This window comes from Halobacillus halophilus, assembly GCF_020171985.1.
Classification (GTDB): domain Bacteria; phylum Bacillota; class Bacilli; order Bacillales; family Halobacillaceae; genus Halobacillus; species Halobacillus halophilus_A.
Map to the genome: position 1 here is coordinate 1 of NZ_JAIVAL010000004.1, position 115,343 is coordinate 115,343.

General features: G+C 43.6%; 106 protein-coding genes (1 of these 106 running past the window's edge). 35 read left to right on the forward strand and 71 right to left on the reverse strand.

Annotated elements, in window-relative coordinates:
- The 3 genes from LCM11_RS08550 to LCM11_RS08560 all read right to left on the reverse strand — a co-directional run.
- Positions 1 to 383, reverse strand: a 383-nt coding sequence (locus LCM11_RS08550) for a helix-turn-helix domain-containing protein (protein WP_224893838.1), incomplete at its 3' end; no start/stop codon positions are given.
- Between the two features lie 264 nt (positions 384 to 647).
- On the reverse strand, positions 648 to 1,361 hold the full coding sequence (locus LCM11_RS08555; RefSeq protein WP_224893839.1) for a WecB/TagA/CpsF family glycosyltransferase: 714 nt from the start codon (positions 1,359 to 1,361) through the stop codon (positions 648 to 650).
- Between the two features lie 16 nt (positions 1,362 to 1,377).
- Positions 1,378 to 2,655, reverse strand: coding sequence for a nucleotide sugar dehydrogenase (locus tag LCM11_RS08560; protein WP_224893840.1), 1,278 nt, complete (start codon positions 2,653 to 2,655; stop codon positions 1,378 to 1,380).
- A gap of 526 nt (positions 2,656 to 3,181) precedes the next feature.
- Between LCM11_RS08560 and LCM11_RS08565 the strand changes: the two genes are divergently transcribed.
- The 5 genes from LCM11_RS08565 (at position 3,182) to LCM11_RS08585 (ending at position 10,147) form a co-directional block, all read left to right on the forward strand.
- Positions 3,182 to 4,648, forward strand: coding sequence for an O-antigen ligase family protein (locus LCM11_RS08565; RefSeq protein ID WP_224893841.1), 1,467 nt, complete (start codon positions 3,182 to 3,184; stop codon positions 4,646 to 4,648).
- An 829-nt stretch (positions 4,649 to 5,477) separates the two neighbouring features.
- Positions 5,478 to 7,001 carry a murein biosynthesis integral membrane protein MurJ gene (gene murJ, locus LCM11_RS08570; protein ID WP_224893842.1) on the forward strand — a complete coding sequence of 508 codons (1,524 nt, stop codon included), beginning with the start codon at positions 5,478 to 5,480 and terminating at the stop codon, positions 6,999 to 7,001.
- Positions 7,002 to 7,026: 25 nt separating this feature from the next.
- Positions 7,027 to 8,115: a glycosyltransferase gene (locus tag LCM11_RS08575; RefSeq protein ID WP_224893843.1), complete on the forward strand. Its 1,089-nt coding sequence runs from the start codon at positions 7,027 to 7,029 to the stop codon at positions 8,113 to 8,115.
- Positions 8,116 to 8,231: 116 nt separating this feature from the next.
- A complete protein-coding gene (locus LCM11_RS08580; RefSeq protein ID WP_224893844.1) occupies positions 8,232 to 9,254 on the forward strand; it encodes a GNAT family N-acetyltransferase in 1,023 nt (340 codons plus the stop codon).
- Positions 9,255 to 9,271: 17 nt separating this feature from the next.
- Positions 9,272 to 10,147, forward strand: a complete 876-nt coding sequence (locus tag LCM11_RS08585) for a PIG-L deacetylase family protein (RefSeq protein WP_224893845.1) — start codon at positions 9,272 to 9,274, stop codon at positions 10,145 to 10,147.
- A 56-nt stretch (positions 10,148 to 10,203) separates the two neighbouring features.
- Here LCM11_RS08585 and LCM11_RS08590 read toward each other — a convergent pair whose 3' ends face one another.
- The 19 genes from LCM11_RS08590 to LCM11_RS08680 form a co-directional block, all read right to left on the reverse strand.
- Entirely contained in the window at positions 10,204 to 10,620 is a 417-nt protein-coding gene (locus LCM11_RS08590; protein ID WP_224893846.1) for a hypothetical protein, read from the reverse strand.
- A gap of 55 nt (positions 10,621 to 10,675) precedes the next feature.
- Complete coding sequence (locus tag LCM11_RS08595; protein ID WP_224893847.1) at positions 10,676 to 10,900, reverse strand: hypothetical protein; 225 nt, start codon at positions 10,898 to 10,900, stop codon at positions 10,676 to 10,678.
- Between the two features lie 224 nt (positions 10,901 to 11,124).
- The gene (locus tag LCM11_RS08600; RefSeq protein ID WP_224893848.1) at positions 11,125 to 14,535 is read right to left on the reverse strand and encodes a hypothetical protein; all 3,411 of its coding nucleotides are present in this window, start codon (positions 14,533 to 14,535) and stop codon (positions 11,125 to 11,127) included.
- A 174-nt stretch (positions 14,536 to 14,709) separates the two neighbouring features.
- Positions 14,710 to 14,907, reverse strand: a complete 198-nt coding sequence (locus LCM11_RS08605; RefSeq protein WP_224894078.1) for a gamma-type small acid-soluble spore protein — start codon at positions 14,905 to 14,907, stop codon at positions 14,710 to 14,712.
- Between the two features lie 712 nt (positions 14,908 to 15,619).
- Positions 15,620 to 16,471 carry an amidohydrolase family protein gene (locus LCM11_RS08610; RefSeq protein WP_224893849.1) on the reverse strand — a complete coding sequence of 284 codons (852 nt, stop codon included), beginning with the start codon at positions 16,469 to 16,471 and terminating at the stop codon, positions 15,620 to 15,622.
- A gap of 9 nt (positions 16,472 to 16,480) precedes the next feature.
- Positions 16,481 to 19,558: a GNAT family N-acetyltransferase gene (locus LCM11_RS08615; protein ID WP_224893850.1), complete on the reverse strand. Its 3,078-nt coding sequence runs from the start codon at positions 19,556 to 19,558 to the stop codon at positions 16,481 to 16,483.
- Between the two features lie 1,232 nt (positions 19,559 to 20,790).
- Complete coding sequence (chrA, locus tag LCM11_RS08620) at positions 20,791 to 21,990, reverse strand: chromate efflux transporter (RefSeq protein ID WP_224893851.1); 1,200 nt, start codon at positions 21,988 to 21,990, stop codon at positions 20,791 to 20,793.
- 15 nt (positions 21,991 to 22,005) lie between these two features.
- The gene (locus LCM11_RS08625; RefSeq protein WP_224893852.1) at positions 22,006 to 22,311 is read right to left on the reverse strand and encodes a PadR family transcriptional regulator; all 306 of its coding nucleotides are present in this window, start codon (positions 22,309 to 22,311) and stop codon (positions 22,006 to 22,008) included.
- A 325-nt stretch (positions 22,312 to 22,636) separates the two neighbouring features.
- On the reverse strand, positions 22,637 to 23,737 hold the full coding sequence (locus tag LCM11_RS08630) for a glycosyltransferase family 4 protein (protein ID WP_224893853.1): 1,101 nt from the start codon (positions 23,735 to 23,737) through the stop codon (positions 22,637 to 22,639).
- A gap of 845 nt (positions 23,738 to 24,582) precedes the next feature.
- Positions 24,583 to 25,173: a hypothetical protein gene (locus LCM11_RS08635; RefSeq protein ID WP_224893854.1), complete on the reverse strand. Its 591-nt coding sequence runs from the start codon at positions 25,171 to 25,173 to the stop codon at positions 24,583 to 24,585.
- Positions 25,174 to 25,318: 145 nt separating this feature from the next.
- Positions 25,319 to 25,552 carry a helix-turn-helix domain-containing protein gene (locus tag LCM11_RS08640; RefSeq protein WP_224893855.1) on the reverse strand — a complete coding sequence of 78 codons (234 nt, stop codon included), beginning with the start codon at positions 25,550 to 25,552 and terminating at the stop codon, positions 25,319 to 25,321.
- A gap of 237 nt (positions 25,553 to 25,789) precedes the next feature.
- A complete protein-coding gene (locus LCM11_RS08645; protein ID WP_224893856.1) occupies positions 25,790 to 26,995 on the reverse strand; it encodes an AraC family transcriptional regulator in 1,206 nt (401 codons plus the stop codon).
- Between the two features lie 84 nt (positions 26,996 to 27,079).
- Entirely contained in the window at positions 27,080 to 27,220 is a 141-nt protein-coding gene (locus tag LCM11_RS08650) for an anti-repressor SinI family protein (RefSeq protein WP_224893857.1), read from the reverse strand.
- Positions 27,221 to 27,486: 266 nt separating this feature from the next.
- Positions 27,487 to 27,945: an IDEAL domain-containing protein gene (locus LCM11_RS08655; RefSeq protein ID WP_014644718.1), complete on the reverse strand. Its 459-nt coding sequence runs from the start codon at positions 27,943 to 27,945 to the stop codon at positions 27,487 to 27,489.
- A 231-nt stretch (positions 27,946 to 28,176) separates the two neighbouring features.
- On the reverse strand, positions 28,177 to 29,883 hold the full coding sequence (locus LCM11_RS08660) for a phospho-sugar mutase (RefSeq protein WP_224893858.1): 1,707 nt from the start codon (positions 29,881 to 29,883) through the stop codon (positions 28,177 to 28,179).
- Between the two features lie 33 nt (positions 29,884 to 29,916).
- On the reverse strand, positions 29,917 to 30,876 hold the full coding sequence (gene manA / locus LCM11_RS08665; protein WP_224893859.1) for a mannose-6-phosphate isomerase, class I: 960 nt from the start codon (positions 30,874 to 30,876) through the stop codon (positions 29,917 to 29,919).
- 190 nt (positions 30,877 to 31,066) lie between these two features.
- Positions 31,067 to 32,473, reverse strand: a complete 1,407-nt coding sequence (locus LCM11_RS08670; RefSeq protein ID WP_224893860.1) for a sucrose-specific PTS transporter subunit IIBC — start codon at positions 32,471 to 32,473, stop codon at positions 31,067 to 31,069.
- 179 nt (positions 32,474 to 32,652) lie between these two features.
- On the reverse strand, positions 32,653 to 33,642 hold the full coding sequence (locus tag LCM11_RS08675) for a LacI family DNA-binding transcriptional regulator (RefSeq protein ID WP_224893861.1): 990 nt from the start codon (positions 33,640 to 33,642) through the stop codon (positions 32,653 to 32,655).
- Between the two features lie 164 nt (positions 33,643 to 33,806).
- A complete protein-coding gene (locus LCM11_RS08680) occupies positions 33,807 to 34,046 on the reverse strand; it encodes a hypothetical protein (protein ID WP_014644723.1) in 240 nt (79 codons plus the stop codon).
- 359 nt (positions 34,047 to 34,405) lie between these two features.
- Here LCM11_RS08680 and LCM11_RS08685 point away from each other — a divergent pair, with 359 nt between their 5' ends.
- From LCM11_RS08685 to thrB, 3 genes are read left to right on the forward strand one after another with little or no spacing between them, the layout of a single operon-like run.
- On the forward strand, positions 34,406 to 35,701 hold the full coding sequence (locus LCM11_RS08685) for a homoserine dehydrogenase (protein ID WP_224893862.1): 1,296 nt from the start codon (positions 34,406 to 34,408) through the stop codon (positions 35,699 to 35,701).
- Between the two features lies 1 nt (position 35,702).
- The gene (thrC, locus tag LCM11_RS08690) at positions 35,703 to 36,758 is read left to right on the forward strand and encodes a threonine synthase (RefSeq protein ID WP_224893863.1); all 1,056 of its coding nucleotides are present in this window, start codon (positions 35,703 to 35,705) and stop codon (positions 36,756 to 36,758) included.
- Positions 36,755 to 37,678: a homoserine kinase gene (gene thrB, locus LCM11_RS08695; RefSeq protein WP_224893864.1), complete on the forward strand. Its 924-nt coding sequence runs from the start codon at positions 36,755 to 36,757 to the stop codon at positions 37,676 to 37,678. The genes thrC and thrB overlap by 4 nt, the downstream gene beginning before the upstream one ends.
- A 657-nt stretch (positions 37,679 to 38,335) precedes the next feature.
- Here thrB and LCM11_RS08700 read toward each other — a convergent pair.
- A complete protein-coding gene (locus tag LCM11_RS08700; protein WP_224893865.1) occupies positions 38,336 to 38,818 on the reverse strand; it encodes a VanZ family protein in 483 nt (160 codons plus the stop codon).
- Between the two features lie 153 nt (positions 38,819 to 38,971).
- Here LCM11_RS08700 and LCM11_RS08705 point away from each other — a divergent pair, with 153 nt between their 5' ends.
- A complete protein-coding gene (locus LCM11_RS08705; protein WP_224893866.1) occupies positions 38,972 to 39,346 on the forward strand; it encodes a hypothetical protein in 375 nt (124 codons plus the stop codon).
- A gap of 7 nt (positions 39,347 to 39,353) precedes the next feature.
- Here LCM11_RS08705 and LCM11_RS08710 read toward each other — a convergent pair whose 3' ends face one another.
- Positions 39,354 to 39,878 carry a sigma-70 family RNA polymerase sigma factor gene (locus LCM11_RS08710; protein ID WP_224893867.1) on the reverse strand — a complete coding sequence of 175 codons (525 nt, stop codon included), beginning with the start codon at positions 39,876 to 39,878 and terminating at the stop codon, positions 39,354 to 39,356.
- A 232-nt stretch (positions 39,879 to 40,110) separates the two neighbouring features.
- Here LCM11_RS08710 and LCM11_RS08715 point away from each other — a divergent pair, with 232 nt between their 5' ends.
- Both LCM11_RS08715 and LCM11_RS08720 read left to right on the forward strand, forming a co-directional pair.
- Positions 40,111 to 40,392, forward strand: a complete 282-nt coding sequence (locus tag LCM11_RS08715; RefSeq protein WP_224893868.1) for a hypothetical protein — start codon at positions 40,111 to 40,113, stop codon at positions 40,390 to 40,392.
- An 85-nt stretch (positions 40,393 to 40,477) separates the two neighbouring features.
- Complete coding sequence (locus LCM11_RS08720) at positions 40,478 to 40,648, forward strand: hypothetical protein (protein WP_224893869.1); 171 nt, start codon at positions 40,478 to 40,480, stop codon at positions 40,646 to 40,648.
- A gap of 36 nt (positions 40,649 to 40,684) precedes the next feature.
- Here the strand turns inward: LCM11_RS08720 and LCM11_RS08725 are convergent, their stop codons facing one another.
- Positions 40,685 to 41,581: an AEC family transporter gene (locus LCM11_RS08725; protein WP_224893870.1), complete on the reverse strand. Its 897-nt coding sequence runs from the start codon at positions 41,579 to 41,581 to the stop codon at positions 40,685 to 40,687.
- A gap of 220 nt (positions 41,582 to 41,801) precedes the next feature.
- Here LCM11_RS08725 and LCM11_RS08730 point away from each other — a divergent pair, with 220 nt between their 5' ends.
- Positions 41,802 to 42,359, forward strand: coding sequence for a transposase (locus tag LCM11_RS08730; RefSeq protein WP_224893871.1), 558 nt, complete (start codon positions 41,802 to 41,804; stop codon positions 42,357 to 42,359).
- A gap of 29 nt (positions 42,360 to 42,388) precedes the next feature.
- Here LCM11_RS08730 and gnd read toward each other — a convergent pair whose 3' ends face one another.
- Positions 42,389 to 43,285 (reverse strand): phosphogluconate dehydrogenase (NAD(+)-dependent, decarboxylating), encoded by an 897-nt coding sequence (gnd, locus tag LCM11_RS08735; protein ID WP_224893872.1) that lies wholly within the window; start codon positions 43,283 to 43,285, stop codon positions 42,389 to 42,391.
- A gap of 187 nt (positions 43,286 to 43,472) precedes the next feature.
- Between gnd and LCM11_RS08740 the strand changes: the two genes are divergently transcribed.
- Positions 43,473 to 44,330 carry a MurR/RpiR family transcriptional regulator gene (locus LCM11_RS08740; RefSeq protein ID WP_224893873.1) on the forward strand — a complete coding sequence of 286 codons (858 nt, stop codon included), beginning with the start codon at positions 43,473 to 43,475 and terminating at the stop codon, positions 44,328 to 44,330.
- A gap of 252 nt (positions 44,331 to 44,582) precedes the next feature.
- Here LCM11_RS08740 and LCM11_RS08745 read toward each other — a convergent pair whose 3' ends face one another.
- From LCM11_RS08745 to LCM11_RS08760, 4 genes are all read right to left on the reverse strand, one after another.
- Entirely contained in the window at positions 44,583 to 46,241 is a 1,659-nt protein-coding gene (locus LCM11_RS08745; RefSeq protein ID WP_224893874.1) for a sodium:solute symporter family protein, read from the reverse strand.
- Between the two features lie 15 nt (positions 46,242 to 46,256).
- On the reverse strand, positions 46,257 to 46,559 hold the full coding sequence (locus LCM11_RS08750) for a DUF4212 domain-containing protein (protein ID WP_224893875.1): 303 nt from the start codon (positions 46,557 to 46,559) through the stop codon (positions 46,257 to 46,259).
- A gap of 31 nt (positions 46,560 to 46,590) precedes the next feature.
- Positions 46,591 to 46,776, reverse strand: coding sequence for a hypothetical protein (locus LCM11_RS08755; protein ID WP_224893876.1), 186 nt, complete (start codon positions 46,774 to 46,776; stop codon positions 46,591 to 46,593).
- Positions 46,777 to 47,082: 306 nt separating this feature from the next.
- Entirely contained in the window at positions 47,083 to 47,937 is an 855-nt protein-coding gene (locus tag LCM11_RS08760; RefSeq protein WP_224893877.1) for a peptidoglycan-binding protein, read from the reverse strand.
- 117 nt (positions 47,938 to 48,054) lie between these two features.
- Between LCM11_RS08760 and LCM11_RS08765 the strand changes: the two genes are divergently transcribed.
- From LCM11_RS08765 to LCM11_RS08780, 4 genes are all read left to right on the forward strand, one after another.
- Complete coding sequence (locus LCM11_RS08765; protein WP_224893878.1) at positions 48,055 to 48,882, forward strand: hypothetical protein; 828 nt, start codon at positions 48,055 to 48,057, stop codon at positions 48,880 to 48,882.
- Between the two features lie 342 nt (positions 48,883 to 49,224).
- Positions 49,225 to 51,039, forward strand: a complete 1,815-nt coding sequence (locus LCM11_RS08770) for a glycoside hydrolase family 2 protein (RefSeq protein ID WP_224893879.1) — start codon at positions 49,225 to 49,227, stop codon at positions 51,037 to 51,039.
- Between the two features lie 19 nt (positions 51,040 to 51,058).
- Positions 51,059 to 52,453, forward strand: a complete 1,395-nt coding sequence (locus LCM11_RS08775) for an MFS transporter (protein WP_224893880.1) — start codon at positions 51,059 to 51,061, stop codon at positions 52,451 to 52,453.
- Between the two features lie 94 nt (positions 52,454 to 52,547).
- Positions 52,548 to 53,465, forward strand: coding sequence for an ArsR/SmtB family transcription factor (locus LCM11_RS08780; RefSeq protein WP_224893881.1), 918 nt, complete (start codon positions 52,548 to 52,550; stop codon positions 53,463 to 53,465).
- Positions 53,466 to 54,218: 753 nt separating this feature from the next.
- Here the strand turns inward: LCM11_RS08780 and LCM11_RS08785 are convergent.
- The 3 genes from LCM11_RS08785 to LCM11_RS08795 all read right to left on the reverse strand — a co-directional run bounded on the left by LCM11_RS08785 (position 54,219) and on the right by LCM11_RS08795 (position 57,103).
- Positions 54,219 to 55,211, reverse strand: a complete 993-nt coding sequence (locus LCM11_RS08785) for a bile acid:sodium symporter family protein (RefSeq protein WP_224893882.1) — start codon at positions 55,209 to 55,211, stop codon at positions 54,219 to 54,221.
- Positions 55,208 to 56,605, reverse strand: coding sequence for an FAD-binding oxidoreductase (locus tag LCM11_RS08790; RefSeq protein ID WP_224893883.1), 1,398 nt, complete (start codon positions 56,603 to 56,605; stop codon positions 55,208 to 55,210). The genes LCM11_RS08785 and LCM11_RS08790 overlap by 4 nt, the downstream gene beginning before the upstream one ends.
- 117 nt (positions 56,606 to 56,722) lie before the next feature.
- Entirely contained in the window at positions 56,723 to 57,103 is a 381-nt protein-coding gene (locus LCM11_RS08795) for a cbb3-type cytochrome c oxidase subunit I (protein WP_224894070.1), read from the reverse strand.
- Between the two features lie 51 nt (positions 57,104 to 57,154).
- Here LCM11_RS08795 and LCM11_RS08800 point away from each other — a divergent pair, with 51 nt between their 5' ends.
- Positions 57,155 to 57,922 (forward strand): DsbA family oxidoreductase, encoded by a 768-nt coding sequence (locus LCM11_RS08800; protein WP_224893884.1) that lies wholly within the window; start codon positions 57,155 to 57,157, stop codon positions 57,920 to 57,922.
- Between the two features lie 100 nt (positions 57,923 to 58,022).
- Here the strand turns inward: LCM11_RS08800 and LCM11_RS08805 are convergent, their stop codons facing one another.
- Together LCM11_RS08805 and LCM11_RS08810 are read right to left on the reverse strand one after the other, a co-directional pair.
- Positions 58,023 to 59,330, reverse strand: a complete 1,308-nt coding sequence (locus LCM11_RS08805; RefSeq protein ID WP_224893885.1) for a (Fe-S)-binding protein — start codon at positions 59,328 to 59,330, stop codon at positions 58,023 to 58,025.
- Entirely contained in the window at positions 59,323 to 60,726 is a 1,404-nt protein-coding gene (locus LCM11_RS08810) for an FAD-binding oxidoreductase (RefSeq protein WP_224893886.1), read from the reverse strand. Before LCM11_RS08810 ends, LCM11_RS08805 begins: the two co-directional genes overlap by 8 nt.
- A gap of 293 nt (positions 60,727 to 61,019) precedes the next feature.
- Between LCM11_RS08810 and LCM11_RS08815 the strand changes: the two genes are divergently transcribed.
- Positions 61,020 to 62,753 carry a M4 family metallopeptidase gene (locus LCM11_RS08815; RefSeq protein WP_224893887.1) on the forward strand — a complete coding sequence of 578 codons (1,734 nt, stop codon included), beginning with the start codon at positions 61,020 to 61,022 and terminating at the stop codon, positions 62,751 to 62,753.
- A gap of 113 nt (positions 62,754 to 62,866) precedes the next feature.
- Here LCM11_RS08815 and LCM11_RS08820 read toward each other — a convergent pair whose 3' ends face one another.
- The 9 genes from LCM11_RS08820 to LCM11_RS08860 all read right to left on the reverse strand — a co-directional run bounded on the left by LCM11_RS08820 (position 62,867) and on the right by LCM11_RS08860 (position 75,053).
- Positions 62,867 to 64,822: a beta-galactosidase gene (locus tag LCM11_RS08820; protein ID WP_224893888.1), complete on the reverse strand. Its 1,956-nt coding sequence runs from the start codon at positions 64,820 to 64,822 to the stop codon at positions 62,867 to 62,869.
- The gene (locus LCM11_RS08825; protein WP_224893889.1) at positions 64,823 to 65,773 is read right to left on the reverse strand and encodes a DUF5107 domain-containing protein; all 951 of its coding nucleotides are present in this window, start codon (positions 65,771 to 65,773) and stop codon (positions 64,823 to 64,825) included. It lies immediately after the preceding gene.
- A 15-nt stretch (positions 65,774 to 65,788) separates the two neighbouring features.
- Positions 65,789 to 67,300 (reverse strand): UDP-glucose--hexose-1-phosphate uridylyltransferase, encoded by a 1,512-nt coding sequence (gene galT / locus LCM11_RS08830; RefSeq protein ID WP_224893890.1) that lies wholly within the window; start codon positions 67,298 to 67,300, stop codon positions 65,789 to 65,791.
- Between the two features lie 21 nt (positions 67,301 to 67,321).
- A complete protein-coding gene (gene galE, locus LCM11_RS08835) occupies positions 67,322 to 68,311 on the reverse strand; it encodes a UDP-glucose 4-epimerase GalE (RefSeq protein ID WP_224893891.1) in 990 nt (329 codons plus the stop codon).
- Positions 68,308 to 69,480, reverse strand: a complete 1,173-nt coding sequence (locus tag LCM11_RS08840; protein WP_224893892.1) for a galactokinase — start codon at positions 69,478 to 69,480, stop codon at positions 68,308 to 68,310. The genes galE and LCM11_RS08840 overlap by 4 nt, the downstream gene beginning before the upstream one ends.
- Before the next feature lie 45 nt (positions 69,481 to 69,525).
- Positions 69,526 to 71,745 (reverse strand): alpha-galactosidase, encoded by a 2,220-nt coding sequence (locus LCM11_RS08845; protein ID WP_224893893.1) that lies wholly within the window; start codon positions 71,743 to 71,745, stop codon positions 69,526 to 69,528.
- A 26-nt stretch (positions 71,746 to 71,771) separates the two neighbouring features.
- Positions 71,772 to 72,599 carry a carbohydrate ABC transporter permease gene (locus tag LCM11_RS08850; RefSeq protein ID WP_014644760.1) on the reverse strand — a complete coding sequence of 276 codons (828 nt, stop codon included), beginning with the start codon at positions 72,597 to 72,599 and terminating at the stop codon, positions 71,772 to 71,774.
- A complete protein-coding gene (locus tag LCM11_RS08855; protein ID WP_224893894.1) occupies positions 72,599 to 73,513 on the reverse strand; it encodes a carbohydrate ABC transporter permease in 915 nt (304 codons plus the stop codon). Before LCM11_RS08855 ends, LCM11_RS08850 begins: the two co-directional genes overlap by 1 nt.
- A 220-nt stretch (positions 73,514 to 73,733) precedes the next feature.
- Complete coding sequence (locus tag LCM11_RS08860) at positions 73,734 to 75,053, reverse strand: ABC transporter substrate-binding protein (protein WP_224893895.1); 1,320 nt, start codon at positions 75,051 to 75,053, stop codon at positions 73,734 to 73,736.
- Positions 75,054 to 75,299: 246 nt separating this feature from the next.
- Between LCM11_RS08860 and LCM11_RS08865 the strand changes: the two genes are divergently transcribed.
- Positions 75,300 to 76,511 carry an ROK family transcriptional regulator gene (locus LCM11_RS08865; protein WP_224893896.1) on the forward strand — a complete coding sequence of 404 codons (1,212 nt, stop codon included), beginning with the start codon at positions 75,300 to 75,302 and terminating at the stop codon, positions 76,509 to 76,511.
- 75 nt (positions 76,512 to 76,586) lie between these two features.
- Here LCM11_RS08865 and LCM11_RS08870 read toward each other — a convergent pair whose 3' ends face one another.
- Entirely contained in the window at positions 76,587 to 76,937 is a 351-nt protein-coding gene (locus LCM11_RS08870; RefSeq protein ID WP_224894071.1) for a hypothetical protein, read from the reverse strand.
- A gap of 140 nt (positions 76,938 to 77,077) precedes the next feature.
- A complete protein-coding gene (locus tag LCM11_RS08875; RefSeq protein WP_224893897.1) occupies positions 77,078 to 77,971 on the reverse strand; it encodes an ROK family protein in 894 nt (297 codons plus the stop codon).
- Positions 77,972 to 78,116: 145 nt separating this feature from the next.
- Here LCM11_RS08875 and LCM11_RS08880 point away from each other — a divergent pair, with 145 nt between their 5' ends.
- Positions 78,117 to 79,052: an LCP family protein gene (locus LCM11_RS08880; RefSeq protein ID WP_224893898.1), complete on the forward strand. Its 936-nt coding sequence runs from the start codon at positions 78,117 to 78,119 to the stop codon at positions 79,050 to 79,052.
- A gap of 46 nt (positions 79,053 to 79,098) precedes the next feature.
- Here the strand turns inward: LCM11_RS08880 and LCM11_RS08885 are convergent, their stop codons facing one another.
- The 4 genes from LCM11_RS08885 to cidR all read right to left on the reverse strand — a co-directional run bounded on the left by LCM11_RS08885 (position 79,099) and on the right by cidR (position 82,472).
- Positions 79,099 to 79,500, reverse strand: coding sequence for a hypothetical protein (locus tag LCM11_RS08885; RefSeq protein ID WP_224893899.1), 402 nt, complete (start codon positions 79,498 to 79,500; stop codon positions 79,099 to 79,101).
- A gap of 960 nt (positions 79,501 to 80,460) precedes the next feature.
- Positions 80,461 to 80,835, reverse strand: coding sequence for a hypothetical protein (locus LCM11_RS08890; protein WP_224893900.1), 375 nt, complete (start codon positions 80,833 to 80,835; stop codon positions 80,461 to 80,463).
- Positions 80,807 to 81,364: an acyl-CoA thioesterase gene (locus tag LCM11_RS08895; protein WP_224893901.1), complete on the reverse strand. Its 558-nt coding sequence runs from the start codon at positions 81,362 to 81,364 to the stop codon at positions 80,807 to 80,809. The genes LCM11_RS08890 and LCM11_RS08895 overlap by 29 nt, the downstream gene beginning before the upstream one ends.
- Before the next feature lie 196 nt (positions 81,365 to 81,560).
- Positions 81,561 to 82,472 carry a cidABC operon transcriptional activator CidR gene (cidR, locus tag LCM11_RS08900; RefSeq protein ID WP_224893902.1) on the reverse strand — a complete coding sequence of 304 codons (912 nt, stop codon included), beginning with the start codon at positions 82,470 to 82,472 and terminating at the stop codon, positions 81,561 to 81,563.
- 190 nt (positions 82,473 to 82,662) lie between these two features.
- On the opposite strand from cidR, the gene LCM11_RS08905 reads away from it, so the two are divergent.
- The 5 genes from LCM11_RS08905 to LCM11_RS08925 all read left to right on the forward strand — a co-directional run bounded on the left by LCM11_RS08905 (position 82,663) and on the right by LCM11_RS08925 (position 88,369).
- The gene (locus tag LCM11_RS08905; RefSeq protein ID WP_224893903.1) at positions 82,663 to 84,024 is read left to right on the forward strand and encodes a TrkH family potassium uptake protein; all 1,362 of its coding nucleotides are present in this window, start codon (positions 82,663 to 82,665) and stop codon (positions 84,022 to 84,024) included.
- A gap of 1,000 nt (positions 84,025 to 85,024) precedes the next feature.
- Complete coding sequence (locus LCM11_RS08910; RefSeq protein WP_224893904.1) at positions 85,025 to 85,969, forward strand: glycosyltransferase family 2 protein; 945 nt, start codon at positions 85,025 to 85,027, stop codon at positions 85,967 to 85,969.
- Positions 85,959 to 87,707 (forward strand): DUF6020 family protein, encoded by a 1,749-nt coding sequence (locus LCM11_RS08915; RefSeq protein ID WP_224893905.1) that lies wholly within the window; start codon positions 85,959 to 85,961, stop codon positions 87,705 to 87,707. The genes LCM11_RS08910 and LCM11_RS08915 overlap by 11 nt, the downstream gene beginning before the upstream one ends.
- The gene (locus tag LCM11_RS08920) at positions 87,700 to 88,047 is read left to right on the forward strand and encodes an EamA family transporter (protein ID WP_224893906.1); all 348 of its coding nucleotides are present in this window, start codon (positions 87,700 to 87,702) and stop codon (positions 88,045 to 88,047) included. Before LCM11_RS08915 ends, LCM11_RS08920 begins: the two co-directional genes overlap by 8 nt.
- The gene (locus LCM11_RS08925) at positions 88,028 to 88,369 is read left to right on the forward strand and encodes an EamA family transporter (RefSeq protein WP_224893907.1); all 342 of its coding nucleotides are present in this window, start codon (positions 88,028 to 88,030) and stop codon (positions 88,367 to 88,369) included. The genes LCM11_RS08920 and LCM11_RS08925 overlap by 20 nt, the downstream gene beginning before the upstream one ends.
- A 50-nt stretch (positions 88,370 to 88,419) precedes the next feature.
- On the opposite strand, the gene LCM11_RS08930 is transcribed toward LCM11_RS08925, so the two are convergent.
- From LCM11_RS08930 to LCM11_RS08970, 9 genes are all read right to left on the reverse strand, one after another.
- On the reverse strand, positions 88,420 to 89,115 hold the full coding sequence (locus LCM11_RS08930; RefSeq protein ID WP_224893908.1) for a YesL family protein: 696 nt from the start codon (positions 89,113 to 89,115) through the stop codon (positions 88,420 to 88,422).
- Positions 89,116 to 89,178: 63 nt separating this feature from the next.
- On the reverse strand, positions 89,179 to 90,147 hold the full coding sequence (locus LCM11_RS08935) for a sugar phosphate isomerase/epimerase family protein (RefSeq protein ID WP_224893909.1): 969 nt from the start codon (positions 90,145 to 90,147) through the stop codon (positions 89,179 to 89,181).
- A gap of 24 nt (positions 90,148 to 90,171) precedes the next feature.
- Complete coding sequence (locus LCM11_RS08940; protein ID WP_224893910.1) at positions 90,172 to 91,212, reverse strand: Gfo/Idh/MocA family protein; 1,041 nt, start codon at positions 91,210 to 91,212, stop codon at positions 90,172 to 90,174.
- Positions 91,209 to 92,249: a Gfo/Idh/MocA family protein gene (locus LCM11_RS08945; protein ID WP_224893911.1), complete on the reverse strand. Its 1,041-nt coding sequence runs from the start codon at positions 92,247 to 92,249 to the stop codon at positions 91,209 to 91,211. The genes LCM11_RS08940 and LCM11_RS08945 overlap by 4 nt, the downstream gene beginning before the upstream one ends.
- Positions 92,250 to 92,264: 15 nt before the next feature.
- The gene (locus LCM11_RS08950; protein WP_224893912.1) at positions 92,265 to 92,984 is read right to left on the reverse strand and encodes a ThuA domain-containing protein; all 720 of its coding nucleotides are present in this window, start codon (positions 92,982 to 92,984) and stop codon (positions 92,265 to 92,267) included.
- A 29-nt stretch (positions 92,985 to 93,013) separates the two neighbouring features.
- A complete protein-coding gene (locus LCM11_RS08955; protein ID WP_224893913.1) occupies positions 93,014 to 94,078 on the reverse strand; it encodes a LacI family DNA-binding transcriptional regulator in 1,065 nt (354 codons plus the stop codon).
- 20 nt (positions 94,079 to 94,098) lie between these two features.
- Positions 94,099 to 94,923 carry a carbohydrate ABC transporter permease gene (locus LCM11_RS08960; protein ID WP_014644782.1) on the reverse strand — a complete coding sequence of 275 codons (825 nt, stop codon included), beginning with the start codon at positions 94,921 to 94,923 and terminating at the stop codon, positions 94,099 to 94,101.
- Positions 94,923 to 95,783 (reverse strand): carbohydrate ABC transporter permease, encoded by an 861-nt coding sequence (locus LCM11_RS08965; RefSeq protein WP_224893914.1) that lies wholly within the window; start codon positions 95,781 to 95,783, stop codon positions 94,923 to 94,925. Before LCM11_RS08965 ends, LCM11_RS08960 begins: the two co-directional genes overlap by 1 nt.
- A gap of 204 nt (positions 95,784 to 95,987) precedes the next feature.
- Positions 95,988 to 97,301, reverse strand: coding sequence for an ABC transporter substrate-binding protein (locus LCM11_RS08970; RefSeq protein ID WP_224893915.1), 1,314 nt, complete (start codon positions 97,299 to 97,301; stop codon positions 95,988 to 95,990).
- Between the two features lie 534 nt (positions 97,302 to 97,835).
- Between LCM11_RS08970 and LCM11_RS08975 the strand changes: the two genes are divergently transcribed.
- On the forward strand, positions 97,836 to 98,267 hold the full coding sequence (locus tag LCM11_RS08975; RefSeq protein ID WP_224893916.1) for an Hsp20/alpha crystallin family protein: 432 nt from the start codon (positions 97,836 to 97,838) through the stop codon (positions 98,265 to 98,267).
- Here the strand turns inward: LCM11_RS08975 and LCM11_RS08980 are convergent.
- Positions 98,264 to 98,725, reverse strand: a complete 462-nt coding sequence (locus LCM11_RS08980) for a hypothetical protein (RefSeq protein ID WP_224893917.1) — start codon at positions 98,723 to 98,725, stop codon at positions 98,264 to 98,266. The two genes, LCM11_RS08975 and LCM11_RS08980, sit on opposite strands and share 4 nt — an antisense overlap.
- A 44-nt stretch (positions 98,726 to 98,769) precedes the next feature.
- Between LCM11_RS08980 and LCM11_RS08985 the strand changes: the two genes are divergently transcribed.
- From LCM11_RS08985 to LCM11_RS08995, 3 genes are read left to right on the forward strand one after another with little or no spacing between them, the layout of a single operon-like run.
- A complete protein-coding gene (locus LCM11_RS08985; RefSeq protein ID WP_224893918.1) occupies positions 98,770 to 98,970 on the forward strand; it encodes a hypothetical protein in 201 nt (66 codons plus the stop codon).
- Positions 98,971 to 98,975: 5 nt separating this feature from the next.
- Positions 98,976 to 99,296 (forward strand): hypothetical protein, encoded by a 321-nt coding sequence (locus tag LCM11_RS08990; RefSeq protein WP_224893919.1) that lies wholly within the window; start codon positions 98,976 to 98,978, stop codon positions 99,294 to 99,296.
- 1 nt (position 99,297) lies between these two features.
- Positions 99,298 to 99,594 (forward strand): hypothetical protein, encoded by a 297-nt coding sequence (locus LCM11_RS08995; protein ID WP_224893920.1) that lies wholly within the window; start codon positions 99,298 to 99,300, stop codon positions 99,592 to 99,594.
- On the opposite strand, the gene LCM11_RS09000 is transcribed toward LCM11_RS08995, so the two are convergent.
- The 3 genes from LCM11_RS09000 to LCM11_RS09010 are packed head-to-tail and all read right to left on the reverse strand — an operon-like array spanning position 99,579 to position 100,349.
- Positions 99,579 to 99,827, reverse strand: coding sequence for a hypothetical protein (locus tag LCM11_RS09000; protein ID WP_224893921.1), 249 nt, complete (start codon positions 99,825 to 99,827; stop codon positions 99,579 to 99,581). The genes LCM11_RS08995 and LCM11_RS09000 overlap by 16 nt on opposite strands.
- 12 nt (positions 99,828 to 99,839) lie before the next feature.
- Positions 99,840 to 100,085, reverse strand: a complete 246-nt coding sequence (locus LCM11_RS09005) for a hypothetical protein (protein ID WP_224893922.1) — start codon at positions 100,083 to 100,085, stop codon at positions 99,840 to 99,842.
- A 60-nt stretch (positions 100,086 to 100,145) separates the two neighbouring features.
- Complete coding sequence (locus LCM11_RS09010) at positions 100,146 to 100,349, reverse strand: hypothetical protein (RefSeq protein WP_224893923.1); 204 nt, start codon at positions 100,347 to 100,349, stop codon at positions 100,146 to 100,148.
- Between the two features lie 290 nt (positions 100,350 to 100,639).
- Between LCM11_RS09010 and LCM11_RS09015 the strand changes: the two genes are divergently transcribed.
- Positions 100,640 to 101,389, forward strand: a complete 750-nt coding sequence (locus LCM11_RS09015) for a sugar phosphate isomerase/epimerase family protein (protein WP_224893924.1) — start codon at positions 100,640 to 100,642, stop codon at positions 101,387 to 101,389.
- Positions 101,390 to 101,476: 87 nt separating this feature from the next.
- Here the strand turns inward: LCM11_RS09015 and LCM11_RS09020 are convergent, their stop codons facing one another.
- Positions 101,477 to 101,806: a helix-turn-helix domain-containing protein gene (locus LCM11_RS09020; protein ID WP_224893925.1), complete on the reverse strand. Its 330-nt coding sequence runs from the start codon at positions 101,804 to 101,806 to the stop codon at positions 101,477 to 101,479.
- A gap of 289 nt (positions 101,807 to 102,095) precedes the next feature.
- Here LCM11_RS09020 and LCM11_RS09025 point away from each other — a divergent pair, with 289 nt between their 5' ends.
- From LCM11_RS09025 to LCM11_RS09035, 3 genes are all read left to right on the forward strand, one after another.
- A complete protein-coding gene (locus LCM11_RS09025) occupies positions 102,096 to 102,815 on the forward strand; it encodes a CBS domain-containing protein (RefSeq protein ID WP_224893926.1) in 720 nt (239 codons plus the stop codon).
- Positions 102,808 to 104,532, forward strand: coding sequence for an ABC transporter ATP-binding protein (locus tag LCM11_RS09030; protein ID WP_224893927.1), 1,725 nt, complete (start codon positions 102,808 to 102,810; stop codon positions 104,530 to 104,532). The genes LCM11_RS09025 and LCM11_RS09030 overlap by 8 nt, the downstream gene beginning before the upstream one ends.
- A gap of 105 nt (positions 104,533 to 104,637) precedes the next feature.
- Positions 104,638 to 104,991 carry a PilZ domain-containing protein gene (locus LCM11_RS09035; RefSeq protein WP_224893928.1) on the forward strand — a complete coding sequence of 118 codons (354 nt, stop codon included), beginning with the start codon at positions 104,638 to 104,640 and terminating at the stop codon, positions 104,989 to 104,991.
- 126 nt (positions 104,992 to 105,117) lie between these two features.
- Here LCM11_RS09035 and LCM11_RS09040 read toward each other — a convergent pair whose 3' ends face one another.
- The 5 genes from LCM11_RS09040 to LCM11_RS09060 all read right to left on the reverse strand — a co-directional run bounded on the left by LCM11_RS09040 (position 105,118) and on the right by LCM11_RS09060 (position 113,090).
- The gene (locus LCM11_RS09040) at positions 105,118 to 106,104 is read right to left on the reverse strand and encodes a class F sortase (RefSeq protein WP_224893929.1); all 987 of its coding nucleotides are present in this window, start codon (positions 106,102 to 106,104) and stop codon (positions 105,118 to 105,120) included.
- Positions 106,105 to 106,211: 107 nt separating this feature from the next.
- Positions 106,212 to 107,555 (reverse strand): copper amine oxidase, encoded by a 1,344-nt coding sequence (locus tag LCM11_RS09045; RefSeq protein WP_224893930.1) that lies wholly within the window; start codon positions 107,553 to 107,555, stop codon positions 106,212 to 106,214.
- A 182-nt stretch (positions 107,556 to 107,737) separates the two neighbouring features.
- Positions 107,738 to 110,824 carry an efflux RND transporter permease subunit gene (locus LCM11_RS09050; RefSeq protein WP_224893931.1) on the reverse strand — a complete coding sequence of 1,029 codons (3,087 nt, stop codon included), beginning with the start codon at positions 110,822 to 110,824 and terminating at the stop codon, positions 107,738 to 107,740.
- Positions 110,811 to 112,154: an efflux RND transporter periplasmic adaptor subunit gene (locus LCM11_RS09055; RefSeq protein WP_224893932.1), complete on the reverse strand. Its 1,344-nt coding sequence runs from the start codon at positions 112,152 to 112,154 to the stop codon at positions 110,811 to 110,813. Before LCM11_RS09055 ends, LCM11_RS09050 begins: the two co-directional genes overlap by 14 nt.
- A gap of 315 nt (positions 112,155 to 112,469) precedes the next feature.
- Complete coding sequence (locus tag LCM11_RS09060; protein WP_224893933.1) at positions 112,470 to 113,090, reverse strand: hypothetical protein; 621 nt, start codon at positions 113,088 to 113,090, stop codon at positions 112,470 to 112,472.
- A 311-nt stretch (positions 113,091 to 113,401) separates the two neighbouring features.
- Between LCM11_RS09060 and LCM11_RS09065 the strand changes: the two genes are divergently transcribed.
- On the forward strand, positions 113,402 to 113,590 hold the full coding sequence (locus tag LCM11_RS09065) for a hypothetical protein (protein WP_224893934.1): 189 nt from the start codon (positions 113,402 to 113,404) through the stop codon (positions 113,588 to 113,590).
- Between the two features lie 17 nt (positions 113,591 to 113,607).
- Here LCM11_RS09065 and LCM11_RS09070 read toward each other — a convergent pair whose 3' ends face one another.
- Both LCM11_RS09070 and LCM11_RS09075 read right to left on the reverse strand, forming a co-directional pair.
- Positions 113,608 to 113,913, reverse strand: coding sequence for a hypothetical protein (locus LCM11_RS09070; protein WP_224893935.1), 306 nt, complete (start codon positions 113,911 to 113,913; stop codon positions 113,608 to 113,610).
- A gap of 108 nt (positions 113,914 to 114,021) precedes the next feature.
- Positions 114,022 to 115,343 carry the 3' portion of an S-layer homology domain-containing protein gene (locus LCM11_RS09075; protein WP_224893936.1) on the reverse strand. It continues 106 nt past the right edge of the window, so the window shows 1,322 of its 1,428 coding nt (coding positions 107–1,428); its start codon lies off the right edge, out of view; the stop codon is at positions 114,022 to 114,024.

The window sequence follows — 115,343 nt, forward strand, 5'->3', positions numbered from 1 at the left end:
GTAGAATCTTGTTTCTTCTTATGAGACGTCATTTGGGTTGGCCCCTTCCTCGTGGATTCAAGGGCTTCTTTTCCACCTTCCAGCCACTTCTTGCGCCATCGGCGCACCATAGAAAAGTGAGGGATGTGGAACATAGCTGAAGCATCTCGAATCGAATAGTCTTCTTCCTCTATACATTGAATTACTTTCAGTTTAAAGGCAGCAGAATAGTTTGTATAGGGGAAGTCGAAGGCTTCTTCTCCATGATATTCGGTTAATTTCACCCAATAACGGATCGAAGAATTATCAACTCCCAATTGTTTTTCTAAGTCTCGGAAACTCACATTTTCCGTGAGATAACGGTGTACAGCCAAGTGTTTTTCTTGGGAAGTAAGTTTGGGCATATGGTGGATCCCTCCTAGGTTTCGTGAGGTGTCCAACATTTGGGGGTCATTACAGGCGTCAGCCTGAGGAAGCTCGCCGTTCGCCCACGGAAAGCGACTCCATTTCCCCAACCCCGCTTCCTCTCATTTTGGTGACGGAAAACACTAGATATCTCGAAACTGAGTCTTCAAGTAATGGGAACTTTTCTTTAAAAACTAAGTCTCCACCTAAAAAGAGTGCTGGATCGTTTTATGATCCAGCACTCTAACGTATGCTTATAGTTACTATTTCCGCTCTTTCCAGACCTTATAAAGGAACGTCGGCAGTTTAATCTGACGCTTGAGCCTCCAGGGTTCTGTAATTAAACGGTACAGCCATTCAATGCCGAATTTCTGAAAGAATCTTGGGGCTCGTTTTACACGACCGGATATAACGTCAAACGAACCACCGACTCCCTGGAATATCCGTACATCCAGGTCCTTCATGTGATCCACGATCCAATATTCCTGCTTCGGACTTCCTAGCGCTACAAAAAGAACATCCGGTTTCGCCTCGTTAATCGTCTGGATCACATGCTCCTGATCCTTCTCATAACCATCGAGTACGCCCGCCACTTTAAGGTTTGGGTACCTTTTCAAAAGACCATCTTTTGCTTTTTCAGCTACGCCTGGTTTCGCTCCATAAAGGAACACCGATTTATCATGAGTCGAAGCCTGCTCGCACAAAGCAAGAAGCATATCAATGCCGGTCACACGGCTTGAGATATCTCCCCGATTGATCTTTGACGCAAGCAGAACCCCGACTCCATCAGGAATCTGGTACGTAGCTTTATTTAATAGGTTCTTTAAATTGGGATCCTTCTGAGCCTGCAGAATCTTCTCTGGGTTAATGGCTACAATAAAGGACTGCCTTCTCTGTTCAATATCAGCTATGATGTTTTGCTTGAGTTCCTCGTAAGAATAACTGCTTACGTCGACTCCTAAGAACTGTTCCTTCATGATTTCACCTGGACCCCTATCCGTTTTTTGAATCTCCCAGTCGTTTCGTGAGAAATCCTGCGTCTTTCCATTCGTCTAACGATAGTGCATTTTTCGTATCAAATACAAGTCTACTTCTCATTTTACCTTGTATGTGTGCAGGGTCAAGCTGTTTAAATTCATCGTGGTCTGTGAGAATGACGACAATATCGGCTCCGTCCAGAGCTTCATTCATGCTTTGCGTCTGGTTGGAAGCGACATTTTCTTTGATGTGCGGATCGTAGGAGGAGAAGCTGATCCCTCTCTCTACAAGTTCCAGAATTACTTTTAAGGACGGACTTTCACGCTGGTCATCGATATTCGCTTTGAAAGAAAGTCCAAATAGAGCCACTTTTGGATCCTGAATGTGCTGTTCTTTCAAGAACGATTCGATTTCTCCAGCTGTGTATACTGGCATATGATCATTGGTGTTACGGGACAACTGTATGATCTTCGAAAGTTCCGGCTGGATTTCGGCAAGGAACCATGGATCTACGGCGATACAATGGCCGCCGACGCCTGGTCCAGGTGTATGAATATTTACCCGAGGGTGATAATTGGCAAGCTTAATGGCTTCCCATGAATTCACGCCGATTTGATCACTGATTAAGGCCAGTTCATTCGCAAAAGCAATGTTCACATCGCGATACGTATTTTCAATTACTTTAGCCATTTCCGCTGTGGTAGCATCCGTTAGATGGATATTTCCTTTTACAAAGGACAGGTATAAATCCTTGGTCATCTCGGAAGACTTCTCATTAATCCCTCCGACAATGCGGTCATTATCGACCAGCTCCTGAAATACTTTACCTGGAATTACACGCTCAGGTGAATGGGAGACAAACAGCTCTTCTCCGATTTTTAGTCCCGTTTCTTCCAATACAGGAAGCATAACGTCTTCTACCGTTCTTGGCGGAACCGTTGATTCTAAAATGACAAGGTTTCCTTCTTTTACAAACGGTACAATGGACTCCGTAGCTTTCTTGACGTAATCAAGATTCGCTGTTTTGTCTTCCCGAATAGGAGAAGGAACCGCGATGACGAAAACATCCGCTTCTGTCGGTTCAAGAGAGGCCGTGAATTTTCCGCTGTCTACTGCTTCTTCCAGGCGCTCCTGCAGACCATTTTCTTCTATATGAAGCTGTTTGGCATTCACCATCTCTACAGCTTTCCGATTTACATCGACACCATGAACCTGGTGGCCGTTAATCGCAAACATAACAGATGTAGGCAGGCCGATATAACCAAGCCCGACGACACAGAGTGACTTCTTCATAACTATACTCCCTTTCTCTATCTGAACCATTCCTATTAATATCGTCTTCTATGCGGGCGATATTTATGGGGTGTTTTTCCATTTGTCTATTTATTTTTAAGAAATATGGTGATTTAAATTCAGGCTGCCTGCTATATTGAAATTATGTATGCCGTTCGGATCGTCATAAAAAAATCCCCGCAAGCGGGCACACTCTATACAGTTCGGTTACATTCTTACATTTATGACGTTCGGGGAATGCTTTTCCTTTGCAGGGCTTTTTTAAACATGGTAGATCCTGATGCAAGCGTCAGATAAAAAGCAAGTTTCTCAACTTCTTATTGTACCTTATTTCTGCCTGGCAAGCTATTATGATCATTTCTTCACATGAATATATTATAAGGCGTTGCGACCCTTGTGTTCAACTTCTATTACATTCTTATCAATCTTGTAAACAACCCTGCTGACGCATAGACAGTCGAATAGGAATGGTTTATACTTCAATATGTCATATCATAGAATATTCCAAACATTGAGGTGTTCACCTTTGACCAAAATTTTACATAAAGATTTTTACACGAAATTATTACTGTTATTCATTATTTTTCAACCTGTATTAGACATCCTTACGTTCTTATCCATTCGCTGGACGGACTCCAGTTTAACTATTGGTATTGTAGTTCGTGTGCTATTCATGATCCTTTCCTTATGGTTTATTCTGTTCGGCAATTCGAGCCGTTATAAGAAACCGATCATTCTTTATTTAGCTGCCCTCGCCGCTGCTTTTGGATTTGGACTCGTGTACAATTACTTCGCCAAACCTATTTTCGATCCATTTACAGAACTGCAATTCGTGGCTAAGACTGCTTATTTCTCCATTATGCTTGGCTCTTATTTACTGTTGTTCACAACCATTGAGAAGGTTTCCACCGTTCGCCTTAGAATTCTCCAGGCGATTTCAGCGGCCATGCTGATCGTTTCCATATCATTACTGGTGGCGATCTTAACAGGCACTTCAACGGAAACCTACGAGTGGAATAAGTTTGGCTATAAAGGCTGGTTCTTTGCCGGAAATGAACTGGGCTCTATCGTCTCGATCGGTTTCCCTCTTGTTTACCTGTATGCTTTATATAAAATTGACAGCTTAAAGAACTCTTACCTTTTTATACCCGTTCTGCTGCTCGCCATCGCCTCGATTCTGATCGGGACCAAAGTTCCTTATTTTGCCGTACTGATGGCAGCGATCATCGTGTTCTTCAGCTACCTTATTTACTGGCTCATTCAATGGAAAAAGAAACAAAAAGAATCCTTGCTCACGCTGCGCCTCGTGCTTTCTTTCTGTTTCCTGCTTCTGTTTGCGGCAGTTTCTCCTTTCTCTCCCGCGTTTTCTAACGTAGCTGGAGATATCGGAGCCATTGAAGAGGAAACGGCGGAACAGGAATCAGAAAAGGACAAACCCTCGGATACCGGAGATCAGGACCCTGGAGATAAAGAAAGTGAAGGCTCTTCAGAGAGCGATCAAGCTAAACAACAAGAAGAGAAAGCTAAACTGATGGATTCACCGATCCTCGTTATCCTGTTAAGTGCCCGTAATCTGTATTTCGCCGAACTCTATCAAGATTACACGAACGCGGACATCGTCCAGCAAACCTTTGGCATGGGATACGCCGGGAATTATACAGACATGGAAGACAGGAAGTTAATCGAGATGGATTTCTTTGATCTATTCTTCTCTTACGGAATCTTAGGATTCACCTTAATCCTTCTGCCGTTCCTATTTATTATCGGGTTGTTTATTAAACTGTTGTTCCAGGTCCCAGGCAGACTGCTGCATCCGGAAAACCTGCTGATTTTATTATCCATCGGCTTTGGTACCGGCATCGCCTTTATCGCCGGACATGTTCTCTATGCTCCGGCTGTGAGCATTTATCTGGCTGTGTCGATGTCACTTCTCATCATTAATATGTTAAAAATGCAAAACGATCACCGGGAAGCGAAAAAACTCGCCTCCTGATCCAAATAGCTACACCCCCGCCGGACATCCACCCGCTCTACGAAGCCAAGGATGTCCGGTTTTTAGATCATAAACTCTATTAAACCTAAGGGGTACTCTTACAGTAAAGCTCCCGTTACTTGAAGACTCAGTTTCGAGACTTTTGTGAGAATTTGGTCCTGCGGGGGACGATTTCGCTTTTCGCGGGCATGTGCTGAGCTTCCTCGGGCTTAACAGCCCTGCGGGATCTCACCGATCATGTTCATCCCGCAGAAGTCTTCATCGTCCCCCTCCGGACCAGGCCGAACAAGAAATTCGGAACGGCTTTATCCTTCACCGCTTGAGAAGAATTAACTTCATCAGCTATAAACTTTGCTCTGGCTGAAACTATGGGATAGAGCCTGTTATATAAGCATTCCAGCCAGATTAAGGAGAACAGAATTCCCTTTTTCCGAAGGGGCCGTTCCTCCTGATAAAGGTGGGGCTTGTGGGGAAATGGCGAGACTCCCGTGGGAGAAGGGAGTAGGCGAGATCCCACAGGGCGCAGCCCGAGGAAGCTTGCCGGTTCCGCCACAGGAAAGCGAGCTATTTCCCCACAAGCCCTTCTCCACATACCGTAACGGACCTGAGATATCTCGCAACTGAGCCTTCCACTAACCGGCCTGTTAGTGAAATATTTCTTTAATATAACTATTAAGCTTAGCCTAACGAAACCATATAATAGCGTGTTTTGTCTCTGTCACCCGCTGGGAAGAATACGAAAGAGTAATGGTAAAATAAAAAGATATGATTTATAGTTGAAATCGTTGAACATAGTAGATTCAAAGTCTAGTCGAAAGAGGTATATCAATTGAAATCAAAACTAGGACTGGCAAGTATACTCTTCATCGGAGCTACCCTGCTCCTCAAAGTGTCCGGACTCATCCGGGATATGGTAATCGCGTATTACTTCGGTGACAGCTATGTCGCCGATGCGTATCTCGCCGCATTCATTATTCCGAATATGCTGATTTTATTTATGACAAATGGCATGAAAAATGCCCTTGTTCCCACCTATATTCAGTCGCTTGAGAATAATCGCGGCAAAACATACTTAGGACAAGTTTTTAAAGGAACGCTTGTGCTCGCCTTTATTCTATCTATTATCGGCATGGCACTCGCACCGTTCCTGATTCCGCTTCTCTATCCGGAGTTCAGCCCGGAGGCAACACAGATTGCCACGTGGGTGACGATTATCTTTTTCTCCTGTATAGCTTTCGTCGGAATGAACTCGGTACTCGAAGCCTTTTTTGATGCGGAAAACAAGTTTTCCTTATCGATCGTCTCCCAGATTATCGTGATTCTAAGCTCCATCCTGGCCGCCTTCTTATTTGCTAACCAGATTGGAGCCTACTCGCTTGCGCTTGGGTATCTGGCCGGGACCATTCTATCGCTTATCTTTAAGCTTTTCCTAGTCGTTCCGCGAAAAGTTATGGATGTAAAGCAGAAAATTGAATGGCCGGAAGTGAAGCAGTTTTACTGGATCTTTCTGCCTGTCGGACTGACCGTGGCAGTTGGCCAGGTCAACTTGATGGTCGGGGCGATCTTTGCCTCCGGACAGGGGGAAGGTGCCGTTACGTACATTAACTACGCTAAGAATCTCGTGCACATGCCTCAGGCCATTTTCGGCGTAACGATTGCGACTATTATCTTTCCGATGCTGTCAAAAGCCATTACGAAAGATGACACGCCGCAGTTTAAGAAAGGGATCGAAAAAGGACTGACCACGATGTATCTCGTCCTGCTGCCTTCTGTAATTGGGATGATGCTTCTAATGCCGAATCTCATTGAGCTCCTCTACGAACGCGGAGCCTTTAACAATGAAGCGACCCAGGCCACGACGAATGTTGCGTACCTGTATTTCGGTTCTGTCATCTTTTTCAGCTTGAACAACGTGATTAATAAAGGTTTCTACACGATGAATAAAGGTCACCTGATCTTATTCATCAGTATCGGGTCGATCCTGATTAACGTATTATTCAACTTTTTGTTCGCTTCATGGCTTGGTTACTTAGGTATCCCGCTCGCCGCTTCTCTCATGGCCCTGTTTTATACCGGCGCCTGTCTGATTATTTTTGTGCGATTGGTCGGTGGGATTGACTTTAAATACCTCGCCGTTGATTATGGCAAAATCACCTTCGCCGTGATGATCATGAGTGGAGCGGTGATTGGAATACAGCAGCTGATCGGCGGGCTTCCGAACCTTGTTCAGATTCTGATCGTTGCGATCGTCGGTGCTGTCGTTTTCGCTGGAACCAGTTTTATCATGAAAATAAATGCATTCTTATTCTTACTGAACAATATCCGGAAACGAGGAAAGAAATCAGAAGCCTGACCAGTTATGGAGAAAGGAATTTCTTATGAAGAAACGTGTACTCGTCATCAGTAATATGTATCCAAGTAAACTCCACCCAACCTACGGAATATTCGTAAAGAACCAGGTCGAAGCTCTACGTGAGCAGGGGCTGGACATGGATATAGCCGTGAATAAGGATAACCGCGGCGGTAAGAGGAACCTGATAATGAAATATGGAACGTGGCTGCTCCGTATTTTAACAAAGCTGATTACAAACGGCCGGAAGTACGACGTTGTGCATGCCCACTATATTTTCCCGAGCGGCTTGCCGGCCTTACTTTTTAAAAAGCTGTTCAAGAGTAAGCTGATCGTGACGTCCCACGGCGGCGACCTGGATCAGATGGCGAAAAAGAATAAATGGATCGCGTCAATGACGAAGTACATCCTGAAAGAGGCGGATCACGTAATTGTCGTCGGCGAAGCTTTAAAGCAGGAGGTCGTCGGTCAGTACGGAGTGCCACTGGAACGTGTCTCGCTCATTAACATGGGCGTAGACCGGAAACTTTTTGCCCCTAGAGGTTCGGAGCTGATGAAGCAGGAGTTAAACCTGAGCCCGGATCACTTCCACCTGCTGTTCGTAGGAAATTTAATAAAAGCTAAAGGACTGACGGAGCTTCTGGAAGCCTTCCAGTCTCTCAATGAAGAACGGCGGAATATGGAGCTTCACATTATAGGAAGTATGAAGGATGCTGGGTATTTGTCCGAATTGAAGGATAGCGTTCAACCGGACAACCAAGAGGTGGTTCATTTTCACGGCGTTAAAGATCAGGAGACCCTGGCGAAATGGATGGCAGCTGCTGACCTGTTCGTACTTCCTTCTTACATCGAAGGATTTGGACTGGTTGCGCTGGAAGCCATGTCCTGCCATACCCCTGTCGTTGCTTCTGATGTAGGCGGTTTGTCTTATCTCCTGAGTGATGAAGCAGGCGTACTCGTTAAACCTGAAGATGCCGATTCTCTGCGTAAAGGAATCGACGAAGTCATCGATGATCCTGAACGTCGCATTTCCATGATTCAAAAAGGGGAGCAGATTGCTGAAGAGAATAATGAGGAAACCCTGATCAAACGGATTATCGACATCTATAACCAATAAGAATCTTAGAAACTCAAATCATCGGATTTGAGTTTTCTGTTAGGAAGATACGGAATTTCCCTAATATTTGATATAATTTGTATAGGAACCCTAAAGTGCAGAAAGGAAAAATTCACATGAACGTAAGGAAATACCACCCAAAAGATTTGAATCAGGTTCAATCCCTTTTCCAAAAAACGTTCAATCAGGAACGTTCCTATGAGTTATGGGATTGGAAATTTAAACAAAACCCAAAATCAGACTCCCCTTTTATTCTGGTATGGGAAGAGAACGATACGATTAAGGGCCATATCAGTTTGTGGGTCACCGAGGCTTATCTATCCGGGGAAAAATCAACCATCGGCCTGCGCGTTGATACGATGGTTGATCCCGATGCACGCGGCAAAGGCATTTACAAACAACTGAATGAAGCCCTTCTGAGAGAAGCAAGCGATGAAGGAATCGATTACTTATACGGCTTCCCTGCGCCAAAGGCAAAGGAATTATTTATCCGATACACCGATGCTGTCCATCTGACAGACATGCCGCGCTGGATGTACGTACAGCGTCCGGTATCCGTGCTCGCCTCTAAATTTGCACCGTTGAAACTGTTCGAACCCCTGGATCTGGTGTATGCGAAGTGGAAAAATCCGTATAAGCCAACCTCCTCTTCCCTTCATTGGAAAAACATCATGGAGTGCGGTCCGGAATTTGACGATCTTGCACAGGAAACACGCCACATCGCTCCGGCTCTTGTCGTACGAGATGCCGCTTATTTAAATTGGCGTTACCTGTCCCATCCCGAAAACGAATATGAAATTCATGCGGTGTATCACGAAGAAATACTTCAGGGGTACGTGGTAACGAAAATCACCACAAGCAGTGGATTTAAAAATGGGTTAATTGTCGATATGCTTGCGAATGATGAAGAGATTTGGGAAGCTCTGCTGCAGAAGAGCTTTGATGTGCTCAAGCAGACCGATGTCATCCAGACATGGGCGCTCGCCCACACCCCACTCGCAAATCATTTGAAGAATAATGGATTTACTCATAAAGACAGCCCGATGCCTTTAGTTGGCAAAGAGATCAATGAATCCCTCCGCTTTTTAAATCAGTCGACCAAGTGGTACATTACCCCCGGCGATGTGGATTCGTATTAAAGAAGGAGATTTAATGTATGAAGCGACAACTACTCAAACTAGCGCGGCCCGTTCTCTCTCCAGCGAACCATATGGTCATCAGCCGCTATTATAAAGCCGACAGACCCTTGAACGATGTATCCGAGCAGCGCGTGCTGCTGTTTGCACCGCACGTAGATGATGAAACAATCGGAGCAGGCGGTACATTAATGAAACATGCAGCAGCTGGAGCAGAGACACACGTCGCTTTCTTAACAGACGGTTCCGGAAGCCAAAGCAAGGGCGCAGCCGATGAATTAGTGGCAGCCCGTAAAAAGGAAGCCCAAAAAGTAAAAGAATTGCTTAACCTGACCTCCATCGACTTCTATGATGAAAAAGATGGACAGCTGACGAGTGACAAACGGACAAGAGCGTGGATCGAAGGGAAGATTGAAACGGTCCAGCCTGACGTGATCTATGCACCCGTCTTCGTGGACTGTCACGCGGACCATATCGCAACCGCCCAGCTCGTCCGCGATACTCTTGATGAAATGGGATGTGAAAATGTCACGATCCGTCTGTATGAAATTAATACATTGCTGCCTAAGGAAGAAGTGAACTGTATCGTGGATATCTCCCCTTATGTGAGCCGGAAGAAAGAAGCAATTGATGTGTTCCAATCCCAGGCCATCGATTTTGACGGCTTTCAGAGATTGGAAAAGTTGAAGCGTCATCTGGTGGCCGGTTCGGTACAAGCTGTCGAAACGTTCCTTGAATTAACGCCGGCAGAGCTTCGCAGTCGCTTCGATCGTGTTCATGGCAAATATACGTACAGCGAACATTTCAAACAGGTGAACAAAGAAGTGACCCTGCTTTATGCGATGTACAAGAATTTAACGTTTAAGCGGCAAGTGTATGCAGAAAGCCGTAAATAGTTCAGATGGATGAAACAGAAAAAGAACTTCCAGATACGGAAGTTCTTTTTTTATATCTATTCAAACGGTAATTTCATTTTCACTCCATAAATCTGATCGGATTCCCAATATTGACCTTCCAAACCTAAATGAACGACCTCTTTATAATACCCTATTTCATAGATCACTTCTTTATCATGCTTAAAAAGTAACTTATAATCTGGCATCTCAAAATCCATATTCTCCGTTGAGGATGTCCTCGCCCCATCTAGTTTATTTACCAGAGTTTTTATAAATTCCTGATCTACAATCGTTGCCACCAGCCTGTTTTTATCCCATTCATAAACTTCGATAGAGGCAACCCTGTCATTTAGATCAAGATTAGATTGGCATCCAGCTAGAACGAAAAATAGAAGAACAGCGGTAATGAACCTGATATTCAGTATAAACAGTTCCTCCTTATATAAGAGCTGGAAAGGAAACCTCACACCCATTCTGCGCCCTCTTCAACCGTACAGAACTTTAGGTTCCTTGAGGTACGATCTCCTTCTAAGTACTACTTTTCTTCGGTATCATATTATTGAGGATGAAATAGACGACAATCCCTAAAAGAATAGGCAAAATTGAACCACCGAATTCAATGCTTCTGCCATTCTCTGGAGAGAACTCGTTCCTATAGTGGAATTGCAGCCAGCTTAGCTCAAAAAGACTGCCGGCAGCATAGATTAATAGAATAGAAAGAATGGCTGATAATTCAATAAAAAATCGTCTCATACGTGAACCTCCTAATAAAGGTCTGCGCTAACGCATTCATTTTTACGTTTATGGCTCATTCTTCAAAATTTTCATTTCCCCACTCAAGACTTTCTATTTTCTGCTGCACTTGAAGATCCGGCATGTGATGATCATCAGGAAACCGATAAGACCGAACCCCCACCTATAAAAATCATAAACAGCACCTTTATACTTTCGGGCTTTCTCTCGAGAGTTCCTTTGTATTAATCCCATTTTTTTAAAGCGGTCCACAGTCGTTTTAACTTCTGGTCCACGGGCTTACGATCATCAGACTGTTGTTTCTGCCATTCATTGTAGCTCGCAATTCCGATGAGAATGAGGCCTGCGAGCAGCAGGTACACCCACCATGGCAGATTGCCCCAGTAGGGTCTGGTTTGGTAAAGAACGTTGAAGATCAGCACACCCATACCGACGAAAAAGTAAGATTTAATCCGGAACTGCATACCGGCGATCATTGATAGAAGCGACAATCCGCCTAGAATCCAGGCATCCCATATTGTATGACTCTGTATGCCATCCACGACTAAATAAGCAGCAATCAGCAGGAGAACCGCAAGTTGAACATGGTTAAGAATATTGGCATACTCCCGCCAGGTTTTTCTCCGCAGTATGAAGAGAACACCAAGAACGGGAAGCACTTGCAGTTCAGCTTCGATTAAGTCAGGAATCAGAGCGTGATAATTCAGCAGGACGATGATATACCCGGCATAAAGACACCCGGCTCCGAATGTAATGAACGATTTGCCAAGCAGCGGCTGCTCCCATTTTTTAGCATTAAACAGGAACCAGATACTCAACAGTAGTACGGGAATGACCCGGATCCAGACGTTCTCCTCGCCCATGGTCGTCAGATTCATATAGCCAATATAGAAGAGCGCTGTCCAGGAATAGGCATCGGCTTCTATTTTTGGACCGATCAATAAACGATGGAAATAACGGCCGGCCGCAAGCAGAATACCGACACACATAATCATCACTGTAACGAACGCCGCTCGCTCCCAATTAAGGCTGACCTCGTTCACTAGCGCTAAGCTAAGTAACAAAGGAATAAAGCGCGCGAGCGACCATTTTCTGCGATGCATAAAGAAGAGGATCAGGATGACGTACCCAACGCCGAGAAGCCACTCATACGGTGCCCACGGTTCCAGTCGATTGATAAAAAGCGACAATCCGAAAATGGAAAAAGGAATGATATACCATTCAGTCCTTTTCTTCCACACGGCTGGTATCCCTATCCAGATTCCTGCGATGGCTATACTGGTTATCAGCCAGGCATATGTTTCAGGAACCACATCCCACCAGCCGAAATAGCCAGGGACCGTCCATACTGCAAAAAACAACGTCGTCAAAGCTGCGTAAAGCATCAGCTTGATTCCCCACTCCCGCGAAGCTGTTAAAGAGCTGTAGACGTACAGACTAAGAGGAATCACCAGTACCCAGGGGTACATTGCTTCCCCGCCCAGTGAATTGAGCAGGAAAAGAGCGATTAGCAGCGGTTGAACAGAATGAGCCAGCCAATAAAAATAAGGCCGTCTTTCTCCCCATTTTCCAAGTTTCACATCTCCAAGAAAGACGAGCAGAGCAGGTGCGAGTATCATGTACGTAAAAAACGAATCAAACGAATCGAACGATAATGGATCCAGTAAAGAGATGTAAAAAGCTAACATCGAAACCGACACGAATAGCCAGAGAAAGGCTCTTGCAGCATACAGCACAAGCCATACCATCATGCCGATGCCGACAAACAGAATCAATGGACGGATCACAACAGGATCCACCCGGGAGTTGCCTGCCAGGGTCACCATCGCCAGGATATAAGCACCTTGTCCGGTATAAAAACTGGCCGCAGAAAGCTGTTGATCGTTGAATTTCTTCCATATCAGATGGACAATTAACAGTAAAATCCCCGTCCCGGCCAGGTGAAATGGAAAAGCTAAACCTTCCTGATAAGCAGGAAACCAGCCAATGAGCGGTTCAAATAAGATAGCCGAAGAAATAAACAAAGCCACCGGATGCACCCATACCGCTGTTTCTCCGATATCCACTTGGCTGAACGTTCTTTTTACAGGATAAGCAAGACCGCTGATCACGAGGAACATAAACGAACTATAAGCTAGACGTTCATCATACACACTGTACCCAATACAGCCCGCCATAAGGGATATCGAAGTATAGATCGTACCCGGAGCCACAGCCTGGAACCAGGCCAGGTTCGTCCATAATCCGATGTAGAGAAGAGAGATCACTGCCCCGATAAACAGGAATAGAAATAGCGGCCCTATCTCCGTCATCTCCCACAGCTGCCAAAGCGTGATAAAGAAAAACACAGGCGTCATGTATTGGAAAACCACGTAGCTGGTCAGATTGGAAAGCAATAAGTAATTGACCGTAATCAAGGCGTAAGCGATCAGTAAGAGCCACGATCCCTCTTCCCCTCGCAACACGATACTTTCGTAACTAATATAAACAAAAGCACACAAGGAGACGATCCCGCTCGTATAACGAAATACTTTTTCCACGAACTGATGATTCTTAAAAGCGTAAGCAAACCCCAAGTAAACCAGCCCGACCACCGCATAAACAGTAAGATCGACAGACTGCAGGGGTGAATTCTCCACCAGCTGATAGATGGCATACACGATCATCACCGAAAAAACGAACTGGTACTCTTTCGTTTGATAGATGAAAACCATCGCCATATAAATGCTCGCTGTCAGCAGCAGGTTGAAGCTGTAAAAGACTGCACTCTCATAGAAAAACAGCATAAGCATGGTAGAAAGGACTAAGTTCAGCTGCGCATAGAGCGGCAGTTCTTTTATAAATAATGCCCATCTGTCCGAATCCTTGAACCAAATATAACCGCCAAGCAATAGCGCATTAAAAAGCATTAAACCCATATAGAACGCGTCCATCGATAGAGGAAGCGCGCCCAGGCTGAATCCTGCCGAGAGCGATAAAAATACAAAAGAGATCCATACATACAAGCGCGACTTATGTACGATGGCATGCCTGATGTATAACGGAAGTGGAAGCAGTGTACCAAGCAGACCTAAGAGGTAACGGCCTTCCCCGAACAGAGATAGATAGTCACCGAACAATCCAAAGAATCCAATTGCCACAATGGCAATCGGAATCAGCAGACTTCCCAGTGTCAAAAAGGCAAAGGCTGTCTTCTGGATATTGAGAAATTTTCCTGTCCCGTAACTCATACCATGAAAAAACAAGGAAACGAAGAAAATGGAAAGAACTTTCATTCCTGCACCCATCTGATCCCACTGGCTTGTCGCGACAATCAGCCCTGTGATTAAAAGCAGGGACACGCCAAGAATAAGCGACCACGTAATGTTACGTTCACGGATTTCCTCTTTGGATTTCGTCTTCTTCTCTTTCTTTGGTTTCGCAGGAGGATTTTGCTCTGTAACAAAATCGCGTGCTTCTGTAGCTTGTGGAGCTTTATAAAGCTCCTCTTTTTCTTTATTCTTATCTTGCCTGTATGTACGATCAGCTTCTAACACTTGGTGGTAGGCATCATCGGTTAAATATCCATTGTTATGTAAATGCTCAAGCTGCGTTTTAAACAATTGACGCTTCTCTTCTTCTGGTAAGTGGGCCAAACTTCTCCCTCCCTCACGAAATTATACCTACTTGTAAGGGTAAACTTGCCCATGTTCGTTTTCAACCTTTTTTGGAATTTTATAACATAATAATATGAATTTAGTCTATTTGTTATAAAAAGCTTTCCATAATAAATAATGCCAGCATCTAGTTTAGATTACTGGCATCTTTTATTATAAATTCTCTTTTCCAACTTCATGAACATAATCATTTTGAGCCCTTTCACGTTCAGCGGTCTGTTTGGCTAGTAATTCTTTCGCCTGGTTATAAGAAAGACCCGAGTTCGCGTTCTGACGTTTCACCTCATCAATATCTGTTCCTGAACGGGCGATGTTTTTCTGATTGTGATTAGGCTCCATGGACTTTGCCATAGGAAACACCTCCTAGTATTAACCTTCTCCTCTCCACTGTTTTTATTCATGACCTTTAAAAGCAGGGCGTTGGTAATACAATGAAGTATTGAAGAAAAGCTCCCTTTTGTTGAAGACTCAGTTTCGAGACTTTTGTGAGAATTTGGTCCTGCGGGGGACGATTTCGCTTTCCGTGGGCATGTGCTGAGCCTCCTCGAGCAAGCTCTGCGGGGTCTCACCGATCATGTTCATCCCACAGGAGTCTTCATCGTCCCCCTCCGGACCTTGCGATACAGAGAGCTCGAAATCATGTATGAAACACCCTGAATTATGGTGGGTATAAACCTATAACAGTGAATGTGTTCGTTGAAAAATCCTTGATATAGAAGCATTCAAGGCAAATTCAAGATGATGAGTCCTCTTATAGAAAGGTCTGTTCACTCTTCTACCATAGGGTGGCGAAGGTAACGACGAGACTCCCGCGGGAGAAGGAGCTAGGCGAGACCCCACAAGGAGTGTTAACGACTGAGTAGGCTTGCCAGTTCCCCCGCAGGAAAGCGAGTTGTTTCCGTAGCCAACCCCTCTCTATATCAGCAACATACCTAAGATATCTCTAAATCGAGTCTTACAGTAACCGGCCCTATTGCTTAATAAGTCTATTGGAAAAGCACCTCGCAGCGTTGGCTCAGTTTATAAAAAATCCCTCCACGAATCACTCGCGGAGAGACCTTTTTCATATTAAGTGTGTAAGCTTCGGATAGACCCGCAGTGCATTGTTGTAGAATACATTTTCAATATGCCTGGAGGGTATAAAATCAGCAATAAACTCCGCATATCCTTTAATCGGGACGAGCGGCCAATCCGTTCCGAACAATAGTTTCTCATAATGCCCGCAAAACGTTAAAGCATGGCGCACGTGGTCGAAGTAATTATCTTTTAACTTTCCGGCGAGGGTTTCGTCTGTGCCAACGACCCAGCCCGACAAATCCGCAAATAAATTCGGATTTTTATAAACCAATTCCGCTCCGGTCAGAACCCACGGATCGCCTAAATGCGCCATTACAAAATTCACATCGCGCCGCAGCACAGCCACTTCATCCAGCGTTAGCGGATGCGCATATTTTAATAGCCCGCGTTCGGAATACGTATCGCCCGTATGAAACACCACCGGCACGTCATAAGCAGCGGCCAGGTCATAGACCGGCTGATATACATCGTCATAGGCATAGTAAGGATAGTAGCCCAGATATATTTTTACTCCCGCGACCTGATGCTTCTTAAGCTCCTTTTCCAGAGCATCCAGTCCCGATTTTCCTAATTGGTAAGGGTTGATTCCAGGACAGACGGCCACGCAGCCCGGAAGTTCTTTTTCTAAATCAAGCCCCATAGGAGAGGCGGCATGATGATCTGGAAACCCCATTTCCGGTGTTTCCGTCACGCCCATCCCTACCGCAAGCTCAACATTTCCCTCTTCCATTTCCTTCTGCAGGCCCTTGCCTGAATAATCGACGCGCGACAGTTCGTTTGCCGTATGATGGAACGTTTCAATATCTGAAAAGTGAATATGTGCATCAATAATCTTCATAAAAAACTCCTATTTAAATCTTATTCCATGAAACGGATGGTTTAACTGCTCATACGTCTCTTCTCCAAAAAATAGAACGGTCGGCTCTACTTGGGTTCGTTCTCCGGATCTTGCCGACCACTCCTGAACCGATTCCAGCAGGAAAACTTCCTGGTTTATATATGCGCCCGACGTCTGTCTGGCATCCGGGTGGATCAGTGTGGCCTTCTCTTCCCGATCATCGGAACCGATCTGAATAAAAGGAGTGTCGTCTAATTCATACTCTTCTACACCGGCGTAATACGTGTGAAACAAGCCGTTGTTCGGCTGAGAAGCATAGCAGGATTTCAAATCTTCCGCTGGTTTGAAAAAAGCTTCCAGGCTAAGGTTTTCACCAGCAAAGGTCCGGTTAGCTCCCTGGTGGATTTCTGCGTAAAAAACAGCAACCGGGACTTCTGGCAGCGTAAGAGCGTATTGATACAGGACGACCCCTTTCATCTCCTCATGTTCCGTGAAGGCTGTCTTCAGGCACATCCCCGTCCACTCATGACCGTACTGATCTTGTTTCGATGCCGCTTCAATCGACGTTTGTTCCTTCAGCATCGAATAGGGACTAACGTTTTGCATCGCATAACGGATTCCGCCTCCCCATGGGTTCCACCACGCTTTTGGCCCAGCTTTCGGATAGCAGTGGTGCAGCGCTTCTCTGCCTTTGTGCTTCACTGAATAAACTCCCGGGTAGTAAGAGGCTGAGGCTTGAAAGGCAATGTTTCCGTTATCAACCGTCCAAGTATCCTCCTCGTTTGAAACCTTTATTGGCTCTGTTCCTTTTACAACGTGAAGGGCGTGAAGATCAGCCTTCCTGCCTGGACTCCGGAACTGACCTGTCAGCGTTTTTAAGCCAGGGGTATAGTACGTTAGCGGATAGGTTACTTTCGTCGATTCCTCTGCTTTTCCTATTTCTTTTTCAAAAATATCCGCTTCGGAGTGAACGGTTAAACGGCCATGCAGATAGGAAGAAAGCATCGAACGAAAAGCGACGTCCACCTTTTCCCCCTTTTCTGAAGCGAAGCCATCGCTTTCTACTTCCAATTCATAGAGAGGGAGCTCTTTAAGGTTCTTCGTTTCGTTATAAGCTGCTAACTCGCGCCACTGTCGCCAGCCAGGTACGGTATTGATGCCGATTTGAATCGGTCCGAGCGATTGAAGCTTTCCTGGTTCGAGCGCCCCAACCGAATACATCACCCCAAATCGCCAATCATCACGTATGCCGACAGCGTCTTCCTGCCAGGCCAGCCCTGCCGTATCCCCTGAAGCAGACGAAGTAAACAGCCATCTTTCAGATAGCTCCCCGCTATGAATGGTGTCAATAAACGGAATATCTGCTTCATTCCCAATTAACACTCCTTCTTTCATTGGGATCGCCATTCCTTTTAACGGGATAATAATCGGCTGAAGAAATGCAAGATTGCTCTTTTCTTCTAATCCATGGTTGATCAGTTCATGCGTGATCTCAACCAGACCATCGCCGTATATCTTATAGTAGGTGTTAAGAATAACGGAAGAAAAAACGCGTGGCTCCAGAGTGGTCTTCAGGACAAATGCTTCCTGAAGTTCTATATGTTCCACTGAAGTTGCAGCTGTTTTCGACAATTCATCATTAAACGGTTTTCCAAGCTTCGGGGTCATAATGGTAAGCGGCTCTTCCTTCGCTCTTAAAGAACCAATCTTCACGGCATTATTTCTTTTTTCAATTCTGACATAGTAAGGACCATTGTAACCGTACCAACACTCTTCCGTCTCACCGCCAAATTTGGCCCCTGGTCCAGGGAAAGCAAGGGCAAGTCGTGTTTGGAAAGAGGAAGTCCTGCCGTCCTCACGCTGCACCTTGACTTCAACTTTTTCATCTAAAAATCCGTGCTTGCGAAGCTCACCAGAGAGCGGAATAGACAGGCGTCCTTTCGCATCCACCTGCGCCTGCACCTGGGGTTCTTCCCATTGAATCATTTTGTTAATAGGAAGTTTCACCATCCAGGTGGAATCAGTATCCAGCTGGCTCTCCAAATCAAGGTACAAGGTCCCGTTATGAGGTACTCTCCAGTTCTTGTTCAACGAACGAAGGTGCAGTTTTCCTGGTTGAATAGGAAAAACTCCCATTCGAAGAGGAAGAACCGATTGATTGATGGTAAGATCCGCTCCTATCACCGGGTGGGTTTTCCATGGATTCGGCTCCACTTCGGGCATCTCGAGCTGCACCGGAAACTCTCCGCTCCACTCATCCCGCACTTCAAACGTTTCCTCTATCTCATGCTTGACGACGGCTGAAGAACTGCCGGAAATTGAAACTTGAAAAGGCGTCTCTGTTTTATTAATGATCCGATAACTTGCGAAATAGGGTTCGTTTTCCAACAGTTTAAAATGGGGAAGATTCATTTCCACCGTCAGGTCCTGCGTCTCGATCCGCCTTATTCTTCTTCCCGTTCGTTCGAATTGAATGTGGACAAACTCGTCTCCCGCTTCCCATTTGTACTCAAATACCGTATGATCCTGAGTCTTAAAACCATCCGGCCTGATTTCGATGACCCGCTGACTCGTTGTGTACCAGTTATGCTTTTCGAAAAAGGGCCGCAGCCACTCGATTTGCAGGACCGTGGGCATGAAGTTCATTAAGTGGGTGGCATCGTCACGCTCTTCCCAGAAGAATCCACACTTTTTATATAGAGGTACAGCCTTCGTGTTTCCTGGCCAGGTAAACAAATCGAGTCTCGGCCAGCCTAATTCCACCGTCTTATCTAAAGCTGTGAGAAGGAGGCGTTTCCCAATTTTCAGTCCCTGATAGTCGGGATGAACATTGATAAGAGGGATATAAAGCGCCCCTTCGTCTTCCCGATATTCGGAAAGTCCACAATAACCGACTACCTCATCGCCTATAATCGCCAGGAAGAGGTGGAGGTTGGTCGACTTCGCTTCTGTATCGATAATGTCCTGCGCCGTTGAGACGGAATCATCTCCACCCCAGTTTTCACTGCTTTCATTCCACATCTTTGCAACAGCTTGTGCGTACCCATCGTGATATTCGACGATTTTCACTTGCTCTAACGTTTTCATTCTTTTACCTCCATGATCCGTATTCAGCCAGTCTGTTTCACCTTATCTGCACCTGTAATTCCTCTGACAATCCTGATCATTGTCACCGCCTCCTCTCTGCATATGTACTGGAAAAATTATTCATATTCATTCATAGTTTAAGGTGAGCGACATGCAAAGTAAAGAATATTCTGAACAGACTTTTATTATGCAGAAATTAAAAATCCCCTCACCATAAGTGATGAGGGGAAGTAAAACGCAATGTTAATTTTTCCTGCTAACTTTCTTCCACAATAGGGCTGTTTACTGTAAGACTACTTTTCGAGATATAGGGTTAGTTTAAAAGTCCTGCGGGGGACAATTCCGCTTTCCGTGGGCATGTGCTGAGCCTCCTCAAGCTAAAGCTTTCCGGGGTTTCAGAGATCATGTTTATCCCGTTCTTACCTTTTTTTAGTCTTAATCAAATATCAGAACATAAACGACTTGTAGTGCTATCCAGCTCCAGCACCTAGCGGCTAGTGAGACTTCCCTCACTTCTGTACGATAAGGCAACATCGAATCGCTCCGCTCTTCGTGTTTTCTTTATCTCCGCCAGCTCAGTCCAGTCCATACGCCGCTGACCGAGGTGCTTCCGCTTTTAACCTAGGAGTCTCCATCGTCCCCCTTCGGACCTTGCTGAAATGAGAGGCTCGAAACATTGGCAAAATTACTTGGATAGGAAATATAACAATCATGCCGTGAGTTCCTGTTTTCTCTAAGTTTTGATAGAAAAAGTCTGATACCACTGAATGTAGAAAGGATTAAGTCCCCACCTGCCTTTCTAAAGAAGGGGCCGTTCGCAGTATTATAGTTGGGATGGTGGGGAAATAGCGAGACTCCCGTGGGAGAAGAATCTAGATGAGACCCCACAAGGAGTGAAACGACTGAGGAGGCTCATTTAAATGGAGGATCGTCTAAAGTCGCCACGTCCTGTGGCAACGTCGATCGACCATACGTCGTGTAGGGCCACAGGAAAGTGTTCAAATGTGAATCACCCCGGTAGACACGACTAGCATAAGCCGAGCATCAAAAGGCCGGTGATCTTTCCGGCCGGTGATGAACGGCTTATGTATCGAGTGTCTGGGTGATAGAACAAGACGAGTTATTTCCCCACTAGCCATTATCCTCATTTTCGTAACGAATCCATTTATCTCGAAACTGTGTCTTCGAGTATTGGAAGCTCTTCTGGAAAACTCGAAATGAAGATCTAATTTTTAGAAACCTAATAGATTAAGGAGATAGCCTCCGATGACACCGAGTATAACAATCAGCCAGGCCGGGACTTTCCAGATATTCAGTAAAGCAAATAATATAGTCCCTAAGGCAAAATCTGCTCCATCAAAAATGGAACTCTTAACGACAGGATCATAAAATGCGGCTAATAGAATTCCAACGACGCTTGCATTCACTCCCATCAGGATCCCCTGGAAAGAAGCACGCTTGCGCAATTCACTTAGGAAAGGCAAAGCGCCAATAATAAGCAGAAAAGAAGGAAGGAAAATCCCTATGGTAGCAACCACTGCCCCTGCAACTCCTTCCAACATCGTTCCGAGATAGCTTGAAAACGTAAACAGGGGTCCTGGAACGGCCTGCGCCATACCATAACCAGCCAGGAACTCATCAGGCGACAGCAGCCCCTGCGGTACCAGCTCTCTCTCAATCATAGGTAACACTACATGGCCTCCTCCAAAAACTAAGGAGCCTACGCGGAAGAAAATATCAAAAATATGGAGCAAAGAGTTATTTACTACGCTCGTTATGATCGGCAGTGAAACTAACGAAATTCCTAAAATGGTTAAAGAAAGGATTCCAGTTTTTTTAGATATGGTAACAGCGATAGGTTCAATATTTGATTCTGCTTTATCTTTAAACCAGGAAAGTCCAAGCAGGCCAGCAGCTACGATAATGACGATCTGTATCCAGGCGGAAGGATACAGCAGCATAACTAATGCAGCCACAACCGCAATAGCCTTTGTGCTTTTGTCCGGTGTCAGTTTCTGACCCAGTCCGATGAGGGCATGCAGGACAACGGCTGCCGCCACCACTTTTAAGCTATGAATGAAACCAGCATCAGCCAGGGAGAAATTTTGATAAAGTAAAGCGAACACGACAAGTATAATAACGGAAGGAAGAGTGAAGCCAATAAAGGATATAATCCCTCCCAGTATTCCCCCGCGTAAGATTCCAATCGATATGCCGACCTGACTGCTTGCTGGGCCGGGCAGGAATTGGCATAGCGCAATGAGATCCGCATAGGTTTTGTCCGTCAACCATTTTCGCCGGTCGATGTATTCATCTTTAAAGTAAGCCAGGTGGGCGACAGGCCCTCCAAATGAGGTTAAACCCAGTTTCGTAGATGCAAATAGGATTTCTAATAGGATTTGTAGAGTGGTTTTATTCTGTTTTTGGTTCAATTTATTCACCTCATGTCATTTAATTTCTTTAAAGAGTTCATAAGCTTTAGCCCGGGCTTCCTGCAGGACCTCGTCACCCTTGTCTGTAATGCGGTAATACTTGCGTATCTTGCCATTCACATTAACATCTTCTCTATCTAGAAGCTGGTCGCTTTCCATATTGTGAAGGATGGGATATAAGGTGCCGGCACTGATCTCGTAACCATGCTCATGCAGCTCCTCAAGCATCCAGGATCCGTAAATAGCTTCTTCTTTGGCATGATGCAAAATATGAATTTGTATAAAACCCAGGAATAGTTTCCTTACTACTTTATTATCCAAATACGGTTCCTCCTTATTAAGCTTTTCAATATCGAAAACCAATATTGACTTTCGATAAGATTATATACGAAACCATTTGATTGAACAATACTTCCTAAAATAATTTACATGATCTTAATAAACCTTGAGAAATGCAGAAAATAATTTCATTCCTGCATCCTATGCATCCCGCTTCCCTCACGCTTGTCCATCATGCTATTATTCAGACATTGCCAGGCATCGGAAATAGGCTGAGGAGTTTCCGAAGATACTTCTCTCATTAGAAGAGAGAATAATATAGCCAAAAAGCCCCGATTCCATTTAGAGGAACCGGGGCTTTCTGGCTTTAGGCTTCTTCACGTTCTTTATCTTTGTCTTTATCCTTCTTATCATTTTTAGAAAAGAAATCAATTACCGGGCGCTTTCCTCGATATACCACTCCTGTCATTTCTGCAAATAAGTGAAGCAGGAACAAGAGTACAAACGTAATGATCAGCGAAATTCCAATCGACGTAAGAGAGAATAAAATGGCCAGTAAGCCGAACAGGGCACTGAATCCATAAATAATTAACACCGTCGCGCGGTGGCTGAAGCCGGCTGCCAGGATTTGATAATGAATATGCTTATTGTCCGGCATCATGATTTTCTGCTTATTAATCACACGTCTCATGATGGAGAATAGTGTATCAAACACAGGAATCGCAAGAACAATAATTGGGATGACAAAACTGAATAAGGTCACGTTTTTAAAGAGTCCTACCATAGAAATAACCGCCATGGAATACCCGAGAAACAGAGAGCCGGTATCTCCCATATAAATCTTGGCAGGATAAAAATTGTGGAAAAGGAAACCGATGTTACTTCCGATTAGCACGATACATAAATACACGATGGTAATCTGGGGCTCAATCGCCAGCGCCATCACAGCAATACTAATCAGGGAAATGGTCGATACACCGGTGGCAAGGCCGTCCAGTCCATCGATCAGGTTGATGGCATTGGTAATTCCAATAATCCAGAAAAATGTGAATAGAATACTGATCGGTTCATTTAAAGAGATCATTCCTAAGAAAGGAACGCTTAGAATATCAACTTTTAACCCCGATAGAATCAATATACCGGCAGCGGAAACTTGTCCGGCCAGTTTGAAAATCGGGCGGATTTGATAGCGGTCATCGAGAAGACCGGTTAAGACAATAATCGTCGCGCCGATACTGATCGAAAGAAAATAAGGGGTATCCGGTCTGATATACAGCATCCCCGCTACTACACCGCCAAAGATGGCCAGACCACCCATGCGCGGGGTAATTTCTGTATGGATCTTCCTCAGTTCAGGGTAATCCATCATTTTCCACTTTACGGCCAGTTTCATAACAGGAAATACGAGCAGGTAGCTCACTGCCATGGACAGGCCGATCGCTATTATCAAATCAATATATATATTCATAGAAATCCTCACTTGTGTTTAGTAAATTCAAGGTTGCATCGTTCACATTATACCATAGGTTGACAAATAATCTGTCGGACTTTGGCTTCAGATTTTTACAGGTGCTTCACTTTCATAATATCTCTTTAAGTCGCTGTATGGATTCTTACAGATAATCTCCCGATACTGGAAGACTAGATTTTAAGATAAATTGGCTCCGTTACTCTATGTGGAAGAGAGCTGGCAGGGAAATCCCTCGCTTTTCTGGAGCCCCTTTCAAAGACCATATCTCAAAACTGAGTCTTCCACAACCAGGCCTGATCGTTTCATATGAAAGAGCAAAACTACCTTTAATAGAACCAATTAAAAAACCGTCCCTTAAGATAGTTGAAGGACGATTTTTATATCAATATATTTTAATTATCTTTGAAGCTGCTGGATTAACTGTTCAATAACGTCCTGAGAAGAGAGGACTTCCGAAGTTTCGGAGCGCTGAATGATATCCTGCAGCACCTCTTTTAAATTTTCCATTCGTCCCACCTTTTCTATCGTTTAGTATCTTACTATTCTTTTTACTTAAACCTTCGTTGGAAAACATCTTTTTCTGAGGGGGCGTGGCCGCTGACCGACAAATTATAAAGACTTTCTCCCTTTAGTTGCATCATTTTCAATTTTTCAACAAATAATGTATGCATTCTTCCAATCTATCATATTATCATATAGCAATATTCGTCATTTGAATAGTGTTTTTCTTCAAAAATATTCTTAAAATTAATAATAGTATATGAATATCCATTCAATTCGTGAGGTTATGTTGTCAAATTATGACAGAAGCCTATTTTCTTCAATAAGAAAATAGGCTTCTGTCAACTATAATAACGAGGAAACTCGTCCCCCCTGTTCTGGACGGCCCACTCCCTCTGTTGAAATTTCAGCGTGTAGCTATCGCGCTCAAAGCGGTGGATACTCTTTTGTATGGTTTCGATTCCTTCCTTGTGGTGACTAAAGATGATGACGACAGGATGTAAGAGCGCATCATAGAAGAACACAGGGTTCAAACTGTGCGGGACTTGGCTGAATCTCCATTCCTTAAACAAATCAAGATTCCTGACCAAGGTGTCATCTAGAATGGATGCTTCACTAAGACTGCTGCCTTTTCTGGTGTAATCAGCTAGATGGTGGTAACAGGAAGCAGCTTGAACATAGGACAGAGGAGAACCGTCTCCTCTCACAGCTTCCATAGCGTCCTGCTTTAGACTGCGATCAGCTGCCCTCGCATAAACCACTCCCTGCTGGCTGATCACCTGCCAGCCGCCTTTTACGATCAGCTGGGAATATTGGTGTATAAGGACGCTTATGTTACGAACGGCAGCGGGGTCATACCTGTACTCCGGCATCTCTTTTACGACAATATTCTTTCTAGCCGCTCCCCTTGTAAATAAGACTTTTCCTCTCAAACTATTTCCCTCCCGCCTCAAAGGAGTGGCTTATACTGTTCTAGACCCCTGGATAATGTTTAATGTATTCCGAGGTTAAACCCAGCTTTTTTGCCTGTTTTATAAGTTCGGGCCATTCTATATCCAACTGCATTTGTACAACCATTCACTTTGCGTTCTTTTCTGGTTCGTCACCCCAGCGATAGGGCAGCAGTTCCTCGAGCGGCACCTCCAGGGTCTTTGCGAGCTTTCCCATAACAATAAGCGAGGGATTTTTCTGAACGCCTCGTTCAATGTTGCTAATATACGATTTGGATACATTGGACAGCTTTGCAAACTCATTCACCGATAAACCCTTTCCAATCCGAAGAACCCGAATCTTTTCCCCTATAGTTGCCAATGTCCTCCATCCCCTTTTCCATGTCAAAATTTATCTAAATGTTGTACATTTTGTTCTATTTTGCACGCATTTTGTTCTTTATAAAGAATATTATAAAGCGACTCTATTAAAAAGAAAACCGTCAAAATTCACAATAGAGAACAACTACGTTCTCCACACTCTTGTTTTCTCCAAATATCTCCAAATATTTTCTATTTTAAGAACAAAAAAGCCGGCTGTCCTATTAGTCAGCCGGCTTCACTCTTCCATAATATGATGTTTTTTGCGAAATTCATTTGGTCCTATACCTTCTATTTTTTTGAAAACTCTTGTAAAGTAGCTCTGACTATTAAATCCAAGTTTCATACTAATATCCAGCAAAGTAAAATCAGAAATGCTCAGCATCTCTTTCGCTTCTTTAACCCGTTCCATATTAATAAATTGAGATATTGAAATCCCTGTTTCTTTCTTGAATATTCCCGATAGATAGTTCGGATGGACGTTCATGGCAGCTGCAATCTCCTGCAGGGAAAGGGGATCACTCAAGTTCTGGAAGATATAGCGTTTGGACCGCTCGACTAAAGGAGAGTACACCGGTTCTTCCTGAGCCCGCTGCAGACGGCTCATGAAACTTTGGATAACATTCTCCTCTAGTTCATGAAGTTCTTCCTTCGTCTTTTTTGTTTCTAAATAGTTCATAAAGAACCCGCTTAAGGACATCACTTCTTCCAGCTGGGCTCCCCCTTCCAGACACAACTGATTCAATTCCCCTATTAGACGGATCAGTTGATTCTTCTCCAGTCTCAAAGCATTCGAGTGACTGGTGGACGAGAACAATTGCTTTCTCCACTCCCGATAGACGTCCAGCGCCTCTGCCCCGCCCATTTTGAATAAGTGTATAAAACGCTCCTGAAGCTGATAGTTGTTGTTCGGAGCAGCTTCATTCCTGAGATAATGTTCATAAACCTTCTGGATAGGCGAATGCTTTCTAGGATGATGTCCTTCCTGTTTACCGGAGAGAATGCGTATGAGAATTCGTTCCATAGATAACATTTGCACGGGGTTCAGCACGGGTAATTGATCATAGTAATTTAGTAGTCTTTCCGCCTTGCCTTTATAGTCAGGCTCAGCTTTTACAAAACCATCAATTTCTTTTTTTCCGATCTCTTTATGTAAAAAGGGACCAAAGACAATATCTACTGGTTCTTCATGTCCGATCTTCATAGAATATAAGAAAATACTCTGTCCAAATTCATCCGAGAATTTTTCTAAGGTGTTGGGGCTTTTTCTACTGATTTCTAAAAAAGGGTAGAAGCTTTTTTTCATGAAATCAGGAGGCTGACGAAAGCTGTCGGGAAATTGAAAGGTTAATTTCCGTTTATGATTCAAAAGCAGCACAGGGACTTGCAATGCAATTGAACAGTCCTTTAGTAAGTGGGTAAGCTCATGATGGGACATAGTCATATAGATACCCCCAAGTATAATCCTTTTTTACTATTATACCTGAATCCAAAAAAATAGCACCCCCTAAATGATTAGGTGGCGCTTCTATTCTAGTGACTTCCTCTTATTAGAGAAATCTTTAATATAATCTCTTACCTCTTCGATTGTCATACCCATGGCTTTTGCCTGCTTTAATAAATGCACCCAATCCTCATCTAATTTGCTCACACTCGGCACCGTTCTCATCTCTCTAAACCTCCCCAAAATCCTCTAGGTTTCTGTTTAAAGATTCTTCATTTTTATCTATCAAAGAATCTTCCTTCATCTGGAAATGTATTATTATTATAACTGATTTTCTCCAGCTAATTTTGAACATATTTAACTATTTTTTAAATATAAACATTTAATTTTAGAATATTCCTAATAAAAGAATGTAGGATTTTGTAATTTATAGTAATTAAACAAACAAAAGCCGATATGACGGCATCATATCGGCTTTCATTCATCCAATTTTAAGAATACATACGGTTCCACGTAGTCGTCAGTACACGGAAGGTATCGCGGTCCTCCGAATCAATCGCCTGATCGATCAAACGTCTGAGATTATTCTTTTCGAGCTCAAGAATCACTTCATTTGTTTCATTCTCTTCCGGTTTTGTCAGTTCTACCTCTTCCTTTTCATAGTAAGGGGCGACAATAGAGTGAAGATGTTGTAGAAAGTCTGGCAGCTGAAGCAGATCTGCTACCGATACATATACTATATTTTTACCGCGTTGAAAAACGAAAATATCGAAAACATTATGAACGCGCTTACGTTGACGGTCAATAATGATTTCTCTGGATTCCATAGGAACGAATTGGTAGAGTTCATTGTCGATAAATAATGAAAAGTACTGGTAGGCTAGCACAACTCGGATAAAGCGCTTGTCTTCCTTCACGTAATACGGTTTCAGCATTTTAATATTTAACACAGTGCCCACCCCTTTAATTTAATCTGAATTTTCAGTATTTTATTCTATTATGGCTGATTTGTCAACAAATTGAAAGTCTTTTATCTTGAATACACGGTTAATTTTTAAATATTTTTCAGAACCCACTCCCTTCATGATCGAAATTGCAGCTATTATCCTTGGAATTTGAATTTCTTTAGGGAAAATCTAAAAAAAGTCCCAGTTTTCCATATGGAAAACTGGGACTCTAAGTTAAATCAAAGCATGCAAACGGTCATTAACGGTTGCTTTTAATGCTTCAAGAATCTTCTCGCTGTCTTTTCGGGAACCGGATTTGGCTCCATAATAAAATTTAATTTTCGGCTCTGTTCCGGATGGACGTAAACAGAACCAGCAGTCGTCCTCGAGAATAAACTTCAGCACATTCGACGTTGGAAGTTCAATCTCCTCGGTCGCGCCGCCCTCTACATAATGACGAGTCATTGTAGAGTAATCCTCAACGGCGACTACTTTCTTTCCGCCTGCTTCTGTAATACCCGCATCACGGAAATCTTCCATAATCGTCTTGATTTTATCCGCTCCGGATTTTCCTTCAAGCTTCACGGATTGAAGGTCTTCAAGGAAGTACCCGTGCTTCTGATAAAGCTCTTCCAGGGCATCAAGCAGTGTTTTGCCTTGATTCTTATAATAAGCACCGACTTCTGCGATCAGAATCGCTGCCTGGACGGCGTCTTTGTCACGTGCAAATGGTTTAACTAAATAACCGTAACTCTCTTCATACCCGAACATGAACTCATATTCTCCGCTCTGTTCGTACTCTTTGATTTTTTCACCAATAAATTTAAAGCCTGTCAGTGTATCTAGCGTGCCGATGTTATGGGCATCCGCGATCACCCGGCCGAATTCAGAGGTCACAATGGTTTTAATCAGGAGTCCATTGTCTGGTACATCAGGAGAATGCTCCAAAATGTAATCAAGCATAAGAGCACCGGTCTGGTTTCCGGTTAACACCTGATATTCACCGTTTTCATCCGGTACAGCTGCTCCCATGCGGTCCGCATCAGGGTCGGTTGCAAGCAGTAAGTCAGCTCCTATTGCTTTCCCTTGTTCGATCGCCATAGCAAACGCCTGATGTTCTTCCGGATTCGGAGAAGCAACGGTTGAGAATTCAGGATCCGGCTGCGCCTGCTCTTCTACAATAGCTACGGAAGAAAACCCGCTCTGTTCCAGGCCTTTTTGGACAAGGTCACGTGCCGTGCCATGCAGTGGTGTAAACACAAGAGAGATATCTTTTTTAATATCCGGCTGAATCGTTACGGATTTAAGCTGCTCCAAATAGGCAGCATCGACTTTTTCATCGATCCAGTTGAGCAGTCCGTCATCTTCCAGTTGTTTCTGATCAGCTGCCTCTACATTCAGTTCGTTTTCTACTTTATTAACAAATCCGATCATGGATTCAGCCTGAAGTGGAGGAAGCTGGCCCCCGTCCTCATTATAAGCTTTGAAGCCATTATACTCTGGCGGGTTATGGCTGGCTGTGACTACCACGCCTGCAGCAGTCTTTAAATGACGCACAGCAAACGAAAGCTCCGGTGTCGGGCGTAAAGAAGTGAATACATATGAAGGAATACCGTGGTAGCCGAGCACGCGGGCTGTTTCCACTGCAAATTCTTTGGACATGTAACGGGAGTCATAAGCAATGGCTACACCGCGGTTCGAGAGCCCTCGATCATTCACATACGTCGCGAGCCCTTCGGCAGCTCTTCTGATCGTATAGATGTTCATTCGATTCGTACCAGGGCCAAGCTTACCGCGCATTCCGCCTGTTCCAAACTCGAGGTTCTTATAGAAGGCGTCTTCTAGAGACTGTTCGTCATTTTCAATCTCTTTTAACTGCGTTGATAGCTTTTCGTCCATTTCTTTAAATTCTTTCCAGCGATTGTACTCATTTTTCCACATCCATCCATCACTCCTCTTGTAGTTTGTAAATGCTTATGACTTATTGGAACGGGAGACGATCATCGAAGCATTTCCTTTCAATTCGAACGTGTCTACTGTAGCAGGGATAATAAAATGATCCCCTTTTGCAAATGAATAGGTCTCCTCGTCAATCCTGACCTCTCCATTTCCCTGGAGAGCGCTTACCAATAAATAAGGACTGGGCTTCAGCTCCCCGCTTTCCCCTTCCAATTGCCAATGAAAAACAGAAAAATACTCTTCTTCGATCAAGGTTTCCTGCCTGAGGTCTGCCTGAACTGCATCTGATCGGTCAATGCGGGGGTCTTTATGTGGAACCGTTATCACTTTCAGCGACTTATCCAGGTGCAGTTCCCGTTTCTCTCCATCGTTTCCTACGCGATCATAGTCGTAAACGCGGTACGTGATATCCGAACTCTGCTGGGTTTCAAGAATCTGTATGCCAGCGCCAATCGCATGGATCGTTCCACTTGGTACATAAAAGAAATCCCCAGGCTGAACAGGAATCCGCCTAAGCAGCCTCTCCCATTCTTCATTCTCCACCAAATCCTGTAATTCCTTTTTATTCGAGGCATGATGACCAAAAATAATTTCAGAACCCTCTTCGGCGTCGATCACGTACCAGCATTCTGTTTTCCCATAATTCTTTCCTTCCATTTCGCGTGCATATGTATCATCCGGGTGGACTTGTACAGATAAGTCCTTCGCAGAATCCAGTATCTTAACTAACAGTGGAAATTCTTCTCCTTCTTCATGGGCGAACAGTTCACGGTGTTTCTTCCATGCTTCAGCCAGTGTATGTCCTGCCAATGGCCCGTTCTGTATCGTGTTTGGACCATTCGTATGACCGGAAATACACCAGGCTTCTCCTGTCTGGTTGGAAGGAATGTCGTACTGAAAAATTTCCTTAAGCCCCGTTCCACCCCAAATCCGTTCTTTGAATTCAGGCTGTAAAAAGATAGGTTCCTTATACATGAGCAACTCACCTCTTTCTCTTATGGTTACCCATTATTATACCATACTAACTGCCACAAAAAGACAAAAACAGACCAGGTCAAATTGGAAAATACTGTTTGACCTGGTCCTCTAGATATTTCCATATCCACTAGCCGGTCCTGGTAATTACTGGGGGACCTGAGGTAGAAAGAATAGGAATTAATGGATATTATTTGTTTTTGTCGAGCATGCCGTCTTCGTAACCGAAGGCCCATGTCAGACCGAAAGCTACTCCAATAGCGATACCGTTTGCGATAATGTAGTTGGCAAATGGGAACAAGCCATCCAAGTACAAAAGCATACCCGGAATTACGGTGATCGCCATGCCGGTACCTGCGAGTCCCATAAGAGAAGCGAAGAAACCGCCGGCCGCTCCACCGATAAGCCCCATAACGAAAGGCTTCATGTAACGCAAGTTAACACCGAAAATGGCTGGCTCTGTAATTCCAAGGAAGGCAGATAAAGCAGACGGAAGGGCAAGAGCTTTCATTTTCTTCTGTTTTGATTTCAAACCAACAGCCAGTGCTGCTGCACCTTGAGCTGCAATACCTGCTGAAATTAGCGGGTTAAATGGATTTTCACCTAAACGTTCAAGCAATTGAATTTCAAGTAAGTTAAAGATGTGGTGGACTCCGGTAATAACGATAACCTGGTGCAGACCACCAATAATTAAACCGCTAAGTCCTAACGGAAGATCCAGTACCACACGTGTAGCAGAGAAAATACCGTTTTCCACGATGTGGAAGATAGGTCCTATAATGAATAAGGCTGCTGTAATCATAATTAATAGGACTAAGAAAGGTGTCAGAATTAAATCCAGAGACTCAGGTATTTTCTTCCGCAAAGCTTTCTCAAGTTTCGCACCTAATATACCTGTAATAAAGGCTGGAAGCACAGAAGCCTGATAACCAACTACGGGAATAAAGCCGAAGAACATGATCGGTTCGACTTCACCGCCGCCAATATCCCACGCGTTCGGAAGCGCAGGTGATACGAGCATTAAACCAATAACAATACCGAGCAGTGGACTGCCGCCAAATACTTTAAAGGTTGACCAGGCAACCAGTGCCGGCAGGAATATAAAAGCCGTGTCTGTCAGAATCTGTGTAAAAAGAATAAAGTTTTCTGAGATATCTTCAGGGGCCATTCCAAATAGTCCCAAGATCTGAGGCTGAGTGACAAGTCCACGCAGACCCATGAACAAACCAGTCGCAACGAGCGCTGGGATAATCGGCACGAACACATCACCGAATGTACGGATCCAACGCTGGAACCAGTTCCCCTGCTTCTTCGTCTCTTCCTTCATTTCAGATTTAGTTGTTCCTTCCACATTCAGCTTGGTAACCTCTTCGTAAATTCGGTTAACCGTACCAGTTCCGAAGATAACCTGCAGCTGTCCAGAGTTGTAAAAGGCACCCTTTACTTTGTCGATCTCTTCAATTGCAGAAATATCGGCTTTCTCTTTGTCGTGCAGCATAATCCGAAGGCGGGTGGCACAGTGAGCTACTGAAGCGATGTTTCCTTCGCCGCCGGCAGCCTCAATGACGTCTTTTGCGATTTGAGAATTCTCGGCCATTTTTTAAAAACCCCTTTCTTGTAATTGCATTGGCATGTAATCGATTACACATTTCATAAAAAAATATAAAACATTCAATAATTTCATCAAATAAGTGCATCGATTTCCGTATTTCTAAAAGGAATAAATTGTGTTCCTGAAATGTGTGAACGATTACATGATTGCGTTTTCAATTAGAACTATACACTATCTCGTAAAATTAGTCTATACGTTAGCTCAAATTTCTGCTCAAGTTTTTCATTCTTTAATTTGGCCAGTAACAGTTCAGCCGCTTGCTGCCCAGCCTTCTTATTAAAGTAATCGATCGTGGTCAGGGAAGGGCTTACATATTGAGACATACTGGAAGCTCCTATTCCGACAACAGCCATGTCTTCCGGAATCCGGTAGCCCTGTTCTTTCAAGTACTCCATAGCCCCGATAGCCATTCGGTCGGTAACGGCATATACCGCACTTGGCCTGTTTTTACCGCTTGCTCGTAAAATCTTCTTCATCTCTTCATAACCGGAATCAATCGAGAAATCCCCTGTTCCCATCCAGTGGTCCTGGACCACTCCGCCTTCTCTTTCCATTACATCACGAAAAGCCTGTTCTCGCTTAACCCCAACGGAAGGGTCCTCACGGCTGACGCCTATAAAAGCTATTTTATGGTGGCCTTTATGAATCAGCATATTCGTTAAATCAGCAGATGCATGGTAATCATCATAAACAAGAGACGTTACCTCAGGAAGATCCTGACCGATCGCCAGAAATGGAAGATCCACGTCACGAATGGTTTGAATCAGTTCATCATTCACATTAGTCGCAAGCAGTATGATTCCATCCACGTGCCTGCTCTTCAGTAAACGAATGTATTCAATCTCTTTTTTACTGTCCAGTTCTGTATCCGTCAACAGAATCTGAAAGCCTTCTTTAGCTAACACTTCATTAATCCCATTCACCACACGAGTCGATGTTTCCGTGCTCAAACGCGGCAGAATAACTCCAATAACGCCTGAACGCTTTGTCCGGAGCGATTTCGCTGATTGGTTAGGCATATAGCCTGTTTCTTCAACAATTTTCATAATTCTTTTTCGGGCATCTTCACTTACGTACCCACTATTGTTCAAAGCTCTTGAAACGGTAGTCCGGGAAACGTTGGCCCTTTTTGCGATGTCATTGATTGTTGTCATAGGTTTCATCCTCCATGGAATCCTTTTCACATCATATCGTATTGAAAAAATTGGACATTGTCTAGCATTTGGTAAAAAGTTTCACTTCAAGCGTTATGATTGCTCAAAAAAAAGACCCTGGACTTCATACCCTTCCAGAGTCATGCGCGCTATGTAACCCGCTCTCAGCTGCCAAGAAGCTCAAGAAAGCGCTGGCGGATTGTACGGTACATATACGTATCCTTATTCATATCCGTTATAATGGAGTAAAAGGCTGTTTCTGCTTTATACACCGCCTGCTTCCCTTCATCCTTGAATTCTTCCATCTTCCCTTCCACTCCCATCTCTCTGATGATTTGATCGATGACGGCATCATACTTCCTTAATGAATCAGGAAGCGGACCGGAATATAAACTGTCCATCATTGCTGCCCTTCCCCCTTTTTATTTTTATAGGTACAATTATTTATATTTTATTTGTCAAAATAAGTCAAGATACTAAAAATTAATACAATAGTTTCATTTTTGTCGTTTTATGTCGAATAATTAATCAAATTTAATAATTATAGAATTTTTCCTATTAATTATCCTCTTTTATTCACTTTTAACTAATAAAAATAGCAAAACACATCTATTGTAAAGTTTTAATAAATATGTAGATTTCCTATCTTTTATAAAAATTCGAATCGTCTGAGAATTCACTCTTGTACTTGACTTCCCTTTCCGTTACAATGTCCTTTATATAAAGAATAATGTATATTTCAAGTGGACAAGGAGTGTGAACGATGAAAAATACCATTACCGTAGGGTTATTAGGTTTAGGGACTGTAGGAAGTGGAGTGATTGAGATTCTCCATGACCATAAGGAGCGTATTCAGCACAGAACGGGGTGCGAAGTAACGATTAAGTCCGTATTGGTCAACAATGTCGAGAAACCTCGAGAGCTTCCTGATGGCTCCACAAACCTGACCGATCGATACGAAGATATTACCCGCGATCCAGAAATCGATGTAGTTGTAGAGGTGATGGGTGGAATCGATCACACGCTAACCATATTATTAGAAGCGATTCAGCACGGAAAACACGTGGTAACGGCCAACAAGGATTTAATCGCCCAGCATGGAGCCGAGCTTTTTGCTGCCTGTCAGGAAAGCGGCAGTGATCTTTATTATGAAGCCAGTGTCGCTGCAGGTGTACCGATTATCCGTTCTATTATGGACGGCCTATCCTCTGACCGCATCACAAAAATGATGGGAATCGTTAATGGAACAACGAACTATATCATGACGAAAATGTCTCAGGACGGCGCTGACTTTGACAGTATATTAAAGGAAGCGCAAGATCTTGGCTTTGCCGAAGCGGATCCAACAGCCGATGTTGATGGTCTGGATGCAGCCCGGAAAATGACTATCCTTTCTATCTTAGGATTCTCCATGCCGTTTAATCTGGAAGATGTAGAAGTGAAAGGAATTCGCGGCTTATCTCTTTCCGATATTCAATATGCAGAAGAACTTGGCTATCGAATTAAATTAATTGGTATTGCTGAGAATGATGCAAATGGTGTATCTGTAAGCGTAGAACCAACCTTCCTGCCCGCGACTCACCCGCTTTCATCCGTAAACGATGAATTTAATGCGGTATATGTGTACGGTGATGCCGTAGGAGAAACCATGTTCTATGGTCCTGGTGCCGGAAAACTTCCAACTGCAACAGCCGTTGTATCCGATTTAATAGCTGTATTAAAAAATATCCGATTAGGTACAACAGGTACGGCTTACGTGCAGCCCCAATTCCCTAAGCAAGTTATGCCTAAGGACCAGCAGATGACGAAGAAATATATCCGTCTGCACGTACTTGATCAAACAGGTATGTTAATGGAAATCACGAAGATTTTCGCTCAGTACAATATCTCGTTCGACCAAATCATCCAGCGTTCCTATGAAGAAGATGGAGAGCGTGAACTGATGATGGTCACCCATCAAGTTAGTGAAGAAGACTTTTCACAGGCGATGAAGGAAATCGAAACACATCATTCCGTGAAAAGTGTTGAAAGTATTTTTAGAGTAGAAGGGGGCAGCTAAGATGTGGCAAGGACTGCTTCATCATTATCGTGAATTTCTTCCCGTAACCGATCAGACACCGAATCTTTCTTTACAGGAAGGTAATACTCCCCTTTTATCCATACCGACGATTTCAAAGGAGTATGGAATTGAAGGCTATGTAAAAATTGAAGGCGCCAATCCGACCGGTTCATTTAAGGACCGCGGGATGGTCATGGCGATGGCCAAAGCAATTGAAGAAGGCTCCAAAGCTGTCATTTGCGCGTCAACCGGCAACACTTCTGCCTCTGCGGCAGCCTTTGCCGCCCGCGCCGGCCTTCGTTGTATTGTGGTCATCCCTGATGGCAAAATCGCCCAGGGTAAACTCGCCCAGGCGGTCATGTATGGTGCTGAGATTTTTTCCATAAAAGGTAATTTTGATCAGGCGTTGAAAATGGTAAGAGAAATCGCTGAAAAGGAACCGGTCACGCTCGTAAACTCTTTGAATCCTTATCGGATTGAGGGACAGAAAACCGGAGCCTTTGAAGTGTGTGATGCCTTAGGTGAAGCCCCTGATGTATTATCGATTCCGATTGGAAATGCAGGCAATATTACTGCCTATTGGCGCGGATTTCAGGTGTATAATGAAAAATACGGCCATCAGCTTCCAAGGATGATGGGCTTTCAAGCAAGCGGTGCAGCAGCCATCGTCCGGAATCAGGTCATTGAAGACCCGGAGACGCTTGCCACTGCCATTCGAATTGGAAATCCTGCAAGCTGGGATAAAGCGATTCAGGTTAAAGAGGAATCCGGCGGCTTAATTGACGAAGTAACGGATGATGAAATTGTAGAAGCGTATCAGCTTCTGGCTCAAAAAGAAGGCGTATTTGCTGAACCTGCCTCTTGTGCGTCGATTGCAGGTATGCTTAAAAAAGTGAAGAGCGGCGAAATTCCACAAGGATCAAAAGTTGTTCACGTTCTTACCGGAAATGGACTGAAGGATCCAGCGGCCGCGATTGATACAAGTCCGGTCAAACCCACGGTCATTGAAAATGATATTGACCAGTTTGCCGAGGCCATCTCAGGAGTACGCTCATGAGTACATTTCAAATCCGGGTACCCGCAACTTCCGCTAATCTAGGACCAGGATTTGACTCCATCGGCATTGCTCTCTCCAAGTACGTCACGCTAAAGTGTCAGCCTGCAGATAAGTGGTCGTTCGGAGTGCCTGAGGAGGATCAGCCTCATATCCCGTCCGGAAAAGATAATTTAATTTATATGACGGCCATCTATACAGCAACAGCTTACGGATATGAAGAACTGCCGCCGTACCATGTGGATTTGATCAATGACGTGCCGATCGCCCGTGGCCTTGGGAGTTCCTCTACAGCCGTTGTAGGTGGAATTGAACTTGCGAATCAACTTCTGAACCTTGAGCTTAGCCGCTATGAAAAATTACAGCTTGCCTGTTCCATTGAAGGCCATCCGGATAACGTCGCCCCGGCTATTTACGGAGGAATTATGGTTTCAAGCTATGACGGGGACCATTTAGATTTTGTCCAGTTCACGAAAGGACTCGATGACCTGACGTGGCTTGCGATCGTTCCTGACTTCCATCTGGAAACGGAAAAAGCACGCAGTCTGCTGCCTCAGGAAATCAGTTACAAGCAGGGCGTTCATGCCAGTGGTACGGCCAATGTACTCGTTGCAGCTCTAGCTGAACAAAACTGGGAACTGGCTGGGAAAATGATGATGAAAGATCAGTGGCACCAGCCTTACCGCAAAGAGTTAATTCCTGATTTTGATGCCATATCCGTCAAAGTGAAGGAACTGAATGCAGTCGGAATGTATATAAGCGGCGCAGGTCCAACCATGATTGCTTTATTTGAACAATTAAGCGATGATAAACTTGTTCTTCTGCAGAAAGAACTTCCCGCCTATCAGGTCGAAGCTTTACAAGTAGATAGCCACGGATTGGAAGTGACTTCTCCCAGTCTTCCAAGCGGACAAGCTAAGTAAAAGATCCCGGTGATTTAACCATCACCGGGATCTTCTGTGTTTGTTAAATTGGGTCAAGGCATGCTTGTGGATTTTAATAAGAGATCTATTAAACAAACGGACCGGATTGTGGAAGACTCGATTTCGAGATATTGGGTTGTGCTGAAGGTCATGCGGGGGACGATTCGCTTTCCGTGGGCATGTGATAAGCTTCCTCAGGCTTCGCCTTCCGGGATCTTACCAATCATGTTCATCCACAGGAGTCTTCAACGTCCCCTCCGGACCTTGACAAATCAAAAGCTCGAAACCACTTCAAACATCACCTGCGTTATGAGGAATTAGACCATGTGGTTTTGTACCTGTTTTCAAGATGTAACGATGCGCAATAACCTGTCATCACACCATTTAATACAGATTAAGGATGAGAACTTTCCTCTTCTGGAAGGGTCCGTTTGCAAAATCATAGTTGGGTTGGTGGGGAAATGATGAGACTCCCGTGGGAGAAGGATCTAGGGGAGACCCCGCAGGGAGTAAAAACGACTGAGGAGGCTCACCAGTTCCCCCACAGGAAAGCGAGTTATTTCCCCACCAACCCTCATCCTCATTTTAGTAACGGGCCCAACTATCTTGAATTCAAGTCTCCCAGTATCGGGAGCTTATCTTTACTATCACAGAGATTTAACGAAATTTTTTATAGAAAATAGTTAACAGGACTACGCCTGTCAGTCCCCCGGCTGTATCGATCATCACATCTCCTATGTATGGGGTCCGGTTCGGTGTCAGGGACTGGTGAAATTCGTCAAACGCAGCATAGCTGACGGTTATAACAAGCGCGTACAGCAGCTCCTTGCCAAACGGTAGACGCCATCTTTGGTGGATGGCATTCCATAAAGTTACCATAAGCAAAAAGAACATGCCGAAATGAGCGGACTTCCGAATAAAAAATTCAATAACACCATCGATCCCTTGCGCTTCCACACTCACTTCTTCTCCGTGGTAACTGATGTGAATAAGCTCCACCAGAGGACGCAGCCATTCAATGGGGATCCATTGATTCATTGCTGGTTTAATATTTTGTTCTTCATATGGTTGAGAAGAAAAAACAAATAATATAATCATAATTATAATGGGTAATAGTTGATAAATGGCATTTTTAAACATATCATTACACTTCCTGTTTTCTTTTGTACCTTTCTATATTAATAGTTTACTATACTATTCACTATTAAAAACATTAATTAATATTTCACACTATTAAAAGTCAGTAATTTTGTATACAATATATTTGTAGATTAGAAAAAAGGGGATTTTTACATGGCGAAGAGAAGCAAACAATATGATTATGACCTGAGTGAAGTAAAGCGGTTAATCGGTGAAACGGATAAAAACTATCGCGAAATCTCTGCTGAGACTGGCTGCCCTTACGCTAGTGTGGTCTATCACGGCCGAAAAATACGCGGCCGGGTAAACCGTATGCATAACCAGCAGGACAGTGAAGAGAAGGAGAACATCGTCCTTCCTATTACGGAAGAAACTGAAGAGACACCGACCATGATGTCTGGCGGGACAGCATTAAGTATCTCTCGGAATGATGTACACATTCAGGATGCCGAGCAGGAAGCTGTGAAAATGATTAAAGCAGCGAAAGCATTAGGATTAAGCAAAATCAATATAACCATAGAAAAATAATCTTCCGTTAAGCCCTGGCGTATTTCTCCAGGGCTTTTCTATTGAATATTGAACTATTTTCCAGTCTCTTCCTGGCATGCCGTCCCCAGTTCTTAACCGCATCTCTCGTCACACCCTCCCTGACGGCAATTTGATCAACCGAGAAATCATGGATAATCGAGTAATAAATCCATTTCCACTGATTATCGGTAAGCAGCGCTCGAATACTTTTCCATAGATAGGGATCCATCACGACATCCTCAACTTGATAGAGCTGCATATGGATTACATGATCCTGGAACCGTTCTTCAGCTTCCACCGTCCGGTTATCTTTTCTTATTTTATCAATTAGTGCATTGTGAATCTTCCAATTGATATAAGAACTAAGAGTACCCGCATTCTCATCATATGTATCGTAAGCCTGCCACAGGACATAGAGCCCCTCAGCGAAAAAATCACCGTTACGATCAATAATGTTCAGTTTTCTAATATGGTAATAGATTAATCGTTTATATTCGTCTACTACTTCTGCAAAATCATGATTCTTTATCATGGATGGCACCCGCTTTCGATTTTTAATTTCACAATTATAATCGAGAGAAAATTGGATTTTGGTGTCATTTTTTTGCAAAGTTTTTTAATTTTTAACAAAAATCGAGGTCTAAAATTGATTTTTTAATCATATTCATTCTATTTTTTATACTTCTTCCTAAAGCATTCCTATGTTTATGTTTTAGCGAATTAGGCAATTGAATAGTTAAATGATAAATACGGAGGCGTTATTTTTGAATTCGCCACGGTCTTTATATCCTCTTGTTCGCATCTGGCTGGATGGAACCCCCACTACCTTCATGCATGCCTTTTTTGAAAAGCTTGCTTATGAGTGGATTGTAGAAATTGTGAACCCTTATCCCTTGCCGCTTATGGAAAATAAAGAATACGTGATGTATTTATCTTTTGAAATGGATGATGGAACGACGTATTCTTCACTTGCGATCCAATCTTATACGATGGAACAGGGAAATGAGTTTACCGTCTATCGCTTTTTTATGTATCCTCATCTCTAAAACCACCTCGACTGCGGGGGCTTTTTTTCAAACGTTCATCTAATGTTATACTGAAGGAGACGTTTATGAAGAAAGGAAGAGACCCGTGTCTTATCTATTGTTCACCTTGTTCTTTGTCGGCTATTTGCTTGTTGGGGCTTTCACCGATCTGGTGGAACTTTCCTCCCTTGCGACGGTTATATCGGTAGCCCTAATTTGTACAAACTTGTATTTGTTCATTAAATCCAGACAGAACACGGATAAAGAAGAAACATAAACAAAAAGTCCCGCCAGCAACTGGCAGGACTTTTTTTTACGTTAATATTGTGAGGGTAATCGGAATCGTAACGACACTTAGCAGTGTTGTGATTAAGGTAATGCTTGAAACGAGCTCGGGCTTTGAGTCAAACTGCACGGCATACATCGTCGTCGTAGCTGCTGACGGCATAGCTGCCGAAACGATAAGGACGCTCGCCATCATGTCATTCATAGGCAGAATGACCGTTAAGGCCCAGGCGATCAACGGCGAACCCGCTAACCTCAGCACAGCCGCATACGAAATCTTACTCCAGTCCAAATTTTTAACGGTTATGTTCGCAAGCTGCATGCCCAGGAGAATCATAATAGATGGAATCGTCGCGTCCCCGACCAGCTGGATGCTGGACATGAGATTATCCGACACGGGGATCGATGCATATTTAAATAGCAGCGCAACCCAGACGGCATGGGTCGGCGGCATTTTGAGAACGGTTTTCAGAGCCATCCCAATACCAGCACCGCCTTTTGCCGCATAATAGACCCCGAAGAAATTCATGACGATCTGCTGGAGAACCATATACGACACGGAATAAACGAAGCCGGCATCACCAAAAGCGAAAAGGACAATAGGTGCTCCGTAATTCCCAGCGTTCATAAAAGCGGTGGAGAGAATCAATCCACTTTCTGTCGGTGTATCAAAGCTGAATACCTTAGCAGCGATTTTGTTTAAAGCCAATATGGAGAACAATAATAAAACAGAAAAGATAACCATCATTAAATAACTTTGATTAAACTCCGCTTCATAGAAGGTTTTGAATACCAGACAGGGAAGCATGATGTATAGGGTTACGGTAGATATCGATTTTATTTCTAAATGTAAGATTTTTTGCAAGGCGTATCCTGCGAAAAACACGAGAATGACAGGAAGAACAACTTGGAAGAATATCGTCATTATTAAACCTCCTGCTGCGACAATACTAGATTACAATTTAATTAGTTTACCAGAAAAATGATAGATTCCATAACCTAACGATTAACCAAAACCTGTCACCTCAGGTCATCCATAATCTGGATGACCTGAGGTGACAGGTTTTTCCATTAGAGGGAAGAAGGATTATATCATCGGTACAGCGAATAACAAGTATTGGAAATATAATTGAAAGGAAGATCTTATGCCTAACCCTAAACGAATCTGGTATCCCCGTGCCTGTTTTCATATTACAGCGCGCGGCAACAGAAAAACGGATATCTTTTATGAACCAAATGATCGCTATCGTTACTTGCAGTTCTTATTAGAAGCTAAACAGAGTTACCCTTTTAAAATCCACGCTTACTGTCTCATGACCAATCACATTCACCTTTTGGTTGAAACCATTAACCATCCCCCTGGTACTTTCATGAAAGATGTCCACTCCAAGTACGCCATGTATTTTAATAAGAAATATGACTATGTGGGGCATCTGTTTCAAGGTCCTTATAAAGCAGATCTTCAAGGAGATGTAAACGCTCTTCTTCAAGTAAGCCGGTACATTCACTTAAACCCATGCCGGGCTTTAATCACTTCAAAACCGGAAACGTACAAATGGAGCAGCTATCCTCACTACCTATCTCTTCTGCCGTATCCTTCTTCTCTTGTTACCACTTCCACGATCCTCTCCTACTTCAAAAGTCCAGAAGACTATGCTTTCTTTGTGAACCTGGGAAATAAAATCACCTCAGGTCATCCATAATCTGGATGACCTGAGGTGGAAGAAATAGGTTATTTTTTAACTACGGCGTGGCCGCCAAATTCATTTCTTAGCGCTGCCACAACTTTGCCTGAGAAGGTATCCTCTTCCTGAGAACGATAACGAGTCATTAGGGACATAGCAATGACCGGTGCTGCCATTTCATACTCAATAGCCGTTTCCAGGGTCCATTTTCCTTCACCGGAAGAATTCATAACGCCACGAATATCCTCAAGTTTCGCATCCTTCGAGAACGCACTCTCCATGAGTTCGATTAACCAGGAACGGATAACAGATCCATTGTTCCAAACTTTAGATACCGCTTCGTAATCATAATCAAATGGACTTTTCTCCAGAATCTCATAGCCTTCTGCAATGGATTGCATCATTCCATATTCAATACCGTTGTGGACCATTTTCAGGAAGTGGCCGCTTGCGGCACGTCCTGCATAGTGGTAACCGTTCTCAACAGATGTATCCGCAAAGATCGGCTCGATCTCTTTAAACTGCTCTTCGTCTCCGCCGATCATAAAGCAGCCGCCGTGACGGGCTCCTTCTGTGCCGCCGCTTGTTCCTACATCAAAGAAGAACATATCTTTTTCTTTGAATTGTTCTGCGCGGCGCAAGCTGTCTTTATAATTGGAGTTTCCTCCATCAATGACACGATCACCTGCTTCAAGTAAATCAGAAAGCTCATCCAGTACAGATTGAGTAATTTCTCCTGCTGGAACCATGACCCAGACCGTGCGAGGTGCTTCCAGATTCTCAACAACCTCTTTTAAACTGTGGGCAGGAACCGCTCCCGCATTGGCAATTTCTTTTATTTGATCAGCATTCACATCGTTCGCAACTACTTCATGTCCATGATCCATCAGGTTCAACCCCAGGTTGTAACCCATTTTTCCTAGACCTATTAATCCAATTTTCATTGTTTTACCCCTTTCTCTATCACGCGCAATTTTCTTCCTGAAAATTTTTTTCTATAATTAAGATTATACAATAATATTTTTTTAACACAATGGGTTCTGAAAAATATTTTACATCTCATAACTTTATTTTGAAATTTTTTTCATTTACAATGGTAATAATAGAAGATGCAGGACAGGAGGAAGAGTCATGGCAGAAGCCCCAACCAAACACGTAATCAATCGAATTCGTTCATCCTATAGTCAATTTAGTGAAAAAGAAAAGTTAATTGCCGATTACATTTTAGAAAACCGAGATCAAATTGTGCATTCTACGATTAATCAAGTCGCGGATGACCTTATGGTCGCAGATGCAACCGTTTTCAGATTTTGTAAAAGACTCGGGTTCAAAGGCTATCAGGCAATGAAAATTGCCCTCGCCTCAGAAACCGTGAATCCCATTCAGGATATCCATGAAACCATTACAGAAAATGATACGGATCTTGAGATCACAGAAAAAGTATTCCAGGCTAACATCCGTGCTCTGGAAGCCTCTCGCGACATTCAGAATCATGAAACCTTAGCACAAGCTATGGAAGATCTGCTTTCAGCTGAACGTGTCTTCTTTTATGGCAGCGGCGGCTCCGGCATTCTCGCGATGGATGCTCATCATAAGTTTTTACGCACAGGTATGGAAACCCACGCTTATACAGACTCTCACCTGCAGTTAATGTCGGCTTCCCAGCTGAGAGAAGGCGATTTAGCGGTCGTGATCTCGCATACGGGGTCTAATAAGGATATCCTGGATATTGTGGATGTTGCCAAATCAAACGGCGCGCGTGTGATCGCCATTACCAACTTTGCTAAATCCCCTTTAACCAAATCGGTCGACTTAAGCCTTTATACGGTGGCACAAGAAACGGAATACCGTTCTGAAGCTCTGGCTTCAAGGATTGCCGGTTTAACACTGATCGACTCCCTGTTTGTTAATTACAGCATCAAGAAGAAGGAACAAGCGAAAGCCTCTACCCAGAAAATGAGAAACGCTATCTCCAGAAAGCGAATGTAAACCATCTGCTGCTCCAGCTCTTATAAAGGTGTGATTCCCAATATATGTATGACCTGAGGTGGGATAATGTGGAAGGACATGATTGGACTGAACTTCACCATAGTACATTAAATATGAGGTAGCAGGATTTAATAAGAGATTTTAAACCACCAATAATCACAACACTCCACCATTTCATGGAAAATAAATCCACCTCAGGTCATCCAGAATTTGGATGACCTGAGGTGGAACTTTCTTCCTTATCCTGTTATGTTATTTGGCATCTTTGATCCAGGCTTCTCCGTCTTTATATTGAATTTGTTCTGGGTAATGCATATCCTGCACTTCCTCCTGCAACTTCTGAGAAGGTGGAGGGGTCAGGAGCGAGACGACAATGTTTGTGACCAGAGCAGCCGTGGCGCCAAATACTCCCGCTCCTGTATCAATAATTCCTAGAATCGTGAAACCGCCATATTTGGCCGCGAAAATATAACCCAGCGTGACCGACAGCCCTACGATCATGCCGGCTACCACACCTGGTCCATTGGCCCGCTTCCACCATACTCCGAGTATAAGTGCCGGGAAAAACGATCCGGAGGCAAGAGCAAAGGCCCAGGCTACAATTTGAGTAATCGCTCCCGGCGGATTCAATGCCACCAGACCTGCTACTATTGTAGCGGCGACAATAGAGATCCGGCCGACAGCAAGCCGTTTCTGCTCGGTTGCTTTTGGATTAATGGAACGATAATAAATATCGTGTGACAAAGCAGCTGAAATGGCGATCATCAGACCACCCGCAGTTGATAGTGCTGCTGCCATGGCGCCTGCCGCCATAAGACCAATGACGAAGATTCCCAGGTCTGCAATTTCCGGTGTCGCCATCACGACAATATCATTACTAATCACAAGCTCGGACCACTGCAGAATTCCGTCACTGTTGCCATCCGCAAGGGACAGCCGGCCAGTATCCACCCAGGCTTCGGTCCATCCCGGCAGATTATTGAGGGAAGAGCCGGCCACTTCGGTCATTAAAATAAACCGGGAAAAAGCTGCGTATGCAGGAGCAGACAAGTACAGCAATCCAATAAATAACAGGGCCCACGCTCCGCTCCAGCGAGCGGCTTTCATGGTAGCCACTGTGTAAAACCTCACAATGACGTGAGGCAGTCCAGCTGTACCAGCCATCAGCGTAAACATTAACGCTAAGAACTGCCACTTCGTTGCTTCCGTAAAAGGAACCACATACTCTGAAATACCTAGTTCCTGATCCAGCACCCTCATTTCCGAAATAACATCCCCGTAGGAAAGCCACGGAATCGGGTTTTGTGTAAGCTGCATCGACATAAAAATAACCGGAATTAAGTAAGCAATAATCAACACTAAATACTGAGCTACCTGCGTCCAAGTGATCCCTTTCATTCCGCCTAACGCTGAATAAAAAGCAATGAGAACGACACCAATCAGCGTTCCGATTACTGTGTTGACTTCAAGCAGTCGTCCAATGACTACGCCCGACCCGGAAAGCTGACCAACCGAGTATGTGAAACTGATAATAATCGTTGCGACAGCGGCAATCAGCCGGGCCGCATTACTTTTATAACGGTCCCCAATGAATTCAGGCACTGTGTAACGACCGAATTTCCTCAATTGCGGTGCAAGCAGGAAGGTTAACAGCAGATATCCGCCTGTCCACCCCATTATGTAAGCCAGACCATCATAGCCGAGCACCATCACCGTACCGGCCATTCCAATGAATGAAGCTGCACTCATCCAATCGGCGCCAATCGCCATTCCATTAAACACAGGAGGTACCCCGCGTCCTGCTACGTAGAAGTCCGAGGTAGCGCGTGCCATATTAAATACGGCAATCCCTATATATAGTCCGAACGTTGCTAAGATTAAAATTAGAGATACTACAAATTGTCCGTTCATCCTTCTCCCCCTTTCCTATTGATTCGCTGCTTGGTCTTCGTCATGGCTGCTCACATGCTTAGGATTGATGCCGTATTTCCGGTCGACAGCGTCACTTACAATGGCATTCACAAATAACAAAGCAATGAATGTGACTACAGCACCCTGAGCTCCCATGTAGTACGGTAGTGGAATCCCCATTACGCTAATGGATGAAAGCTGCTGGGTGAAGAGAACGACTCCATAGGAAACCGTCACTCCAATCAGTAAATAAATAATAACCAATATCGTTCGTAAACGTACATAAGACTTTGCTTTAGCCGGATCCATTTTTCTCAAGTAATCTCACCTCCTTTCACGTTTATTGGTTTCAGCCTCTTAAATTAAAAATAAACTGCACCGTTTCCCAAAAAGGGAGCGGCACCATCATAATCTTCACAACCGCGATGACAATAATGGAAGCAATCGGTAATGCAAATAGGACTGGACGTTTCTTTCTTAAAGCCATCACCACAGAAAAAATCGTAATGAAAGCTAATAGAATAGGGATGATCACATCTGTTCCTCCTCAAATATGTAAGCGTTATCACAAATGATCTAAAAAAGACTTCTCAATCTTAATTTTGAAAAGTTTGAAAAAACTGAATATTATAAGTGATATTATTCTAAATATATCCATTAATGTCAACCAGCCCTACAGAAATTACCTAAGAAGATACTAACCGTTTAGTATCAGGAATAGGGAATTCGATCATTTCTCATAGGAAAAGATAAAATTTTTGTAAACCAAATAAAAAAGGATAAAACTCCCACCTCAGGTCATCCAGAATCTGGATGACCTGAGGTGGGAGTTTATGGATGGTTATGGAAATAGTTTTCGCCAGGTTGCGGGTCCTGTTATGCCGTCACTTTGAAGTTTGTGCTTCGTTTGGAATTTACGGACGGAAGATTCAGTCTGACTTCCGTAACTTCCATCCACATCTATACCGAGTGCTCGTTGAATTTGTCGGACATACTTCCCAGTTCTTCCTCTTTTCAGTGGAAAACCCGGATAGCTGCTTCTATCTAAAGCACGCGACGTTTCACTCCCTATTATGCCATCAACCTGAAGAAGCCAGTCTCTCTGCAACTCCCGTACCGCGGATTCCGTACGTGGTCCAAAATGTCCATCAGCCCCTGTATTTCCCAATTGATATCCTCTTGCTCCCAGTACGGTTTGGACTTCTTTCACGGAAGGTCCACTCATTCCTCTTCTTAATACGCTACTTGTAACTGAACCTGTCCCCGGCCGGAGTTCCAAATGCGGATAGTCAGGGAAGGACTTCCAATCTCCACCCCAGGAAAACCCCAGGCTTTTAGCAATGGACGCTGCCTGTCTCCACTTTTCATCTACCTTCCACAATGCTTTTGTACCATCCTCCGAAACAATAAAGTAATCAATCGCCCAGCCTTTATTATGATTGCTCTGCCCTGGCTGTGCTTTTGTTACGATTTTCCCCGGTTTTCCGTATTTCTCTCCCTTCCACACGTAATTTGGACGTCCCTGCCCGTACAACCTGGCCTGGTCTTCCATTGACCGAAACCCTGAAGATATTTGAACCGGAATTCTCTGTTTATAAGCTAGTTCAATGAACTCCAGAGCGCGCTTCCGCACTTCCGTCTGTACGTTTCCCATGTTGCGAATACTGCGTTCCTTAAGCTTCTGAACTTCTATCATATGATCCCCTCCTCCCTTTACTAATCGTCTGGATTATGGATTACGTGTCATGTTTTTGGAAATGAACGATACATATATAAAAAGGCACGTCCTCATCTTAAGAAAGGATGCGATACTATGTTATGTCCCTCCTGTCATTGTGAACAAGCCGCCGGGAACTTCTGCTCGGTCTGTGGAAGCTCTTTTCGAGAGGCAGATACGTATGATGATGCGATTTATGAAGTGATTCCTGTAGCTGAATCATATGCGCCCGCTGAAAGCGCCCTATTAACCCGCGTTTCCAGAAACGCGAACGAGCCGAAACGGCTCAGTGGCTACACGGACTACTTTCAACGGATTATTAAAAATCCCTCGCAGGCCTTAGCATCAGATCATGATCACTTTTATTATGGAATGCTGTCCATTGGCATTTACATGGCAACCTTTGCGTTAAGTTTCTATTTTCTTGCTAACAAAATTTACACGGCCATGCTTGGCGGGCTGTCGACCCTATTCTCTGAACAAGGCAGCCAACAGGCTCTCCCTTTTATTAATTTTACCTCATCCATTTTCTTTTTTGTGCTCTTATTCGTCGGTTCCGCTGTCGTCTGTATGTACACGGCGAACCTGTTAATGGGTAAAGGGATGGCCTTTAAGCGGCTCATCGCCCAGTTCGGAAGTGTAGTGCTACCTTTCTCCTGTCTTAACGTGATTGCCATCGTATTCGGGCTGGCAGGCTATACCACACTCACCCTATTCACAGCTGGATTATCGTTGTTTTTTACCATCTCGATCCTTCCTGCCCTCTTTATCTATCATCATGGGCTTCACCGGACGGCATCCACCCGCTCCTTCTACTGGAGTATCGGAACCTCTGCTGTTTCCATGATTATATCTTATTTAATTGTTCGTACCTTTGTATTAGAATTTCTAACCCAAATCGTCAATGCTGGAAATAGTTTATAATCTCTATACCTGACCCCTTATGGTTATTTCTTTCTAAAATGAAGCAAGACCTTTAAATCCCGTATAAAGAAGAGCTGAATTTTATCAGCTCTTCTTTTTTTGTGATTCATCTTTTTAACATCTTTGTGCTGCGTTCTTTATTTTTACCTTATGAGCTTGTGAAGTTCACTCAACCTCGACATCTGCAGCTAAGTCTAAAGGCAAATAGTTCCCTTCATAAAACCCCTCAAAAATTATCTACTATTTTTATTACTAAAATACTTGTAATAAAACAACTAAATATGTAATAATAAAGTCAACTTATGAAAGCCCTTACTTAAATACAGAACGGGAGAGGTTGTAATGGTGGTGAGTTCTATTTCTCGCCTTGATAAAAAGTCGAGCAGCAGCGTCGAGTACCCTCGACCTCAATTCAAAAGAAATCATTGGTACGACTTGAACGGAACCTGGCAATTCGCATGGGATGATGAAAATAAAGGCGAACAGGAAGGCTGGGCTCAATCGGAGGAAAGCCTCCCCCAGCAGATTCACGTTCCTTACGCGTATCAAAGTAAAAATTCTGGTATCGATTCACAGGAACCGCACGATGTAGTCTGGTATAAACGTCATTTTCATTGGGAAAAAAAAGATAATCTAGAGCTTCTCCTGCATTTTGAAGCCGTAGATTACTATACAAAAGTATGGGTGAACGGCCAGTTTGTCGGAGATCATACAGGTGGGCACACGCCCTTCAGCTTTTCAATTGGGTCTGCTGTACAGGATGGAAACAATGTGATCACTGTCCGTGCTGAAGACCATAACGGAGTGGAACAGCCCATCGGGAAGCAGTCCTGGAAATCGGATAACTTCCTATGCTGGTACACACGGACAACGGGTATTTGGCAGCCGGTATGGCTCGAGGAAGTATCCTCCCTGCATATGAAAGGTGTGAAGATGACACCTGATTTAGCCCATTCCAATCTGCATGTGGAAGCTGAACTTCCGCTTCATCAGTCAAAAGCTTATTTGGAAGCACACGTTTATTTCAAAGATGAATGGATTCATTCAGCAGGAACATGGATTAAACCTAATCAAAAGAAAGCAAATCTACAAATAGACGCTGAGTCCGAACAGGCTGATTTTCGCGTTTACTATTGGACGCCTGAACAACCGCAACTCTACGATATTTTCTTCACGCTAAAGGTCGATGGCGAAATGATAGACCAGGCGGAAAGCTACTTCGGCATGCGGAGTATTGAAGTGAAAGATGACAAGATTCTCTTGAACCAGGAATTCTTTTATCAAAAGTTAATTCTGGATCAGGGATATTATGAAGATTCATTAATGACGGCAAGCTACGAGCAGATGCAAGCGGATTTAACGAAAGTCAAAGCGATGGGATTCAACGGGGTCAGGCGCCATCAGACGATTGCCGACCGCAGATATATGACCCTTTGCGATCAGCTGGGGCTTGTCATGTGGGCTGAAATGCCAAGTATTTTTAAATTTTCCGATTCATCCATGCAGGCGATGCTGAGCGAAACACGGGAAATGGTAACCAAACACTATAACCACCCCTCCGTCATTGTCTATACACTTATGAACGAATCGTGGGGCGTGAACGAAATTTATCACCGCAGCGATCAGCAGAATTTTGTAAACGCTCTCTATTATCAGACGAAAGCTCAGGATCCAACCCGTCTGATCGTTGGTAATGACGGCTGGGAACATACCGCTACGGATATCCTGACGATTCACGACTATAACTCTTCTGCAGAAGATATAGCCGCAACGTATAAAGATAAAGCTTCTTACGTGGATGAAAGCCCTTCTAAGACCAGTAAAAAGCAGAATTTTGCCAGCGGTTATCGATACACGGGACAGCCTATCATTATGAGCGAATTTGGAGGCATTGCGTTTAGTTCTCAGGAAGACACCAATACATGGGGATACGGTGCACGCCCGCAAACGGAAAAAGAAGCGCTGGCACGATTTGAGAAACTGATGAAAGCGGTTATGGAAACCGATTCTTTTCAAGGGTTCTGCTATACACAGCTGACAGACGTGGAGCAGGAAGTCAATGGTTTACTGAACCACGAGCATAACGATAAATTTGATCAGCGGAAAATCCGCTCCATTTTATCTTCCGTTCAGTCCGATGGGTTTATTTTTGAATAACATGAAGGAGGAGAGAAGGATGCAAACAGCTAAACAGCATTCGCAGACAGAGGGAACATACAAGGAAGATATACGCAAAAAAGAGATAGCTTCCTATTTCGGTTACGGATTTGCCCAGTGTATCAGCTTTGGTCTATTAGGTTCTTATGTACTCTTTTTTTACACCGATATTTTAGGAATATCAGCCGCAGCTGCCAGTCTGATCTTCCTGATCGCGCGAACGTGGGATGCGATCAATGATCCTTTAATGGCTTCCATTATGGATACCCTTCACTCGAAGCACGGAAAGTTTCGGCCCTATCTGAAATACATGCCGTTTTTAATTGTGTTATCTACCATTGCCTGTTTTATTCCGCTGGATGGTTTAAGTATGACCGCCAAAGTTATTTATGCCGGTGCTACTTACATCATCTGGGGCATGGTTTATACCGCTTCTGATGTTCCCTTCTGGTCCCTGTCCTCCGTTATGAGTCAGGACGCCCAGCAGCGTACTAAACTGATCACGTTTGCCAACATGGGAGTGTTCACAGGAATTGCTTTGTCCCCTACCATCTTCATCCCGCTTACAGAGTGGCTTGGCGGCGGCAATATGGGACAAGGATACCTGCTTGCTACCATCGTATTGATGGCAATTGCTCTGCCGATTATGTTGAACGGCTTCCGAAACACGAAAGAACGAGTGAAACCACCTAAGACTAAGGTTAAATTCTCCGATGGGGTACGAGCTATTAAAGCTAATAAACCGATGTTTGCGGTGCTGGTCGTCTTCTTCTGTAATGTATTCATGAATATCACCCAGGCTTTGAATATTTACTTTTTTACGTACAATCTTGGAAACGCTTCCTTGATGACGATTTTCGGGATCATCAGCTTTGCCAGTTGTATCGGATTCTTTATTATTCCAAAACTTGCTCACAAGTATAAGAAGAAACATATGCTTATGGTCATCGTTGCAGCGGATGTTCTGATTCGAATCGTCTGGTTCAGCCTTGGTTATTCCAGTGTCGTTGTATCCTTTATCTTTATCGGAATTACGATGCTGCTTTATACCACCACGGGTCCTTTAATCTCAGGAATGCTCGCGGAAACGATTGAATATACGGAGCTGAAAACTGGAAAACGAAACGAAGCCGTCATTTTCTCCGGGCAAACCTTTACCGGCAAATTGTCTGTAGCCGTTTCCGGAGGAGCTACCGGATTAATTTTGACAGCTATCAACTACCAGTCCAATCAAGCGCAGAGTGAATTCACACTCGACATGCTGTTTTTCGTCATTGCATTGCTGCCTGCTCTAGGATCAATCGTCCGTTTTATCATCATGTACTTCTACTCTTATACGGAAACAGAGTATAAAGAAACCGTGGAGAAAATTAATCTAAGAAAACAGGAAGCCGAGGCTTCCCCTCAAAGCTAAAAGGGAAGGAGAAGGAATACGATTCGTATCCTTCTCCTTTCTTATATTTGTTATACTATGGAAAAGATTCTATTTAGACACGGAGGCCAAAGCATTGAAAAAACTGTCCCTTAGCTTTGAAAATATGCTGCCGATCAGCAAAGTTTTATCGAATCCTACTAGAATTAATATCTTAAATCTATTAAGTGAAAAGCCGCATAACGTAAATGAATTAGCAGAAAAGCTGGAACTCCCTTTTTCTACGACCGCCTCTCATATTAATAAACTGGAAGAAGTCGAATTAATTGTGACGGAACTGGTTCCAGGAAGAGGAACCCAAAAAGTAAGTGCCATCAACTATGACCGGATTATTATGGACCTATTTAATAAAGAAGAACAATCGAATGAACGGGAACTTACGCTGGAGATGAACATTGGTGATTACCTGGATTGTTACGCTGTTCCTAACTGCGGTCTGGTGGGCACGGATGAGTATATCGGACACCAGGATGACCCGCGCTCTTTTTACGAAACAGACCGGAAGCTTGCCCAGCTGCTTTATTTCAGAGATGGGTACGTGGAATACCGTTTCCCTAACCGCACTCCTTACGATTGGACAATAAAAGAGATTATTTTCAGTGCAGAAGTATGCTCGGAAGCACCGAACTATAAACTCGACTGGCCTTCGGATATCACTGCCTGGGTCAATCATAAGGAAGCCGGGACATGGACATCGCCGGGAGATTTCGGAGGCGAACGCGGCATTCATACACCTGAATGGTGGCGGACCAGCTTAACCCAATATGGTCTGCTGAAACAATGGAGAATCAAAGAGGACGGCTGTTATATTGATAACGAAAAAGTTTCTGACCTGTCCATTGAAGATCTCAAACTCCATGATTTTCCGTATGTGGCTTTTAAATTGGGCATCAAGGAGGAAGCCGTAAACAAAGGCGGCATGAATTTATTCGGCCCTAACTTCGGAAACTACGATCAGGGGATTGTAATGACGATTAAATATGAGAAATCTTAATTTCCCTAAAAAGAGCTTCCCTGCTAGCTGGCAGGGAAGCTCTTTTACGTTAACTATTCAAAATGGGGCTGCATATCGCCTGCTACCCAATTCAAAATACCATGAAATTTCGCAAAAGCTTATTACACAATAGGGCGGTATAGTAGAAGACTCAGTTTCGAGATATTGTGTAGAGAAAGGGACTCCAGGGGACGACTCGCTTTCCGGCCCTGCACGATGCAGGGTCGTTCGACGTTGCCACACGACGTGGCGGTCTTAGTCGAACTTCTTATATGCGCTGAGTCTCCTCAGGCTAGCGCCTTCCGGGGCCTCACCTGTCATGTTCATCCCGCAGGAGACTTCGCCGTTCCCTTCCGCCCCTTTGCGATTGTTGAGAGCACGAAATCTCTGCATTAACGTCTTACAAGGCACAAGGTCATCTATGCTGGTTTTTACGTTTTTACGTTTGTTAAAGCGTAGGAACCCTGTTATATAAGCATTTAAGGTAGACTCAGCTTGAGTCTTTTCTCCTATAGCAGGGTTCGTTCACTAGATATCGTTGGGGTGGCGAAGGAAAAGACGAGACTCCCGCGGGAGAAGGAGCTAGGCGAGACACCGCAGGGAGTGAAACGAGCGAGGAGGCTTGCCAGTTCCCCCGCAGGAAAGCGAGTTGTTTCCGCAGCCATCCCTTCTCTTATATTAAGTAACGAACCCAAAATATCTCGAAACTGAGTATTCAAGTAACGGGAGTTTTTCCTTAAGAAAAAAAGATGGTCAATTTCCTGTCCTTTGAACTCGGCTCTCCACTTCTTCTCTCTCTGCCTCCAATTCTTCCTCCTCCTTCACCGGTTTCTTCGACCAGAAAGTAGCCAGAATGGGTCCTGAGATATTATGCCATACCGCTGCGACCACATTAGGTAAGGCGGCGAGTGGTCCGAAGTGTGCGGTTGCAAGTGCTACCCCCAGACCTGAGTTCTGCATGCCGACCTCAATGGAAATCGCACGACGTTTACTTTCATCCAGTTTCATCACCATCGCAGCTCCATAACCAAGCGTCAGACCGAGCAGGTTGTGAAGAGCTACAGCTGTAAAGATCTGCAGGCCGGAGTTCGTAATGCTTTCCACATTCGCAGCCACAACAGCGCAGACGATAATAATAATCGCCAGAACTGAAATAAGCGGAATTGCTGTAGCACTTTTATCCACCGTTTGCGGAAATAGCTTCCGAATGAGAACTCCAAGGGTAATCGGTACAATAATGACCTGGACAATCGATAGAAACATCGAAACGGGATCCACCGGAAGCCATTGTCCCGCAAGCATTAATAAAATTAACGGCGTCAGAATCGGAGCCAGCAACGTAGAAAAAGAGGTCATCGCTACAGACAACGCCAGATTACCTTTAGCAAGATAGACCATCACATTGGAAGCTGTACCGCCTGGTACGGATCCAAGCAGGACCAGCCCGGCAGCAAGTTCTGCCGGCAGGTTTAGCAGATAAGCGATAACAAAAGCGATCAGCGGCATCAGGAGATATTGAGCTGCTACTCCTGCTATAACAGGAAGCGGTTTTTTGACCACCAGCTTAAAGTCTACAGGCTTCAAGGTAAGCCCCATCCCAAACATGACGACTCCGAGCAGGATGGTAATATAGGATCCGAGCCCGAGAAATGCATCTGGTAGAAAGAAAGCGATGAGAGCTGCTGCTATGACCCACAGCGCAAAATATTTTCCAGCAATTCGACTGATGGATTCGATCACTTTCATTGTTTATTCCTCCTCTCGCTATGAACAAGCTTACCTGGATTCATGATCCCTTTAGGATCAATCGCTGCCTTCACAGCCTCCATCACTGGCAAGGCTTTTCCATGTTCCCGCTTCTGATATTTCATTTTCCCTTTTCCGACTCCATGCTCTCCGGTGCAGGTTCCTCCACGAGCCAGTGCATATTCTACAATTTCTTCATTGAATTTCTCAGCCTTTTTAAGCTCTTCTTCATTTTCCATATCGATCATAAGGAGTGCGTGATAATTGCCATCCCCCACATGACCCAGAATCCCCGACTCAAGGTCCAGCTCAGCAATTTTCTCTCTTCCGTGTCGAATCGCCCCGGCAAGTTCTGAGATCGGCACGCAGACGTCTGTTACCATCATCTTCTTACCGGGACTGCCATGAATGTAAGCATAGGCTAAATTATGGCGAGCCTCCCACAGCTTCACACGGGCCGCATTATCTTTTTCAAAATGGATCACTTCACAATCATGGTTTTTCACGATTTCTTCCATAAACGCGACATCTTCCTGAAGTCCTGCTTCATTGCCGTGAAATTCTAGAAACAGCGTCGCTTTTTCTATGTAATCGGTCCCATTAAACTGATTTACTCTTTGAATAGAAGCCTCGTCCAGGAGCTCTACACGGGCAACCGGGACACCTGCCTGCAGCATCGAAATCACAGCCTCTACCGCGTGATCAATGGTTGGGAACGAGGCTCTCGCCGCCATAACATGTTCAGGAATTCCATAAACCCTTAATGTTAACTCTGTTATACAGCCGAGCGTTCCTTCAGAGCCCACATAGAGACTGGTTAAATCATATCCAGAAGACGATTTCCTTGCGAGGCTGCCCGTGTGAATAATTTCCCCACTTGGTAAAACAACTTCGAGGTCCTGAACCTGGTCTTTCATGACGCCATACTTCACAGAGGTTGTCCCACTCGCATTTGTAGCGGCCATCCCCCCGAGCGTAGCATCAGCTCCTGGATCTACTGAGAAAAACAGCCCGTGCTTTTTCAAGGCTTTGTTTAACTGGGACCTGGTTACTCCAGGCTGCACTTTTACTAAGAAGTCTTTATCCCGTACTTCTGTAACCTTGTTCATGGAAGAAAAATCAATTGTGATCCCTTTTTCGTAAGCGATTACATGTCCTTCCAGACTGGATCCCAATCCAAATGGAATAACCGGTGTACCGGACGCATCCGCTGCTTTAATTATTTGACTGACCTCCTCCGCGCTTTCCGGAAAGACAACCAGATCAGGAAGACTTCCCTCATGATAAGACTCATCTTTACTATGGTTGTTAAGTATCGTCTCGTTGGTACTCACTTGATCCTCTCTCAGAAATTGCAGCAGCTCTTCTTCTAAGATGGCTGTGTCTGTATTCATAGCATTTGACTCCTTTCTTCTTTTACAGGGTTAAACTGTTGGATTATGTTATCATAATTATCTGAAAACTACAACGGATTATAATAGTCTACTCCTAAAGAAAAGAGGACACAGTTTTTAAACTGCGTCCTCTTCCTTCAGATGCATCCAGACATTCAGTGCGAACATCAAAATCCCAGTGGTGGTGAGCGTCGCTCCACCTGCAATAACGGCGGTCAGGGACTCCAGCTGAAAAGCAATCATTAGAAACAGCCCAGCCATCATGAGCGGCAAGCCGATATTATGAAGCCAGAAGTGAATTTTCCCTAACTTGGAAGCAGCAAGCTGTGGAAATAAGTGATATAAAATACCAGCGAGCGTTAAAGCCGTCCACCCTAATAAGTTGATATGAACATGAACGGGTGTTAAATCATAATTGTGCACGATGGACATGTAGTAACCCATTAAGGTACCGAGCACAAAATAAATCGTTGAGATTTTTATCAATGTTTTTCCGATTAGACTCACCCCCTACCTTCACTCTATGCACGTCCACATTCAATCAGAATAATGGATTTCACGGTTAGAGATCCGTACAATATAGATGTACACTATGGAAGAGGTGAAACAGGTATGAAAATTGAAATCTGGTCAGACTTTGTCTGTCCGTTCTGTTATATTGGAAAACGCCGGTTGGAACAGGCATTAGAGAATTTCCCTAATGAAGAAAAAGCAGAAGTTGTTTATAAAAGCTTTGAACTTGATCCTAATGCGGAGCGCAGCTCTAAACAGTCCATGCACGAAAAACTGGCAGCTAAGTATGGCCGGTCCCTGGAGGAAGCGAAAGAAATGACAAGGAATATGGAGGAGCAGGCATCCATGGTTGGCCTTGATTTCCGTTTCGACACCATGGTTCCAACGAACACGATGGATGCGCACCGGGTCGCCAAGTTCGCTGAAACAAAAGGATTGGATCAAGAGACAGCAGAAGTCCTCTTCCGTGCCGTATTTACCGATTCTAAAGATATTGGTGATCATGAAACCTTGATCGAACTGGCTCAGGAAGCAGGACTCGACCAAAGTGAAGTACGCCAGGTGCTCGAAAGCACCGACTATATGGAACTCGTTCGCACGGAAGAAACAGAAGCTCATCAGGTCGGTGTGCAAGGCGTGCCTTTCTTTGTGATCAACCGCAAATATGCCGTATCCGGCGCCCAGCCAATAGAAATATTCACGCAGGCACTGGAGAAAGCTTATTCAGAGGAGAAGCAGACTCCAGCTTTTGAAACATTCTCTGGACAAAACGGAGCAGCCTGCACAGATGACAGCTGCGAATAATAAAGAAAATAAGGAAATAAAATCCACCTCAGGTCATCCAGAATCTGGATGACCTGAGGTGGTAATTTTTTGAATTTTGTATTTCCGCCTTGCTGTTATATTATTTCCATGCCGGCTCGGGATTGGCTTCCATTAGTAAATCGACTAAGTGAATCGAATCGATTTGGTCACTCTTGCCTTCGCGTTCAACCCCGAGCTTCATCTGAAGCAGGCAGCCTGGATTGGACGTTACAATTCCATCCGGCTCCACACCGCAGACATCTTTCATTTTCACATCGAGAATATCCATGGAATCTTCGTAGTTCACAATGTTATAGATGCCTGCTGATCCGCAGCAGAAATTCGGACGCTCGAGTTCTTTCAGCTCAATTCCCGGGATATTGCGAATCAGCTGAATCGGAGCTTCCGTGACTCCCTGGACATTCGTCATGTGACAGGAAGGCTGATACGTAATCGTCCGGTTCACAGGCTGGTTGAAAACCAGCTCGTCCAACCCGGTCAGCACTTCGGAAATATCTTTTACTTTAGCCACAAACGCCAAAGCACGTTCATGCCACCGTGTTCCTTTTTCAAAAAGATGATGGTATTCGATCAGTCTCGCTCCGCAGCCGCCCGCATTATTAACGATGTAATCAAACTTCTCCTCTTCAAACGCTTCTATATTCTGCTTCGCAAGTTCGATTGACGTATCGATTTTCCCTGAGTGAGCGTGCAGCGCACCGCAACAGGTCTGCGCTTCTGGCAGCACGACTTCCGCCCCGCTTCGCAGCAGCAGTTCAATCGTTTTCTGATTCGATTCGTAAAACACACTATCCATTATGCAGCCCGGGAAGAAAGCAACCTTTGCGGTAGCTGGACGTTTGCGAATATACCTCTTCGCGCGCTGTTCTTTTCGCCGCTTTGGTGAAGGCAGATCAGGTAAGACTTTCTCAAATTGATCCAGGTGCAGCGGAGCGATTTTCGTTAATTGAAAAGTCTGTGCCACTTTCTGCAATCCTGACTTCTGATATAGCCAGGTGGCATGCCCGAGGGTGTTCATCCACTTGGAAGATGGGAAAAAGGAATCGTACAAGAAATCTTCCGTCACTCGCTGAGAGGTAGATTTCGCCTCGTATTCATCAATGACTCCCATCGCTCCTTCCAGGATTTCACCGTACTGCACATTGGTCGGACAAACGGTCGTGCAGGCCATACAACCCAGGCATTTCTCAATCGGCTCCTGCAAGTCTTCTACGCTTGCCTTTCCTTCCGCAACCATCTTCACTAGGTTGATACGGCCGCGAGGGGAGTGAGTTTCTCTTTCCATTGTTTCATACGTCGGACATGCCGGTAAGCAGTAGCCGCACTGCACACAGTCGAACGTCTTGTCGTAATTCAGCTTCTGGCTTAACGTCTGCAGATCACTCATTGCGAAGCACCAGCTTCTGCCCTTTTTCTGCGAAAATTTTGCCCGGGTTCATAATTCCATTGGGATCCCATGCTTCTTTAATGCGCTTCATCATATCAATTCCGATTTCGCCTACTTCCATTTCCATAAAGGGAGCTTTCATGGTGCCAATCCCGTGTTCACCGGAAAGGGTGCCGCCCAGTTCAACAGCCGCTTCAAACAACTCTTCCACCGCAAGTTCCGCTCTTTTCATTTCCTCCTGATCCCTCTTATCACAAAGGATGTTGGGATGCAGATTTCCATCCCCTGCATGGCCGAAAACGACGACTTCTACGTTGTGCTTTTCTTTGATCACCTGCAGACGGTCGATTAAATCCGGAATTTTACTACGTGGCACGGTGGCGTCCTCTGACACTTTCGTCGGTTTAATCTTAGCAATCGCCGGTGAAACCTGTTTTCTGGCATGCCAGATTTTTTCAGCTTCTTCGCTAGTCTCGGGTACGACTGTTCCACGGGCTCCAATGTTTTCCATGATTTCTTCTATTAATCGGCGTTCAATTTTCAATGTTTCCGGGTGGCCGTCAAGTTCAATAATGACAATCGCTGCCGCATCCACAGGCAGTCCCGCCGGCTGGAAGTTCTCCACGGCTTCTATACAGGCCTGATCCATGAACTCCATTTTGGAAGGAAGAATACCCGATGTTAAGGTTCTGGAAATGGCCTCAGCTGCTTTTCTCACTTCGTCAAAAGAGACCATCAACGTTTGGACTGCCGGAGGTTTAGGCAGCAGCTTCAGGGTCGCTTCTGTAATCACTCCAAGCGTGCCCTCAGAACCGACAATCAGCTTCGTCAGATCGTAACCGGTTACATTTTTGATTGTATTGCCGCCTGTTCGAATCAGTTCTCCCTCTGGTGTAATGACTTTTAAACCAATGACATGATCCTTCGTCACTCCATATTTCAACCCGCGCGGACCGCCTGAATTTTCCGCGAGATTCCCGCCGATAGTAGCCACATGGGCACTGCTCGGGTCAGGAGCATACATAAGTCCGTGCTTTTCTGCTTCTTTATTAATATTTCCGGTTAGTACACTCGGGGATACCGTTACCGTTAAATCATCAGGACTCATCTCAAGTCGCTCGGGCCACTGGGACATATCCAGCAAAATGCCTCCGTGTACAGGAAGAGGACCTCCGCTTAGACACGTCCCCTGTCCTCTGGGATAAACCGGTATGCGATATTCATTGGCTATCTTAAGTACTTCCATAACTTCCTCATTGCTTTTTGCCTGGACGACAGCTTCTGGAAGGTGCTCTCCAAAAGAAGCATCAAAACTATAACTATAGCGATCTGACAGGTCTGTCAAAACTTGTTTAGATGGAATAACCTGCTTGAGCAGCTCGATCCATTGTTCCACAAAACCTTCTCCTTTCTATGAAAATATGTCATTTTCAGATAATTATTTCTAGTAAAAAGTATAAAGGAATTTTCCATAAATTGATATACTCACAGCGCACATAATGGCTTGCTATAGAGGTCGCACTCCGTGTGGTAGACCGTACAGGCCGTAAGAAGCATGTAATTTGAATTATTTTATAGAAAAAATAGATATCACTTCCAAAAGTGTCCATTTACCCAAAGACCTGGGTATACCTTTCTGATATGATAGAAAATGTCAAATATTCAAAATATTCGATCAGGAGGGTTTTTATGAAAAAGAAAAGAAAAGTTTTTTCCGCAATGGCCCTATCCGTGGGGCTGCTGGCTGGTTCAGGTTTAGGAGCCGTCAATGTTGAAGCAACCGCAAACGTTCAGGCTAAAATCCAGGAGAGTAAACAATCCATGGGCAACCTGACCGCTCCATCTGAATCTAAAGCGTCTGATATTGTAAAGGCAGCCGTAAAAGGTCAGATTAACAGTAAGCTGTCAAACTCTCAGAAAAACAATGAAAGTTACGTAGATTACCGCGTGGTAGAAGAAGCGAAAGATTATAATGGGCAGGATCTAGTAAAGCTTCAGCAAACATATAAAGGTTACGATGTCTTCGGAAAAGTACTCGTCAGCCAGCTGGATCAAGGGGTTATCAAAAATGCGCTTGGAGATGTGGCCAAAAATTTAAACGGCAAGAAAGGCTTAAAGGAAAAGCAGAGAATTTCTAAGGAAGAGGCCGAAAGCTATGTGTCCGATACATATGGTTCAGATGTTGAGCTGCTTACAGACACAACAGTGGAGAAGGTCGTCTATGTAAATGAGAAGGATAAAGCTTCCTTTGGGTGGAAAGTAGATTTCTCAGTAGCTGCTCCTACTTTTGCCGAAGGATTCGTCATTCTTGATACGAAAAAAGGAGACACTCTTTTACATGCTGTGAAAGAAATGAACAAAGCGCTGTCTGATGAAACCATCCAATATGCGAAAGGCGGCAATGGCGGTAATGGAAATGGCGGGGGCAAACCGGGGTCCAGCTCGTCAGTAGTTGGTCCAGTTACAGGATCCGGCGTTGATAAAAATGGAAACTCCCGTACGTTCACAGCAAGCGAAATGTCTGATGGTACTTATGAATTAGCTGATTATACAAGAGGCCAGGGGATCCTGACTTATGATGCAGAGTACGCTGATTTAAATCGTGAATACCGCCTTTACCCTGGTGATCTATTATCCAGTACATCTACTACGTTTTCTGACGAAGAGGGTGTCAGTGCTCACTACCTGGCAACCTCTGTTTATGAGTACTACTTAAATGAATATAACCGTAATAGCTTTGATAATAACGGTCAACAAGTGAAATCGGTCGTACATGCGTGGGATTCAAGTTCAACCAATGATCCGGAAAATTGGTTCAATGCTGCAAGTGTTAACGACGGCGCCATGCTCATTTATGGAGATCCATTAGCAGGGGCTTATGATGTCGCGGGACACGAGTTTACTCATGCCATTACTTCCAGTGAGTCAGACCTCGTGTACAGCGGTGAATCAGGAGCCTTAAATGAATCCATTTCGGATATCTTTGGGGTAGCTATTGAAAAGAATGTGAACAACGGCTCCTTTAACTGGACGATCGGAGAACAATCCGGTGAAGTCTTCCGCAGCATGTCGGACCCTTCCTCCATTCAGTTCTCGTCTACTCTCGTGTATCCAGATGACTACAATAATTATCAGAACCTTTCTTACGACAATGGCGGTGTCCATTTCAATTCCAGCATCATTAATAAAGCTGCTTACCTTCTTGCAGCAGGTGGAAGTCATAATGGAGTAAGCGTACAAGGTATTGGAGAAGAGAAAGTATTTGATCTTTTCTATTATGCTAACGTTGACTTATTAACCGCCGATTCTACATTTGAAGATTTACGTAACGCTGTCGAAACCGTAGCAGTAGATCTATACGGCAGCAGTTCTTCTGAATTTCAGGCTGTAACCGCTGCGTTCGATGCCACATTAATTCCATAATCATCACTATAGAAAAGCACCAGCGCAACATTAGCGCTGGTGCTTTTCTACCATTTTGTTCCACCTCAGGTCATCCAGATTCTGGATGACCTGAGGTGGAACTTATTCCCTTTTCATGACTTTTTTATTATTTCGCTTGCGTAAGGCTGCAGCTGCCTGCCATCAAAGCTTTTCACATAGGGACTGTGGTTCATAACAAATAGATAGCTAGTACCATCCACTTCCCGTCGATACACCTCTACATCTTCAGGAGAATCAATATACTCAATCTGCCGTTCCTCCAGAATCTGCTCGGCCATCTGATCAAGAGGAGCTTCGTTTAATCCGCCGCCGATATAATAGACGCTTCCTTTACCTACTTCATTCTTCGTTACGGCAGCATAGTCTTCATAGAATTGGTCCTGATAATGGTAAAGTACCTCCGCTGTTTCCGCAACAAGCAGGTCTCTCCAAACAGACACCGTGCCACTCGTCTGCGCAAAGTCCCCTTCACCTCTTAGCTCCAAGGCATGCTCTTTCGTCAGGGATTCGATTTCTTCCACACGTACACCCGTAAGGTCGCGCACCAATCCCGGCAGCACTTCGCCAAGCCGCAGGTTGTTGTCTTTTCCTTTTAATCCAGTCCGGAAAGAGAACAGCACGGTACCTCCGCCAGACGCAAACGATCGCAGACGCTCTGCCAGCGATTCGTCCATCATCTGCATAACAGGTACCACGACTACCTTATACTGGGAAAAATCACGATCGGCAGGAATGACATCAATCGGAATATTCCGCTTGTAAAACGGACGGTACATTCGCAACAGCTCTTCGTTAAAGTCAAAATCTTTACTTTGAATCTGCGATCTCCACGACCAGATATTATCGTAATCATATAAAACCGCTGCTTCCGATTCAATTCGGGATTCCAGCACACGCTCATACTGCTGAATATCCGTAAATAACGATTGAACTTCTTTATACTTCCGGCCGTACACATTATCATGATCCACTACCCCGTAGCAGAATTGCTCGGCACCTTTGGTCATGCCGCGCCAGCGGAAGTAGAGCATGTTGTTACAGCCATGAGCAAACGCCTGGTACGACCACATCTTCGCCTGATCCGGCCTCGGAAGATAACCAATAACATCATGACCCTGCGCGCCCATCAGTTCTTCTACAATCCAGTAGTTCTGATCCTTGAGACCGCGGTTAAAGTCATGTGTCATCGCAATCGCTTCCGGCGGGACCGGTTTTTCCAATCCACCCCAGACTGGATAGTTGTCATACGATACATAATCCATCGGCTTCACATTTTCCGCATGGTCGAACCATTTGTCGAAAAATCCACCAGAAACGTTCGTTGTAATGTCCTGGTGACTGCCTTTTGCTTCCCTGACGATTTCCGTCATTTCATGAGTAAAGCTGTTCACCGAAAACGAACGAAAACGGGCCCATTCCAATTTCAGGCTTGGATTGTGCGTCGTCACAGTCGGCTTCGGTGCAGGAATTTCTGAGAAGTCATTGTACGTCTGCCCCCAGAAAATCGTGCCCCATTTCTCATTCAAAGCTTCGACAGATGAATATTTTTCTGCCAGGTACTGCTGGAACTTGCTGTGACACTGGTCACAGTAGCACATATCACTGCCTTCATGGCCGAATTCATTATCAACCTGCCAGGATATAATCGCTTCTTCGCTGCTGTAATGTTCAACCAGCTTACGCGTAATCCTCCCCGCATATTCCCGGTAAATATCCGAGTTAAAGCAATATTGACGGCGCCCGCCGAACACGCGGGTCTGTCCGTTCTCATCTACTGATAAAATAGAAGGTTCTTTATGAGCAAGCCATGCTGGAAAAGTAGCCGTTGGTGTACCGAACATCACGCTCAGTCCCTGCTCTTTCACTTTATCAAGGACATGGTCAAAATATGAAAAATCAAACTGCCCTTCTTCCGGCTCCATTAAATGCCAAGCAAACTCCCCGATCCTTACAATGTTCGCTCCAAGTTCTTTGATGCCCTGAAGATCTTCATCGATCATTTCTTTTGGCCAATGTTCTGGATAGTAATCTACACCTAAGTACGTCATTTATACCCCTCCAACTTCAAACGTTAGCGACCACGTGTAAGAGCCGCAAGCAGGAATCCGTGAAACCTTGTCGATTTTCTCAGCGAGATAAACGTCATCATAAACCCCTGTACACGGTTCAACGCCTACATTATATTCACCGCGGTAGCCTCCACGGGTCTTCCAGATCCCGAGATAAGGAACTTTCTCTTTCGGAAAGCGATACGTAAGTTTACGGCTGATATCTTCCTGAATGATGGAACACCAGCCTTCCTCCAGACGATCCGTAAAATAAAACTTCTCTACCGTACCATCCTCTTTTGGTTCAAGCTCAGCTAAATCAAGCGTTTCTCCTGTTTTCAGCGACTGTGTTTCCGGATATGAATGGGTCGTCCCCCACTCTCCTAAGTGCTGGGTCCCTTTTTCAACATTCATCACTTCATTTAAACCTTGCGGAACTTCCAATTTCGTTGAATCGTTTAAATTCCATAAGGCATGAGGCGTCCAAATAAAAGGGAACGGTTCACCGCTTTTATTCCAGGCTTCATATTCGATCTCGATGCTTGAACCTTTTAACGCTACTTTTTTACTTATTAAATAAGGAAATGTGGGACTTTCCACATTGAGAGAAATCCCTTCCTCTGTCTTTTCCCAGTTCCATGGCAGTGCCCAAACCTCCCCATGATCAGGGATCTCCTTCCAGTCTGCAGGGTGAGGACCTTGATCGATTCCTGGAAACATCTCATCAAACCCACTCGAATCATATTGTGAAAAGTCAGCTCCATACGGAGGCACCGTTAATGTTGAAGCTGACGTCTGAAACAGCCATTCATAGGCGGCTTCCTTATCAAAGAAACTGACCATTTTCCCGCCATAAGAAGGAAGAATGACACAGCGGATCTGCTCATTCTCAAGTACAACAGCTTCAAGTCCTTTAAAATTAATCGTCTCTATCACCGGCAGGTCAACCATGTTCCACTCTCCCTTCTACATAATTTGTTTAATAAACCGGGTGAAAGCCTCTTGGCCTGCTTGCGTCCGTTTAAAGACACCCGCATGTTCGAGCACCGTCGAAAAGCGTTTGCCGACTTCCTGTCTCAACCGCTCCTCAATGTCTTCGTTCTCTGCCAAGATCATTTGTTTCGCCCAGGAAGCGTGTTTAGCTGTCCGTTCATCCTGGAGTGCCTTCCCATCCAGCTCGTCCGTCTTCATATACTCCGCCAGCTGTTCCAATTCCTCAATCAACCGACCGGGTAAGACGGCAAGACCCATCACTTCGATTAAGCCTATATTTTCCTTTTTAATATGATGGACGTTTTCGTGCGGGTGAAAAATTCCCATTGGATGCTCATCACTGGTCCGGTTGTTCCGAAGCACCAGATCCATTTCAAACGCCCCGTTCCGGTAACGCGCAATCGGCGTGATCGTGTTATGCGGCTCCCCGTTGGTTTTTGCATAAACGTCTGCCTCTTCATCCGTATATCCGCGCCATGATGTAAGAATTTGATCCGCCACTGCAGACAGCCGCGAGCGATCCTCAGAACGGAGACGGATGACCGACATTGGCCAGCGGACAATCCCTGCTTTAATATCCTTGAATCCTTGAATGGTAAATTCCTGTTCAATCGGAGCCTGAGCCATAGGGAATTCATGATGGCCGCCCTGGAAGTGATCGTGGCTTAGAATCGAGCCGCCGACAATCGGAAGATCCGCATTCGAACCGATGAAATAATGAGGAAGCTGATCAGTGAAATCAAGCAGTCGGTCAAAGCTGTCCTTCGTGATACTCATCGGACGATGCTCCCGGGAGAAAACAATCGCGTGCTCATTGTAATAAACGTACGGAGAGTACTGCAGGAACCAGTGCTCCCCTTCAAGATCCATCGGAATCACACGGTGGTTATCACGCGCAGGGTGGTCCAGGCGCCCCGCATAACCGACATTTTCTTTACACAGCAGGCATTTCGGATAATTAGGTCCATCACCCTTATTCGCCCTTGCTGCTGCGATGGCTTTGGGATCCTTTTCGGGTTTGGAGAGGTTAATGGTAATTTCAAGATCTCCATATTCGGTCTCACTGTACCAGTGCTTATTTTTTTCAATTCGATTCGTACGGATGTAGTGACTATCCTTTGATAATTGGTAAAAATAATCAGTAGCCGCAACCGGTCCCCTTGCTTCAAACGTCTGGTAAAAGTTGCGAATGACTTCCGAAGGCTTCGGCATCAGCTGATCCATAATTTTCGGATCAAACAAATCCCTCTCTGTCGTCGTATTATCCTCCATCAATCCTTGTTCGACCGCATAATCCAGCATCCGGTCAAGAATCGGCACCGGCGTATCCGGCACCTCCTCTGCCTGAACAGGTTCAGGTGTCTTCCCATTCAGCTCGAATAAATGAAACAGGGCATTCCGTACGTAATCAACGTCCCAGACGGACACCATTTTTTTGTTGAGACCATATTGAATAAGCTGTTCGATGTCACGATAAATCGCCACTCTGTTCACCATCCCTTTTGTTTATTTTTCATAACCTTCCGGATGCTTCTGAAACCAGTCCCAGGCATTTTGAATCATCGTATCAAGATCCGCATGAGCAGGTTTCCAGCTGAGCTCTTTCATAGCTTTTTCAGAAGAAGCTACGAGCTGTGCCGGATCCCCTGCCCGTCTCGGAGCAACTTCAGCCGGAATCTCACACTGAGTCACCCGGCGGGCCGTATCAATAACTTCCTTCACACTGAATCCTTGTCCATTCCCGAGATTGTATACGGCACTCGTTCCATCTTTTTTCAACTTCTCAATGGCCAAGAGGTGAGCGTCTACCAGATCCGTAACATGAATATAATCACGGATACATGTACCATCTTCAGTCGGGTAATCATCGCCGAATATCATGATTTTATCCCGCTTGCCTTGAGCTACCTGGAGTACGATCGGGATGAGGTGCGTTTCCGGACGGTGGTCTTCACCGACTCTGCCTTCTGGATCCGCCCCTGCCACATTAAAGTAGCGGAGAACCACATGTTTGATACCATGAGCCTGTTCGGCCCAGTGAAGCATCTTCTCAATGGCCAGTTTTGTTTCTCCATACGGATTGGTTGGTGTAGTACGGTCATTCTCCTGAATCGGTACTTGATCAGGCTCACCGTAAACCGCTGCCGTAGATGAAAAGACGATTCGTTTTACCTCATGCTCCGCCATCGCTTTCAGTAAACTGATCGCACCGGAAACATTATTGTCATAGTATTTCAAAGGGTCTTCGACGCTTTCTCCAACTAGCGAATCCGCTGCAAAATGAATCACGGAATCGATCTCATTTTCAGCAAACACCTGCTTTAGAAAGGCCTCATCCCTTAAATCACCATTGTAAAAACGAGCCTCTTTAAAAATGGACGCCTGATGACCCTTCTGCAAATTATCCACGACCACTACTTCTTCCTCACGATCCAATAATTGAGCGACGGCATGACTTCCAATATAACCGGCGCCTCCACAAACGAGTACGGTCATTTATGAACCTCCTTTAATTTCTTGGCCCCATCACCAATTTCTACTTTATAAAAGTCAGCTTCAAGCCCTGTCTGTTCTAAATATTTACGGCCGACATTTTCCATAAAAGCTTCGACCTGGGTTCGATTCACAATACTTATTGTACAACCGCCAAATCCAGCGCCGGTCATTCTTGAACCCACGGCGCCTTCCTGCCAGGCTGCTTCCACGAGCGCATCCAGCTCTTCACCCGTTACTTCGTAATCATCGCGTAAGGAGACGTGCGATTCGTTCATCAACTGTCCAAATCCCTCAATATCTCCAGCGTTCAGCTTCTCCACCGCTTCCATCGTACGGCGATTTTCGTAAACGGCATGCTTGGCCCGTTTCTGGGCTAACGTATCTTCTATCAGATGCTTATGGTCTTCGAACTCTGCTTTGGTTAAATCACCTAAGCTATGAATCGATAGCTTCTGCTGCAGATCCTTCAGAGCTTCTTCGCACTGCTCTCTACGCTCATTGTATTTTGAGTCAGCGAGTCCGCGGCGTTTATTCGTATTCGCTATAATCAAAGCATGGTCCGTCAAATCAATAGGCGTATGTTGATACTCCAGCGAATCACAGTTTAATAAAATGGCATGATCTTTCTTTCCCATTCCAATAGCAAACTGATCCATGATGCCGCAGTTAACCCCGACAAACTCATTCTCTGCCTGCTGGGAAAGCTTAACCATTTCCACCGGATCAACCGAAAGTTGAAATAGTTCTTTTAAAACAACCGACGTGACCAGCTCAATGGAGGCGGACGAAGACAGTCCTGCTCCATTAGGAATATTCCCGTAAAAAGCAATGTCCATGCCTGAAGAAATCTCATACCCGGCAGTCCGAAAAGTCTCGATGACACCTTTCGGATAGTTGGCCCAGTCATCTTCATCTCTATAATTCAAATATTCTATATCTGTTTCAATAACTCCTAAGTCAGGAAAGTTCATAGAATACAACCTTATTTTTGTATCCTTTCTTTTATGTGCGGCTGCATAAGTTCCCACACTTAAAGCACAAGGGAAGACGTGTCCTCCATTATAATCCGTGTGTTCGCCAATCAAATTCACGCGTCCCGGTGCAAAAAATAAATCGACCGGTTCATCCTTTCCTAATTGTTCCTGAAATGCTTGCTTCAATTCTTTCATATCATCACCTCAATACTATATTGGTAAGTAGAAACGAAGGATTCCCTAGTACTCCTTCAGCAGGAAAATACGGGACTGGTAGTCTCCTCCACGTTCTGCCTGATGAGAATTGGCGCCATTAAATTCCTTGCCCAGAGGCAGGCCCCGATTCATCAATTCGTCTCCGTAGAACGAACGAGTAAACCCATCGATTTCATATCGTTTCTCAGGCTGCAATCCTTTAAGTTTCAAAGTCTGGTGGTGCCCCGGATTGGGCCGGTAATTCTCTTTGTACCAGCCGACAATCGCCTGCTTTCCATTTGCGCTGCACGCCATCCAGGCTGTTTCTTCTCCTTCAAAAGGGCTTTTCAGCCGATAGAACGTACCCTGGGAGATCAATTTCCTGACCTTCTTAAAAAATTCAACTTGCTGCTTTACGTCAGCCTTTTCCTCTTCACTCAGCTGGGAGGGGTCTAATTCGTAACCAAACGTCCCGAAGTACGCGACATCTCCTCTGAATTTGAGCGGTGTTTCCCGAAGCGTCTGATGGTTCGGAACAGCTGAAACGTGAGAACCGATCGTAGCGAGGGGATACCCCAGCGAAGTGCCATACTGAATTTTCAGCCGTTCAACAGCATCGGTATCGTCACTCGCCCACGCCTGCGGAGCATAGTACATCATTCCAAGATCAAACCGGCCGCCTCCGCCTGCACAGGATTCAAATAATACATTCGGATACCGAGTAGTTAGACGCTCATATAAGTCGTAAACCCCAAGGATGTAACGATGATAAAATTCTCCCTGGTTCCGGAGGTGCTGAGAGAAAGGCTCCGTAATATTACGGTTCATATCCCACTTAATATAATCCAGATCTGCTTCTTCAATTAAAAGGCTCATTCTCTCGTATAAATAATCAACGACCTCAGGATTGGAGAAATCAAGAACCATCTGATTCCTCCCAAGAGTCTGCGGGCGACCAGGTGAACCAATCACCCAATCCGGACGATCTTTCATTAATTCACTCTTAGGACTAATCATTTCCGGTTCAAACCATAATCCAAACTGCAGACCTTTCTGTTTCACCATACGGGAAAGCGAACCAATTCCATTCGGCAATTTCCTCTTATCGACAAACCAGTCTCCTAGAGAACTTGTATCATCATCCCGCTTTCCGAACCATCCGTCATCCAGAACAAACAGCTCTATGCCTAAATTTGCAGCTTCCGTCGTAAACGCATCGAGCTTTTCCTCATTAAAATCAAAATAAGTAGCTTCCCAATTATTAATAAGAATAGGACGCTCTTTTTTCATCCATTCAGGAGAAATTAGATGGCTGCGCTGCCAATTGTGCAGCGCCTGGCTCATGCCATTTAATCCTTTATCTGAAAATGACAGCACCGCTTCAGGACTTTGGAGGCTTTCCCCTTTTTCAAGCGTCCATTGAAATGACTCCGGATGAATTCCCATGGATAAGCGCGTTTGGTTGAAGGGATCCACCTCTGCCTGCGCAAGAAAATTTCCACTGTAGATAAACTGGAGACCGATGGCTTCTCCCTGATGTTCTGTGGCGGCGGGTCTTTTCAACATGAGATAAGGATTATGCAGGTGTGAGCTTGCACCTCTGTTACTGGAGATCGATTGAATTCCCTGCTCCAGCTTTCGCTTTTTAACATGACGCTCTCGTGCCCATGCTCCAGAAAGATGCATCAGATCATAATCGGCATCCGGAAGATCCAGGGTGAGTGACATCAGACGCTTAATTTCAAGCGTTGACTCAAAACCATTTTTAATCCTGTGACTTCGGGTTAAAATTGGCAGGTTCTCAAATATAGTATAGAACAGGCGAATTTCTGCTCCGGTTACCTGATCCACTAATCGGACAGTCAGTGTCTCTGCTTCTGTTTCCTGAGCAAAGGAAAAGGGAAGACCTTCCATCTTCGGCTTCCCTTTTTCTATTTCATATCCCTGAAAGGAAAAATCAGATACCTGGATTTGTTGATCGTCTTCAAGTTGAAGAGCGGCCTCCCTGAAATCTCCTTTTCCATAAAGGGGGAATTCCTGTTTCACGGTTTCCAATGAAAAATCAGCATCACCCTCGAATGTATGAGTGGTGTACGGAACGATATTTTCATAGGTTTGAAAATGTGTGAAGTCCTCGCGATCCGTCAGCGCCTGGCCATAATACAGATGACCTAACTGCCCATTTTTCATCACATGAAAGATGTAACTGATTTGACCATTTGTAAGATGAAATTGCTGTCTTTCTTCATTAATATATATTGCCACAACGACACCACCTGTCTATTCGTTCTTTATTCTTTAACAGATCCCCCAAGAATACCTGAGATGAACTGTTTTTGCAGTAGTAAGAAGAAAATCATGATTGGCAAGGTGGAGAGCGTGGTCCCCATCATTACCTGTCCGTAGTCTATACGGGACATTCCTACCAGACTGGATAGGGCTACCGGCAAGGTGTACATATCCTGTGACTGCAGTACAACAAGCGGCCAAATAAAGTTGTTCCACTGGAACATGAATAAGAAAATACCGACGGCAGCGAGTGCCGGTCTCATAACCGGAAGTACAATCCGGAAAAAGATATGGAATTCTCCAGCTCCGTCCACTCGGGCTGCTTCCAGTAATGAATCCGGGATGGCCTGCATATTTTGACGCATTAAGAAGATCGCGAATGGATATGCAGCCTGAGGCAGAATCACAGCCTGGAACGTATTAAGCCAGCCGACGTTCGAGAAAATTTCGAATAAAGGAATTAACGTAACATGGTATGGAATCATAATTGCTACTAACAGCATAAAGAAGATTTGATTTCTTCCTTTAAACTGAAACTTAGCAAAAGCGTAACCGGCTGCTGTACAGATGATGGCAGCTAAAGCGGTGAATGTGAGTGTGATCAGCAATGAGTTGCCCAGTACTCTAATAATACCGACATTTTCATTTAGATTCTTAAAGTTTTCCCATCCATGAGTGCCGGGAAAGAAGTTAGGCGGCACTTTAAAAATTTCACCCGATGGATTGGTTGCCCCTACAAACATCCAATAGAACGGAAAAACGGAAACAATAACCCCTACAAATAGAAAGAAGTATAATAGAGTCTTTTTTAAAGGACTGACGTTTTTCATTATTTATCTTCACCTGCCCATTTCATTTGTGCCCAGGATAGAACACCAATGATTAGTACGAGTACATATGCAATAGCGGAGGCATAACCAAAGTCAAAATATCGGAAGCCATTCTGATATAAATACAAAGTAATAGTTAAAGTGGAGTTATTCGGCCCGCCTTCGGTAAGGATGTATGGTTCATCAAATAATTGCAGAGTACCGATGGTAGAAAGTACGAAAGTAAATAAGAAGATCGGTTTCAGCTGAGGAATGGTTATATAAAAGAACTGCTTCAGCTTGCTTGCCCCATCCATTTCCGCAGCTTCATAAAGGGAGCCAGGAATATTCTGAAGACCTGCCAGGAAGATAACCATGTTATAGCCCGTCCACCTCCAGGTAATCGCAACCATAAGAGCTACTTTCGCCCAAAATGGGTCAGACAGCCAGGCGATAGGCTCCACGCCCACAAAGGAAAGCAGATAGTTAACCAGACCATAATTCTCATCTAACATAATCATGAAAATAATGGACGAAGCTACGAGCGCTGTAATAGCTGGCATGAAGAAGGCAATTCGGAAAAAGCTTTTCATTTTTACCAGTTGGGAATTTAGAGCTACAGCGATGATCACCGCAAGAAATAACTGAATCGGCACTTGTATTAGTAGAATTAAGAACGTATTGCCAAGCGCTTTATAGAAAAGTCCGTCCTGAAACAACCTTATATAGTTTTCAAGACCCGCAAATACATAGCCGGAACCTTCACGCTTTTGGAAACTCAATAATAATGAAGAAATAACAGGATACACCGTGAAGATTAGAAAAAAGGTAACAGCCGGCAGAATGAATAAATAAGGGACATTCTTGGGCGTAATCCAGCGCTTACGTTTTTTAGGTTCATTGGATTTTGCTGGTTCAGCATTGGTTTGACTCAAATGAATTCTACCTCCTCAATTAAAGTACCCGCGCCTCATACAAGCGCTTTCAAAACCGGATGACTTTATTAATTAATTTAATTTACTTAATGATAACACAACGTTTTTTATATGTCTGCTTTAATTATTAAAAATCTAAAAAGTCGGTCAATCTCCTGATATGAAGGAGACTGACCGACCTTTTCTTACTATACGGATACAAGCAGGAAGATCATAAGGATTACTCGGTCACTTCACGACCTGTCTCACTTTTCAGCTTTTCAGCTGCATTTTGTAAAGCATCTTCAATTTTTGTGCCATCAAGCAAGATAGAAGCTTGAGTGTCAGACATGGTATCAAATGCACGAGCATAGTCAGCTGTATAGTTGGCTACAGGAATATCAGCCACTTCTTCAGAGAATAGTTTATAAATCTGTTGATTAGAGAAGTATTCAGACTCCTGTGTAAAGAACTCTTCTTCATAGGTAGAGCTCAAGGATGGGAAGATTCCTTTTTCTTTAAGAGCTTTCATTTGAGGATCTACCTCTGTCGTGAAGTATTCTACGAAAGCATAAGCTGCACCCTGGTTATCTGTTGAAGATGGAATGACAAGATCCGAGCCGCCTAAGTTAGCTGCACGGTTGCCGCCTTCTTCAAACGCTGGCAGTTGGAAGACTCCCCATTGACCATCTTGATCAGGTGCCTGATCTTTAATGGTACCTGAATACCATACACCAAATGGAACAGTTGCGACTTCTCCGTTTACTGTGGCAGATACTACACCATTCCAGCCATCGTTGTTCAGCACAAGTTCTTCATTTTCCAGCTGTTGAATCACTTCAAATGCTTTTTTAGATTCTTCTGAAGTCACATCAATATTTCCTTCTTCATCGTAATAATACGCACCCTGCTGGTTCAGCATCATGCGGTACAAGGCATCATCTTTCGCGATATCGATCGGTACCATCTGCGTACCTGTTTTCTCTTTAATTGTTTTTCCTGCTTCAATGTAATCATCCCATGTTTTAATATCTTCGGGATTTACGCCTGCTTCCTCAAAGATGTCGGTACGATAGAATACGCCTGTCGGTCCCACATCCCACGGAGCAGCGAAAAATTCTCCGTCTGCATTCTGAGTAACAGATTTCTTATATTCACCGAACTTATCCTTATGGTCATCATAACCAAGTTCTGAAAGGTTAGTAATGGCATCAGGGAATTGGTCATAATAGTTAGCGAGGCGATCTGACTCTACCATAACTACGTCGGGTAAACCATTACCTCCTGAAGCTAGTCCTACCGTCAGCTTTTCATAAACATCCAATCGTCCGATATCCTCTACCTTCACTTCAACATCAGGATATTGCTCTTTAAATCCATCAACCGCAAGTTCCATCGATTCAGCTGCTACGTTCCAGCCCCAAACTGTTATTTCACCGGATGGTTCTCCACCCTCATCTCCTGAAGATTCGTCTCCACCACTTCCACTATTGCCTGAACAGGCAGCCAGAACCCCGGCTACAAGGCCTACTACCAGAAACATTTTCCACCAGTTCTTCATAATAATCTTGCTCCCCCTTCTTTGATAGCGTTTTCAAAACTTACTAAAATAAATTAATTAACTAGTTTTAAGTTAGCATACTAAACGTAAAATGAAAAGAGTTTTTTCAAAATTACCAAAATAGTTTATAGGTAGAAAGGGATGCTTTATCGTGCGTAAGCATAGCGTCTTTTACTTAGTTAAATTAATTAAATTAGTAAGATTTATGATATGATAGGGGAAGAAAGAATGGTTGGAGGAGATGAAATGACTACAAAGTACACACGAGGCAGTTTCCAATTAATGAAATCAATGAATAGATCCATTATTTTAAATATGATTCGTGAAGAAGGCCCCATATCCCGGGCAGAAATCGCTAAAAAAACCCGTCTTACTCCCCCGACAGTCAGTAACATTGTGAAGGAACTGATTCATACACAGTTTGTTATAGAGACTACCCAGGGAATGTCTAAGGGCGGCCGCAAACCTACACTTCTGGAAATTAACGCTGACCAATTTTATACTCTGGGCATAGATGTTGGTACATTCCATATGAAGTTCGTAGTAACCAACCTGTTCGGAGATTTAAAAGATGTAACCAGCCTGCCCATTGGTAACTATCCAGAGAATGAAGATATCTTATCCATTATGAAACAGGGAATTCAGGAACTTCTTTATTCAGGAAGCAACGATCCAGATAAGTTTCTGGGAATAGGGGTGGGGATGCACGGAATTGTCGATCCTGAAGAAGGCATTTCCCTTTTTGCTCCCTCCTTTCAGCTTCGAAATATTCCCATAAAAGAAGAGCTGGAAAAAGACTTCAATATGATTGTTAAAGTCGAAAATGATGCGCGTACCATGACGTTAGGTGAATACTGGTTCGGTAATGGAAATGATGCGGACAACATGGTTGGAGTGAATGTCGGGAACGGAATCGGTGCAGGAATGATGATTAAGGGAAGGCTTTTTCACGGGGAAAACAGTATAGCTGGTGAAATTGGCCATGTAACCATTGATCTATCTGGACCAAAATGTACATGCGGTAATTACGGCTGTCTGCAAACCCTGGCTGCGGGACCAGCCATTGCCGAACGAGCTCGTAAAGAATTAAAAACCGGAAAACCTTCACTCATACATGAACTGGTGGATGGAGATTTTGAGAAGGTAGATGGTCAGGTGGTCTATCAGGCAGCTTGTGAAGGTGATGAGTTCAGTATTGATCTATTAAATCAGACAGGCCGATATTTAGGCATTGGATTGACCAATTTAATACACACCATTAATCCCAAGCGGATCATTGTGGGCGGCGGCGTCTCGAATGCAGGAGATTTCCTCATGAAAGGAATAGAGGAAACCATTCAATCCAGAGGGTTAACCGATAAAGCCAAAGAAACATCGATCGTTCTATCCAAACTGGGCGAACACGCTTCCGCCATAGGAGCCTGCGTCCTTGTACTGGAAGAATTCTTCGTCAGGTAACAATAAACCCAAAAATCCCCACCTCAGGTCATCCAAATATTGGATGACCTGAGGTGGGGATTTTTGGTAAATACCTTAATTAAGCTGAAGTACCATTCCTTCCAGCACTTCAGGACTTCTTGCTTTCAGACGGATCCCTTTGTAATCAAAGACAACGATCTGATTAGGTTCTACTTGCAGTAATTCACGATAATTTTTTGGGTCCTCTATTGTTTGATAACTGATCCTGGCTGCAATATTTTTTCTTGCCAGAAATACTTTAATGCCATTTAACGAAGATTGATAGGCTTCTTTAGGCGGATCATTCTCATAAAAAACGACAATGTGCCATTCATTATCCTTAGAGGGTTTAAACTCCTCGATGACTCTCCCTGAGTCTTCAGCGCACCCCGCCATAAAGAAAGCAATGAACAGCATAGATATCATCTTCTTCACGTTTTCATTCCTCCAAAAGATTAACCTATTCTACTGTACGCTTGCTTTATGCCAATTATCCCTGAAAAGGAAAAAAAAGCTACCTCAGGTCATCCAGATACTGGATGACCTGAGGTAGCTTTTATTGGAGATTAACGGGTGAGAAGGGAAGCTCCTATTACGCCGGCATCCCCGCTCAGGGAAGACGGCTGGAGATTAATATGAGGAACCAGCTCTTCATAGACGTATCCCTTCACTTTCTCCCGAAGAGGTGTCCAAACAAGATCACCAGCGTTCATAACCCCTCCACCGATCACAAACACATCCGGATTTACAATGTGAGTCACATTTGCAATGCCTACAGCTAAATAATCAACCGCGTCATCGACAATCTGCCATGCTTCTTCATTACCTTCGCTGACAAGATCGAATACAGCTTCTGCTCCTCCTTCAATCCCATGAAGCTCACTGGCTCGATTACCAATCGCCGTTCCGCTTGCATACCCTTCAAGTGCTCCTCTATTTAGATTACTGTACTGATAACCACCGCGCTGGACAATCATATTTCCGATTTCACCTGCAAATCCTTGAGCACCATGAAAGACTTGCCCATTGACTACCAGCCCCCCTCCTACTCCGGTACTTACCGTTACATAATAGACGCTTTCATAGCCCTTTCCGCTGCCGTAGGTGGCCTCAGCTAGAGCAGCGGCATTTGCATCGTTCGTTAAATACACGTTTGCAGAGAAATGCTGGCTGATCTCATCAACCAGATAAACTTCGTCCCAGCCCGGTAAATTCGGTGGACCCAAAATCACTCCACGCTTCGGATCAAGTGGTCCCGGAGCTCCAATACCAATTCCATCGATGCGTTTCTTTCCTTCAGAAATGGTGTGAATCATGTTCACCATTTTTTTAATGGTATGAAGATGTCCTTTTTCTACTTCTGTCGGTTCTTGTAACAGCTCCTCGACCAGCCCATTTTTATTTACAATGGCAACACGAATGTTGGTACCGCCTAAGTCAACTCCTATATTAATTCCCATAGCTAACTACGCTCCTTTTCATTGAACTCTCCTTCTTCTATTGTACTGGTTTTTCTAATACCATTAAAACGTTGTCTACTATTTTTACAGAATTCTGCAAAAAAAGTATAATAGAAGAGAACTCCTTAATAAAAGAGGTGGACGTATGGGTCGGAGTGAACGCAATAAAAGAAAGCGGAAGAGGAAAAGAGTGTTAAAGATCCTTCTCGCTGTATTTGCCGTCTTTCTAATCGCAGGCGGTATCTTCATTTTTAAACTCTTCAATGATGTCCGGACGACAATCAATGACGATCTTCATGAAGATGTATCTGCCATTGATACAGATGAAACGAAAGAGAAAGTGGATAAGAAAGAACCTATTAATATACTGCTGCTAGGTGTAGACGAACGCGAGAATGATGTTGGAAGATCCGATACTATGATCGTGATGACACTTGATCCAAACAATAATCAAATGCAGATGGTCAGTATCCCCCGTGATACAAGAGTGGAGATTGCCGGAGACGGGCGAACTACCCGAATTAACCATGCCTACGCATATGGCGGAAGTGATATGGCCGTTGATACCGTTGAGAGCTTCTTAGATATCGATCTTGATTATTATATAAAGGTGAATATGGAAGGTCTTTCTCAACTGGTCAATGCGGTTAACGGCGTAACCGTCCAGAACGATCTTGCTTTCAGTGCTGGCGGACACAGCTTCAAGGAAGGAAAGATTGAATTAAACGGTGAAGAGGCACTAGCGTTTGTGAGAATGCGCAAAAATGATCCAAGTGGCGACCTCGGCCGTAATGAACGTCAGCGCCAGGTCATTCAGGGAATTATTGATAAAGGGGCAAGCATCGGGGTCGTTAACAAAATGGGTGACATCCTCGATGTACTCGGCAATAATGTTAACACTAATATGCAATTTGATGACATGCGCCGGCTTGCTGCCAACTATCGCAGTGCCCGCCAGAACACCTCCTCCTATCAGATGAGCGGTGAAGGAAGAATGATTAATGGCATGTATCTTATGATTATGTCCGATCAGGAAGTACAAAAAACGCACGATATGATTGTAGATTTTGGTTCTAATTAAGATAACCGCCTCGATAAAATCGAGGCGGTTTATTTTCATTTTATAATTAGGAAGTCGGTTGTTTCCGACGGAAATTCTGGACCCATCTCCACAGCAGACGAACCATAAAATAAGCGATGCAAAAAACGAGAAACCCGAATATACTTGCTGCGGCATCTCCGAATTCCATATTCCCTCTTCCAGTAATCTTCTGCTGGATTTCTACAGCGAATACGAAAACAAGAACCATAGAAAAGGTAAATAAAAACGAAATCGCTGAGATACTTAACTTAGATAAGGCGTGAAAAATGGTATCCACAAATAATAGAGCAATGAGTCCTAAAATGCCGATGACCCAAAAGTGAAGGTCTTTGTCAGACAAATCCCACCCAAGTACCCTCGTGAGGTCCAAGAGAACATCGTGCCAGACATTCACAACTTCAGCCAGAATTAAAATAATTTCCTTCATATAAACCCCTTCTCATTCCTAAACTTTCCATTTTGTTCATTTTAAAATACCTTATCATATTTGTATGTAATTGAATATATAAATATGGGACGTTTTCAGGACAAACTTCCGGAAGGATCAAAAAGCTTGCAATGACTTTAAAAAAGCTCTGGTAAACGCTGCTATTGATTTTGGGGAAGGGTTTATTAAGCTATAGGGCCGGATATTGAAGACTCAGTTTCGAGATAATTCGGGCCCGTTACGATATTTGGAGAAGGGCTGGTGGGGAAATAACTCGTCTTGTTCTATCACCCAGACACTCGAGACATAAGCCGTTCATCAACGGACGGAAAGACCGCCGTCCTTTTGATGCTCGGCTTATGCTGGTCGTGTCTTGCGGGGTGATGCCACATTTGAACACTTTCCTATGGGAGAACGGTGAGCTTCCTCGCTCGTTTCACTCCCTGCGGGATTTCACCTAGTTCCTTCTGCCATGGAAGTCTCGCCATTTCCCCACCAACCCAGCCGAGTGAGATCAACGGACCCATTTATAAGAGAAAATGCTCTCCAGAAAATGCTCTCCTCTTTAATCGGTCCTAAATGCTATTATGACAGGCAATTTCATATCGGTATAGAATAAAATAGCTTCATAATCACATGCTTTTTTCTCGTCAATCCTTCGAAGTCTTAAATGGTTTCGAGCATCTGATTTAGCAAAGTCCGGAGGGGGACGATGCAGACTCCTGCGGGATGAACATGATTGGTGAGATCCCGCAGGGCTGTTAAGCCCGAGGAAGCTCACCTCATGCCCGCGGAAAGCGAAATCGTCCCCTGGAGGACCTTCCGATCCTCCAATGTCTCGAAACTGAGTCTTCCACAAACGGGAGCTTTTCTTTAAGATCAACACCAGGAGTTAACACAGCCTAAAAAAACAGGCAGACCGGGATAATGTTCCGGTCTGCCTGTTTTTTCAGAAAAACGCTATTTAAAAATCGTCGAGCCTTTCAACATTTCCGGCTTTGCCCCTAAGATAAGTAAGAATAATTTAGGATAGCCGACCTCACGGTGTTTCGTTAACGTCTGTCTCACAACTTCCACGTCCTGGTGATCGGTCAGCTTTTGAACCTCTTTTTGATAAAGGGTAAGGATCGAGTCCTTCATATATTCCGGTTCATAGACCGTGATGTCCTCATCCATGAGCAGACTGCCCATATACCCATATTTCATTTGAAGCTGTCGGGTCAGACTTACTACATGAAGGAGCTGTTCATACACCTCAGCGTGCTGGTTTCTCAACTCCCCAAAGTCTTCCTTAGCTGCATACAGATCACCCAAACTGGCTAATGTTTTCACCATATAAATATTCTCCTTTCTCCCAGGGCTTTTCAAGACCGATAATATCCGTCAATTGCTTGGAGTGCTTACGGCGTACTCTTCGGGTTTGAGCTCTTTCTTCACCAGACTCATAGAGAAACTTCTCCTCTTCCGTCTGAGGAATGACATCCGGAACCGGCACCGCCTGCTTATTTTCATCCAGCGCCACGAACGTTAGAAACGCTGTTGCTGCCATTCTTCTTCGCCCGGTAATCATATCTTCTGCGATTACTTTACAGAAAATCTCCATAGAACGGTTTCCTGTGTAAGATACAAAGGATTCTACACAAACCGAATCCGACTGTTGAACCGGGTTCAGGAAATCAATCGAGTCTGTTGAAGCCGTTACACATTCTTTCACGCGGGCATGACGCCTCGCTGATAATGTCGCACTATTGTCTAATTTTTTCATTAAAACGCCGCCGAACAGCGTATTATAGTTATTTAAATCGTTCACAAGCACTTGGTCCGTGCTGATAATTAAACTTTCTTTTGGTTTTTTGGCATCCATTGCATTATCTTCCTCTCTGTAAAAAAATTCTTCATAAGCGCTTATTCGTAAAGACATGCCTCTACAAAAAGGAGTATAAATACAGTGTAAGAGCCTTTTCCAAGAAAGTGAAATAGTTATTCATCATGCTTTAGATAGACATTATCTATGTAAATGTTTTCATCGATTCAATTCAGGCATAAAAAAAACAGCCCGCTTATTCGTTAAGGGGCTGTTCCTTCCCGGTCTGTGTGGCTATACGATCCTGAGTAAACTTCAACCATTCTTTCGTGGCGTAGGCTAAATAACGATCCTTCGGCCATATAATCGCTAAGTCCCATGCAAGGACAGGCTGGACAACTTTTATGATTCGCACATCTTCTTTCAATAAATAGGCGACACTATTTGGAAGAATCGAGATTCCAAGGTTCGCGGTAATCATTTTCCCTATAAAATCCCACTGCGAACTCTCTGAAACGACTTGCGGCAGGAAACCCGCCTCCTTACAGGCTGATACAATCCGGTCATTTAATACGAAATCTTTGTTAAACAGGATAAACGATTCCTCTTCCAGTTCGTTTAAATGAATCTGTTTACGTTCGGAAAGCTTGTGAGACGGTGGGAGTACAACGCTCAGCTCCTCGCTCATAAGGAAGAAGTAATCAAACTTTTCTTCTTCCGTAGGGAGTACCGTAATTCCGACATCGAGCTCTTCCTGAATGATATTGTCTTCTATTTTTTTAGCTCCATTTTCCAGAAGCTGAAATGTAATATGCGGGTATTGATCGTGAAATCCTCCGAGCGCTTTAATAAACTGATCGGCATCCATAATTGGAGGAAGCCCAATCCGTATGTGCCCTTTCTGAAGACCGAGAAGATCATCAAGCTCCGTCTGAAGGTTATTGAAGGCTTTATCAATCACTTCTGCCTGAGCTAGAATGACCCTACCAGCATCGGTAAGGGTAATTTTCTTACGAGAACGCTCAAATAATTCCACCCCCAGATCCGCTTCCAGGTTCTTAATCATTTTACTAATCGTCGGCTGGCTGATGAACAAATGATCTGCCGCTTTCGTAAAACTGCTGAACCTCGCAACTTCTATAAAATATTGCAAATGACGAATATCCATACACACTTCCTCCCCTCCAACACTCTTCCCCCCATCATAGCCAACCCCCGCTTCCCCCGCAACCATAAATTCCCACCTCAGGTCATCCATTTAATCCCATAAGTTACCCTTGCTATGTTCTTTAAATATCTATAAAATCCATAAGTACAGATGGTATAGCATTTATTCTATTTTTAAGGAGTACTCATTCATGGCCCGTGCATTTAAAACTCCACACTTTTTTGACAAGCTTTCTCCCTTTCAAATTATTGTATTATTCTATATATCCGCAGCCTTACTATCTACCCTGCTGATCAGCTTGCCTTTTCTACATCAAGAAGGCGTACATGTAAGCTTTATTGACAGTTTGTTTACTGCCGTAAGTGCCATTAGTGTCACAGGTTTGACGGTGGTCTCTACAGCTGACACCTTTAATACGCCCGGTTATTTTGTATTAATGTTTATTCTCCAATTCGGCGGAATCGGAGTCATGACGCTTGGAACGTTTATCTGGCTGCTGCTCGGCCAAAAAATCGGTTTAAAAAGACGACAGCTTATTAAAACGGATCAAAACCGCTCAACTTTCGCCGGAATGGTCCAGTTGATCCGGCAGATTTTAGTGATTATCATCATTATCGAAATTATAGGAGCTCTTATTCTCGGGGTTTATTTCACCCAATATTTCCCCACCACAAGCGAGGCATTTGTCCAGGGGGCTTTTGCTTCGGTCAGTGCAACGACGAATGCTGGATTCGATATAACGGGATCCTCGCTCGTCATGTTTGAAACCGATTATTTTGTACAGTTTATTAATATCCTTCTGCTGACGCTTGGAGCCATTGGATTCCCGGTTTTAATTGAAGTGAAAGATTATCTTACGAGAAGAAACGAAGACTTTTTTAACTTTTCGTTATTTACAAAACTTACTTCGGTAACTTTCGGTCTTCTCGTTCTGATCGGAACCGTGCTAATTTACCTGTTTGACCGTTCTCATTTTTTTCAAAATAAATCATGGCACGAATCGTTTTTCTATGCTTTTTTCCAGTCGGTAACGACAAGAAACGGAGGACTTGCTACGATGGACGTGAGTGAATTTACGCCATCTACGTTGTTAGTGATTTGCGTACTTATGTTTATCGGCGCCTCACCTAGCAGTGTGGGCGGCGGCATCAGAACCACTACGTTTGCAATCACCCTGCTTGCGATTTTTGCCTATGCGCGAGGAAGAAGTCATGTACGCATCTTTCATAGAGAAATTGACCAGGAAGATATTTTCCGTTCGTTTATTGTGATCAGCACGGCCATTATGATTACATGTGGGGCCGTCATTTTACTCTCCCTGTTTGAACCTCAATTCTCACTGCTTGAAGTCATGTTTGAAGCTTGCTCGGCTTTTGGAACGACTGGTCTGTCAATGGGCATTACCTCAGACCTTCATTCCACTGGTAAAATCATCATTATTGGTCTAATGTTCATCGGGCGGATCGGCATCTTTTCCTTCTTATTTATTTTAAGAGGAAGAGTGACTACTGAAAAATACCGTTATCCTCGAGAGCCAATGATCATTGGCTGATTTATCATGAAAAGGAGCAAGGAACCCTGCAGGCGCCTTGCTCTTTATTTAGTTGGATCTGCTAAACTTCCGTGCTGTTACTAAGGTAAAGCTTCCGTTTGTTGAAGACTCGGTATTTAGCGTTAATCATTTAGTTATTCTCCTCATATGAAGGGCATTACGAAAAGGGGCGGAAGGGAACGGTGAAGACTCCTAGATTAGAAGCGGAAGCACCTCGGTCAGCGGCGTATGGACTGGACTGAGCTGGCGGAGATAAAGAAAACACGAAGAGCGGAGCGATTCGATGTTGCCTTATCGTACAGAAGTGAGGGAAGTCTCACTAGCCGCTAGGTGCTGGAGCTGGATAGCTCTCCTTGTCGTTTATGTTCTAATATTTGATTAAGACTAAAAAAAGATAAGAACGGGATGAACATGATCGGTGAGATCCCCCAGGGCTGTTAGACCCGAGGAAGCTCACAACATATAAGAAGTTCGACTAAGACCGCCACGTCGTGTGGCAACATCGAACGACCCTGCATCGTGCAGGGCCGGAAAGCGAATTATCCCCCGTAGGACCTTTCCTCTCATAAAATATCTCGAGATCGATTCTTCTACTAACCGTCCCTATTACGTAATAAGCCTGATGAAAAATCAGCAATAGATATAACAGAGCCTTAAAGTTAAGATTTAAATATTTTCCACGCGGATAGGATAGCAATCAGCCATAAAGGTAAGGAAATCAGCGTACCCCATAGACAACCTTTAAAAAACTTTTGTTCTTCCACAGAACCCTCTCCTCTTCTCCTCTATAATTCTATATGCCTGCTTATCCATCCATACCCTATACATCAACAAGGGACAGGTGCTATGTTATCATCGAAGTGCATGATTTACCGGATTGATCCTTGATCCCCTGGGTTTATCCTACTCCATAGTAAACTAGAAATCTGTTGAAATATCTGCTATATTTATGAAGTTATCCAATTTACAAGTCGATTTTAGAGATAAAGGAGTTTTTAAGTTGAGGATTGCCGTTCTCCTGCCTTGTTATAATGAAGAGCAAACCATTGGCGCTGTCATTGAAGATTTTAGAAAAGAACTGCCAGACGCCGATATTTACGTATACGATAATAACTCTAAAGACCGAACATCAGAAGTAGCCCGTGAACATGGGGCTATTGTTAAGAAAGAATTCCGACAAGGTAAAGGACATGTGGTCCGATCTATGTTTCGCGACATTGATGCGGATTATTATGTTATGGCGGATGGTGACCGGACGTACCCGGCCCGATTCGTTCATCAGCTCCTGGAACCTCTAAAAAATCAGGAAGCGAATATCGTCATCGGTGATCGCTTATCTAACGGAACCTATGTGGAAGAAAACAAACGGAAGTTTCATAATTTAGGAAACAATATGGTACGCGGATTAATTAACTTCTTGTATAAAAGCGACCTGAAGGATATTATGACCGGTTACCGTGCGTTTGACCGTCTATTTGTAAAATCGATGCCGGTCATGAGCCCGGGCTTTGAAATTGAAACCGAAATGACGATCCACACGCTTGATAAACGTTTTATGATTAGAGAAATCCCGATTGAATATAAAGACCGCCCCGAAGGAAGCGAATCCAAGCTCAATACCTTAAGTGACGGTTATAAAGTAATTAACAAGATCTTCACCTTGTTCAAAGAGTATAAACCCATGCTTTTCTTCTCTTTCTGGTCCATTCTGTTTCTAGTGTTTGGTTTAATTGCCGGGGTCCCCGTAATCATAGAATTTTGGGAAACGGGATTTATTGATAAAATCCCTTCCGCCATCTTAGCAGTTGGGCTCGTAATTCTTTCCGTTTTATCGTTCGCCTGCGGTTTGATTCTGGATACCGTCGCGGCCAACTTTAAGAAACAATTTGAATGGGAACTTAACAAAATTAAACAGGATATGAAGGAACAAGATTATGAATCGTAAGACAAGCCTCTGGTTAATCAGTATCTTAGCCAGTGTATTAAGTACAGTAGCTTTAGTGTCCCTATACCAGAAATTCGGGGAAACCCACGGGGTGGTCATTGGATTCACGTTGGTCTTTTTCACCGTGATCCATAAATTAATCCTGACATCCTTTTTGAACCAGAAGAATTCATATATTGGTTTTACAATGCGCCCTCCGGTGCTGGTCTTCTTATTCTTATTTTCATTTATCCTAATGTGGAGTCTGAAAACGTCATCCGGGTATTTAGCCGCTTCTTCATGGCTGTTCGCGGCCTATGTTTTTCTTATCTCCTATGTAACCTTATTCATCATAGTCGCATGGCTGCTCTATCTACTGGTCCACCATTCGGTCTCCCTTAACTGGAAAACCGTTTCGAGGTGGAAGATCTGCATTTATGCGATTTTTCCTATTCTAGTCTGGTCTATGTATTTAGTAGCCTACTATCCAGGAACGATGACTCCGGATTCTTTATCGCATTGGGAACAGATCCACACCCTTGACTTCAGCAATTGGCATCCGGTGGTGTATACATGGTACATCCTGGGGTTAACATCCATTTGGAAAACTCCAGCGATCGTGGCATTTTCACAAATCGTCATTCTAGCTCTCTTTGGCGGATATGCCGCATATAGTCTTGAGAAACGCGGCGTAAATTCGAAGTGGGTGTGGATCGGAGTGCTTTTATTCGGTCTTTATCCACTAAATGGAATCTTTCCTATTGCCATTTGGAAGGACGTATTCTTTAGTGGTTTTATCTTTTTATTTACGATTTTCACGTATAACATCGTTTCAAGCAGAGGAAGCTGGCTTGCTTCCAACTGGCACCAGCTTATGCTCGGAATTAATGCTTTAGCCATCAGTTTAATGCGCAGCAACGGCCTCCCCATCTTTGTGGTTATGGCCATTCTCTTGCTGATTGCTTACCGGACCTATTTCAAGCGGCTGGTAACCACGCTTGTGCTCGTCGGCCTAGCCTACTTTCTCATCTCCGGACCCTTTTTTAACTATATGGATGTTCGTGCAACAAGTCCAAATGAAGCGTTAAGTATTCCTACACAGCAGTTTGCGCACATCATTAAAGAGAACGGAGAATTAACGGAAGAACAAAGGAATTACCTTGATTCCATTCTGCCTCTGGAAACCTGGAAAGAGAATTATAATCCTTATCTGACGGATAAAATTAAATTTGCCGGGGAGTATGACCAGAATGTTATTTTCGATGACTTCGGCTACTATTTAAGTACATGGGCCGCTGTCGTTTCCAATAACTTCGGCCTTGCTGTAGAAGCTTATTTAGACCAGACATCGATCATCTGGCAGATTAATCAGCCTGAAGATGGTTATACGAGCACATACGCAAGAAACGTATATCTTTATAATGACTACGATTTAAAAACGTCTCCTTTGAGCAGCACCGTTTATCAAGTTATCAACGACAATTTAGTAAGGGTTGAAATGTACTTACTGGAAGTGGTCTTAAGACCTGCTGTCTACACGGCCATTATCTTGCTCACGGGAGTAGCCCTGGCTCTTAAAACGGGAGTTCGTTCCCTGCTCATTCTGTTACCCGTTCTTCTCAATTCGGGAACGATGCTTCTCGCTACTCCAGCCCAGGATTTCCGTTACCAATTTGCTAATGTACTGGTGGCATTCCTAATGGCTGCTGTCGTATTCGTTTCATTCGATTCTAAACAAAAGAAGGTCCAGCATGAGTAATTTTACGCAATCTTTAAAAGAAAACCGAATCGGCATCCTCTTCATGGTGCTCGCTTCCCTCCAAACGGCCCTTGGCCAGATGTTCTGGAAAATGTCGGATGGAGGTATAAACTTTTTTCTGATTTTAGGTTTTTTCCTATATTTTCTGGGTGCCGTCATGATGATCGTTTCTTTCCGTTTTGGTAGTCTATCTGTACTCCATCCCCTGCTCAGCATTGGGTACGTTTTCGCCTTATTCTTCGGAAGTATTATTCTTCAGGAAACGATTACCGAAAGTAATTTGGTCGGTACCGCTCTCATCATTGTAGGGGCCGCACTTATTGGGGGTGGCGACAATTAGCTGGCTGCTTGTCGTGCTCCTGTTTACGCTGCTCGGTGCTGTAGGCGGGTACTTTTTTAAAAAAGCTACAAGCCATGGATTTGCCTTAAACACGTATTTCTTTAAACATTTAATCGTGGGCTGCAGTTTTTACGGCGCAGGAGCCATACTGAATATCATTACACTAAACTATCTGCCTTACACAATCGTGTTCCCGCTTACGTCAATCACTTATGTGTGGACACTCGTTATATCCTATTTTCTTCTTAAAGAAGTCATTACACTAAAGAAAGTGATCGGCGTTACTTTAATTATCGCAGGATCCTTCTTTCTCATTCTTTAAGATAGATACTATTTAACAAAAAATGGATGACCTGAGGTGAACACCTCAGGTCATCCATTTTTTTCCTTATGATTTAACTTTAAAAACAGCCGGTAGAAGGATGAGAAGGAGAGAAATGCGATGATCGATCCTGTAAAGATTGGAATCATCAGTGGAAAGACATACACACTGATATAAAGCATAATAGCCGAAGTTATCGCCACCGTCACGAAAGATAAAGGACTCACGATCGTTACAAGAAATGCTTTTTTAAACGCTGGTCTTGCTTTAAGATCGAAATGCACGGTTACAGAAAAGAAATTGATGGTGAATACGTATAGGATGATTCCCAAGATAAAGAAAACATTCATAATCAACTCATTAACTGTAGAAAAATAATAGATGTCCCCGAGCAATACGCCCCATAGAATTGTGAAAACTATACCGGCTTGTACACTTACTTTATAATTTTCCTTATAATAGCTGATATACGAACGGTCAGGTCTATCGTCATGATCTTTTCTGACCCATTCTCTTGCTTTAGCAAACAACGCCGTGGTAGCGGGAAAGAACAAAATTGGCATCAAAACAATCAATGTAGGAGCCAGGTAGTAGATATCTTCTGTTTTTTCCGCATATATCATGCTGATAACGAGTAAAGCGATCGGCAGGTTGAATACCGCCCACTGTAAATTGTTGAGTGAAAACTTGGCAATCCACTCACTTACTGCATATAGTCCGCCTCTAATTCCTGGTGTACGGCTCATCTGTCTCCCCTTCCTATCTGAAGAAAACCCCTTTTGCTGGAAAAGGGGTTTCTGCTTATTTATTTACGCCCACCACATCTCGGCTGGTGGTTCTTCAATCAGCACCGATCTCAAGTTTTTCACTGCTTGACTGAAACCTTCGTTAATCGACATGATCGGGTCTTCATGCTCAATGCTGACCACATGATCATAGCCGTAAGTTCGTAAAGCACTCATAATATTCGACCATTCCTGTGTCCCGTGGCCATACCCTACGGAACGGAATGTCCAGGCACGAGTCCTCACATTCCCATATGGCTGCATATCTGTAAGACCGTACATGTTTACATTTTCCTGGTCAATATACGTATCTTTCGCGTGGAAATGGTGGATAGCATCTTCATTTCCAAGAATTTTAATCGCAGCCACCGGTTCAATGCCCTGCCACCAGAGGTGACTGGGATCCAGGTTCGCACCAATAGCCTCATTAGTAGCTTCACGGAGCTTAAGCATCGTATATGGCGTATGAACAAGAAAGCCTGCGTGAAGTTCAAGACCTACTTTAACTCCGTGCTCTTTTGCAAATTCTCCCTGCTCTTTCCAGTAAGGAATCAACTTTTCGTTCCATTGCCATTCTAACACATCTGAGTACTCCGCGGGCCAGGGTGTGACCGGCCAGTTTGGTGCCGTATCGTTTTCATGGCCGCCCGGTGTACCAGAGAAAGTGTTCACAACCGGAACATCCATAAGGCTTGCCAGTTTAACCGATTTTACAAAAGCTTCGTGTGATTCTTCCGCAAATGCTTGATCAGGGGAAATCGGATTTCCATGGCAGCTGAAGGCACTGATCGTTAATCCGCGGGAATGTACTTTTTCTAAGTATTCGTTACGCTTATCTTCGCTTTCGAGCAGCTCATCAACGTTACAGTGAGCATTGCCTGGATAGCCGCCCGTGCCAATTTCCACTGCCTTAAGTCCAGAAGCTTTTACGTGATCAAGCATGTCTTCAAAAGATTTATCGGAAAATAATACCGTAAATACGCCTAGTTTCATGTTATGACTCCTCCATTCATTCGTTTAGTCTAGCTTCACACTTGTGCCGGTTTCACTGCTTAAATATATCGCTTCCATTAACTTCGTCACCTGAAGGGCCTGCTCGGGTTTAACGATTAATTCATCCTGACCGAGGCAGCTGTCGACAAAGTTTTTGGCCTGATACAACCCTGGCTTTGGTTCGCCTTCACGAATCTTCGCTGAACTATCCCATAATGCTCCGTATTTGGCCTGATACAGCTCAAAAGGATACACGCTTAAGCCGCCATCTACTCCAGAAATGCTTAATTTTGTATCATCATCTTTAATATTCGCGGCCCAGGAACATTCAAATTGTAAAGATAGTCCGTTATCAAACGTAATATAACTGGTTACATGGTCATCCACATCAAACGTCTCATGATCGAAAGCTCCCCAGTCGTTGACCTGATCAGGAGTCTTACTCAAACGATCATAAGCTCTTCCCATAACCTCGACAGGCTTAGGGTCATCAAGGAGCCACAGAGCTAAATCGAGTAAATGGCAGCCAAAGTCAATCAGGCTTCCGCCGCCTTGCAAATCTTTATTGGTAAACACGCCCCACCCAGGAACTTTACGTCTCCTCATCGCCTGTACACGTGTCACCAGCGGATCGCCAATCTCGTTGTTATCCATTGCTTTTCTGGCAAGCTGGGCTTCAGGGGTAAAGCGATAGTGATAGCCAATAGAAAGCAGGCGATCGTTTTTCTTAGCTGCAGCGATCATACTGGTACATTCTTCCGTAGTAATTGCCATTGGCTTTTCGCAGAGTACATGAACCCCTGCGTTTAGTGCGGCAATTGCGATTTCCGCATGGAACTTATTTGGTGTGCAGATCGTGACAGCATCCACCTTCTGAAAAAGGTCTTCGTAATTCTCAAAAACATGAGGGATATCGAATAGACGAGCAGCTTCTTCCGCCCTGTCTTTATTTAGATCCTGTACAGCCGTCAGTACTACGGAATCCTCTAATTGTTGAAAAGAGGGGATATGCCTGCCCTGGGCAATCCCCCCTGCTCCGATGATCCCCATCTTCAAACGTGTCACTTCTTGACCCGTTCCAAACTGCTGATTTGTCTTGTTTCTCCAGAGCGAAGCGCTCCCAGGATGACGTCCAGGGATTTCATTCCTTCTTCTCCTGTGATCAACGGCTCTGTATCATTCTGGATACTTTCTACAAAATGATCGACCACATGAGAATTGCTCTGTCCGCCTTCGTCATTGGATTGGATTTTGCCAAGCTGATAATTTACGATATCTCCATTTGTGTACTGCGCTACTAAGGAGTAAACTGGGTCATCCTCTAGACGCAAGGTTCCTTTCTCACCATAGATAACGGTTGAATTATCTTCTCCTGGCTGGTAAGCCCAGCTTGCTGTCATAGTGCCTACCACGCCTTCTTCGCTGCGCAGAATGCAAACGGCATTATCATCAACGGTAATATTTTCTTTGGCATTGTTCTCGATAAACCCTGCTACATCGATAAACTCTTGTCCCAGTATGTAACGAAGTAAATCTGCCTTATGTACTCCGAGGTCGCCCATCGCACCTATAAAGGCTTGATCTTTCTTGAAGAACCAGCTGTCTTTTCCTTCTGCACTCCAGCCTTCCGGGCCGCCGTGTCCAAATGTCGTGCGGAAACTGTACACTTTTCCAAGAGCTCCTGAAGCGATCAGTTCTTTCGCTTTTACATGAGAAGGAACAAAGCGCTGATTGTGAGCAATCATCAATTTCTTGTTATTTTGCTCCGCGGTTTGAATCATTTCTTCCGCTTCTTCTCTGGAAGTTGCCATTGGTTTTTCACATAACACATGACAGCCGGCTTTTAATGCGGCAATGGATACAGGTGCGTGAAGATAGTTTGGGAGACACACACTGACGGCATCCACATTCTCTTTAGCCAAAAGATCTTCATAACTCGTGTAAGCGGTGGCGCCATACTCTTCAGCTACTTCTTTAACTCTTGCTTCAACAATGTCACACACAGCTGTGATCTCTACATTTTCATTCGCATCATATTCTAATAAGTGCCGATTTTGAGCAATGCTTCCACATCCAAGGACAGCAATCTTCAGTTTAGACATAGTGAAAACCTCCTGTTATTTAGTAGAAATTTCTTCTAAAGGCTGGGCATTCCCATAAACATTTTTCGGGGTATTCGTGTTATTTACCCATTTTACACCATTTTTGATTACATTTTGAATTTCTTTATTGTGGTAAGTTGGATAGGTTTCATGCCCGGGACGGAAATAGAAGACTTTCCCTCTTCCACGTCGGAAAGTTGCTCCGCTTCTGAACACTTCTCCACCTTCAAACCAGCTAAGGAAAATTAATTCTTCCGGTGTCGGAATATCAAAATGTTCACCGTACATTTCCTCTTTTTCAAGCTCAATATACTCTCCCACACCTTCTGTAATCGGGTGAGTTGGATCCACGACCCACAAACGTTCTTTATCGTCAGCTTCTCTCCATTTCAAATCGCAGGTCGTGCCCATGAGTTTCTTAAACACTTTAGAAAAGTGAGCGGAATGTAAAACGACAAGTCCCATACCTTCCAAAACACGCTGCTTCACCTTTTCAGCAATTTCATCTTTTACATCTTCGTGTGCTTTATGTCCCCACCAGACAAGTACGTCGGTTTCAGCTAAGACTTCATCGGTGAGGCCGTGTTCTTCCTCATCAAGTGTAGCCGTTTTCACATTTTCGTGATCTTCTCCAAGAAAGCCGGCAATAGCCCCATGAATTCCTTCCGGGTAGATATCACTAACTACCTTGTTTTCTTTTTCATGGCGATTTTCATTCCATACTAATACGTTCATAATTTCCTCTCCCTTTCTTTATCTCTTTTTTAATGTGGTGCCTGGTAGTCTTGTTCTGACTCTGATTTTTCAACCTTATGTCTTATACAGGATTCTCTTTCGACAATAATGGTCGGGATAATAATGCTCTTTTTCACCATATCGGGATGATTCAGTAATTCGATCAAACTCCTGGCCGATTCGTGACCAAGCTGGAAGGACTGCGTATCGACTGTGGTAAGCGGTGGTTTTGACAACCTGGCAATCATCGTATTGTTAAACCCCACAATGCTCATTTCATCCGGTAAACGAATTCCTTTATCCTCCAGGGCCCTCATGACCTTCATAGAGTTGTAATCATCTGTTATCACAAGTCCAGTCGGCGGTTCGGTCAACTGCAGCAACTCTTCCACCACGGTCTCAGCATCCGCTTTGCCGGATTGGATATTCTTCAAATAATCCTCCGTCAGTTCCAGTCCTTGCTCTCTCAGAGATAATTTAAACCCTGACAGCCGGTCACGTGCCACCTCGTAATGAGAGTCTCCGCCGACAAACCCAATTTTCTGATGGCCAAGGCCAATGAGATAATCGGTGACTTCCTTACTGGCCTGAACATTATCATTATCCACAAACATGGTATCACTCGTATGAGAGACTGGTTTTCCAATCATAACGAATGGAAAGTTGCATTCCCTTAAGTAAGGAACAACGTTGTCATCTTCTCTTGAGTACAGGACAATCACACCGTCCACTCGTTTACCCTGAACCATCTTCACCACTTCCCGGTAAATCGATTCCTCTGTATTCCCAGTGGTTAAGTAGATACTGTAATCCTTTTCATGGCAGGCATCACTTATTCCTCTGAGCAATTCCGAAAAGAAAGGATTATCAAAAGAATGGACAGAAGCCACCTTTGTCACGATCCCAATCGTTTGAGTAGACTGGCTGACAAGAACCCGGCCATTGTAGTTCAGGTGATAGCCGAGCTCATCCATAACTTTCCGAACCCGGCGCTTCGTTTTTTCACTGATTCTCGGGCTGTCCGAAATGACACGGGATACAGTGGACGGGGCAACATTTGCTTTTTTGGCTACATCTTTAATAGTGACAGACACGTGCATCTACTCCTCTGACTCTATTTCACAGCACCCTCAGAAACGCCATTAATGATTTGTTTCTGTGCGAAGAAATACCCGATAATAACCGGAAGAATTGCAATCGTCAGCCCTGCCAGAGCCAAGTGCCATTGTTTCGTGTACTGTCCGAAGAAATAGAACATTTTAAGTGGAATGGTTGCATTCGCTTCACTTAATACTAAAGAAGGCAGCAAGTAATCATTCCAGATCCAGATAGTGTTCAGAATCCCAACAGTCACGGATATAGGTTTTAACAGTGGGAAAATAATATACCAGAACAACTGGAAGCGGTTTGCCCCATCAATGATTGCGGCCTCATCCATAGATTTAGAAACACCCGTCATCGCCCCGTGATAAAGGAAGATCGACAAGCTGCACCCAAAACCAAGGTACATGAAGATTAATCCGCCTGCATTCAGCATGTCCGCTTGTCCAAATATAGACACGAGCGGGATCATAACAGACTGGAATGGAATAAGCATCGCAGCAACGAAAATGAAGAAAATGAACCCGCTTAATTTACTTTTATTACGAGCAAGAGCATAGCCGGCCATGGAAGAAAACAAAATGATGATAGCTATACTGCATCCGGTAACAAGCACCGAATTAAACAATGATTTAAGAAAAGCTAAGTCGACAAAGGCCTGTGCAAAGTTATCAAAAGCGAGTTCAGATGGGAAACCTAAAACCCCGCCGAAAATATCACGTTTTGTTTTAAAGGCATTGACGACCATTAAGTAGAAAGGAGCGATCCACAATAAACCAAGCAGAAGGCCAAGAATTTCAATGGAAAATAAATTACGTTTTTCCTGATTCTTTTTCATTACATCTCAACCTCCCGTTTCTTGTTGTAATACACTTGGGTTAATGCAACGACAGCCACAATTAAGAAGAAAATAACTGCCTTTGCCTGCGCATAGGCCATTTGGTTATCAGAGAACGCCGTACGAACAATCTCCATGGACACCATTTGTGTCGAGTTAAAAGGTCCGCCGTTTGTGAGTGACAAGTTCTGATCATAAATCTTAAAGGACATCGACAGCGTTAAGAACATGCTGATCGTGAAAGCTGGCGCAACAAGCGGAAACGTAATGTTTTTAAATCGCTGGAAACTGCTCGCGCCATCAATTTTAGCCGCTTCGATTAAGTCTTTCGGAATGTTCTCAAGATAAGCAATGTAGATGATCATGATGTACCCGGCCATCTGCCAGGCTGTTAAAATGACCAGACCCCAGAAACCAGTATTTGTCGTGGATAGCCAGCCATTCAGACCTTCAATACCTGTTAAGTTCGCTATGTCGCCAAATACACTAATGAAAATAAACTGCCAGATAAAACCTAGAATCAAGCCGCCAATCAGGTTCGGCATAAAGAATACAGTACGCAATAAATTATTGGACTTAATGTTACGTGTCACAATCAAAGCCAGTGCCATTCCAAATACATTGAGGAGCAGAACCGTGACGACTGCAAATTTGATTGTAAACCAAATCGATTGCATGAATTCGTCTTCCTGGAACAAATTAATGTAGTTTTGGAATCCTAAGAATTCCGTAGCTGTAAGTCCATTCCAGTTTGTGAATGAATAAATAAAACCATAGATGAACGGAATAACGACAACAATTCCCAACCCGAGGATCACGGGAGTTAAGAATAACCAAAAGGCAAGACTGCGGTTTTTCATGTAAACCTCCTCCAATACTTTACACGTGCACTTTTAGGTAAAAAAAGTCCGTGGTTTATCGATATGATATCGATTTCATAATTTGATAAAATAAACATCTCTCCTATTAGACTACCTATACGTCTAAATATCCTAATAGAGGAGATATTTATATGTACCAGCAGGATCGTTAATAAGCGATCCTGCTGGCTGTTTAGTTACAGACTACTGACGAGCATCTTCCCAGGCTTTCGTTGCCTGTTGTTCAACTTCTTCCCAGGTAATGTCACCTGCGATATACTCCTGCATCGCTACACCTAGAGCATCTTCTGTCCAAGCTGTTGGAGCACCAAGGAAGACCCAGCCCAGTGTATTTCCTTCTTTTGCATAGTTATAGATTTCCTGAGAAATTGGATCCGCAATTTCCTGATCTTCATAACCTTCATATGCCGGGATAAACTTGAATTCTTCTGTTACGAATTTCTTACCTGTGTCAGAAGTGTACATCCAGTCTAAGAAATCTTTACTTGCCTGCACGACTTCCTCTCCAGACTCTTTATTTACTACCCAGTAGTTAGGAACGCCAACTGGAATGCTTCCTTCATATCCTTCTACAGGAATCGGAAGAAGCCCAACGTTGTTTTGAGCAAACTCTTCATCCATAGAGGCAATGGTGTTATACACCCAGTTCCCCTGTTGAATCATCGCTACATTTCCTAGTGAGAAATGCTCCTCAACCTGTTGAGAATAGTCAAGGCTCAATGTTGGTTGAATAGAGTTATCATTTTGCAAGTCTGTGAAACGCTTCATCTGGTCACCCATAGCGAATTCAACTGTGTCAGCTTCATAAGCTTCCATCACATCATGGTTAAACTCATCGGCAAGATAGGCATTAGCCAAGTGGTTACCCATTACCCATTTCTCTTTAGCAGGGAATGCAAATGGTGCTTTAATACCCAGCTCGTCCTTTTTACTGTTAAGCGTTTCTACAGCTCCTTCTAAATCATCCATCGTTTTAATTTCATCTGGATTGATTCCGGCTTCTTCAAAGACTTTCTTATTGTAAAGCAGTCCGTAACCTTCCTGGTTGAATGGCAGACCTAAGATTTGGTCGTCACGCTTAACACTTGTCAAAGTTCCTTCAAGAGCAGCGCCCGCTGCTTCTGTATCAGATAAATCAGCTAAGTATTTCTCATATTCGTCCACGCTTGTTGGACCGCCAACGTTAAAAATGTCCGGTTCCTCTCCTGAAGAGAAGGAAGTTTTCAGAGACGCACCATAATCATTTCCGCCGCCAACCGTTTTAACATTAATATTCACGTCAGGATTTTCTTCTTCATACATGGAAACCAGTTCTTCAAACTGATCTTTAAATTCGACTTTAAATTGGAAAACATCCACCGTTACGGCGTCTCCAGATGCTTCCTCTCCTTCTGAATCTCCACCGCTGTCGCCTGAAGAGAAGGAGCAGCCTGTTAATGCGATACTAGAAGCTAGAAGTGCAGTAGCAATACCCGAGTAAAATTTTTTACCTTTCATTTTTCCACCCCTATTTTTCCGAATTATTGAATCCGCTTTCAATACGTGGCAAAAAAAATAATTGATCTTGCCACACCCTAACTACAAGGGTTGCGCATACGTTTGCACGATTGTTATGAAAAAAACTCATTCACTAGATTAAAATCTCTTAATTAAATGAGCTTCCCTACCAATGAACAGTTTTGTGAATACGTTTGCACAAAAATTCAATAACTCTTAAGTTAAGTAAATAGTAACACGGTCCTTTTGTAAAAACAACAAATAATTTTTAAAAAATTCTCGAAATTGGAAGCGATACCAGATTAGATTAGGAAATGGCGGATGTCATTTAATAGAAAAAAGATGAATAATCTTGTCTTCTGCCGAACCTAAATGGCCAAGGTTACGATCGTACTTAGTCGAAATGGTCGTAGTTAAGTAGTGTTTACTTAAATGCTTATTATTAAAGCTGTTTTATACGCCAATCGTTCATGATTCCAGCATCATGAATTTAGTTTGCTTCTCATAAACTAAAACAGCGGGGTGAACTTACTTATGAATAATAAGAACAGTAACGGTAAATTAAACTGGAATGCTTTTTCTGAAAATGTTGAGAAAGTTCTGGGTGAAGACTTCTGGAACGATATGCATCATGTCATTCCTAAAAGAGGGCCTTCTTATGACTATTATGAGACAGAGAAAGAAGGCGTTATAATTGTAGACCTCCCCGGTTATCACTCCAATGACCCCCTTCACTTATCCCAGCAGGGTACACAATTAATTATTAAGGGGCGAATCTCCTATCCCTACCCTGTACCTGAAGAAAAATTACTTCACAGTGAAAGGTTGAAGGGTGAATTCAAAAGGATCATTCCCGTCCCCTTTCATTTCACGTACGAAGACGTACAAACATCCTATAAAGACGGGGTTGTTCTGATCAAAATCACAAAGAACTCTTCGGCAAATGAAATAGAAATCCAGTTTTAATAAAAAACGTGGATTTCTTTTTCATAATCCTCTCTCTTTTTGTGGAGACGTACTTCAATCGTTCCATCGCTGTATTGAGCAGATATATTTCGCCGGCTGGGCTGTCCGGGCAAAGGAATCGTTTTTTTCCCTTCCCCTACGCCTTCCACATATAATTTACAGTTACCAAGAGTGAGACGCAGTGCGTCCATATCTGTTTCTTTAGGCAGTCGAATTTGAACAACATAGTAAAGCATTAACTCCACTACCTCATAATCAAAACCTGTCTGTTCCTTAGGATCAGAGGTGGAATTGGGCGAATTAAACATATGCTGCGTTGGTTTAAGAGCATCTTCAATCGATTGCTGGACATATTTATTGATATTGGCCATATCAAACATTGAATTTGAAAAAGGGAGTCCCGGCTTGCCGTCCTTTTGCTGGTCCGATTGATTGAACCACTTCATAAAATCTTTCATGCTTACAAAATCCTTTCATACCTTAATGACAGGAGGTGGATACTATGACGCGTATATCTTTTCAAAACCTCACCATTGACCAAGTTTCCAACTCTTCAGGAATTTACTCTGGTACGAATGTTCAGTCCAAGTTCTCTGCTCATCATCACAAAAATGAAGGCAACGGAATGATTATAGGAAACAACAATGTCCTGCAGCAAAACAGACATCTGATTATTAAAAAGCCAAATCCTCACGGAGAATAGCTGTCATGTTTTTTGGCAGACGAAAAAAACCATCACATGACCTCGAACACCTCTACAAAGAAATCTTGAAGCTCCAGAAAGCTGTTTTGGAAAATCAGGGTAAAACGGTAGAGTACCATTTTCATTTTGACAAAGTTGATATCCACGACCCTAAACTGGAGCAATTAAGTTTTCAATTGGATCATTTGGATATAGAAGATTTAAGTGGGGCTTTAAATCTCGGAAATAACTTTGGCGTGCATGTGAAACCATCTTATACAGAGAAACCTAAACTGGAAAAAACAAAAGATGGTTTAAAAATTACTTTCAAAGATAAGGAGGAATAACTTGAACTTTCTTTCTCCTAATTTCTTCATCCGCAATATTCATATTGGAACTGTAGAGGACGCTTCATGTGTCAATCTCGGAAATAATGCTCCAAGCGGGTTTGAAAGCCATAAAAAACATAACCAGGGGTTTGGGAATGTTTATGGAGACGGTAATTCCCTTAAAGGCTTGCGCTCCATCCTAAGTGATTCAGCGATCCTGGATATGATGGTGAACAGCAAAGATCAGGAAGTACCGGAATGGATTCAATCAATGATAAAGAATGAAATGGAAAAGGATACTCAAGAGTCTCCATAGCCTTTTCCATTGGATTCTTTGATCGTTTCTTCTTTAATAGGCATATCCACCATATCTTCATCGTGGATCACATTGATATTCTGATGCACTACGTTACCGTTTCCAACAATGGTACCTAAAGCTGAATTTTCTTTTTGGTGAGAAGACCAGTTGTTTTGACTATTAGATCCTACAAATATCCCTGAACTCATTTTAATCTGATTGACGTTAATGCAATCGAAGTGGACCTTCATATCATCAGTCCCTTAGTATTGAACGTTAGGCTGCGGGTTACTGATTTCCGGGTTAGTAACCGGCACATCTATTACATCATTATCGAAAATGGTGTTTACATTATTTGTTGCAATAATTATTCCCACAGGAATGCCGGCAGCATTATTATTTTTCCCCTGCCACGACCAGTCGGCTTGATTATTTTGCCCGGTTGATATTGTTGCATTATCATTAAGTGCATTAACCGCTATCTGATTAAATACTACGGAAACAGGCATCTATTTCACCTCACCTCATTGTTAAAATATCCTATTCCAGGCCGCAGGGGAACGTGTCAGTCACCTAGGTGTTTGATTATTCCCAGCGGCTCCTCTCCACCGTTCCTCTTCCATAAGATCATAGCAATCTATACACAATTGGATATGAACTTTCCAATCTTCTTCCGGAATGACCAGGTCATCCTCACTTACTTCCCTCTGGCAATTCCAGCAGATTTTATTTCTTCGATTGATATCGCGGAGGAACTCGTCGAATCTTCCCATGTTTTTCTCCTCTTTTCATGGTTTGAATATGTTCAGCATTGTTAATTTTTTATATTTTTTTCCGTATAGGCTAATACATGACTCCGGAGTATGGTGTGGGTGGATCTCAATACTCAAAGTATAAGATACTGCTTACTCTTCTACTAATGAGTAAGTTATGATCTTTAAAGGTAATGAACACTGATTATTTAATTTTTTATAAATAAATCCCGCATTTTTAAAAGGGTTTTTCTCTCAAATATCTAATGTTGTATAAAGAGAGATAATTATTTAGAAATGGGGATTCACAAATGAAAACAATACCAGTTGCCGCACAAATGTACACACTAAGAGAAGAAGCAGAAAAAGATTTTGCCGGTACAGTCAGGAAAGTAGCTGAATTAGGCTTTGATGCTGTAGAGTTTGCGGGGTTCGGCGGATTATCAGCCAGGGAAATTAAGAGTTTACTTGAAGAAACAGGTTTACAGGCGGCTTCCTGCCATGTTCCTCTGGATGATTTAAAGAATAATCTGGAACAAATCATTAATGACCAGAAAACAATCGGAAGCTCTTATATCGTCTGTCCTTACATAGATGAACGTGAGGAAGAAGATTACCAACAGTTAATTCCTCTTTTAGATCGTCTGGGTGAACAGTGTCGTCAGGAAGGTATTACCTTGTGTTACCACAACCATGATTTTGAACTGCAAAAGCTTTCGGATGGCCGTACAGCTCTCGAGACCATCTTTGATGATACTCAAGCTGAAAACTTAAAAACAGAATTTGATATCTACTGGCTTAAAAAAGCAGGGGAACAGCCGGATGAGTGGCTGAAACGATATCAGGGAAGAAGCCCTCTTTTGCACTTGAAAGACATGACGGTGGATGACGAATCATTTTTTGCAGAGCTCGGAACGGGCGGGGTAGACCTGGATGCTGTATTCCATGCAGGTGAAGAAGCAGGAGTACAGTGGTGGATTATTGAGCAGGATGAGAGTCGTCGTTCTCCTTTAGAGAGCCTAGCGATCAGTATGGATTACATTAAACAGAAATTTAAATAAAAAAATAAGGCGCAGGCTTTTTAATAAAGTCTGCGCCTTTTCTTGGTATGTAAAAAAGCCTGAGTTCACTTGTGGAACCAGGCCTGATTATTTGCTTTGATGGATCTTCCATTTATTAAATTCCAAATATTCGCGAAATTGGTCTTTAGACACTCCTGAATTCATAGCTTCCTGGACAAGTTCCAGCCAGTCATCATCAAGCGTTTCATCCTTTGCATCTGACTCTCCGTGAAGAAGAAAATTAATAGAGACATCCAATTCTTTTGATATTTTTTCTAAGAATTGAATCGATGGGTTGGTCTGGATATTACGTTCAATGGAGCTTAAGTATGACTTTGCAACTCCAGCCCTCTCAGCTAATTCAGACAGCGACATATGACGGGCTTTGCGAATTTGTTTGATGCGTTCACCGATCATATTTTCACCTACTTTCTTACCTAATATGAGTATAGCATATTTTATGAGAACGTTCTATTTAAAGCACAAAAATCAGTAAGTAGACCTATTCTTGAACATTATAACTCATTCTTTTGTATCTTATAACACAATAGTTATCCAAAATGCCTATGTACTTCATTCCTATTATATTCATCGGCTGAGAACTCATTTATTTAAGTTTTTTATTCCGAAAGATCCGGGTTTTGATGTGTGAGACTTTGTTCAATCAGATATAATAAAGATAAATAAAGAATAACAGGTGATTATTATGAACGATCTCGTTGAACGTTTCGAGGTAGCCTTTAATCAAATCCATCAGCACCTCAAGGAGTTTAATGGGTACCCTAAAAATGATAATTTCGTTGAATTATTACAGCGAAGTAAGTTGAAGCACAGTGTGATCCGCGTCCACTTTGATCTTCTAAAACAATATGCAAAACTTCGAAATGCACTCGTCCATGAGAGAATACGCGATGATTATTACATTGCTACCCCTCATTTGGAAGTAGTCGAGAGCCTCGAGCATATTAAACAAACGCTTGATCAACCTCCTGAAGCGCTTGAATTTGCGACTCAGCCGGTCATTTTCTTTAAAGACACCAGCCTCTTGACCGAAATTATGGCCGCCTTTGATCAGCAGGGTGTTTCGCAATTTCCTATCTATAACGGAGACAATGAGTTCCTTGGTTTACTAACAAATGACGGGATTGTTCGCTGGTTTGCCCGTTCAGTAAATCAAAATCTTGTTAATTTGACGGATATTACGGCCAGAGATGTCCTTCAAGATGGGTTAAACCCAAGTATAGAATTTTTATCCTCTCACGGAACGGTGTATGAATTAGAAGAACGATTTGAAAGAAGTCTTGAAGAGGAGCGTAAATTAAAAGCGGTGATTCTAACTGAATCTGGTAAAGCCAATGACGCTCCTTTAGGAATCGTAACCACCTGGGATTTAATCAAGGTGGATCGGAGGAATGAGGATGAGTGAAGAAAAAACGACGGTTCGGGAGTTCTTCAGGTTTATTAAGGGTGGGATTCCTTCTAAATGGATTCTTACCCTTGCCATTGTCCTCAGCCTTTTTGAAACAGCAGCCAGCCTGGTGGTTCCATTATTCACCAGGAATTTAGTTGACGGGTTGTCTACAGATTCTTTGAGCACCGGACTCATTACCTTTCTTATCATAACTTTTATAATTCAAACGGTTTCCAGTGGCTTTTCCTATTACTTGCTTGCTTATATTGGAGAACACATCGTTTCATACATAAGAAGACAGTTGTGGGAAAAGGTTCTCCATCTGCCGGTAGCTTATTTTGACGAGCATGAATCCGGTGAAACGATGAGCCGGATCACACAGGATACAAACACAGTTAAAAATTTAATTACCAATCATCTGGTTACTTTTTTCACAGGAATTATTTCCATAATTGGAGCTGTGGTTATTCTGTTAACCATTGATTGGAGAATGACGGTCATTATGCTTGCCGCCGTTCCCCTTTCTTTTCTTATCATTCTTCCACTAGGACGAATGATGTACCGTGTATCTAAAAAAATGCAGGATGAAATGGCCGACTTCAGTGCAAACCTCGGTCGAGTTCTAAGTGAAATCAGACTCGTTAAATCATCTAATGCTGAAAGCGCAGAAAAGGCCAAGGGACGAGGTGGAATCAAACGTCTTTTTACTTATGGCTTAAAAGAAGCGCGAATTCAGTCCGTGATCTCCCCGTTTATGACGACCATTATTATGGTCGTCCTCGTTATACTTATAGGATATGGAGGTGTGCGTGTCGCTTCCGGTGATCTGAGTGCAGGCTCTCTTGTAGCCATTATCATCTACATGTTTCAAATTATTGTCCCCTTCAGCCAGATGGCTACGTTCATGACGGCTTTCCAAAAGGCTATGGGGGCTACTGAGCGGATCCAGTCTCTCTTAAAAACGCCTGCTGAAATAAATACGCAGCGCAGTAATTTTGAAATGAAGCCTCTTCAGTTCCATGACGTGTCCTTCTCCTATACTGAGAACCAGATGGTTTTATATGATTTGAATTTTACAGTTCAACCTGGAGAAACAGTCGCCCTTGTGGGTCCAAGCGGGGCCGGAAAAACGACTGTATTTTCTTTAATTGAGCGTTTCTATGCCCCCATCTCAGGTGAAATCAGAATGGGAGATACGCCCATCCAATCAATTAACCTCGCTTTGTGGCGGCAGTCCATTGGTTATGTTTCACAGGAAAGCCCTATCATGGCAGGGTCTATCCGTGACAATGTGTGCTATGGTCTTGACCGGAGCGTAACACATTCAGAAATTGAACATGCCCTAAACCAGGCTAATGCTTATGAATTTGTAGAAGCCTTACCCGAACAGGTAGAAACTTTGGTCGGGGAACGTGGAATTAAGCTCTCAGGAGGTCAGAGGCAGCGCATAGCCATTGCTCGAGCCTTACTGCGCAATCCTGCCATCCTGCTATTGGATGAAGCGACCTCGAATCTAGACTCAGAATCCGAAGCTGCTGTACAGTCAGCTCTAAAGACTCTTATGCGTGGCCGCACTACATTTATCATTGCACACCGGTTGTCTACAGTGGTTGAAGCCGACCACATGCTTGTATTTGAAAAAGGACAGGTGACAGGGCAAGGAACTCACAAAGAGCTTTATGATCAAAACATTCTCTACCGGCAGCTTGTTGATCAGCAGATCATATCATAAGGGTATGTTTTTACTAAATTTTTCATATGAAAAATGTTATTGTTGTACCATATCTTGATGATGTATATTATTAGATTAACTATACTTAAGTAAAGGGGTTTAGTTATGGCAGATGAACGAAGAATTGAACCATTCCGCTACTCATTTAATGAACCGCTGCCAGGGTTTTATAATAAAAAACTAAGCCCGAATATTTCCGGGCCGCTGCATGTGAAAGACATCAGCTTGAATGGCCTGCGGTTCTCTTGTGATGAGAACCCGGATCTGTCTATGAAAGATGAAGTTCTTCTCTCCTTTATTTATCATAAAGTAACGTACTCAGCCGAAGGACGGATCATTTGGATCAGCTCAGACAATGGGACGATGACTTGCGGGGTTAACGTATTTAAGTTCCCTGAATCTCTCCGCCATGAAATCCACCGCTTAGGTGACTCTCTGAACAAACATAAAAATGTCTAATATTCTAAAAGCCTCCCACACGGGAGGCTTTTTTGGATATAAACACATCACCTCAGGTCATCCAAATATTGGATGACCTGAGGTGGTAATTTTTGGTTTATGGGTGATAGGTGATGGTGATTTGTGTTATTTTGATGGAGCCGTTTTGGAAGGTTCTGATTCATTTCCTTCTAAATCAACCGTTGTTACATAATACGTATATTGAGAAGCTTCAGGATCTGCATAAGCTTTTCTCTCATGATTAGATATACTGGCAACTTTCTCAAATTTCTCTCCATCCTTACTTCGATATACTCTATAGCCGGCCACATAATCTTTGCGAACAGCGTACCAAGTAACGAGGCTGCCGTTAACTTCGATGTTCGTAGGAGCTTTAATATCCGACTTTTCCTTTTCAGCTTGTTTTAAGGTTGAATACACGACCAGACGATCCTGGTGACCTCCTCGATCCCTTATAAACTCTCCTGTACAGGTAATAAGATTCAGCCTTTTTTCATCAGTGGGACCAAAAATCCGGCCGATTGGAGACTCTTTCTCAGGATAACTTTCCAACTTCTGCACGACGTATGTTTTCTCTTCGCCGCTTTTATCGGTGACTGTAATTTCATCCCCTTTTTCAAGCTTATCCAAGTCATAGAAAACCGCAGGACCTGTACGACTGTCCACGTGCCCGGCTATCACTGAATTCCCTGTATTTCCAGGCTCTGTCCCAGGCTCGAACCACCCCGCTTTATCCGGATCATCAGGTACGCCCATTTGCCCATTATCCAGGACGCCGACCGACTCAAGATCAGAATTCACATCGATAGCAGGGATTTGAATATTGGCTGGAACAATTCCAGTTTCTTTCTGCTTTTCTTCTTTCACTACTTCAGAGGAGTTCATATCCTTATTTTTATTAATTACGGTGAACTCTCCGCCAGCCACCTGTTCCTTCAGCTTTTCCTCAGGAGGTGTAATATCTGAGGCTTCGACTTCTGGATTTTCAATTCTTTCTACTTGAGTTTCCGAATCCGAACCAGTCAGATTCGCCCATACATTCGTTTCATACCCAACCATGAGAAGGGCAACTATTCCTACGACTGTAAAGTAAATCTTCCACTTCATCTCCATAACCCATCACCTTTTCTTTTCTTGGTTAGTCATTGTTTTAAAAGACTTAAGAAGAGAGGGGGATCCTCTCTTCTTAAGTCTAACGAACCAACTCATGTGAAGCGAATTTATTGATTAGATTTCTTTCTATAAAGTACTCCACCTGAGAGAAGAGCAAGAATTCCAAATGCTGCCCAGGCCCACACCGATAGTGAACCTGTTTCACTCATACCTCCCATTCCAGTATCAGGCATTTCTTCTGGCATCTGTTCATTAGCAAACTGTTCTGGCATTTGTTTAGCTATCGCATCTCCAAGCGTTTCACCGATCCCAAACATAAAACCATAGCCCTCGCGGTAACTGTTGTAAGCAGCTTCATAATCTTCCGCTGCATAGTGATCAAACGTTTCAAGCACATCTTCTTCATGTGTCCATACCGCTTTAGTTGCAGCTTCTTGAGGGAGATTTCCTTCCGTTGCGTCAGCTAAGAAAGAACCGAAATCTTCAGCAAACATTTTCAAACTTTCTTCTGCGTCCATGCGGGCTTCTTCATTGCTTTCCAAAGCTGCCGTTACAACATCAGATTGAGCCGTTATATGATTCTGCTGCCATACTTTCTCAAATTGCTCTGCTCCTTCTTCTCCATAAAGAGACTCAATAGTTGCAGTAAAGTCTTTCGTGTGTTCATTTTCTGCCCAGGTTACGAAGTCATAATCTGGAGCCTGGTTAAATCCTTTTTGCATTTCAAGGGTGGCAAGTGCAAAGTGCTCAGACGCTAGCGCATTCAAGTTAGAACGAAGATCTGCTGCTTTTGAATCTGCTGCAGTCTGATCAAATTTATCTGGCATTTGTGTTGTAATGGCCGTTGACAGGGCTTTACTAATGTCAAACATACGATGGAATCCATCGCGGAATGATTGATAAGCCTTCTGGTAATCCTCATCTACATAGTGGTCAAAAACGTTTATTACGTCCTCTTCATGAGCCGCAAGTGCTTTCTTAGCTGCTTCTTCAGAGAGATTCCCCTCTGTTGCTTTTGATAAGAATGCTCCAAATTCATTCACAAATTCTTCTACTTCCTGTTCAGCCGCTTTACGCGCTTCAGGGTCATCGTTCTTTGCTGCTTTGACAAAATCGTCAGAGTAATCATTGTGTCCTCTGAATATTCTCTCAAACTGAGCTGCTGCTTCTTCACCGTACACAGAAGCGATCGCCGGTGTCATATCCTGCGCATTTTGATCGAGTTTATTCCAAACCTGTTCGGCGTCTTCAGCGTCCTCATAAGATTTCATCATATAAGTGGTAGCCAGTACAAAGTGTTCGGATAACAGCTTGTCCAAATCTGCTCTAAGATCTGCAGCCGGAGTTTTGACTGTCGCTTTAGCGTCCCCGTGGTTATCAGCCAATGCTGCGGATGGCGCTAATAGCAGTATCGCCATCATAACGATTACAATCTTCTTTAGTGATTTCATGTTCTCACTTCTCCTTTAATTTTTTATTTTTTCCGTTGATTGATTTGCTTTTCACATAGCTATCGTCTAATAAAATCAATTGGATCACCTTTTTTGTAAATTTCTTTTTTAATTTCTTAGAAATAAAAAACACCTCAGGTCATCCAAATTATGGATGACCTGAGGTGGGAATAAATAGGAGTCTATTCTGTTGTTTCTTCTGTTTTGTTTTTACGAAACTTTCCGGTGATCTTATTGGATAAATCATCAAGATACGTATAAACCACCGGTATTAAGATAAGTGTAAAGAAACTGGACACCGTCAAACCAAAGATAATCGTAACGGCTAGAGGCTGCTGAGCTTCCGCACCGCGCCCGATCCCTATGGCCAGCGGCACCATTCCAAGAACCGTTGTCAGCGTAGTCATCAAGATAGGACGGAGGCGGTTCGGTCCAGCCTCAAGAATGGCTTCATAACGGTCATAAGATTTTCTTCGCAGGATATTAATATAGTCTACAAGTACAATAGCGTTGTTGACCACAATACCTGCGAGCATGATAATACCTACAAATGCCGGGAGACTGAACGGTAAATTCGTAATAAACAGACCGCCGGTAATACCAATAAGAGTTGCAGGCAAGGAGAACATAATGATGAACGGAAACAGGAAGTTTTCAAATTGGATGGCCATTACGGCGTAGACAAGGAAAAGGGAGAAGATTAAAGCTAAGGAAAGATCTCCAAAAGCTTCCTGCATATCCTGTGCCTGTCCTCCAATTTCAAAAGAATAGCCATCCGGCATGTTCAGGCTCTCCAATTCTTTTCGAACATCTTCTGTTACACTTCCCAGGTCTCGTCCTGCGACTTCCGATTCCACGTTGACCTGCGGCTGCTGGTCCTGGCGAAGCAGCGTAACCGGCCCTTGAACTTGTTCAAGTTCAGCAATAGAAGCAAGCGGAACAAGTCCTCCATTTGGTGTTTGTACCGACATTCCTTCCAAGTCAGAGATTTTCTGTCTTTCATCTTCAGGTAAAATCAATCGGACATCAAGTTCGTCGCCACCCTGGCGATACCTTGTAGCAATTTGGCCATTAAACGCAAGCTGAGTCTGTCCAATTACCTGCTGATAAGAAAGACCATACTGCGCCGCTTTTTCCCGGTTTACATTAATTCGCATTTCCGGACGACCTTCCTCTGTAGAAGAAGTAGCATTAGTAACGCCATCGACTTGATTCATAACATAAGAAACCTGATTGGCTAACTGTGAAAGAACTTCAAAGTCGTCACCATTTAGCTGTACTTGGAGCGGGGCTCCTGTGCCCAGTCCTGCATTCAATTCACTTACTTGAACTTCAGCACCAGCCAGACCACTCAGAGATTCATCCAGCTGTTCCATTACTTTCTGTGTTGTCCTTTCCCGTTCATCCGGATCAACCAGTTGTATGGTGTAAGAAGCCTGATCAGAGGAGCCATTTCCAACGCTGCCCATACCGCCTCCACCAACGGATAAGTAGCTCACATCAATAACATCTCCGAACTCTTCAATTCGTGAATCAATTTGGTTGGTAAACTCTTCTGTTTCTTCAATAGACGTACCGGCTGGCATTTCCACACTCACTTCAATTTGTCCCTGATCAGAAGGAGGTATGAATTCTGTTCCAATGAGAGGTATTAAAGCTGCACTTCCTGCTATAAGAGCCAATGTAATGGCTATGGTCGTCTTTCTGAATTTTAATACCCTTCGTAATAAGGAACGATATTTATCATTAACCTTATCAAGGAACCGGTCAAACCAATAACGTCGTCCGCTATCTTTCAATGATTTCGTCAGCAATTTCGAGGAAAGCATAGGGATTAAAGTTACCGATACAGCTAGCGATGCAATTAAGGCAAACATAATAGTCAACGCGAGAGGTGTAAATAACTCAGATGCAATCCCCTCAACAAATATAATGGGTAGAAATACGACAAGCGTCGTTGTAGCTGAAGCAACTACAGCTGGAGCCAATTCAGAAGCTCCCTCTTTAGCCGCTTCCACCATCGAGTACCCCCGCTGCCGGTAGCTGACGATATTTTCCAGTATCACGATAGAACTATCCACCATCATCCCTATTCCTAAAGCAAGTCCACCCATCGTTAATACATTCAATGTTTCCCCTGTGAAATACATAAGGGTGAACGTTGAAATAATCGCAATCGGGATTGAAATACCAATTACAAGAGTGGCCCTGATACTTTTCAGGAACAAAAGTAATACAAGAATAGAGAAAATCCCGCCGAGAATAATGTTCAGCACAACACTGTTAATCGAAATCTTAATAAATTCAGATGTATCCAGAACGATTTCCGAGCTTACATTTTCCGGAAGATCCACACTTCCTTCATCAAGTGCCTCCCGAACGTTATTAGCTGCTTCCACGGTATTCGCATCAGTTTTTTTAAGAACGGAGAGTACAACCGAAGAAGAACCATTTACTTTTGCAACTGTATTAGAATTAGTAAGCTTTTCTTCCACCTCAGCTATTTGATCCAAGGTTACCTGCGCCCCGGATGGGGACTGAAGAATCGTACTGCGAACATCTTCAATCGACTCAAACTCTCCATCGATTCTAATCTGCAGATCTTTTTGTCCTTTATCTACAGCACCTGCAGAGGCCGACTGATTGGAAGCATTCAATGTTTGAACAATGGTTTGAGAATCAAGCCCATACTGTGCCATCTGAGCACGATTCACCAGAACCTGTACTTCGCGTACCTTGCCGCCTTCAATACTTACAGACGCCACGCCTTCCTGTCTTTCCAGGAAGGGGACAAGCCGGTTCTCAGCCACTTGCTGTAATTCTTCAGGATCATCACCTGATAATCCAACTGTCATGATCGGGAGCTGCTGCGGGTCAAAGCGCAGAACACTAGGTTCTCCCGCTCCGTCTGGAAGAGCAGCCCGCGCCTGGTCTACGTTTTCCCTGACCTGAAGTAAGGTACTGTCTAAATCTACTCCGGTATTAAATTGCAGCAGAACGAGCGAAGCCCCAGCCTGCGATTGGGACTGGAGCACTTCAAGACCTTCAATCGAACTTACGGAGGATTCGACAGGCCGGCTGACCAGTTCCTCTACCTCTTGTGGCGCTGCTCCTTCATAGGAAGTGGAAACGACAGCAATGGGCAGGTCTATCTCTGGATAAAGGTCAATCGTCAAACTTCGTAATGAAACAAATCCTAAAGCGAGAATAGCCGCGACAATCATGATAACCCCAACAGGGCGTTTGACAGACAGATTAACTAGCTTCACTCTGTTCGTCCTCCTCCATGATCGTCACTTTCCCGCCATCCGTAAGAGTCAGCTGACCCGTAGTAATCACTTGAGCATCTTCTGGTAGTTCAGCATTAATAGCTGTACGTTCGGTTTGAGCTTCCACTACTTCCACATTTACACGCACAGCTTTCCCATCCACTACGTGGTAGATATAAGATTCATTACCTTCTTCCATTACAGCATCCGTAGGTACAACCAAACTGTTTTCCACTACCGTTTCAGGCAGTAAGAAAGTCGCCATCATGCCTGGTTTAATACTCTCTTCACCATTTTCAACGGCTGCTTCAACAGGGTAAAGACCCGTATCATCAGGAATAGAAGACACGGATTCTACAGTAGAAGTTATCTTCTCATCTAGCGTACTAATTTCCACTTCCAGTTCATCTCCATCATTGAATAGAGAGAGCTGCTCAGCTGTAATTGATGCTGTTACCGTCATAGGGTTCAGTCCTACAATAGTAGCAAAAGGCTGCTGATTCGTTACCAGTGCGCCCTCTGTTGCTTCAAGGGTAGCAATCTCACCAGAAGCTGGTGCTTTTATAATTTTATTCGACGTCTGATCCTGCGTTTGGTTCAGCTGGACATTCGCCTGTTCTACTTGCAGTTCAGCCTGATCGACAGCAATCCTCGCTTGTTCCAACTGCTGACGAGCTTGATCTACCTGTGCCTCAGCCTGAGCTATGCCCGAAGATTGCTGCGAGCCACCCTGGAGCTGTTTAAGTTGAGCCTGAGCCTGATCCGCCCTGCTTTGAGCCTGCTGATACAGCACCTCAGGAATGATACCTTCTTCAAAAAGTGATTTCGTCTGTTCAGCAAGACCCTGGGCTTGCTCATATTGCTGCTTAGCCATCTCTTTCGCCTGAGCATTTTGATTTTCCTGTGCATCCTCGGCCTCTTCAGCTAATTCCAGCTGATCCTGCGCATTCTCGACGCCACTTTCTGCTTGTTCTTTAGAAATCTGCGCATTTTCGAGCTGTTTTTCTGCCTGGCGTACTGCAATTTGCTGAAGTTCAACCTGGCTTTCACCATCCCCAGGATCCACTACACCAATTTGCTGCCCTTCTTCAATCCGATCTCCTTTGGAAACGTTCAGTGTAACCAGCTCTCCAGGGGTTTCAGAAATGACGGGGGTCGTATCAGAAGTTGTGGTTCGTCCAATTATTTCACGATTTATAACAAAATCCTCTGTCTGAACTTGTTCAACTTCAACCGGTGTTACTCTCTCCTCTGTTTCTTCATCCGTGTTGTCGTTTGAACAGGCGGCCAGAAAAATTAATAGAAATATCAGCACGGCTATTCTTTTCATGTAAGACTTCCTCTCCTTCTATATCTAAGCAGCTCATTTAACAAACCAGAAAACTAGTGTACGTCGGCAATTATGTAACTTTTTCATTTCCGTAGTGTTTCCTCGAGGACAACTTCCATTCCTTCACGTTCAATTCCATTCTGACCAAGTAGTCATAATTATGAATAATGTTACTAAAGTACGGATTGTAATGCAACTTGTACAAAACACTCTAAAATGACAATATTGTGTCACTTTTTCTGGAAAAAAGTTTATTTTTGAATTTAAAAAAGTACTCATAAAAAAAGCCGGACCCTGGGCTGGATCCGGTAATTTTTATTGAATAATATTTCCGAGCTGCGCTGTCATTAAGTCCAACTTTTTGACCTTTGGAAGATTGTAATCTCGAAAGCGTTCATCAAAGTGCCTGAACATCGGCTCCATAGCTTCATCATCGATTAATTCAGTATAAGTTCTGTAAGCATGCTGATATTGTTTCATGTAACGCTTCATTTTCTTTTCAAAACCAGACAAGTGATAAGTTGAAGAAAAGTCGAATGCTTTCACAATATCACTATCGTATGTTGGGAACTCAGGATTGATCGCATGCAGCATGGAAGCCGCTAATGGGAACTGCATAGTCGGGTTGCCTTTGTGGTTCTTAATCTCGTACAAACTCTTGGTAATTTGTACAATGTTCGGTCTTTCCTCTTTTCTCTGCTCTTCCATCAACTTAAAATAAGATGTTTCGAACTCATTGGTTAAGCTCGGGTTGTCTAATCGGAAAAAATAACGAAAGATAAATTGATATAAACTATCATCAGGTACGTAAGTATTCTGGAACTCTCTATGAAGATAGAGGTAAACGTCCAGTTTTTCCTGTGGAATTTTGTTGACTACACTTTCAAAGTCTTCTAAAAGTAAGTCCTTTAAATCGCTTGCCGTTCTGTATTTCATTAATAATCACCTCTATTCGCTTATTCCACACCAATAAAACCAAGAAACGTAAATTTGTAAAGTATTTATTAATGTGTATCTTACCTCTATTTTACATAAGCGAAACGGATTTTCCAATCAATTTCAAATAGTCGGACTTAGTTTTAGAGAGTCCGGAAAATTGTTTATATTTTCCTTTCCTTACCGATATAACTATTAAGCAACAGACGAACGTGCCTTTATCACCCTTAGCAGGAGCATAAATTATAACCCTGCTTTTGTAATACAGCCTGTGGCATGTACTTATTTCATTTAAAAGGCGGGGAAGCTACGTGAATCAGACGGCAAAAACATTAGCAGTCAGTGGAGTCATTACTTTTCTAGCTGGAATTGGGTTGCTATTACTCGATTTTTTGTCAGCCTTTCATTTTCTTATTCCTCTTCTGACCCTGGGCGGCATATGTATGGTGGTCATTTCAGTATTTTTATCCTCTAATAACAAACACAAGAAAAGCCGCTAAGTTTAGCGGCTTTTCTATTATTGGTTGTCTTTACTATCATTTTCGTTTTCTGTCATGTCATTCTCCATTGTATCTTCGTTCGTCATATCTTCTTCCGTAGCATCATTTTCCCCATCCGTCATGTCTTCTTGATCCATATTTTCTTCATCGTCCTCATTCATACCGTCTTCATTCATTTGATTCTCTTCTTTGTTCTCTTCCTCATTCATGTTCTGTTCTGTGTCATTTTCTTCTTTACCCATTGGATCTTCATCCGTACCACAGGCACCAAGAAGGGAAACCATCAGCATAGCAATTAGTAACTTAATTGATAGAGACTTCATTTGTATTCCTCCTTTTTAATGATTACGACCACTAGTATGTCCTTACTGGTAAAACTCATCCATTTTTACCAAAAAAATTCCGGCCGAAGCCGGAATTTAGTTGAAGCTTTAATTCTTCTTCTGATATTCAATGGATCGAATTAAAAAGGCAGCAAATTGCTCTCTTGTCACTGTTTCGGATGGGCCGTACTGGTCGGCACTTACTCCAGAAGTAATTCCCGCATGATACAGTCGATTTACTGATTCGTCATACCAAATGTTATCTTTTACATCCACAAATGGATGCTCTTTCGTTGTTTTCTCAAAATTATAGACATTCTGCAGCAGGACAGCCATCTCACTCCGCTTCAAGTCATCTTCTATATGGAAGTATCCTTTCTCATCTCCATTAAAGATACCTTCATCAGCTACAGCAGATACAGTATCAAAATAACGGTTCTCAGGTGATACATCCACAAAACCAGGGTCCGGGCGACCAGTTATTGAAAGATTTTCAGCACGGACGAATAGCATAGCAGCATGAATACGAATTAAATTCTCATTCATTCCAAAAGTATCTTCATTATGACCTCTTAGTATGTTCATATCGAATAATTGGTCAATACTCTCTTCAGCATAATGATTAGGAGGTACATCTTTAAATTTATTTCTTAAATAATTCGATGCTACGTATCCTGTAGTGCCGTTTTCTTTTTCAACTTTATACCATACAAATGGATTTAAACTGGCCGGATTTTTTTCATACGTATAGGAAGCATCGATTGTCAGGTGTTCTCCCTGTTTCACTTTTCCTATTACGTTCGTGTTGGAAGTTGTCGGCTGGGAGCGCAAATTAACCTCTTGAACGGCTCCAACGGTTTGACCCTTTTTATAAAAATAGTTGGAAGATGTAAATGGCTCCAGGAAACGATATTCCATGGTTACAAACCGAATGTTATCCCTTTTGGCAGGGTCATAGTCAAAGTCATCCCTTGTAAAGTCCAATTCCCCAAGTTCGCGGTCCATATTTCTTTCGATGATCTCGAACACTTCTTCTTGATAAGCTTCTGTATTGTCGTCACCATTCTCCTGAAGCACCGGACTATTTACTGGTTTAATACCATTATAGGCCATTACAGCGAAATACCAGTTTTCTATATAATTTCTTTGATATGCGTTAACAGGTCCTTCACTTTTATTGATGGATGGCAGGTCGTTTCGATCATACATTTTGTTTAGAATCTCGACACCAGCTTCAATATTATACACAATATCCTGCTTTAAGCTTGACTCCTCATAGTTACTCTTCTGCGTCACTTGCATGATCCCAATTCCGCCATCTTCTGAGATAAGCGGTTTATTGTCTTCATACTGTTTCCATGCACTTTCTTTTTCAGCAACCGCTTTAACAATTTCAGAAGGTACATCATACTTAACAGCCGCCTCTGTAA

Bases quoted from the DNA above. Each gene is read 5' to 3' on its own strand.
- LCM11_RS08555 (WP_224893839.1), bottom strand. From the start codon at position 1,361: ATGAAGGAACAGTTCTTAGGAGTCGACGTAAGCAGTTATTCTTACGAG.
- LCM11_RS08560 (WP_224893840.1), bottom strand. From the start codon at position 2,655: ATGAAGAAGTCACTCTGTGTCGTCGGGCTTGGTTATATCGGCCTGCCT.
- LCM11_RS08575 (WP_224893843.1), top strand. From the start codon at position 7,027: ATGAAGAAACGTGTACTCGTCATCAGTAATATGTATCCAAGTAAACTC.
- LCM11_RS08580 (WP_224893844.1), top strand. From the start codon at position 8,232: ATGAACGTAAGGAAATACCACCCAAAAGATTTGAATCAGGTTCAATCC.
- LCM11_RS08585 (WP_224893845.1), top strand. From the start codon at position 9,272: ATGAAGCGACAACTACTCAAACTAGCGCGGCCCGTTCTCTCTCCAGCG.
- LCM11_RS08590 (WP_224893846.1), bottom strand. From the start codon at position 10,620: ATGGGTGTGAGGTTTCCTTTCCAGCTCTTATATAAGGAGGAACTGTTT.
- LCM11_RS08595 (WP_224893847.1), bottom strand. From the start codon at position 10,900: ATGAGACGATTTTTTATTGAATTATCAGCCATTCTTTCTATTCTATTA.
- LCM11_RS08605 (WP_224894078.1), bottom strand. From the start codon at position 14,907: ATGGCAAAGTCCATGGAGCCTAATCACAATCAGAAAAACATCGCCCGT.
- LCM11_RS08610 (WP_224893849.1), bottom strand. From the start codon at position 16,471: ATGAAGATTATTGATGCACATATTCACTTTTCAGATATTGAAACGTTC.
- LCM11_RS08615 (WP_224893850.1), bottom strand. From the start codon at position 19,558: ATGAAAACGTTAGAGCAAGTGAAAATCGTCGAATATCACGATGGGTAC.
- LCM11_RS08630 (WP_224893853.1), bottom strand. From the start codon at position 23,737: ATGAATATATATATTGATTTGATAATAGCGATCGGCCTGTCCATGGCA.
- LCM11_RS08645 (WP_224893856.1), bottom strand. From the start codon at position 26,995: ATGACTATGTCCCATCATGAGCTTACCCACTTACTAAAGGACTGTTCA.
- LCM11_RS08650 (WP_224893857.1), bottom strand. From the start codon at position 27,220: ATGAGAACGGTGCCGAGTGTGAGCAAATTAGATGAGGATTGGGTGCAT.
- LCM11_RS08660 (WP_224893858.1), bottom strand. From the start codon at position 29,883: ATGTGGAAAAATGAGTACAATCGCTGGAAAGAATTTAAAGAAATGGAC.
- manA (WP_224893859.1), bottom strand. From the start codon at position 30,876: ATGTATAAGGAACCTATCTTTTTACAGCCTGAATTCAAAGAACGGATT.
- LCM11_RS08670 (WP_224893860.1), bottom strand. From the start codon at position 32,473: ATGGCCGAGAATTCTCAAATCGCAAAAGACGTCATTGAGGCTGCCGGC.
- LCM11_RS08675 (WP_224893861.1), bottom strand. From the start codon at position 33,642: ATGACAACAATCAATGACATCGCAAAAAGGGCCAACGTTTCCCGGACT.
- LCM11_RS08680 (WP_014644723.1), bottom strand. From the start codon at position 34,046: ATGATGGACAGTTTATATTCCGGTCCGCTTCCTGATTCATTAAGGAAG.
- LCM11_RS08685 (WP_224893862.1), top strand. From the start codon at position 34,406: ATGAAAAATACCATTACCGTAGGGTTATTAGGTTTAGGGACTGTAGGA.
- thrC (WP_224893863.1), top strand. From the start codon at position 35,703: ATGTGGCAAGGACTGCTTCATCATTATCGTGAATTTCTTCCCGTAACC.
- thrB (WP_224893864.1), top strand. From the start codon at position 36,755: ATGAGTACATTTCAAATCCGGGTACCCGCAACTTCCGCTAATCTAGGA.
- LCM11_RS08700 (WP_224893865.1), bottom strand. From the start codon at position 38,818: ATGTTTAAAAATGCCATTTATCAACTATTACCCATTATAATTATGATT.
- LCM11_RS08705 (WP_224893866.1), top strand. From the start codon at position 38,972: ATGGCGAAGAGAAGCAAACAATATGATTATGACCTGAGTGAAGTAAAG.
- LCM11_RS08710 (WP_224893867.1), bottom strand. From the start codon at position 39,878: ATGATAAAGAATCATGATTTTGCAGAAGTAGTAGACGAATATAAACGA.
- LCM11_RS08725 (WP_224893870.1), bottom strand. From the start codon at position 41,581: ATGACGATATTCTTCCAAGTTGTTCTTCCTGTCATTCTCGTGTTTTTC.
- LCM11_RS08730 (WP_224893871.1), top strand. From the start codon at position 41,802: ATGCCTAACCCTAAACGAATCTGGTATCCCCGTGCCTGTTTTCATATT.
- gnd (WP_224893872.1), bottom strand. From the start codon at position 43,285: ATGAAAATTGGATTAATAGGTCTAGGAAAAATGGGTTACAACCTGGGG.
- LCM11_RS08740 (WP_224893873.1), top strand. From the start codon at position 43,473: ATGGCAGAAGCCCCAACCAAACACGTAATCAATCGAATTCGTTCATCC.
- LCM11_RS08745 (WP_224893874.1), bottom strand. From the start codon at position 46,241: ATGAACGGACAATTTGTAGTATCTCTAATTTTAATCTTAGCAACGTTC.
- LCM11_RS08760 (WP_224893877.1), bottom strand. From the start codon at position 47,937: ATGATAGAAGTTCAGAAGCTTAAGGAACGCAGTATTCGCAACATGGGA.
- LCM11_RS08765 (WP_224893878.1), top strand. From the start codon at position 48,055: ATGTTATGTCCCTCCTGTCATTGTGAACAAGCCGCCGGGAACTTCTGC.
- LCM11_RS08770 (WP_224893879.1), top strand. From the start codon at position 49,225: ATGGTGGTGAGTTCTATTTCTCGCCTTGATAAAAAGTCGAGCAGCAGC.
- LCM11_RS08775 (WP_224893880.1), top strand. From the start codon at position 51,059: ATGCAAACAGCTAAACAGCATTCGCAGACAGAGGGAACATACAAGGAA.
- LCM11_RS08785 (WP_224893882.1), bottom strand. From the start codon at position 55,211: ATGAAAGTGATCGAATCCATCAGTCGAATTGCTGGAAAATATTTTGCG.
- LCM11_RS08790 (WP_224893883.1), bottom strand. From the start codon at position 56,605: ATGAATACAGACACAGCCATCTTAGAAGAAGAGCTGCTGCAATTTCTG.
- LCM11_RS08800 (WP_224893884.1), top strand. From the start codon at position 57,155: ATGGATTTCACGGTTAGAGATCCGTACAATATAGATGTACACTATGGA.
- LCM11_RS08805 (WP_224893885.1), bottom strand. From the start codon at position 59,330: ATGAGTGATCTGCAGACGTTAAGCCAGAAGCTGAATTACGACAAGACG.
- LCM11_RS08815 (WP_224893887.1), top strand. From the start codon at position 61,020: ATGAAAAAGAAAAGAAAAGTTTTTTCCGCAATGGCCCTATCCGTGGGG.
- LCM11_RS08820 (WP_224893888.1), bottom strand. From the start codon at position 64,822: ATGACGTACTTAGGTGTAGATTACTATCCAGAACATTGGCCAAAAGAA.
- LCM11_RS08825 (WP_224893889.1), bottom strand. From the start codon at position 65,773: ATGGTTGACCTGCCGGTGATAGAGACGATTAATTTTAAAGGACTTGAA.
- galE (WP_224893891.1), bottom strand. From the start codon at position 68,311: ATGACCGTACTCGTTTGTGGAGGCGCCGGTTATATTGGAAGTCATGCC.
- LCM11_RS08840 (WP_224893892.1), bottom strand. From the start codon at position 69,480: ATGAAAGAATTGAAGCAAGCATTTCAGGAACAATTAGGAAAGGATGAA.
- LCM11_RS08850 (WP_014644760.1), bottom strand. From the start codon at position 72,599: ATGAAAAACGTCAGTCCTTTAAAAAAGACTCTATTATACTTCTTTCTA.
- LCM11_RS08860 (WP_224893895.1), bottom strand. From the start codon at position 75,053: ATGAAGAACTGGTGGAAAATGTTTCTGGTAGTAGGCCTTGTAGCCGGG.
- LCM11_RS08865 (WP_224893896.1), top strand. From the start codon at position 75,300: ATGACTACAAAGTACACACGAGGCAGTTTCCAATTAATGAAATCAATG.
- LCM11_RS08870 (WP_224894071.1), bottom strand. From the start codon at position 76,937: ATGATATCTATGCTGTTCATTGCTTTCTTTATGGCGGGGTGCGCTGAA.
- LCM11_RS08875 (WP_224893897.1), bottom strand. From the start codon at position 77,971: ATGGGAATTAATATAGGAGTTGACTTAGGCGGTACCAACATTCGTGTT.
- LCM11_RS08880 (WP_224893898.1), top strand. From the start codon at position 78,117: ATGGGTCGGAGTGAACGCAATAAAAGAAAGCGGAAGAGGAAAAGAGTG.
- LCM11_RS08885 (WP_224893899.1), bottom strand. From the start codon at position 79,500: ATGAAGGAAATTATTTTAATTCTGGCTGAAGTTGTGAATGTCTGGCAC.
- LCM11_RS08890 (WP_224893900.1), bottom strand. From the start codon at position 80,835: ATGGTGAAAACATTAGCCAGTTTGGGTGATCTGTATGCAGCTAAGGAA.
- LCM11_RS08895 (WP_224893901.1), bottom strand. From the start codon at position 81,364: ATGGATGCCAAAAAACCAAAAGAAAGTTTAATTATCAGCACGGACCAA.
- cidR (WP_224893902.1), bottom strand. From the start codon at position 82,472: ATGGATATTCGTCATTTGCAATATTTTATAGAAGTTGCGAGGTTCAGC.
- LCM11_RS08905 (WP_224893903.1), top strand. From the start codon at position 82,663: ATGGCCCGTGCATTTAAAACTCCACACTTTTTTGACAAGCTTTCTCCC.
- LCM11_RS08915 (WP_224893905.1), top strand. From the start codon at position 85,959: ATGAATCGTAAGACAAGCCTCTGGTTAATCAGTATCTTAGCCAGTGTA.
- LCM11_RS08920 (WP_224893906.1), top strand. From the start codon at position 87,700: ATGAGTAATTTTACGCAATCTTTAAAAGAAAACCGAATCGGCATCCTC.
- LCM11_RS08930 (WP_224893908.1), bottom strand. From the start codon at position 89,115: ATGAGCCGTACACCAGGAATTAGAGGCGGACTATATGCAGTAAGTGAG.
- LCM11_RS08935 (WP_224893909.1), bottom strand. From the start codon at position 90,147: ATGAAACTAGGCGTATTTACGGTATTATTTTCCGATAAATCTTTTGAA.
- LCM11_RS08945 (WP_224893911.1), bottom strand. From the start codon at position 92,249: ATGTCTAAACTGAAGATTGCTGTCCTTGGATGTGGAAGCATTGCTCAA.
- LCM11_RS08950 (WP_224893912.1), bottom strand. From the start codon at position 92,984: ATGAACGTATTAGTATGGAATGAAAATCGCCATGAAAAAGAAAACAAG.
- LCM11_RS08960 (WP_014644782.1), bottom strand. From the start codon at position 94,923: ATGAAAAAGAATCAGGAAAAACGTAATTTATTTTCCATTGAAATTCTT.
- LCM11_RS08965 (WP_224893914.1), bottom strand. From the start codon at position 95,783: ATGAAAAACCGCAGTCTTGCCTTTTGGTTATTCTTAACTCCCGTGATC.
- LCM11_RS08970 (WP_224893915.1), bottom strand. From the start codon at position 97,301: ATGAAAGGTAAAAAATTTTACTCGGGTATTGCTACTGCACTTCTAGCT.
- LCM11_RS08975 (WP_224893916.1), top strand. From the start codon at position 97,836: ATGAATAATAAGAACAGTAACGGTAAATTAAACTGGAATGCTTTTTCT.
- LCM11_RS08980 (WP_224893917.1), bottom strand. From the start codon at position 98,725: ATGAAAGATTTTATGAAGTGGTTCAATCAATCGGACCAGCAAAAGGAC.
- LCM11_RS08985 (WP_224893918.1), top strand. From the start codon at position 98,770: ATGACGCGTATATCTTTTCAAAACCTCACCATTGACCAAGTTTCCAAC.
- LCM11_RS08990 (WP_224893919.1), top strand. From the start codon at position 98,976: ATGTTTTTTGGCAGACGAAAAAAACCATCACATGACCTCGAACACCTC.
- LCM11_RS09000 (WP_224893921.1), bottom strand. From the start codon at position 99,827: ATGAAGGTCCACTTCGATTGCATTAACGTCAATCAGATTAAAATGAGT.
- LCM11_RS09005 (WP_224893922.1), bottom strand. From the start codon at position 100,085: ATGCCTGTTTCCGTAGTATTTAATCAGATAGCGGTTAATGCACTTAAT.
- LCM11_RS09010 (WP_224893923.1), bottom strand. From the start codon at position 100,349: ATGGGAAGATTCGACGAGTTCCTCCGCGATATCAATCGAAGAAATAAA.
- LCM11_RS09015 (WP_224893924.1), top strand. From the start codon at position 100,640: ATGAAAACAATACCAGTTGCCGCACAAATGTACACACTAAGAGAAGAA.
- LCM11_RS09020 (WP_224893925.1), bottom strand. From the start codon at position 101,806: ATGATCGGTGAACGCATCAAACAAATTCGCAAAGCCCGTCATATGTCG.
- LCM11_RS09025 (WP_224893926.1), top strand. From the start codon at position 102,096: ATGAACGATCTCGTTGAACGTTTCGAGGTAGCCTTTAATCAAATCCAT.
- LCM11_RS09030 (WP_224893927.1), top strand. From the start codon at position 102,808: ATGAGTGAAGAAAAAACGACGGTTCGGGAGTTCTTCAGGTTTATTAAG.
- LCM11_RS09035 (WP_224893928.1), top strand. From the start codon at position 104,638: ATGGCAGATGAACGAAGAATTGAACCATTCCGCTACTCATTTAATGAA.
- LCM11_RS09040 (WP_224893929.1), bottom strand. From the start codon at position 106,104: ATGGAGATGAAGTGGAAGATTTACTTTACAGTCGTAGGAATAGTTGCC.
- LCM11_RS09045 (WP_224893930.1), bottom strand. From the start codon at position 107,555: ATGAAATCACTAAAGAAGATTGTAATCGTTATGATGGCGATACTGCTA.
- LCM11_RS09055 (WP_224893932.1), bottom strand. From the start codon at position 112,154: ATGAAAAGAATAGCCGTGCTGATATTTCTATTAATTTTTCTGGCCGCC.
- LCM11_RS09060 (WP_224893933.1), bottom strand. From the start codon at position 113,090: ATGAAATACAGAACGGCAAGCGATTTAAAGGACTTACTTTTAGAAGAC.
- LCM11_RS09070 (WP_224893935.1), bottom strand. From the start codon at position 113,913: ATGAAGTCTCTATCAATTAAGTTACTAATTGCTATGCTGATGGTTTCC.